Here is a 115343-nt window from a genome sequence, read left to right on the forward strand (position 1 = left end):
ACAAGTATTTTAAAGTGACTTTCTCTAGATTTTAAATAATCATCTACTAGAATATCACTTTTTTCAAGAGCTAATTTTGTTTTTCCTGATAATTTAAAACTTATAATAGTTCTTGCAATTTCTTGTAGCCAGTGAGCTACTTTATATTTGTTTTTTGACTCTTTTAAACTTGTTTCTAACCCTTTCTTTGCTGTGTATTTAAAAACAACATAAATTAATAGTAAAACTAATAATCCGAAAATGATAAAAAATGGATGGTAAAATGAAAGGAGTAATAAAGCAAAAATAATTTGTAATAGAGCAGAAGGAGCATCTATCAATATTTTTGAAATACCTTTTTGAATAGTTAAAGTATCAAAAAAGCGATTAGCAAGCTCAGGAGGATAATAACTTCTTAGTTCAATCATTTTAATTTTAGGAAAACGATAGCTAAGCTCTATGGATGCTCTAGTGAAAATTCTTTGTTGAATAGTTTCAATTATTCTAAACTGCATTAGTTTTAGAATTCCACTAAATGCAACACCAGCGGTAACCAAAATAACTAATACAATCCAAGAAGCAGAAACTTGTGCTGCCTGTAATAAGTTTATAATAGCTTGTACCCCTAAAGGTAAAGATAAAGCAACAATACCTTCAAAAATAGCGTAATATGCTATTTGCAAGGTGTCTTTTTTCTCTAAATTTATTAAGCCCAAAAACCGTTGCCATGGAGTTAGTTTATTTTTCTCTTTCATTTGAAAGTACGTTTAAAGTTAATTCAATAAAAAAAGATGTAGTATTCGAGCCTTTATCACAATTAGTAAGTGATTTAAAATGCATTTTTATAAATTGCTGATGCAGAATACCTTCAATAATGGTGCTTGCAAGTGTTAGTGGATGTTTGTAAGAATTGTTGTAATTACTAATCATTTCAGCAAAACGTTTTACTACTTCTTTATATAATTTAAAGAATCCTTCCTTATTTTCAGTGTCAACTTCTTTTGTTGAGTATGATTTAGAGTTTTCATTGATTACAATTAGGCTAAGTAAAGCTTCATTAATATGTGAAAAGTTATTGTCTTGTTCCGTTTCTTTAGCAAGAACTTCAATAGCTTTAATTAATTTTTCTTTTGGATTATTTATACTATAAGTTTCTATTACTAATAAATATTGAATCCAACCCCAATACCAAGAAGTTAAGTAAACTAATAGTTTATGTTTGCTTTCAAAGTAGCGATATATAGAGCTTTCGTTAGAGCCTATTACCTTACCAAGTTTCTTAAAATTGAAATTTTCAAAACCAATTTCTTCAATTAATATGATACTATTTTCTATTATTCTTTTACCTAATTCAGAGGTCTCAGGGTCTTTTATATATATTCCTGAGGGTATTTCTATTTTTAGGTTCGATAGTAAATTTTTCATAATTAAAAATCAATTATGCAAATATAATAGTAATACTATCATAAAAGTGTTTAGTAATATTAAATTGAAGTTAATTTTCGTTTCCAAAGAGGTTACAAAAACTTACAAAAGCTTATTTTTTACTACAATTAACTACATGTCTTCTGATTTTACATGGCGAAAGATACATTCGCTTAAATTTAAAATTTATGGAACATATGGATTCAAGAACTGATGTTTTAGGGCATCCAAGAGGACTTTTGTATTTATTTTTTGCTGAACTATGGGAGCGTTTTTCTTTTTATGGAATGCGAGCATTACTGGTATTATACATGACTAAACATTTATTGTTTTCTGATGAAATGTCTTTTGGAGTGTATGCTGCATATATGTCGTTAGTATATGTCACCCCAATGATTGGCGGAATGCTAGCTGATAAAATTTTAGGGTTTAGAAAAGCTATTATTTTAGGAGGTGTATTAATGGCGCTAGGACACTTCTTTTTAACTTTTGAACATCCTATGTTTTTTTATGGATCACTGTCTCTAATTATTGTTGGTAATGGTTTTTTTAAACCTAATATATCTTCATTTGTAGGAAAATTATATACGGAAGGTGATAGTAGGAGAGATGCTGGGTTTACTATTTTCTATATGGGGATAAATATTGGTGGTGCAGTAGCTCCATTATTATGTGCATGGTTGGCAGAGTTGTATGGTTGGCATTATGGATTTGTTTTAGCAGGAATAGGAATGTTGTTAGGGTTGTTGGTGTTTAAAGGTGGACTTAAAAAAAATGTTTTTAAAGATGAAGGTTTGGTGCCAAATCAAAGGCTATATGAAGAAAAACAATTTGGTGTAAAAAAAGGAAACTTAGTAACAATCGCAGCACTTTTATCAGTACCTGTATTTGCATTGATAGTTTATTATCATGAGTTTGAACATTACTTGGTTTGGATTGTTTCGTTATTTCTAATATTGTTTTTGGTAAAGATTTTACGAACTGTAACTTCAAAAGAGCGTAAAAAACTTTCTGTAGCTATATTCTTTACCATTCTTTATACGTTGTTTGCAGCAATTTTTGAACAAGCAGGTAGTTCATTAACCTTGTTTGCAGATAGGAATGTTAATTTAGTAGGGATGAATGCTGCTCAAACAAATAGTATTAATTCAACTTTTATAATTCTTATGGCTATTCCATTCTCAATGCTTTGGGGGTATTTACATAGAATACATAAAAACCCGAATTCTGTTGTGAAGTTTGGATTGGGATTGTTGTTTTTAGGATTAGGTTTTATAACTTTTAGTCTGTCAGGCTACCAAGTTGATGATTTTGCGAAAACACCAATGGTGTATTTAATTTTAGGATATTTTATATTAACAACAGGAGAGTTATTTTTATCACCAATAGGGTTGTCTAAAATGACAGAGCTTTCACCAGTAAAATATATTGCCTTTATTATGGGGGTATGGTTTTCAGCAAACTTTTATGGTCATTTTTTTGCCGGAAAAATAGCTAACTTAACTACTGTTGTTAATGGAAGCTTAGGAGTGTTTTCAAAAGGTTTATTTGGGGAGGTAACCCAAGTGCTTACAGGTTTGTCTTCAAAAAATGTTATTGAGCAATCTGAAGTTTTTCATCAGTTATACTCATATGTTTCTGTATATGCTAATCTAGGAGTAGTTTCAGTAATGATAGGTTTATTGGTTATTATTTTTTATAAACCAGTAAAAAAATGGATGTTTGAAGTACATTAAAAATAAAAGCCTCAGAATAATTCTGAGGCTTTCAAATATATGTTAATCGGTTTTTATTTAAAAACAGATGTAATGTTTAAAGCTACTTCATCCCAAGTTTTAGAAACTCCATCAGCACCTTTATGTAAGTCTTTACACGCAGTGTTTAAAGATTCTAATGCTTTGTCAGCTTGCCAATCGGTAATTTTCATGGTTGTATTTAAACTAAATTCTTTACCATTTAAAGTATATTTAAAAGGAAGTTTTTTAGTTACACCATTCATAGTTAAGTTAGCATGACCAATAGAATCATTTTCTAAAATTAACTTACCAGAAAGTAATTCAGTTTTATCCATTACTCCGAAGAAAAACTTTTTAATTTTAAAGTCTCTGCTTGTGTCTTTTGTGAAAATACTACTTACAGGAATAGAAAATTCAGCATTGTTGATAGCATCTTTAGCTGTATCAGCTTCACCACCAGCAGTAATGTTTACTTTTTGAAATTGACCATTTACAGGTACTTTTTCAGTAGTTTTATAAGCTGTCCAGTTTATTAAGTTGTCAGCATCTTGCAATACAAATGCAGCTTTTTTTTCTGTTTTAATTTCTTCTTTTGTAGTTTCTGTCTCTTTTTTTGCTTCTGATTTACAAGATGTCATTTGAAAAGCTGTAAAACAGATAACTAAAGAATAAACGATTTTTTTCATGAGGTTTATTTTATGATTGAATTTACTAATTTAATATATTCTTTTTTTGCTTCTCGTTCGTTCATGCCTCTAAGTTGCATCCAAGCATTAAATTTAAAAGCATTTCGTAAGTCGCTATTGTCATTAAAAGTAAACCTATCTCCTTTTACCGCTTGTTTATAGTAAGCATATAAACGTAACATAAGATCAGGAGGAAGCTTTTCCTCTAGTTCGGATGCCTTTTGATAAGCTTCTTTAAACTTCAAATCTAAATCATCTTCCATAAGTGAGGTTTGTATGTGTAGATAGTTTACATAATGTAATGAATGTACAAATATACGAAGGGAGCAAGGAAAAACAAGCTATCTAGTCTATCTAATAAGCCTCCGTGACCTGGCATAATTGTACCGCTATCTTTCACATTTGCTTGTCTTTTAAACTTAGATTCTACTAAATCTCCTAAAGAACCCAAAATAGCAACTATAATAGCAATGATTACCCAGTCTAAAATTGAAAAAATTCCTGAGTATTGACCGATTATAAAACCAGCAATTATTGAAAATAACAAACCACCTATAAAACCTTCAATTGTTTTTTTAGGAGATACTTTTTTAAATAATTTTCGTTTACCAAAATTTTTACCAACTAAAAAAGCAAAACTATCATTAGTCCAAATAATAAAAATTATATAAATAATTATGTTTGGATGATAAGTATTTTCAATAAAGGGAAGGTTCATTAAGAAATAAAACGGTAATATCAAGTATATAACTTGTAAAAATAACTTTTGAGTTAAAGTGCCCGTTTTAATTAGCTTAGAGCTTATAAGTAAATATAGTAAGATAAGTGACCCGACTATAGTAAAACCGAATAAATAGTCGTTATACTTAAAAGCTGTACCTTGAAAGGAAATATAAGTAATACAGACTAAAAGAATATAAGGGATAATACTTTTAATTTGTGTAATTTTAGAAAACTCCCAGATACAAACAGTAGCAAAAAGAGCAAGCAGTCCTATATATGTTTCTGCTGAAAAAAGAATGGCAGAAATAAATAGAAAAGCATAAACAAGAGCAGAAAGGCTTCTTACAAAAAGGTTAGACATATTTTAAAGGTCTTCAAAGAGCAGCAAATATAAATCTTTTGTGTTATTATTACCATAACTCAAGAAATTATCATCTTCAACTTCAAACGTATAATTCTTAATAGAACTAATGTTGGTTGGTATATTACCGCTAAAATGTGTTTTAATACCTGTTAATCCTTCTCCTGTGTTTTTTACTAGCTGACTCGTAGTTGCATAAACAATAAAATGTTTAGAGAGAGAAGCTATTTTATGACTGCCTAATTGATTAGATGAAAATAAAATTTCTCCTTTATCAGCAATTAAATGTTCACAAGATGTAAAAAAAGGTACAGATTCTGAGGAATGGTTTTGTACAGAGATATCAATTTTTTCAGTAATCTTTAATAAATCAAAATCAGTACAAGTAACTTTACGCCAATTATTTTCTTGTAAGATGTTTTTTAAGTTATTACTTACTTCATTTATTGATGTACAGTATAAAAATTTTCCTCCTTTATTAATAAAATGATGAACAAAAGAATCATCTAAAGACAAATGAACTTCTTGTTCGTTGACTTTTTTTTCTTTAGATGATTCTTGATATGTTCTAAATAATTTTTTGAAAAAATTCATTAAAATAAAAACTATTCTTCTGTTGTAATTTCAGGTTTTTCCTTTTTACCAAAAGGCCTGTCTCCAAATATTTTTACTAAATCATCTTTAAATATAACTTCTTTTTCAAGTAATAAATCAGCTAATTCAGTTAATTTATCTCTGTTTTGATCTAGTAAATCAACAGCTCTTTTATATTGATTTTCTATTATTTCAGAAATTTCTTCATCAATTTTTTGTGCAGTTGCTTCACTGTACGGCTTTACAAAGGAATCATTACCTGAAGAATCATAGTAAGTAACGTTTCCTACTTTGTCATTTAAACCATAAACAGTAACCATAGCTCGAGCTTGTTTAGTAACCTTCTCTAAATCACTTAACGCTCCAGTTGAGATTTTATTGAAAATTAATTTTTCAGCAGCTCTACCTCCCATGGTAGCACACATTTCATCAAGCATTTGTTCTGTTTGAACAATTTTTCTCTCTTCAGGAAGATACCAAGCAGCACCTAATGATTGACCACGAGGAACAATAGTTACCTTAACTAAAGGAGCAGCGTGTTCTAACATCCAACTAACGGTTGCATGACCAGCTTCATGAAAAGCAATTACTTTCTTTTCTTTAGGAGTGATAACTTTATTTTTCTTTTCTAACCCGCCTACAATTCTATCAACAGCATCTAAAAAGTCTTGATGCTCAATAGCCTCTTTACCTTTTCTGGCAGCAATTAAGGCAGCTTCGTTACATAAGTTGGCAATATCTGCACCTGAGAATCCAGGTGTTTGTTGTGCTAAAAATTCTAAATCGGCATTTGCAGCTAATTTTAAAGGTTTAATATGAACCTCAAAAATTTCTCTACGCTCATGTAAATCTGGTAAGTCAACATAAATTTGACGATCAAAACGACCAGCACGCATTAATGCTTTATCTAATACATCTGCACGGTTGGTAGCAGCTAACACAATTACATTAGTGTCAGTACCAAAGCCATCCATTTCAGTAAGTAATTGGTTTAAGGTATTCTCACGTTCATCATTACCACCGGTCATGCTATTTTTACCTCTAGCACGTCCAATAGCATCAATTTCATCAATAAATATAATAGAAGGTGACTTTTGTTGCGCTTGTTTAAATAAGTCACGCACACGAGAAGCTCCAACCCCTACAAACATTTCAACAAAATCTGAACCAGATAAAGAGAAAAAAGGTACACCAGCTTCACCAGCAACAGCTTTAGCTAATAAGGTTTTACCCGTTCCTGGAGGTCCTACTAATAAAGCTCCCTTAGGAATTTTACCACCTAATTTTGTGTATTTTTCAGGGCTCTTTAAGAAGTCTACAATTTCTTGAACTTCTTCTTTAGCACCTTCTAAACCAGCTACATTTTTAAAGGTAGTTTTAACCTTAGTGTTTTCGTCAAAAAGTTTAGCCTTAGACTTACCGATGTTAAAGATTTGCCCTCCAGCACCGCCACCCCCAGCAGCTCCAGACATTCTTCTCATAAAGAAAAGCCAAATAACAATAAGTAAAATGAAAGGAAGGAAGCTAATGATAGTATCCATCATGCTAGTTCTTTCCACATTTACTTTATCGAAATCAAGGTTTTTATTTTCTTTTTCTTTGTTGATTTCGTTTTCAAAATTTTGCAAATCACCAAAGTTATAAGTGTATAAAGGTGAGCCTTTTCTATAAAAAGGAGAGTCTGCTAGTTTTTTATGTTCTTCTTTTTTTTCTGCTTCAGGCTTTAAAAATATTTGAGCAACATTGTTGTTTTCTACAACGATTTCTTTAATGTCGTTTGCTTGAAGAATTTTAGTAAACTCGTTTTTTGTAATATTACGAGAACCTAAGTTACCAGAATTAAAAAAGCTTAATCCTAATAAAATAACTATTATTGGTATGTATAGCCAAAACGAGTTAAAACTAAATTTTGGCGCGTTTTTTTTATTATCACTCATAAAAAGGTGTATAAAATGTTAGCAATTATGCTGGGTTGATTTCTGTAATTTTTGCATCTCCCCAAAGGCTTTCAATGTCGTAAAATTCACGAACTTGTTTTTGAAAGATGTGTACAACAACGTTTACGTAATCCATAAGAACCCATTCAGAGTTTCCTTGCCCTTCAATATGCCAAGGTTTATCTTTTAGTTCCTTACTTACTATTTTTTGTACAGAGCCCGAAATGGCATTAACTTGTGTGTTCGAGTTAGCAGAACAAACTACAAAATAATCACAAACAGTGTTTTCTATCTCTCTTAAATCTAGTAATTGGATATCCTCTCCTTTTACATCATCAATCCCTTTAATAATCACAGCTAAAAGATCGTCTGTGTTTGTTTGTTTTATTGTCATTAAAAAAAATTAAGTTTTAGCAAAGTTATTATTTTTTTGCGAGTAATTTATGTAATATTGATACTTGTTTTACACGCAAAATCTACATGAAAATAATCAAACTTAATGCCATCGACTCTACCAACACCTTTTTAAAGAATATGGTGTCAAAAGTGGTAGTTGATGATTTTACGGTAGTGGTTGCAAAAACACAAACCAAAGGGAGGGGACAAATGAACTCTGAATGGGTTGTAGAAGAAGGAAAGAACCTTACTTTTAGTGTGTTTTCTAGGTTTATAGACTTAAAAGTGGAGAATCATAAATATTTGAATTTTTGCGTTTCACTGAGTGTTTTTCAAGCTTTAGAAGCGTTGGGATTACCAAATTTGTCGGTAAAATGGCCAAACGACATTCTGTCAGGGAATAAAAAGCTAGGAGGTATATTAATTGAAAATATCCTGAAAGGGAGTAATATAGTGTCTTCCGTAATAGGAATTGGGATTAATGTAAATCAAAATTCATTTCCTAATAACTTACCCAATGCGTCTTCTGCAAAAAAGATTTTAGAAAGAGAATTTGACTTGGATGTGTTATTAGAAAATCTTTTAAAGAATCTAAAAGGGTATTTTAATCTCTTAGAAAGAAAAGAATATAATTTACTAGAAGAAGCTTACTTAAAAGTGTTGTATAAAAAAAATGTTCCAACAATGTTTAAAAACAGCCAGAACATTTTATTTATGGGTAAAATTATTGGAGTTTCAAAAAGCGGAAATCTCCAAATAGAATTAGAAAACGAAACGATTCAAGAGTTTGGTTTGAAAGAAGTTTCGTTCGCTACTTTATAGCTTTTCTAAATTTTCAGTAAGAGTGCCAATAAATTTAGTTAAAGGTGCTTTAACCATCATAGCCATCATTGCATTAAACTCACCGTTGAATTTTAAAGTAACTTGACTTTCATTGTCACTAACTTCACTAATGTCAGAAGCTAAGGTAAAAGGTAATTTACTACTTGCAGCCCCTAAAGTAACATTAGAGTATTCAGTTTTTTCTTTCATTACTAAACGAATTTCTGGCATACCTTTTAAGCCAAAAATAAAACTATCACCGTCAACCTCAAATTTTTGAGTATTTTCAGGCATTAGTTGTTCAAAGTTTTCTAATTTGGTTAGAAATTCAAATAAATCTTTAGATGATTTTTTTACAGTAACTGTATTTCCTTCTATATTCATTATTGTGCTGTTATTTATCGTTTTGATTCCATTCACTAGGAGCAATTCTCCAATCTTCTAAAGTTCGAAGTTCTTCACTAGTAATATATTTACTATCTAAAGCTTGTTCTAATAAATGTTCGTAATTACTTAAAGTAGTAAGTTCTACTTTATCATTGTTAAAATTCTCTGTAGCAATATTAAATCCATAAGAAAAAATAGCAATCATTCCTTTTACATTGGCATGAACTTCTTTCAATGCTTTTACAGCATTTAAACTACTTTTACCAGTGCTAATTAAATCCTCAATTACTACTACGTTTTGACCGCTTTCTATATGTCCTTCAATTTGGTTTTGTCTACCATGTTTTTTAGGTTCAGGTCTAACATATACAAAAGGCACTCCTAATTCTTGAGCAACTAGTATACCAATAGCAATGGCACCAGTAGCAACTCCTGCAATAACATCAGGTTTACCATGTTTTTCTTCTACTAGTTTAGCAATTTCTTGTTTTAAAAAGTTTCTAACGGGAGGGTACGATAATGTGATTCTATTATCACAATAAATAGGTGATTTCCAGCCAGAAGCCCATGTAAAAGGTTCTTGGGGGCTTAATTTTATAGCCTTAATTTGCAAAAGAAGCTCGGCAGTTTTTTTTGCTGTATCTTTGTTAAAATCCATAGCGCAAATGTATAAAGTTTTTGTTAATGATAAACCAATAATCTATACAACTTCAATAAAAAATGAAGAAGATTTTCCAGTTTATATTTACAAAAATACAATTATTGAAGAACTTATTTACAAGTTAAAAGTAGGTAAATTAAGCGGTGTTTATATCTACTCTAATAATTTAATAGAAGATTGGTTAGACTTTAAACTTAAATTTAAAGTAATTACAGCAGGAGGAGGGTTAGTTTTAAATGAAAGCAAAAAAGTACTGTTTATTTATAGAGGAAATAAATGGGATTTACCTAAAGGACGTGTTGAAGAAGGAGAAGGATTAGAAGAAGCAGCTATTAGAGAAGTAGAAGAAGAATGTGGTATAGAAAAACTAGTTATTAAACAAAAACTACTTGTTACCTATCATTTATTTATGCAGCAAAACGAATATCGTTTAAAAGAAACACACTGGTATTTAATGTATTCTAATTATAAAGGGGTTTTGACCCCTCAATTAGACGAAGGGATTACTAAAGCTGTATTTAAAGACGAAAAAACCACAAATAAAGCGTTACAAAATACATTTGCTAACATAAAAATGGTATATGAATCCTATTTAGAAACGTTTAAAAATGACACACTGTCATAAAAAACGACTTGTTTTACATCTTTTCCTGTCAAAATTTAGGCAAAAAACCAATGGCATACAGTTTGACTAATACTACTCGTAAAATTGAATTTAAAACTTTTAAAAAGATAAATAAAAATTATGAGTAAAATTATAGGTATAGATTTAGGTACTACGAACTCATGTGTGTCTGTAATGGAAGGTAATGAGCCAGTAGTAATTCCAAATGCAGAAGGAAAAAGAACAACACCTTCTATTGTAGCATTTGTTGAAGGAGGCGAACGTAAAGTAGGAGATCCTGCAAAGCGTCAAGCAGTAACTAACCCAACTAAAACAGTTTACTCTATTAAACGTTTTATGGGAAATAAATATTCTGAGTCTGAAAGAGAAGCAGGAAGAGTTCCTTACAATGTTGTAAAAGGTGACAACGATACACCAAGAGTAAAGATTGATGATCGTATGTACACGCCTCAAGAAATTTCTGCAATGATATTACAGAAAATGAAGAAAACTGCTGAAGACTATTTAGGTCAAGGAGTTTCTGAAGCGGTAATTACTGTACCAGCATACTTTAACGATGCGCAACGTCAAGCAACTAAAGAAGCAGGTGAAATTGCTGGGTTAAAAGTTCGTCGTATTATTAACGAACCAACTGCAGCAGCTCTAGCTTATGGATTAGATAAAGCAAATGATGATAAGAAGATTGTAGTATTTGACTTTGGTGGAGGTACACATGATGTTTCTATTTTAGAATTAGGAGATGGAGTATTTGAAGTGTTAGCTACTGATGGTGATACACACTTAGGAGGTGATGATGTTGATGAGAAAATCATTAATTGGTTAGCAGATGAGTTTAATGCTGAAGAAAAAATGGATTTACGTAAAGATCCTATGGCATTACAACGTTTAAAAGAAGCTGCTGAAAAAGCTAAAATTGAATTATCAAGCACAACTTCTACAGAGATTAACTTACCATATATCACTGCAACTGCTAGTGGACCAAAACACTTGGTAAGAACTTTAAGTAGAGCTAAGTTTGAGCAGTTAATTGATGATTTAGTAAAAAGAACTATCAAGCCATGTCAAACAGCATTAAAGAATGCTGACTTATCAACATCTGATATTGATGAAGTAATTTTAGTAGGAGGTTCAACTCGTATTCCTGCAATTCAAGAAGCAGTTGAGAAGTTCTTTGGAAAAGCACCAAGTAAAGGTGTAAACCCAGACGAGGTTGTATCGTTAGGAGCAGCAATTCAAGGAGGAGTGTTAACAGGTGATGTAAAAGACGTATTATTATTAGACGTAACACCTTTATCATTAGGAATTGAAACAATGGGTAATGTATTTACAAAGTTAATCGATGCAAATACAACCATTCCAACTAAAAAGTCGCAAGTATTCTCTACAGCAGTAGATAATCAACCATCGGTAGATATTCACGTATTACAAGGTGAAAGAGCAATGGCGGCAGATAACAAAACAATTGGTCGTTTCCAGTTAACTGATATTCCACCAGCACAAAGAGGAGTTCCTCAAATTGAAGTAACTTTTGATATTGATGCAAACGGAATTATTAAAGTATCTGCAGTAGATAAAGCAACTGGTAAGTCACAAGATATCCGTATTGAAGCTTCTTCAGGATTATCTGATGAAGAAATTCAAAAGATGAAACAAGAAGCTGAAGCAAACGCTGATGCTGATAAGAAAGCAAAAGAAACTGCTGAGAAAGTTAACGGAGCAGACTCTATGATTTTCCAAACAGAAAAGCAATTAAAAGAATTTGGTGACAAATTATCAGCCGATAAAAAAGAACCAATTGAAGCTGCTTTAGAAGAGTTAAAGAAAGCACACGAATCTAAAGATCTTGATGCTATCGATGTTGCAATGGAAAAAATTAATGAAGCTTGGAAAGTTGCTTCTGAAGAAATGTATAAAGCACAACAAGATGCACAAGCTAACGGAGCTGGTGCTCAAGGTGGTGCAGATGCAGGAGCTTCATCAGAAGGAGGAGATAATGTAGAAGATGTAGACTTCGAAGAAGTAAAATAATTTGAAGTTTATTTCAAACTAAAATAAAGCAAAAAGCCATTGAATACGTTCAGTGGCTTTTTTATTTTTGTACTATGCAGTTTTACCAAAAAGAAATTCAATTACCAGTATTTGATAGAGGTTATCATTTGATTACAGATATTCTGTTGGAAGCACTTCCAGAACTTAAAAATATTAAGGTAGGGCAGTTCCAGGCATTTATTAAACACACATCTGCAAGTTTAACAATTAATGAAAATGCTGATCCAACTGTACGAATGGATTTCGAATCGCATATTAACAAAATGATTCCAGAAAATATGCCATACTACAAACACGATTATGAGGGAGCCGATGATATGCCAGCACATATTAAAAGCTCTATATTAGGATGTGAGGTACAAATCCCGATAACCAATGGACAACTTAATTTAGGAACTTGGCAAGGAGTATATTTAGGAGAACACAGAAATTATGGAGGAAGAAGAAAAGTAGTACTAACCGCTTTTGGAAATTAAATGAAGTACCATAAATTCAATTTTTATAGAACTACTTATTGTGAGTTTGAAATGCAAAGCATCAATTTTTTTGATGATATGAAAGCGCACTTTCAAAGCAAATCGGGGAGTTATTACTATTATACAGAAGATGGAGTTTTTCGCTATTCAAACCATTGGGGGAGAGTTGCCAATTGCAGATGGAAAATTCAAGGAATAGACAATTATAAAAATCAGAAGTATTATGTAGGGTATGCAAATTGGTCAAGTTTTTATCCATTAAACAGTATCGATAAAGTATTCTATTTAGAGGTAGACTATACAAAAGCAAAAGCAAGCATAAAAAGAGTTCAAGAAGGTTTAGAAAACAATCACTTTTTAATGAATTCAGAATTAGTACATCAACGCCTAAAGCAAATTCAAACCTTATTTAAAGAGTATAAATGGGCGCGTTATTACGAAGAAGATATTGATGTTTTGAGAAAAAAAACAATCAATAAACTGATAACAACAAACAAAACTCTACAGCAAATAAAGTTAGAATTATGAGTCTTTATAATCTCTATTAACGCCAAGACTAAATCCAAAACGAGTGTCGCTTTCCCTACCTAGTCTGTGAATTGCAACTTTTCCTAATGGAATTTTACCAAACTCATTATTAGTAATTTCTTCATTATTTAAAAAAAGCTTTCCTTTAAACTGTTTTTTGGTGTTGTACTCACTTCTATCTTTTTTATTCTGATAAATATTTATAGATAAAATATTATCTCTTTCAGTATAACCACAAAAAATACCATGTGTATCCCAAATAATATAATCATTACTTTTCTTTAATTCTCTACTTGGTTTGCCTAAAACTTCAACCAAAGCGTCGTAATTAGTGGGGAATGTAAGAGCTTTACTATTAATATGTATAACGTCTGTATCGCACACTATAGTTAAACTCTTTACTTTTTTCTTTTTTAAAAAATTAAACATGACAGTTCCTGATTTGATTAACGGGGGTTTAACGTAAAACTAAAAAATAAATTTCAACTAACTCCTTTCTCTTTTAGTTAAATTTGCTTTTTAGATATAAAACCCTAATAAACAATGAACATACCTCAAACAAGTTTTCCTCGAGTAATTATTATCGGAGGAGGATTTGCAGGATTGGCAGCTGCAAGAGCTCTAGAAAACCAAGAATTACAGGTTGTTTTAATAGATAAACACAATTACCATACTTTTCAGCCTTTATTGTATCAAGTTGCTACAGGAGGATTAGAGCCTGATAGTATAGCGTTTCCTTTGAGAAAAAGATTTAATGATGTAGAAAATTTTTTCTTTAGATTGGCAAAAGTTACTCAAATAAATGCAGAAAAAAACTATATAGAAACTACGATAGGAAACCTAGAGTACGATGAGTTGATTATAGCTACAGGGTCAACAACTAATTTCTTTGGAAATACTAATATTCAAAAGTATGCTATGGAAATGAAATCGGTTCCACAAGCATTAAATATTCGTAGTCTGGTGTTAGAAAATTTTGAAGAAGCATTATTGGTTACCGATTTAGAGAAACGAAGAGCGTTAATGAATTTTGTTATCGTTGGCGGTGGACCAACAGGAGTAGAGTTAGCCGGAGCTTTAGCTGAAATGAAAAAAGGAATTTTACCTAAAGATTATCCTGATTTGGATATTCGACAAATGAAAATTAACCTTATTCAAAGTTCAGGAGAGTTATTAAAAGGAATGAGTAATAAAGCTTCAGAAAAAGCAGAAGACTTCTTAATAAAACTTGGGGTAGATGTATGGAAAGATCTTCGTGTATTGGATTACGATGGAGAGACTGTAACTACTAATGGTGACGATCATTTTAAAGCACAAACAGTTATTTGGGCTGCGGGAGTAAAAGGAGCTGCTGTAAATGGTTTAAATAAAGAGTGTATAGTTGAAAGAGCCAATCGATTTAAGGTAGATGAATATAATAAAGTAATTGGATATGATAATATATATGCTATTGGAGATGTAGCATGCATGGAAACTAAGGATTATGAAAAAGGGCATCCAATGATGGCACAACCAGCTATTCAACAAGGTAGATTGTTAGGGAAAAATATTTTAGCAAAACTAAAAAGTAAAAAGCAAAAACCATTTGTGTACAATAACAAGGGGTCAATGGCAACTATTGGAAGAAATAAAGCAGTAGTAGATTTATCTAGTTGGAAATTTCAAGGAGTTTTTGCTTGGTTTATTTGGATGTTTGTGCATCTATTTTCACTTATCGGATTTAGAAATAAAGCAGTAGTGTTTATGAATTGGGTATACAACTATGTACGTTTTGATAGAGAAACAAGGCTTATCATCCGTCCTTACAAAAAGAAAAACAAGTATAGTTTTAAAGAACAAGAAAATGGCAATCACTAGAAATGTTAAGTGTCCAAACTGTGGAGTTTTTAATAAGAATAGAGATTACTGCAAAAACTGTAACACATTAATTTCTTTTGAAAAAAAACAAGAACAAAAAGTTACAGCCTATAAACAAGAAGAACTTAAAAAAGTAAAATATGAAATAGAGAATCCTAATTTAGCGAAACGATTAAAAAAGCATCCAATTTGGTTGTATCGTGTTTTAGGATGGGTTTTGTATTCAGCATATTTATTAGTAAGCGCTGTTGGTGCCTTAATAGCATGGTTTGTAGCTATGGTCGCAGCGGGGTAGGTTAGAAGGTATGCAAAAAAAGATGCTTACATATTACTTTATAGCTTCGGTAGTTATAGGAAGTCTTATTTATATAGCGCAAAAATTACTTATTGAATTGCCTACATTCGTCAATAATTATGTAAATGACTTTCTAATAATACCTATTGTATTAACTATATGTCTCTTTGTTTTACGGTGGAGTAGAAGTGATAAGAATTATCAAGTTTCTTTAGGCGTAATATTTTATATATGTGTGTTGTATTCAGTATTATTTGAAGTTATACTTCCTAAGTATTATACTAGGTATACAACAGACGTATTAGATGTTATTTTATATTTTGCAGGAGGCTTTGTATTTTTCGTCTTACAAAAAAATGATACTAGCACATGAAATATCGATTAATAATTTTATCAGACCTCTGGGGAGTAATTGACGCTAGTTGGGTTTCTATGTATGTTGATAAACTGTCAGAAGATTTTGAGGTTACATTTTATAGTAGCTGTGAATTAGCCGAAATACCAGAGAAGAATTTGTCAGAAGAAGAACGCCACCATTTTTTTGTAAACGGAGGAATAGAGAAGGCAGTTAAAAAGTTAGTAGAGTTAGAAAAAGAGCGACTTATAGTTTTAGCTTTTAGTATAGGAGGAACAATCGGATGGAAAGCCTGTTTAAAAGGCTTAAATGTTAAAAAACTTTATGCTATTTCATCCACAAGATTACGTTATGAAACAGAAAAACCGAAAGCTGAAGCAATACTTTATTTTGGAGAAGAAGATAACTATAAGCCAAATAATAGTTGGTTTGAAAGAATGGAGGTTGATTATAGTATAATTCCACAGAAAGCTCATGAGGTGTATAAGGAAGAAGAATTTGCTGCTAAGTTATGTTTACAAATAAAAAACAGTTATGAACCCAGCTGAAAAAATACCAAATAAAACAGCTACACGCATAAGTAAAGCTATTGATTTTATAGAAGGTAATTTAGATAAGAAATTAATTTTAGAAGAAATAGCAGAAAAGGCCTATTTCTCTCCATACCATTTTCACAGACTTTTTAAAGCGGTAACCAAAGAAACGGTTAATGATTTTATTACCAGAAAAAGAGTAGAGAAGGCAGCAGCATTTTTATTACATAAAAAACAAAAAACGGTTACAGAAGTATCCGAAGTAGTTGGTTTTAGAACCTTGTCATCATTTTCAAGAACCTTTAAAAAGTTTTACGGAATAAGTCCTGCTGAGTTTAAAAAAGAAAGTCCGTTAAAATATAGCAAGATTTGTAAAACAGAAAGCAAGAATGGAAAAATAGAAACACAGTTTGAGCAATACATTTGTAACATACATACAAACTTAGAATGGATGCAAATGAAAGCAAAAACTGAAGTAAAAAAGATGTCAGCCTTAAAGGTAGCCTATTTAACACATCAAGGAAAAATGGACGCTGTGGAAAATACTTATCATAAGCTAATAAAATGGGCTTATCCTAAAGGACTAATGCAGCAAGAAAATTTAAGAATGTTAACGGTATACCACGACAGTCCTAAAATTACAGATGAAGATAAAATAAGAATGAGTGTTTGCATGACACTACAGACAGATGTTAAAACTGAAGGAGAGGTAAGCGTAAAAGAAATATCCGAAGCAAAATGTGTAGTGTCTCGTTTAGAAATTGCTCCGTCAGAATTTCAACAAGCATGGGAGAGTAGTTTTGTGTGGATGAGTGAACACGGTTTTAAAAAAGCAGATCAAGATCCGTACGAGATTTTTTATAACAATCCTAATGAGCATCCAGAAGGTAAATGTATTGTAGATATTTGTATACCTGTGGAATAGAAAATGTTATAATTAGAGTTATATGTAATGCGTAGCATTCTTCAGGATGCTACGCATTATAAGTTTTACTACAGTTGGGATTTAACCTTTCTGCTTTCTAAGATAATTCTTTCAAAGTATCAGGTTTTGCAGCTAAAATGCTTCTAACAACAAAATAACTAGCCAAACCACAAGCTATACCTGTAATTGCTGCAGGAAAAATAGTATCATCACTTATTCCAGCTGTAGAGGCAAATATTACAATGCCTAAGATTTCTGCTACAAACCAAGAGCCAATCATTATACCTCTCCACTTTTTAGGACTTTCTCCTTTTTCTTCTGCTAATTCAGTTATTTTTTTACCTAAAAAAACTATTGCTAATATTTCTAACATACTTTTGTTTTTGATTAAATTTTTCTTTTCATTTTTTGTTCATTATATACAACTAACTTATGAACGTAATAAAAATTACTATTATATTCTTTAATAATAAATAGGGAAAAATTTATAGCAATTTTTATTGCGCCAAATATAAAAAAATAAACATAAAAAAAGTTCAATTATTATCGGGACAAAGCCTCAAGCCTAATTTGGAGGGGTACCCAAGAGGAGTACTTACAAACTAATTATTTGCTGTAGAAAAAGTTAGTTAACCAGAGTGATGGAGTGGAATCAATTTAATCTCCTATAATTACACCAAACAAAAATACCGAGTTAGCTAACTCGGTATTTTTGTTTTATTGGTTATTAATAGTTTACGTAATCAACAATTTCTAGTCCGTAACCAATCATACCCACGCGTTTGGTTTGTTTGGTGTTAGAAACTAATCGTAATTTATGAATGTGTAAATCGTGTAAAATTTGTGCACCAATACCAAAGTCTTTGTTATCCATCACCACATTAGGAGCTTTCATTTCTCCTTTAGCTTGGTTTTCTTTTAATATGCGAAGTCTATTTAATAAGTTTAATGCTTGCATTTGTTGGTTAATAAATAAAATAGCACCTCTACCTTCCTCATTAATAACCTTAAACATTTGATCTAACTTTTTGTCGGCATTATTAGTTAAGGTTCCTAAAATATCGTTGTTTACTAAAGTAGAGTTTACACGAGTTAAAATAGGTTCGTTTTTACTCCATGTTCCTTTAGTTAAAGCAATATGTACTTGATTGTTGGTAGTTTGTTGGTAAGCACGTAAGCGGAAATCACCAAATCGAGTTTGAATATTAAAATCTTCTTTCTTTTCAATTAAAGAATCGTGTTCCATTCGGTAGGCTACTAAATCTTCAATAGAAACGATTTTTAAGTCGAACTTTTTAGCAACCTTCATTAGTTGAGGTAAGCGTGCCATAGTACCGTCTTCATTCATAATTTCAACGATAACACCAGCAGGCTCTAAACCAGCTAAACGGGCAAAATCAATTGCTGCTTCAGTATGCCCAGTTCTACGTAACACACCACCATTTTTAGCTTTTAAAGGAAAAATATGTCCAGGTCTAGCTAAATCAAAAGGTTTGGTGTCAGGATTCATCAATGCTTGTACAGTTTTAGCTCTGTCAGAAGCAGAAATACCTGTAGTAACCCCGTTTCCACGTAAATCTACCGATACGGTAAAAGCAGTTTCCATAGGATCAGTATTGTTACTTACCATCATGTTTAGCTCTAATTCTTTACAACGAGTTTCGGTTAATGGAGTACAAATTAATCCACGACCATGGGTTGCCATAAAATTTATCATTTCTGGAGTTATTTTTTCAGCAGCTGCTAAAAAATCACCTTCATTTTCACGATCTTCATCATCAACTACGATAATAACTTTACCGTTTTTAATGTCTTCTATAGCTTCTTCAATTGTATTTAATTGAATATTAGTTGGAGTTTGTGTTGTCATTGTTAAGTAATAGTTTTTAGTTTTTCTTTTATTTCATTTAAAGAGAAATAATACACGGTAAAAAAAAGAAGAATTCCTAATGTGTAAAAAAGTAAAGGGTTTTGAGTTAATTTATTTCCCATAGATTGATTTAATCTTTGATAAATTCCGTGAACACTAATTAAGAGGGCTGTATGTATAATAAGTAATAAAAATAACAGAAAGAATCCTAAAAAACCTATGTTTACCAAAATAAGTGAATTAATAATAATTATCCCTAGCCAAAAAAACAAAACAGCTTTGGCAGCTATTTTGAACTCTTTAACTTTTTTAAGAACCTCTTTGTAGACTAAGTTTTCTAGCTGCCCTGTTTCTTTTAGAAGTTTAATATTTTGTCCCTCTCTCTCTGAAAGTATATTTATTGCAACTTGTCTAAACTCTTTAGTGTATCCATATTGATGGTAGTTTTTAATAAATTTAATGAGTTTATGATTTTCAACTTCATTAAGTTGTTCTCTATATAAATTTGCTTTTTTGCCTAATGGAACATTGTATTCATAGAGAACAAAAGTATTACGTTTTTTTGTGAAGTATAGAATAAAATTGGTAAAGGGGTGAATTATACTCTCAAGGTTAATAAGTCCTTTGTCTTTGGTTGCTCTAACAGTTAACGTTATAGCCAAAGGTAGCATTAAAAATACACTTAGCCAAGAGCCGGTAATGGCTGTGAGTGAGCTTTCTTCTGCTAAATTCCTTCCAAAAGTATTAGAGAAAAAGTATAAAACGTAAATGGCAATAGCTAAAATCATAGGTAATCCCATTCCCCCTTTTCTAATAATAGAACCCAAAGGAGCACCAATAAAGAAGAGTAATAAACAAGAAAGTGAAAAAGCTACCCGATTGTAAAACTCAATATCATATAAGTTTAAATATTTTCGTTTGTTTTTTAAGGTGTCTTTGTTAGTCTTGTTGTTGTTTATTGTACGTTCTAACTTAGAAGTAGCTGTTGAGAGAATATTTCGTTTTTCTTTTAATTCAAAATTTTCAAGAATATCTAAGGAAAGGTCTTTATTTTTTAACGAATCAGGATACTGATGCAAGTCCTCTACATCAATACTTAAAAATAAGTTTTTTGCTCTACTGTTAACAAAAGCATCATAGTTTTGTTTCAAAGTTGGCAAAGTATCCTTTAACTGAGCCAAGCTTAACATATTATAGTTTGTTTTATATTTTTCTTCTTCTAAATCATCATTACTAAAGGAAGAAATATCAATATTAATGGTATATTTCTCAAAATCTGCGTATGAGGCAGGCATCTTTTCTCGCTCTTTAAACGAAGCTCCGTTTTTTAAGTGATGCTCAAAATAGTACCCATTTTTTAAAACTAACGTCATATAACGACTACCTTCTTCTGAAAGAATTTCCCCTCTTTTTGCTGTGATAATTTTATTATTACCTTTTTTAGAAGATAAATCATAAATCATTACCTCTTTTAAAAGATTGTCTTCTTCGCCGTATTTCTCTTTAAATTTTATTTGAAAGTTAGGAATTTCAGTATTAAAGCTTCCCGCAACTAAAGCAATAGCAGGTTGTTTCTTTTTAATGTTTACCTTCATATTTAATTGCTTAAGCATTGCATAAGGGTAAACGTAATTAAGAAACAAAAAGTTAATACCACTTAAAAAAATGGCTAAGAAAACAATAGGACGAACCATGCGTTGTAAAGAAACACCAGCAGATTTTGCCGCAGCAAACTCGTAGTTTTCAGATAAACTACCAAGTGTCATAATAGAAGACAGTAGAACACCAATGGGTAAGGCTTGAGGTGCTACAATAAGTGTAGTGTACCATAAAAATTTTAAGACAATTTCTACACTGATACCTTTACCTGCGAGATTGTCAAAAACTAACCACAACGCTTGCATTACCAGTACAAATAAGATGATAAAGAAGGTTGCTAAAAAGGGAACTAAAAAGCTTTTTAATATATATCTGTCTAATGTTTTCACAGATGCAAAGGTAGTAGGTTAGTGGCATATAAACACAAAAGTTTTGTTAATGATTTTTAAGTAAACCACTAACAAAACTTCTATGTAATTTTTTAGTCAATATAATATCCTTGTTTAGCATACTTAGTTCTATCGAAAGAAAAAAGTTGAGCTGATATAGGTTGGTTGCTTTTAAACTTAGTAATAGTGAAAGTAGTTTCAGCACCATTAGAACCTATTTGGGTTAACTTGTATATGTGCTTTGTTTTAGCATCGATACCTAACTGAACCTTTACAATGTCAGAATTACTATCAATAGGAGTAAGGTCTATATATTGAACTTTACGCCCGTTACTGTTCTTTAATGCCCCCATTTGGTAATTATATCCTTCTTTATAAAAAGTTAAGAGTTTAGAAGGGTAAATGAAACCGTCTTCTTCGTCCAAGTTACCATTGTTAATACTAACTTCTTTTTCGTCTTGGTTGATAACAACTAACTTTTTTCCATCAAAAATAAAGGTGTTACCAAGATAATCTAAGTTGTATTTTTCACCAGATAAGGTAATTACTCCTCTAATAGGAGGGTCATTAGTAATACCTGCTTCTCTATTTATTAAAGAAGAGTTAAAACCGATAACCATATTTCTGTAGGTACCCATCTTGTCTGAAACTTCGTCAAGTAATTTTTTTGCTTCGGAAGAATTTGTTTGTCCCATAGCACTAATGCTAATACATAATCCAATAAATAATAATCCTATTTTTTTCATCGTCTTTCTTATTTCCACTTTCGGAATAGTTTATAATTATTAATTCTTTTCACTCTCTAATAATTGCTCTAAAGCAATTAAATCAGGTACAAGTACTTGCCTTGCTTTGCTACCTTCAAAAGGACCTACAATACCTGCGGCTTCTAATTGATCTATCAATCTACCAGCACGATTGTAACCTAACTTTAATTTACGTTGCAATAACGATGCCGAACCTTGTTGTGCAGTAACAATAACTTCAGCTGCATCTTTAAACAGTTTATCTCTGTCTGCGATATCAACATCAAGATTTGTGCCACCTTCTTCACCAACATATTCTGGTAGTAAATATGCTTCAGGATAAGCACGTTGAGAGCCAATAAAATCAGTAATTTTTTCTACTTCAGGAGTGTCTACAAAAGCACACTGAATACGTATAACATCATTTCCTCCAGAATACAATAAATCACCTCTACCAATTAACTGATCTGCTCCAGGAGCATCTAAAATAGTTCTAGAGTCAATTTTTGAAGTTACCCTAAATGCAATTCTAGAAGGGAAGTTAGCTTTAATAATACCTGTAATTACATTTACAGAAGGACGTTGTGTTGCCACAATTAAGTGGATACCAATAGCACGTGCTAATTGTGCTAAACGAGCAATAGGAGTTTCTACTTCTTTACCAGCGGTCATGATTAAATCAGCAAACTCATCAATAACCAATACAATGTATGGTAAAAAGCGGTGTCCGTTTTCAGGGTTTAGTTTACGAGCCTTAAACTTAACATTGTATTCTTTAATGTTACGAACCATAGCATTTTTAAGCAAGTCGTAACGGTTATCCATTTCAATACATAATGAATTTAAGGTGTAAACTACCTTGGTAGTGTCGGTAATAATAGCTTCAGAATCATCTGGTAATTTTGCTAAATAATGACGTTCTATTTTGTTGAATAATGTTAATTCTACTTTTTTGGGATCTACTAATACAAACTTTACTTCAGCAGGATGCTTCTTGTATAAAAGCGATGTTAAAATAGCATTTAACCCTACCGATTTACCTTGTCCTGTAGCACCAGCCATTAACAGGTGAGGCATTTTAGCTAAATCGATAACAAAAGTTTCGTTTGAAATCGTTTTTCCTAGAGCTATAGGAAGTTGCATTGGCGATTCTTGGAATTTTTTAGAAGCAATTACTGAATGCATAGAAACGATAGTTGCTTTCTTATTTGGTACTTCAATACCAATAGTTCCTTTTCCTGGAATAGGGGCAATAATACGAATTCCTAAAGCTGAAAGCGATAAAGCAATATCGTCTTCTAAATTTTTAATTTTTGAAATACGAACTCCAGCTTCAGGTACAATTTCATATAAAGTAATGGTTGGACCAACTGTAGCCTTAATTTGAGCAATACCAATTTTATAGTTTTTTAAGGTCTCTACAATTTGATTTTTCTTTGCTTCAAGTTCAGTAGGGTCAACAGAAATACTTTCGTTATATTCTTTTAGTAAATTGAAAGAAGGGAATTTAAAGTTTCCTAATTCTAACTTAGGATCAAATTCACCAAAATCTTTTACTAATTGATCAGATAAGTTTTCAGAAACACTTTTTTCTTCTGCAATTTTTTCAATAGCAACTTCTACTTCTTTTTTACTTTCTTCTGATATTTTTGATGATGGTTCACCAGTTTGAGTAATATCTAGAGAAATTTCTTCTTTTTTCTCATAGTCTGAAGTTTCATCAACACCAGAGTAGTTAGAAATAGTTGGTTGTAAATTTTCTAATGATAATTCAAAGTCTGATTTATCTTTTTTAGACTCTTCATTTTTTGGACTTTCGATATTGTTTACATCAGTGTCATTTAAAATAGTTGAATCATCTCGGTTTACTTTTGTAGAGTTTTCTGCAGCGGTTGCTTTATTTTCTTTATGAACTTTTACTTTTTCACTAATTGCTTCTGGAGTAATACTAAAACGGATAATTAGATAGGCAACCAAAAAGAAAATGAGAAGAATAGCTAATCCTGTTTTACCTAAGAAAGTTTGTAAATATTCATTTAACTCAAAACCTATAACTCCTGACAATAGGGCATGTTTTTTTTCAACAAAACCAAGAGCAGTAGCAAACCAAAGCATAATTAAGATACCCCAGTTCCATGAAGTTATAATTCTTTTTAGATTGGTTTGTAGCAAAACTCTAGCCCCTGTTAAAAATAATGTTAGAGGTATAATAAAGGCACCTAACCCGAAACCTTTGTATACAAGAAAGTTGCTTAGTTTAGCACCTATTTTTCCTAATAGATTTTTGGTAGGGATAGTTCTGTCAGTAAATTGATTGAGTGTACTTTGGTCTTCTTGCCAAGAGAAGAAAAAAGAAACAAAAGCAACAGTTAAAAATATAGAAAACAGTAACAGAAAAAAACCTAAGATAGTTTGGTTTTGTCTGTTTAAAAAAAAGGTTTTAATCCTTTTAATGATAGATTCTTTAGGCTGTTTCTTTCGAACAGTTGTCTTCTTTTTTGCCATGTATTTTTGTTAGAAATAAATTGAACGCTACAATATAGCTATTATTTTAGGAAGGTAAATTATCCCAGCAATAATTAATGATATTACAGCTGCAAATGCGGGAGCACCTGCAGCAATATCTTTAATGAAACCTATTCTTTTATGATAATCAGGATGTATGAAATCGGCTACTTTTTCAATAGCAGTATTTAAAGCTTCTGCTACTAAAATTAATCCGATAATCAAAGTTTGTATCATCCATTCAGTAGTAGAAATTTTAAAATAAAAACCCAATAAAGTAGCAATTAAACCAAAGAAAAGTTGTGCTTTAATACTGTCTTCAGTGGTTATTAATAACCACATTCCCTTTAAAGCAAATTTAATACTACGTATGCGTCCTTTTAAAAAGCCGTCATTCGGATTCTTCATATACTTTAAAGTACTTTTAATGCAGCTTCGTAATTAGGCTCATCTACAGTTTCATTTACCTGTTCTGTATATATTACTTCTCCATTTTTATCAATAATAACGATACAACGAGAATGTAAACCAGCTAAAGGGCCTGAAACAATTTCTAAACCATAATCTTTACCAAATCGCCCTGCAGCAAAGTCAGATAACATAACTACATTTTCAATACCTTCGGCACCACAAAAACGACCTTGGGCAAAAGGAAGATCTCTTGAAATACATAAAATTTTAGTGTTTTCTAAATCAGCAGCTTTTTTGTTAAACTCTCTAACAGAAGTAGCACAAGTACCTGTATCTACACTTGGGAAAATATTTAAAATTAATCGAGAACCGCTGAAATCGCCTAAATTTTTAACTGATAAGTCAGTAGTAACTAGCGAGAAATCAATTGCTTTGGTTCCTGTTTTAGGTAGGTCTCCTATTGTTTCTATTGTATTACCTTTTAGTGTTATTGAAGCCATTTTATATGTGTTTTTTAGAAAATCAAAAATAAGAATAATAAAATAACTAAGAGGAAAATTCTAGGGTTTCCTTATGATTTTAAATTCTTTTAAAACCAAGAAGTACTCTTTTTCGTAGGTATGATTAAGTAGAAATATTAATTTAAAAATCATAATTTATGAAAACTTCAAACCTTTTTAAAGTAACAGTTTTAGCAATCACTTTATTTGCTGGCAGTAGTATTACAGCACAAGAAAAAACAAAAATGGTTGGAGGAGCAGAAATGTATCCATCTAAAAATATTGTACAAAATGCCGTAAACTCTAAAGACCATACAACATTGGTAGCAGCTGTTAAAGCGGCAGACTTAGTAGATGTTTTATCAAGTGAAGGACCTTTTACAGTTTTTGCTCCTGTAAACAAAGCTTTTGAAAAATTGCCAGAAGGAGTAGTTGAAACGTTATTGAAACCAGAAAATAAAATGAAGTTACAAACTATTTTAAAGTATCATGTTGTTGCTGGTAAATGGAGTACAAATAACCTAGTAAAACTGATAAAAGAGAATGGTGGTAAAGTTTCTATAAAAACTGTTAGCGGAGGTGAAATTACAGCATGGATGAAAGGAGAAAATGTTTACATCTCTGACGCAAATGGGGGGAAAGCAAAGGTTACTATTGCAGATGTAAATCAATTTAATGGTGTAATTCATGTAATTAATAGTGTTTTATTACCTAAATCGTAAGCACGGAAACAAAGTGTGATTATTTTGATGTTATAAGAACCGCTTTTTAAGCGGTTTTTATTTTGGTATAACCCTACGATTATTTTAGATAACAGTTGTATTTTTGCAAGCTGAAAAGAATACTAAATTGAATATTAAGCAATATACATCAGAGTTTAAATATAATTTAAAACTTGCTGCTCCAGTAATGTTGGGTATGCTAGGGCATACATTTGTAAGTTTTATAGATAATATAATGGTAGGACAGCTAGGAACTGCTGAGTTGGCAGCGGTTTCATTAGGAAATAGTTTTATGTTTATAGCCATGTCGTTAGGTATTGGTTTTTCTACTGCAATTACACCTTTAGTTGCTGAGGCTGATTCTTCTAATAATTTTACACAAGCAAAATCTGCATTTAAACATGGACTTTTCTTATGTACTATGATGGGAATTATGTTGTTTTTAGTGGTGTTTTTTTCTAAACCGTTAATGTACTTAATGAAACAACCTATAGAAGTGGTTGAGTTGGCAATTCCGTATTTAGATTTGGTTGCTTTTTCATTAATTCCTATGATTATTTTTCAGGCATATAAACAGTTTAGTGACGGAATGTCCATGACGCGTTATCCTATGTATGCAACGTTGATAGCTAATGTTTTAAATGTATTATTAAATTATTTACTTATTTATGGTAAATTTGGTTTTCCTGAGCTAGGAATAGTAGGTGCAGCGTATGGAACTTTACTATCAAGGGTTGTAATGGTAGTGTACCTATGGTGGTTGTTGAGTAAGAAAGAGCGATCTAAACGTTTGGTAACTAATATTAAAATTTTTGTATTAGATACTTTAATGATTCGAAAAATCATCAATTTAGGTACACCAAGTGCTATGCAAATGTTTTTTGAAGTAGCTATTTTTACAGCGGCAATTTGGTTAAGTGGATTGTTGGGAAAAAATCCTCAAGCAGCAAATCAAATAGCGCTAAATTTATCTTCTATGACATTTATGGTAGCAACAGGATTAAGTGTTGCTTCTATGATTAGAGTTGGAAATCAAAAAGGTCTACAAAATTATAAAGAATTACGAAGAATAGCATTTTCAATATTTTTCTTAGGAACTATATTGGCTGTTATATTTGCTACTTTTTTCTTTGTTTTTCATAAATCATTACCAAATTTATATGTTGATTTAAGTGATGCTGAAAATTATGCTGATAATATGGAAGTGATGAACATTGCTGCAAACTTGTTAATTGCAGCTGCAATTTTTCAAATTAGTGATAGTATTCAAGTTGTGATGCTAGGTGCTTTACGTGGTTTACAAGACGTTAAAATGCCTACATTAATAACTTTTATCTCGTATTGGGTAGTTGGTTTCCCTATTAGTTTTTTCTTTGGAGCAAAAGACATGTACGGTAGCTTTGGTATTTGGTTAGGGTTACTTGCTGGGTTAACTACAGCTTCTATTTTACTATTTATACGATTTAACAAATTAACTATTAAACTTATTAAAACGAAACACTATGAACTTACCTAAATTTTTATTAGCAGATAATAGCGAACATCCAGAAGATATTTTTGTATTACATACTGAATATCCTCGTTTTTTAATCAATTTAAAAGATGATGAAATTGAGTGGTTTGAAGATTTATCAAACGAAAATGAACAAGATCTAGCTAATGAGTTAGAAGGTTTAATTGAAGCTGCAGGATTGTTTTATGACGCAGAAATGGAAGGATTATCGTAAAAACTTATTTTTCTAAATAGTTAAAAGGGTTTAGGTAAAACATCTTTTTCCATCCTTGCTTATCTGAATCTATTCTCCATATATAAGGTATTAATGTAAAGATAGAGTAGTGTAGGTGAGGAGCTTTTCCAGCGGCATTCCCACTAGTTCCTACAGTTCCAATTAATGAGCTTTTATTTACAAAAGTTAAAGAAGATGTTTTTACGTTTTCTAAATGTGCATAGTAGTGTAGTCTCCATTTTGGACCTAAAACTAGTACTATATTTCCTCCCATTCTTATTTTTCCAGAGAATAGAACGAGTCCGTAGGTTGAAGAGGTTATTTTAGTGTTTTTCTTAGCAAAAATATCTACTCCTTTATGAGTAACTGATTTTCCCCAAGGATAATACCAAAATGATTTTGAATTATAATCAGATTTGGTAGCCCCATTAACAGGCATTTTTAAATCTTGAGGAATTAAAAAGCCTGCTAATAGGGTTGCTAAAAGAATAAGTAAACTCTTTTTTATTTTAAACACTTTATAATTGTTTTTACCAACAAAGCTCTGTTTCTTCTTCTTTCCAAAGAATCAACCTGAAATCTTCGTAATGATTTCCGTTACCAATTGTATGTGTATCTCTATGTCCTTTACCTAAACTTAATTTATGGATAATTCCAGCATATGTACCCACCCATAAAGTCTGTTCATCATCAGACACAGTAATACCGCTTATGGTAGAGCCTAAAAAGTGTCTCCAAATACATTTTCCTTCTTTGTCATGCGCTTTAATATATCCATAAGCATCTCCTAAAATATAAAAATCTTTTATAACGGTACCTACATACACTCTCATTTCATCATTAATGATTTTATAATCGTTTTCTCCTTCTTGATAAGCTTCAATCTCTATCCCGTCTAAATTTTTAGTATCTACACCAATGGTAATTCCGTTGTAAAAATGACAAGAGTTAGTAATAAGTTGTTCATCATCTTTAGAAAAGAGGCAAAAATGAGGATAAGAAGATTGTGGGCCTACTTCACCAATTTGATTTCCTTCGTTGTCTAATACTCGATGATCAAAACATTGATCACCAACTACAATATATTTGTTGTCATTAGATAAAGCAGCATTTTCCATATCTAAGAAAGGTTCCCACTCTTCATCTTTTAAATCAGGTTCAGGATGTACCATATTTATCGAGTTTTTAGAAACGATATATATTCCTTCTGAAGTAGTTACTAACACTTTTTTACCATCGTTAAAAGGCGTCATATTTGTGATACCTATTTTATTTAAATCTCCAAGTTCAAATGTTTCGATAATATCTCCATCCCATTCTTTACGAGTAATCAATATACCAGATACTTTAATGGCAAAAATATTATTCTGATGAGATTTCCCGATAGCTTCAATAGCTACATCTAATTTAATTAAGGTTTTACTGTCTAGAATATACGCTTGTCTTTTTTGATAGGAAGAGCCAACAATGAAAACAATTTTTTCATTTTCGATAAAACATAGTTGTTCAATACTTTGTCCTTTTTCTTTAAAAAACTTTATTAACGGAGTATGAGCTGGTGGATATTGTTTTCTAAACTCTTCTATAAGTCCAGATTTATTTGCCTCTCTTAACTTTTGTACCACGACATTAGCTAAATGATCACGGTTGTCTTCTGGTTCTTTACCTTTCCAATTCTCCCAACCATATTCTTCACCAAAAGCAACCATTTTGTTAACCTCAGTAGCATATGTTTCGCCTATGGTAGACCATTCTTTTTGTATATTGATATTGTTTGTTTTGTCGGATTTCATTATATTTTTTTAGATATGATTTAGTGTGTAGAGAGCTTATTTAACTATAACCTTAATTTGATTCGTTTAATAATTTTTGGGTGCTGATAACCAAAAAATCTTCATAAAAATCTAGAGCGTTATTAGAAAGCATATCTGGCTTAGGGTAGCCTTTAAAAAGTACAAAAAGACAATTTGCTATATGAAAAGGAGTGGTTTGCCAGTTTTTCTTAGAAGAATTTATAGCACAAGATTTTGCTAAAAGTTTAGCAAGCGTATCATGTACTGTTTTTTCGTTATTTTTTGAGTTTTTAACTATTTTGAGTAACTGAAACCTAGAGGTGTCAAAATTTCTTTCTTCTTTTTCTAAAACTGTATCTATATAATTTAGAGTAATAAGAGTCGCTTTTTTACCAAAATTCGTAAGAAAATCTAATAGTAAATATTCATCAAATCCTTTATCTGTAATTACTGATTTTTCAGAGTTAGCTATTTTGTCGTATTCATTTAACCAGTAAACTATTTGATCATTAGTGGAAAGATTAGAGATGCTGTTTTTTATTGCTATTTTTCTTTCTTCTTTATGTTCTTCTTCATAAATCGTAATTTCATATCTATCTAAAAACTGTTCATGTACTTTTTTAGGATTTAGATATTTAGAAGACTCTTCTTCGATTTCTTTTGTTCTTTTTGAATCAACAATGCTAATAAACAGTGTTATGTTACTTCTTTCATCACCTTTTCCAAAGAAGAATTTTTTATCCAGTATTTTTAGAGCATTTTGCATAGCATATAATACAACATTACAATATTGATGAAAACCTAGTTGCTCTTCTATAGTGTTCATAATAGGATATACTTCTTTTAGATGTCTACTGTCTATGTGTATCCATTCAAAAGGGCTCCAACGTAAATACTCATCCATAGAAGTGTTGGGCTCAGATTTATAATCTTTTAATCGTTGAAGGTGGCTCTGTGTAGAGTTAGCACAAATACAAATAGATGAAGCATCATCTGTTGTATATAGTGCGAAAGAGAAAAAGTTTTCATCTGGAAAATTATTTTTAAAATAGGTATACGTCCTTTCAATAGCTTTAGCAAGTTCAAAAGACAATTCTTTTTCAGTTATATTCATGTCAGTGAGGAGAATAGTTAACTATTATTCGTAATAAAATTATATGCTAGAGCCAATCAGCTTCAATTCCTTTTTCTTGAAATTCTTCTAAAAGTGAATCATTCTCGCTATAAAGAAGAGAAATACTTTTTAGATTGGATAGTAATGTAGCGTCAACAGCAGAGTTTACGCTAAATACATCATCTTCACCATCCCAAAAAGGAATAACTTGACTATAAATTTCATCACCACCATCCATATGTAATTCTTCAATGTTTTCAACCATTTTAGGAGTAATTTCTAAGTTTTTAAAGTGTTCTAATACTTCAGGAATTACTTCATAGCCTTCTTCTTCAATAACACCGTAAGCTTCTGAAGAAGTTAAGTTTCGCTGTTTTTCTATAAATTCATATACGTCTAATTTAGGTTGTAAAACTTCTTGAACGTACATTAATTCATTAATTACCGCTAGTTTAAAGTTTAAATCTTTAAAAATTAATTGATTACTCATAGTCTGCTTTTTTATATTTAAAAGAGTATAGTTAAGTGTAGGTAACACTTATAGCTTTTTTTGGTGAAATTATTTATAAAAGCAAAAGCAATCGATACGAAATTTGTTAAAAAAAATATAAGGTTGGTTTGGGTGTTTTTATAATTGAAGTTAAAAAAGCGCAATAGTAATTGTTAAATTACTATTGTGCTTTTAAGTTTACTTAGTTACTTGATGTGTCCAAAAAGTACCACTAATATCAGTTATTTTCAATGTATATGTTCCGTTGGATAACTGTGAAAAAGCGTGGTTTTTGAAAATCATTTTAGCTTTAGCTCCTAAAGGAACAATTAAACTATGTTTGCCTGGTTTTATTTTAGCGACATAGTAGTTTGAAATGTTTTGATTAACTAAAGAAGCTAAGTCTTTTTGAGAATACAGAATAACAGTTTTGTTTTGTTGGTCTAATAATTCAATAGAGATAACCCAAGAACCATAAACATCAACACCTTCTGTTCTATAAAGATCAAAAGAAAGTACGTTGTTATCAATTTTACCTGCTATTATTTCTAATTTAGGTTTTACCGATTTGTTATGCAGTGTTCCCCAAACTCCGCCATGAAATACTTGGTTAGTGAATAAGGTCATTCCTAAAATAGCTAAGGACCCTATTAAAACAAACTTTGGAAAAATATGGTTCTTAATTGGTATAATTCCTGAGCCTAACCATGCAAACCATTTCTTCTTAGTAAAGGAAAAATTGTTTTTTATGAAGTAATTGTCTATCGAGTATTTGCCACTTCCTGTTAAAAAAAGCACATAGCCTGTTGCAATTCCAAGTACACCAATTTGCCATTCGTCAAGACATGTTGTGCCTATCCAACCAGAGCCAAGGAGGATTCCCATTGCTAACCCAAATACACCTATACTCATTATTCTGGTAAATAACCCAAATATGATGAATAGGCCTACAATTCCTTCAATAATGGTAAATATTACCATGTTTAACCATAGGATGTCAGGATTTTCTACTAAATATTGAATAAGAGGTTTAATGCCTAAAGCGTTTGGGAGGAAATGGTTGAATTTCTCTCCAATGTACCCAGCTACTTCAGGGTCAAGTTTATTAGCTAAAATTGTTCTTCTCCAAAAGGCAGAAAAATATGTCCAGCCAATAACCAATCGTATAGCAAGGACTAAAAGTCCAGAATCATTTTTTATATTGTTGTTAATCATTGTTTTTATTTAAGTTAAGTGAGGCTAGCTATTTTAAACTTGAAGCATAGCCATGAGCTACATAAAGTATTGTTTATGTAGATTGTTATTATTTTATTTATGCTTGTTAAGTTTTAACTATTGTTAAAGTAAAACTGTTAGGTGGAAAGTAGGATTAAAGGTAAACTTTAAAGTTTTTAAATAAAATATAAAGAGGAACTGAAGATGTAAGAAACCTCTTTTTTTTGTAATTGGATACTGTTTCGTTAGGTATGTTTTCAATAAACTGAACAGAAAAGTTAAAAGTTCTTACAAAAAAGAGTTGGAGCACTTTAACTGATGATGATACTTGTATTAGCGACTCATCTACAACTTTACTACTATAGCAGCTTAAGTTGCTAGTAGTTGTTTGACTTTTGTTTGAAACCTCTGTAAGTGGAACATTAAGTTCGGCTTGTATAAAGTTTCTAACCTTACAGGGAGAAAATAGTAATAAAAATATTAGCCCTACTATAGGAAATAGGGTAGAGGTGTTTGATATTTTGTTGCGTTTTCTCACATTGTAAACTTATAAAATAAACTGAGTGTTGTTTGTTATAGTTTTCTTAATAAAGTTACTGTATCTGTAAATGTTCCATTTCTTTACCAGCTAATGTCTTTTTGCCAACAATTTTAAAGCCTAGTTTTAAATATAACTTTTTAGCATTAGGATTATCTTTATCAACTAAAAGGCCTAATGTTTCATTTTTTTTATGAACATATTCATCTATTAAGAATTGAAGCATTTTAGAACCAATACCTTTACCTTGGTAATCAGGGTTTACGCCAATACAATCAATGTAGTACTCTCCAGGTTGTGTTTCTTCTTCGTATATTAATTCTTGGTTAAACATAGTTTTTATTAATAAAGCTACTGGTGTTCTAAGTTTTTCTAAATCTGCACCATCATATATGTTTGCTGTAGCAATTACTTTATTATTATCTTGAATAACCCAACAGTTTTCATAAGAATATTGATTGTTTTTTTGAACAATTAATAATTTTAAAAAGCGAAGAGCCTTTTCTGTAGAGTTTTCTCCAATAAATTTATAAACAATGTCTTTCATTGCTAACATCATACAGGTAGCGATTTCTTTAACATCTTTAGTAGTAGCTCTTCTAATAATCATTGTAAATACTTTAATTGATTTTACCTCTAACTAGTCTAACACTCATACCAAACGATTTTCCTTTATGATCTTTTATGTATGTTATAATTTTTTCTCTATTTCCAGACACAGCAAATCCTTCTTTGAAACTAATGTAGCTAGCGGTATTTTTATTAGGTGTTGTTGAGCTCCAGAAAGCATAAGCTCCTTTTCCCCAAAAAAAAGTAGAGTCAATTTCTGTAAATACTTGTTTATAATTAACTCTGTCTTTTTTATTTTTATTGATAGAACGATATTCTTTTATACTGGGAATTCTCCAGTCGCTGAATCCTGCATAGTTAATAGAGTTCATTTGTTCTTGCCACTCAAAAATTTCACCCCATTTATTTAAAAACCTTTTTTCAATAACGCTAAAATCTTTTCTCATCCAAATTAAGTTTGTGGTAGAATCCAACAAAATTAAAGTAGAATCAATAGTCTTTTGATTGTTGGTAGAAGTAGTTTTTTCTATTTTTACATCAGGTTTTTTCTTGAATTCATTGCTTTCTTTTTGTGTTTTCTTACATGAAGAAAAACTAAGCAGTAAAACAACTAGGGTAAGTGTTCTCATTTTCTTAAAATTTCAATTTTTGCAAATTTATGCAGTATAGAATTAACTTTACCTTTCTATAAACTTAAGTTTATGTGCTAAGGTCGGTATCTTCCCATTTAGTACCACTAGAAAGCATCCATGTTAGCGAATGTCTACGTTCATGAATAACTCCGCCATTCCCAATTGGGTCGAAGCCATTAGGAACAGTGTCTCCGCCTAATTGAGCACTTCTTACCGAGTTATGTAAACAGTAAAATAAATCTTCTTTTTTTAAAAGCTCTTCTTCTTGTATGGTTTGTTGTTGAGGTAGCCAATCACCAATTAAAGCATTAAGTGAGCATGTATGCTTTATTAAAATTTCCTGCATTTGCTCGCCTGTTATCATTTGACCAGAAATCTCAGGTTCATCATAACCAAAATACCAAGCAAGTGGCCATGCGTTTTCAAACTTCCAGCCAATAGAGTTTCTTAGTTCGATATCATTTCTAGACGCATCAAGTATTTCTTTTTCTTCTTCGGTCATAAAATCAAGAAGCATATTTTGATTAATAAAATTAAGAATTTTTTCGTCGGGTAAATTTTCTGAAGGTACCATAAGCCATAAAACAAGAGCTTTGATAGCGTGAAGTCTTCCAGCAATTTCGTTATCGGGTCTTAACTTTGTTTCATTAATTGTAGGAAGAGAACTTGCAGGTTGAAATCCAGCATCATGACAAACAGCAATTGAATGAAATCTAATAGAAGAAGAATCTTTTTGAGACAATTCTGGTTTTGATGTATTATTTTTTGAAGCCTTTTTTCTGTTAAACCATCCCATAGTTAGTTTTTTTAAGGTTTGTAAATTGATTGTTCATAGTCCATTTTTATATTTAGAAATATATGATAAAGTGTACATAACACTTATAGCTTATTTTTTTGTGAAAATATTTATAAAAGTACCATACATCGATATGAAATTTGTTAAAATATATTAAAGGTTAACAAGGGAGTTTGTGTTGTTACTGTTTTTAGAAGTAGAAAAAAATTGATTCTGTTATGGTTACGTGTTTTTTATTGGATGCTATTATTTAAAGTTACTTAGCTTACCCTAAGCTTAATATACTACTAGTGATTATTTTATGACTTTTAAGAGAGCGCTCTAGTCTAAGAAAAGTTTGATGTGCTTGTTTAAAGTATCTATATTTGAGCTCTTAATGAAAATGATTTTAGATGTTAGATTTTGTGATTATTGGTGGTGCACAAGCAGGCTTATCAATGGCGTACCACTTAAAAAAGATGGAAAAAAGCTTTATAGTAGTAGATGGAGAAGAAGAGATAGGAGCCTCTTGGTTAAATAGATGGGATTCTTTAAAGCTATTTACACCAACTGAGTATAATCACTTACCAGGTTTAAAATTTAAGGCTCCTAAAGGTCATTACCCAACTAAATATGAGGTTAGTGACTACTTTAAATTGTATGTAAAGAAGTTTGATATTCCTGTACAACTGAGTACGTTAGTAACCTCTGTAAAAAAATCAGCAAAAGGATTTCATGTATTATACAACGATGGAGAAATTGTAACAAAGAATGTAATTGTGGCAACAGGTCCGTTTCATATACCGTATACACCACCTTGTCATACCAAATTATCTGATGATATATTGCAAATGCATAGTAATTACTATAAAAACAGTGAACAGTTGCAAGAAGGTGATGTGTTAGTTGTTGGTGGAGGAGATTCAGGATACCAAATTTTAGATGAGATTTCTAAGTATAAAAACTCAGAGAAGGTCTATTTTTCAGGAGAAACTAAGGTGAAAACTTTACCACAGCAATTTTTAGGTAAAACCTTATGGTGGTGGTTTACGTTAATCGGATTTTTAAGGTTTAACAAATATAGTTGGATAGGGAAAAAAATAAGCACGTCGTTGCAACCTGTAATTGGTACTGATGTAAAAGAAATTTTATCCCGTGAAAATGTAATTACAGTAGGTAGAACAAAAGATGCGTTAGATAATGAAGTTGTTTTTGAAAACAAAAAAGTAACATCAATAAAAAATATTATTTGGGCAACAGGATATCGTCCTAACTTTAAATGGATAGAAGGTTTGGAGTTAGACTCAGATAACTATCCAAAAAATTATAGAGGAGTAAGTAATATTGAAGGGCTGTATTTTATAGGTTTACCTTGGATGTATACACGTGGTTCTGCCACTCTAGGAGGTGTATCAAAAGATGCAAGCTATTTGGCAGATATAATTAGTAAAAAATAAATTTTAAGTATAATAACAAAACCACTAAAAGTATTATTTAGTGGTTTTGTTTTAGATACGAAATAAAGTAAGCACATATCACTAATAAATAAAGTGTACTTTTTTTATCTTATTGTTTTCTATATGATAAATGGCTACAGCTTCAATAATTTGGTCGCCAAACTGAACCCTTTCTTTGTCAATAACAGTATTATCTTGAACAATCCTGTTTTTTAATTCACAATGTAAATTAGGGGTGTTTTTAAATAGTTTCGTATACGTTTTTCTCATTATTTCTTTCCCTTTATATTGTAATTTATTTGGGAAGCGATATACTTCTACATCATCTGCATAAGGTTCTAAAAAAGCTTCAATATTTCTAAAGTTGTAAGCATTTAGTTGTTTTTGTGCTAAATCAGCAGGTGAGTCTTTTAATAATTCACTAGGCTTAAAAATGTTTCCTTTATTTACAATGGTATTTATTTTAGTAAGGTTTTCTATCCTTTCTATAGGGTTAGCATCTAATAAAACAAGATTAGCCTTTTTCCCACTTTTAACAGACCCAAACTGGTCTTCTTTATCTAAAATTTTTGCACCATTTATTGTAGAAGCTTTTATAATTTGCCAGTTACTCATACCACTTTTTCGCATTGCTTTTAATTCATTTAAATATGATGAAGCATGTAATGTTCCTATATTACCAGCGTCAGTACCCGTTGCAATTAATACTTTAGCATCAGATAGTATTTTAAGATTAGCCATACTGATAGAGTCAGTTTTCCTTGATTTAGAAACTTCATTAGGAGAGTTAGCGTAGTTTTTATATGAGCGAACAAATTGGGTATTGGGCAAATGTTTCAGATCAAGTAAAGAGCCTAACTGATAAGGGTCTGCCTTTTGGAGTTCATTATCACTAACCTTTACTTTTTGTCCAAAAGTGTTGAGGTATCCACGGTGAACAGTTAATGTAGGGCTTAGAACAACCTTGTTTTTTTTCATTAATTTAACGAAGTCACTTTTTAAAATTTCATCACTGATATTGTGAACTAAATAATCGGCGCCATTTTCAATAGCCAATTGTGCAGTAACTCTTTGTGTTGCATGCACTGCAACTTTTAGGTTATTTTTATGAGCTTCTTTTATAATAGCTTTAACAATAGGAAGATTTTTTCGAGCACTTTCTTCAATACTCATACCATCTACCCCAGCAATGTACCAGATTTTTATAAAGTCTGGAGTATATGGTAACTGTTCTTGTACACCTTTGATACCATCTTCAATTGTTAGGGTTAAGTTAAAAGGTTCGTCTTTTCCTAAATCTTCATATACTTTAGGCTCGTATGTGGTTAATAAAGGTCCAGTCATAAAAATTGTAGGAGCAAATTTTTTGTCTTTAACAATTTTGCGTTGTTCAAGAAAATTATAATTAGCACCAACGTCAATAACAGTAGTAATTCCGTTTTGGAGATATCTTTTCAATTTATTCTCCATGTCTTTTTGAGCTAATAAAATTTCTTGATCATAACTTTTGTGTTTTCTAAGGTCAATAGCATCGGGACGAGTGTATAGTCCTCCATTTTGAAAGAAATGAATATGAGCATCAACTAAACCAGGAATAATGTACTTATTCGTTCCATCAATTACAGTAGCATTTTTAAGTTTTTTTTCTTTATTACTTTTTTGAATTTTAGTAATTAAATCATCTTTGATTATTACAGTCTGATTAGGTCTAAGTTTTTGGTCTTCTACATCTACAATTGTTACATTTGTAATATAGGTTTGAGTAAAAAGGGTAAGAGGAAAAAATAGGAATAACGATGCTAAATACTTATTAATCATTTGTGTTTTTATTAGTTATATATTTCTTTTTCAAAATAGTTAAGAAGTGATGCTAAATTACCAAAAAGAGGCTAATAATCAAACCAAAATCTTATTACCTTCGTACTATGGAACAAACAACAAATACGATAGTAATGGTTCGTCCAGTAAGTTTTAGGACGAATGAGCAAACAGCGGTAAATAATTATTACCAGCAAGAATTGTCAGGAATGTTACCTGCTTCAATCAATGCTAAAGCGCAAGAAGAATTTGATGCTTTTGTAGAAAAACTGCAAGCTGTTGGAATTACTGTAGTAGTTGTTGAAGATATCAAGGAGCTTAGTACTCCTGATGCACTGTTTCCAAATAACTGGATTTCATTTCATGAAAATGGAGATGTAGCTATCTACCCAATGTTTGCAGAGAATAGACGTTTAGAGCGTAGAGAAGATGTGTTAGAGGTATTAGAAGATATAGGTTTTACAATAGAAAACGTTGTAGACTATTCGCAAGCGGAAGAGGAAGAAATTTTCTTAGAAGGAACTGGAAGTATGATTTTAGATAGGCATAATAGAAAAGCTTATTGTGCTTTGTCTCCACGTGCTGATGAAGAGTTGTTTATCGAGTTTTGTGAAGATTTTGAGTATACACCAGTAATCTTTACATCGAACCAAACAGTTGAAGGAAGGAGAGAAGCTATTTATCACACAAATGTAATGATGTGTGTAGCAGAAACTTTTGCAGTGGTATGTTTAGATTCGATAGATGATAAAAAAGAAAGAAAAAACTTATTAAAGCATTTAAAGTCGGACGGAAAAGAAGTTATTTCTATATCAGAAAAACAAGTAACGCAGTTTGCTGGAAATATGTTACAAGTAAAAGGAAAGAACAACGAACGTTATTTAGTGATGAGTTCTTCGGCCTTTAATTCATTGGTTCCTAATCAAACCCAAGCTATAGAAAAACACTGTAAAATACTACACAGTTCTCTAGGAATCATAGAGACTTGTGGTGGAGGAAGTGCTCGTTGTATGATGGCTGAAGTTTTTTTACCAAAAGCTTAAGCAACCATAGTATTAGAAACTTTATAGTTTTTATAGTACTGCATTAAAATAAAAGAACAGATAACTGAAGAAGCAATCCCTTCAATAGCTAATGCAAATACAACTAATGGTAAACTTAAATTTTGGCCCCAAAAAGAAGACTGTTCAAGAACCTTCATAAAATCAGGGTCAATAAAATCTACATATATAATTAACCCTAAAATGGTTAAGGCTACAGCAATTATAGAAGTTCCTATTCCTAATAAAAAATTAGTAAAATATAATGATTCGTGGTTTTTAACGATATTGGTTTTTATAGCTCTATTAATACCATAAAGAACGAAAGCAAAGTTTAAGAAACGTAGTTCGGAAACATCTTCTAATCCAAAAATTTTCATAACTAAAAAGAAGCCAACAATACCCGCAAAAATAAGCAGCGCATTGATAAAGATGATTTTATTGCTCGCCATAGTAGTACGTTTTAAGAGTTAATCGTCTTAAAAGTACAAAATAAAGATATGAAAATCAATTATTTATAGTAAAGCTTCTCTTAAAATTGTTACAGGGTGTTTTGCTAAACGTTTGGTTCCGTCATAAATTTGATGACGACAACTCGTACCTGCAGCTACTATTTCTGTATTGGTTGAACAATTTCTAACCTTAGGAAACAACGTATCTTCACCCACTTGCATACTGACCTTATAATGCTCTTTCTCATACCCAAAAGAACCTGCCATACCACAACAACCAGTATTCATAATAGTTACTTTGTAATTCTTAGGGATATTTAAAATGGAAAAGGAAGCATGTGTACTTGACAATGCTTTTTGATGACAATGTCCGTGTATTTTAAGCTCTTTTACGGTATTACTAAATTTAGTTGTATCAATAGTTCCTTTTTTATGTTCAGAGGCTAAAAACTCTTCAATAGTAAAACAATTTTCAGAAAGTCTTTTGGCTGATACTTTATCATCCACTAAACGTAAGTATTCGTCTCTAAAGGTTAAAATAGCTGAAGGTTCAATTCCAATAAGAGGAGTTTCTTCAGAAATCAATTTTTTAAAAGTGTTTACATTTTTATTTGCAATCTCTTTAGCTTCTTTTAAAAAACCTTTGGAAATGTAACTACGTCCGCTTTCTTCGTGGTTCACAGTTTTTACTTCATATCCAAGTTTTTCTAATACAATCACAGCATCTTTACCAATTTCAGCATCGTAATAATTGGTGAATTCATCGTTGAATAGATATACCGTTTTATTGGCAGGTTTAGTATCGTGTTTTTTTAACCAAGCACTCAATGGTTGTTTTGCTAATTTGGGAACAGAACGTTCTGTAGCAACTCCCATTACTTTTTTAGCTAGGGTGGTGTTGGTAAAGAAATTTGTTAGTACAGGGAACTTACTACCTAGTTTATTGTATTTGGCATTGTTAGCAAATAATTTACTGCGGAAAGAATAGCCATTTGTTTCTTGATATTGGTACAAGAATTCTGCTTTCATCGAAGCAATATCCACATTACTAGGGCACTCAGTAGCACAAGCTTTACAGCTTAAACACAGGTCGAGAATATCTTTTAATTCTTTAGAATCAAACTTGTTTTTAGCAGTATTGTTAGTTAAAACTTCACGTAATGTATTGGCTCTAGCACGAGTAGTTTCTTTTTCGTTTCGAGTTGCTCGATAACTAGGACACAAAGTACCGCCAGCTTCAGGAGACTTACGACAATCACCTGAACCGTTACATTTTTCAGCTAGTTTTAAAATACCTTCACTATCTGAAAAATCTTGAATGGTTGCTATCTCAGGTTCATTTCTGTCAACTTCGTAACGTAAACTTTGATCCATAGGAAAAGCATCCGTAATTTTTCCTTTATTGAATACGTTACTTGGATCGAATGCCTTTTTTATTCTTCGTAATAGTTGATAGTTTTTATCACCTATCATCAAAGGAATAAACTCTGCACGCACAATACCATCACCATGTTCACCACTAAAGGATCCTTGATATTTCTTAACTAACTCAGCAGTTTCAGTAGTTATTTTCCTAAACAGTACTACATCTTCCTTTTTCTTTAAATTCAAAATAGGACGTAAGTGTAACTCACCAGCTCCTGCATGTGCATAATACACTGCTCTTTGCTGATATTTATCCATAATCTTGGTGAATTCCTCAATATAGTTAGGCAAATCTTCTAGGGCTACGGCAGTATCTTCAATACAAGCTACTGCTTTATCGTCTCCCACTATATTTCCTAATAATCCTAAACCAGCTTTTCGTAGTTGATGCACTTTAGCAATGTCTTCACCATATACTTTAGGGTAGTGGTATCCAAAATTGTTCGTTTTTAAATCTTCAATAAGTTTGTCGGCTAGTACCTCTGCTTCTTCAATAGTATTGGCAGAAACTTCCAACATTAATACAGCCTCAGGGTCACCTTGTAAAAAGAAACGATTCTTTGCTTGTTCGCGGTTGTTTTTAGTACAGTCTAAAATTACTTTATCCATCAACTCACAAGCATAAAGCTTGTGTTTCATAGTGGTAACGGTAGCTTTTAAACTTTCGTTTATACTAGTGAAATGCGGACAGACCATAATACTTTGTGTAGGAGGTAAGTCGTCTAGTTGAATAGTAATTGCCGTTGAAAAGACTAAGGTTCCTTCACTACCAGATAAGAACTTTGCGGGATTGATGGTTGGTTCTGTCCCGCCAAATAAATTGGAAGTTAAAAACTCATCAACAGCATATCCTGTATTTCTTCGGTGAATACTTTCCTTTGGAAATTCTTTTTTTATTTCTTGCTGAATAGCTTCTTGAGAAAGCTCTGTATAAATAGCACGATAGATATTTCCTTCTAATGAATTCTCTATTTTCTTTTGGTTGAATTCAGCTGAGGTAATTTCAGAAAAAGTAACTTCACTACCATCACTTAATAAACCTTGAATAGCAATGACTTTATCGCGGGTAACTCCGTAACGTATAGAAGTACTTCCTGAAGAGTTGTTACCTACCATTCCACCAATCATACAACGGTTAGAGGTTGAGGTATTCGGACCAAAAAACAATCCGAATGGTTTTAGGAAGCGGTTTAAATCGTCACGAATAATTCCTGGCTCTACTGTAATGGTTTTGTTAATTTCATCAAAAGCCAATATGTTGGTAAAGTGTTTAGAAACGTCTACAACAATTCCATCTCCTACACACTGTCCTGCTAACGAAGTTCCTGCAGTACGAGGAATTAAGGTAATATTGTTCTTAGTAGCAAAATCAATTAACAGTTGAATATCCTGTATATTCTTGGGGTAGGCAACTGCTAGTGGGATTTTACGATATACTGAAGCATCGGTTGCGTAAATGTTTTTATGTAGGTCGTCAAAAAATAATTCGCCAGTTAATGATTTTTTGAATGTTTCTAGTTGTGTTGTTTGTACCATTATCTTAAATACCTAAAATGTGGGTAGTGTTGTTAATTATTCTATTGGAATGTGACGCTTAAAACAGGTATCGAAACATATAAAAGTATCGGTTCCTGCCACTCCTTTTATCAAATGTACGTTATCGTATAGTATTTTTTGTAAATGTTCGTTGTCTCTTGCAAAGATTAAAATAAAAATAGCGTAGTAACCAGAAACAAAATTACATTCAGTAATTTCAGGTATTTTTTCTAACTCATGCATAACTTCTTTAGCAAAACGAGCTTCACGCAATCGAATACCTGTGTATGATTTGGTTTTATAGCCTAAATTCTTTTCTTCTAAAACAAACTCAGCGTTTTTAATCACACCTTCAGCGGTTAGCTTTTTAATGCGCTGATGAATTAAGGAGTTGGAAACTTTTAATTCTTCCGCAATTTGCGAATAGGCTTTACGAGCGTCTAAACGTAATTTTGAAAGTATTTGTTTGTCTATATAATCAAATTGATTTTCCAAAAGAATAATTTTGTTAGAATAAACTTAATATAAGCTACAAGATAAACAATCGTTTTTAACGAGAAAAAGTGTAGCCGAAAATGCAAATATACGGCTACACTTTTTCAATATTTGATTTTATGATTAAGCATTTATTACTGCTAAGCAGTTTTGTATGCTTTCATCTTGCATATCTTCATACCATTTTGTTAATTTATAAACAGGTTCACCTAAATCTTTTTCAAATAATGATTGATTAGAAGTACCTTGATATTCACGTTTAGCGTCATCTGTTCCTAAGTTTGAAGCAAAAATTCCTGCTGCACTTACAGGTAAGAAGTCTTCGTAGACCATAGGCTCTATGCTTAAATAATTATCCTCTAATAATTGGTTTATATCTACTTTTGTATACACTTTATCTTTAGATAAGGTTTTTACTTTATCGGTAGTAAAGTAATGGAAATAAGCCAACTCTTTTGATTGTAACTCTTCGTAGTTATCAGGAAAAACTTTAAAGTTTTCTGCTAATAATTCATTGTACTCTGTGGCATTTTCGGCAGTTGGTGATCCACCAATAGCTTTACGTGTTTTACCTAACAGCTCATGATACAAGTCAAGTCCTTTTTGAGTTAATGCTGCACCACGTTGTTCAATCTCACCAAAACGAGCTTTGTGTTCGCCCATTTCTTCTTTTTCAACGTTGTTTTTAAAAGTTACTTTTTCGGTCAATGCTTTAAAACTTGTTTGACGTAGTAAAATAGGGCATTTTCTTGCAGGAGGTCCTTCTATATTGTCTTTTGGTGGAATATTACGATCCTCCATGCTAACTTGCACCTTATCTATGTCTAAAGTTCTAGGGGTTAGGTGATTGATGTGAGGTCCTTTGAAAGCAACTACATCAGCAATTAATCTGTGTTGATTTAGTAAAGCTTCGTACATTTTATAATCTACGGTAGCAGTATCGTGCCAACGAAAAGTTTCTAATGCTTCTAGAACAAAGGTTTCGGCATCTTCTTTATTTAAACCTCCTTCTTTTTCAGATTTATCAATGAGTTGTAAAACTTTTTCTGTAAAAATTTGACGTTTTTCTAAAATAGTTTCAACATTGTTACGAAGCTGAGCATCATCAATTAAATCTATACGTAATAAAGAGGTAAAAACTCTGAATGGAGCTTGATTAAGAGCGGTGCTTTCAATAGCTCTAAACGCAGTAGAATGAACAGGAACACCAGCTGAGGCTAAATCATAGTAACCAACAGAATACATTCCCATAACCTTAAACAGACGTCTCATTGTAAATAGCTCATAGGGCTTACCTAAACGAATTGCTCCGTGGCGTTCCATATTTAGTCGAGTTAATTCTCCAGTATGTGCTAGCTGTTCTTCAATTTCTTTTGACTTTGAAAGAACATCTTCATTAATACCATGAACCAAATCAAGTAGCTCACCATAAAGAGGTACCTCTTTCTTGTACATATCAGACATAATTTTAGAGAAGCGGTTACGAATGTACTCTGGAGAGACAAATTCTTCAGCTGTATTAGTAAAACTTTCTAGTTTATTTTTTGATGACATAGTTTATTAGGATTTGCTACAAATTAAATGAATTTAATTTTTTTTAGCACCCATAAAAGTGAATTTTGTTTTATTGATGTTTATTTTGAGTTGATTTAATTTTATAAAAGTGTTTTTTAAAATCAAAAAGACAATTTTTACTATAAAAATGTTTTTTAAAAGTCAATTTGACTTTGTTTCAGTATATAAGCTTTAATGTAATATTTCAGAATTTTTTTGTTCTCAATTATGTGTTGGTAGTAATAATTTTTGTTCTATAATTATATTTTTTTGTTAAAATTTTATTTGTAAGTGTTTCATTATTAATAGGTAATATTTTTGTTTCGGGGAAAATAAATTTTTAGGGTAGGTAATTTAAAGATAGGATTGTCTTAAGGTTATAAATGAAAAAAATAAAATCATGAAAACATTACAAAAAACAGTATTATTATTAAGTGCAACCTCATTAATGTTATTAGGAACTTCTTGTACTAGTGAAGATGGAAACAATGAAAATTTAAGAATTAAGGCATCTTCAAATAATACATTTAATCAAAGCAAACTAGCTTCAAAAAATGTAAATAATGCAGAAGTAACCATTTCTGAATTTAAACTAAATATCACAGAAATAGAATTAGAGTTTGATGATGAGTTCTACGAAACTACGGATGATAATTTTATAGATTCTGATGATGAAATTGAGTTAAGAGGACCGTTTGAGTTAGATTTGTTAACAGGAATAACAAACATAACTTCTTTAGAATTACCAAAGGCTAATTACGAAGAAATAGAGTTTGAATTTGATAAAAATACAGACGAATCTAGCGACCTGTTTAACAAAACGGTTGTTGTTAAAGGTACAATAAATGCTATTCCGTTTATCTTCTGGCATGATTTTGAAGAAGAAATTGAAGTAGACTTTGAAAATAAAGTAACTGATATTGTAGTTTCTGAGAGTTTAACAGAGGTTACTATAAATTTTGATTTAAATGCTATATTAAGTCAAGTAGATTTATCTTCTGCTATTGATGGTAATGAAGATGGTACTATAGAAATCAGTCCACAAGATGCAGATGGTAACAACGATTTAGCAGAGTTATTAAAAGAAGAATTAAAAACTACAGCAGAGTTATTGGATGACTAATCATTACAATATAATTAGTTGTATAAAAAAAACCTGTGATAATTATTATCACAGGTTTTTACATTATTCAGAATAGGTCAAATCTCTAGTTTGAAATATTTTCTTTAGTTATAAAAACGGAAAAATTATGATTTGTTTTAGAATATGGTTTCCTTAAATATACTAGTATTCTTTCTTCAATGTGTAATCAGTTCGTTATTTTTAATATTGAGGTTTCATTAATTCTAAACAAAGTTGGTTTATATTTCTTGCATTTTTATTAAATGCTGAAATATTTGATAGAATTATAGTTCTATTTTTATTTAAAATATCTAATGCTATTATAGAATAATATCCTTCATTTCCAACATTATACATATACCAAGTATGTTTAGAGTCAGGTTTGATGATTTTCCAAGCTAAACCAACTCCTATATTGTACTTTGGTATTTCGAAAGTGGTTTGTCTAGTTAATTCAAGTTCTTTGTTTTTGGAGTCAAGTTGTGTGATAGCAAATTTTGATAGGTCTTCAATGTTTGATAAAGTTCCTTCAGTATCTGGAAGAGCATTTAAATTATAATTTGAAATTTTGTTATCATTAGTACCTAAACTTGTGATTAACTTCGAATTAATGTTCAAATTACAGTAGATGTTAGATGTGAAAAGTGTAAACAAATTCGAAATAGAAGCCTCAAAAATGAATTCATTTTTGAGGCTTTAAACTTATTAATATTATTTTATAAATTAATTGTTTCACTTTTTAGTATTCTTTTTTTTGCTTTGTTCAATCAATAACACATACTAATCTGATATATTTGTGATTAGATGTAGTTATTGTTATAAGCAGTTTTTATATTGTTTTCTTTTTTAATTAGTTATTTCTAATAAGTATTATTTGTCCGAAGTGATAGAATTATGTTCTAACATTACATCAATAAGTTCAGTACTTTTTTTATAGAGTAAAAATTCCCCTATTCATTTCAATGTTATGCTCTTTATTAAAATTTTCTGGGTTGAACTCTATTTTTTTGTATTTGTCCTGAACTAATGCTTTTGCATTGTCTAATTTTTTCTGATTTTCCCATATCGCAATAGTTGTCAAATTTATTATTGAGTTTGATTCACTATTTTGTATTAAGACTTTATCATTTATGAACCCATCGATATTTTTAATGAAGTTTCTGTTGTAATCTAATTTTTCTTTGAAATACTTATAGGATTTTTTAGGAATTATAAACTCATCGACAAAATATACTTTACTTTCGGATGTTCCTTTTTTAAGAAAATTCATAGGAATCAATCCTAATTGTTGAAAAAAAGAAAACTTGTCAGGTTTTGCTTGGTTATCGATAATTTTCCCGTTTCGGAGCTCATAGATACTAACACCGTCAACTGTAATTTTCTTTCCTGTTTTGGGAATGTTTTTATATGGATTTAGATGAGTTCCGCTCCATGTATATACGGTTATAACCTTGTTATTGTCTCCGAATATTTCTTTGATTGTAAATTCAATGTCTGGAAAAGCTTTAAATAAAGGTTGATTCGTATTATTGAAATGCTCAACATAATCTTTATCAACAAACATTTTCGATTGGTTCAATTCCTTTTTATTAAGGATGATCTCATACATGTTTTGGACTACTTTTTTGTTTTCGATTTCACTCATAATTTGTTTTTTTACAGGTATTCAGAAAAATATAGTCAGGTAAAGTGCAGACGCAAAGGATGTTTTATTCTTTACACTTTTATTCAAAGGTTCTTTGTTTTAAGCATCTAATTTAGCAAATACAAACTGAATATAAAATTAGCGATACTTTTTAGAAGTAGGCGAGAACAAGCAAATATTTATAGCTATTGTTGAGTAATTGTTTTTTCTCATTTTAGCTGTTATAAGTGGCTTAATAAATTTATAGTTACTCCATTCGGATCCTTTATAAAAAACCTTCTAACTCCCCAATTTTCATTAGTTATAGGATATATAATTTCTACATTATTTTTGTTAGCTCGCTCGTACCAATTATCAATATCAGTTACTTCTATTGATAAAAAAATAGCTGAATTGTTTAATGGTTTGTTTTCCTCATTGTGAAAAACTGAAATTTGTGCGGTCTCATTATCTCTTGATACAAAAGTTAAGATCCAACCCATATCCATCTGTAAATTCATGCCTAAAAAATCAGTATAGAATTCCTTAGTTTTTTCTATGTTATTGGAATAAATATTAGGTACTATCCTGCGCATTGTTTTGTTAAATATTTTATTTAAACATTCACTTTTGTTTCGATCATTTCATTACGTTGTAAAAATTATAGTCCGTGTTCGTAGCATCGGTAATTCCAACATTTCTACCAATGGTTACAATTTGTCCCCTGTGATAGGTACCGTGATTGATTACTTGTATCAAATATTCATATTTAGGAAGTTCACATTGAAACCAAGGGCTTTCGATTTTTACCGACTTCATTAAGTCTTTTTCGGAAAATGAATGAATTAGATCGGACAAGCGTTTGGAACTTTCCAGCCATCCGTTCATTATTTGGCTAGTACTTAAATTCTCATTTTTCTGTCCATCATTAGCTATTGGTTTTTCTGCCAATATAGAATACCAATACACTTCGGTGTCCCAGATATGTTTTATGGTTTTGAGAATAGTCGAAAAACTTGAAGGTATTTCCTTATCAAGTAGTTCATCCGGTTTTGTTGAAAGCCATTTGGTGAATTTTTGAGCAACCCAAAAATTATAATCGACATAGTTTGTCGCTAACTTTGTTAATGCCATTTTTCTTTTTTTTTAGTTGTTTATGGTTTGTCTCGTCCAATAAACCTTGTATTTCCATTAAGGAATTCTATAGCTCTTTTCACGTTTTTATCGATGCTTTCTTCTGTTTTAAGAAATGATAAATATTTCAAGATTTCCTTTTGTAAGGACGGGGTTAAATTATCAAATATTTTTCTTGCGTTCTCATTTTCATTCAATGCCTTTCTGAATTTAGGATGAAAAGGAGTTTTTCTCTCGTTTGAGTCAAAATCGATTTCAATTCTTGTCATTTGCCCAACCTCCTTTTCGGCAGACTTTCTCATAAGTGTGTTTAAATACAGTCGCCAATGTCCGCTGTATTTTATTAAAGTCTGTTCAAATTCATTTCCCTCAATTTTCATGCGGACAGGGATTTTTCCTTTGTTTTTTCCTGCCTTTTCAAAAAGGTAGTTTAAAATATCACTCGGGACAAAAACAAATGGGTTGATTCCTATAATTTCAATTTTTGCTTTAAATGTTTTCATTCAAGCGATAATTTTTAGCTTGTTGCAAAGACATAAATATCTTGTTTATGTGTATTGTTCGGATATTCAAGTTGTTAACAGTTTCTTCAAATATAAAAAATAAAAAACAAAAAATATTCCACTAGTAATGGATGGGACGGACACCTCAAGCCTAATTGGGGTGATGTTTCTTACCTAAGGGTAGTAGTTTTTTAGTCTATACTTGTTCGATACAAGTTATTTCTGTCTAGAATATAAATATGATTATTAAGTACTTGAATACCATATGAGTTTGCTTCAAAAAGCACTGAATCATCTTTTTTTGTTAGAAAAGGCTTAATACTTGTTTCTTTATTATCAATTTTAAAAACAAATGATTTAGCTTCACTATAAGCTTGAAAAGAGGTTGTTATGAAAGCAGAATTTTTATGAATAGCCATATCAGATATTTCTCCATAAGGCATGTGTATTTTTCTCCAAGTTTTACCAGAATCATTTGTATACATTAATATATCGTTTAAACCGCCAATAAAACCAGTTTCGGAGTTAAAAAATGCAATAGATGATAATACAGTATTTTCTTCAGAATAGAGAAGTTGCCAGTTAATTCCTCCGTCAATACTTTTATAACATTTTCCAGATAACGTAGTTATTATTAGTTCATCAGCAGAAAGTATTGCTATATCTGATATACCTTTCTCATTTTTTGGAAGGTTGTTGTTAATGATTTTCCAGTTTTTACCTCCATCTATTGTTTTTAATATAACGGAATGGTGCTCATGTTCTCCGACAATAAAGCCTATTTTCTCTGTTAAAAAACGAATTTTATAGTATTTGAATTTTTGAAATCTATTTTGATTTTCTTTAAAAAAGTATTTAGTATCAAATACACTCCAATTTTTCCCAAAATCTTCACTTTTATAAATATAGTTATTAGCCCCAACTATAAAAATATTATTTCCAGAAAAGTCTACAGATTGAAAAGAGTTAGCAAACCTGGAAAAATTAACTTCTCTCCAGTTTTTTCCGCCATTTAGGGTGATTCTAGCGCTTAATCGGGTTCCACCAACTATAACACCAAGGTTGTTATCTTTAAACTTAAGACCTTGATAAAAATGAAATCCAGTTTCATCTAAATGATGTACTATTGAAACTTCTTGATTAGAAGTTGTATTGGTGAACTTATGTTGATTTTGGGTAATATTATTAGACGTGTTGTATTCTATTCTTGGAGCCTTATTTATTGGTATAAAGTTTTTACTAACCTTGTATGGTTTTGGGGTAAGGTCGTTTTCGTTTGATTTATTATTGATGCAAGAATAGAAAAGAGTAATTGTAAATAGTAAGGTGATAAATTGATTTATTTTCATGATTCTAAGTAACTTTTTCACCTGTTTGTACTTGTATACAATACTTTGTTGTAGGGAAATGTTTGTTAAGGAGAAGAGGAGAGGTAACATTTAAACTGTTACTAAAATAAAACCTCACAAACGCGGGGTTTTATTTTAGAATTGTAAGTGAGGTTTATTATAAACATTAAAAATTTAAATTTTGTGGATTAATTTTTCGTAATCTATTACTGTAGCAAATTCTTCATTTAAATTAGCGAGAGAGGTTAAATGAATTATTTCAGCATCGTATTTTTCTCCGTTAATACCAACTCTGTCAAAAGAAGCTGTGGCGTCAGAAATTAGATAGGTTTCAAAACCAAAATTACCAGCCATTCTGGTAGTTGTTGATACACAATGATTGGTTGTAATTCCAACAATAACTATAGTTGTAATAGATTGTTGGTCTAATTGTTCTTTTAAATCGGTTCCAATAAAAGCACTATTTACTTCTTTGGTTATTATAGATTCATTTTCTAGCGGGATTACATTTTCGTTAAAATTAAAACCATCATCTTGTTTATTAAGTTTTGAATTTGGGTTTGTAGAACTATGTCTAATATGAAAAATAGGTAAGCTTAGTTCTCTCCATTTGTTTAATATTTTACCGCAAATAATTTCAGCATCTTTATTATTTCTGTTGCCTCCCCAATATTCTTCGTTTAAGAAAGCTTTTTGGACATCTACAAGAATTAAAGCTGGATTTTTTTCTCTTAATTTCATGCTCAAGTTTTATTTAATACTGTATAAAGGTTTTAAATATGAATAATACTTAGGATAACTAGTTCTTAACTTATTTTCCAAATAGTTTTTTCCAGAAACTCTTTTTCTCTAGAGGTTTCGTTTTTGAAGTTTCTTCATTTACACTATCACTTTTTTTAATAGCTGCAATTTGTTCCATAGCAGCTTGTTGATATAGTAGTGCACCTTCAGGATCACAGTTAAACAAGTTAGAATAGCATGACGAATTATTTAAGTCCATCGGATTAGGCTCTATAACTTCTGTAGCTTCTAGTAAACCTAATTTGTTGTCTTTTGAAAAGTTTAAAGCTTTAAGGAAAACATTAATTCTATCGTGTGAAAACAAGTCGTTTAATTCTTTTTTAATTTCAGAATCGTTTTCATAATCATTTAATAATTCAGTAACCTTATTTTGAGGAATGTAAACACCAGAGCAATAATTCTCAATAATTTGATTGTTTACACTTTTGGTTAATTTTTCGTTTGGTACTATTTCTAGCCATTTTTTATAGTACTTTTTTAGCAAAGGATTTTCTGAAAGAGAAAGAGCCGAACCTCTTGTATAGAAAAATTTTTGAAAGAAACCTTGTGTAACAGCTATGTTAAATCCATGGCTTTTATCAAAAATATCACCTTCTTTAATGTTTAAGCCATTTTCAATGACTTCTTTATAATGGTCTTTGTAAAAATTTTCAAAGGTATTTTCTGAGATTACTTTTTCAATTAAACTTTGATCATCTAATACATCAAAATACCAATCGTTTATTTGCTTTTCTGATATAGGGTGATAACTTATATCCCAACCCATAGTATTGTTTTTTAGTTATTGTTATTGTTAATGCTTTTGTAAGTAAAAAGTAGTGAGGCTTTCCTATATAACTTTTTCTATTAAATTGAAAAGCTAAATTTACAAAGATTAGGTTCTTTATAAGTGTTAAAAAACTGTTTTTATTGTAGATCAACTTCAATGATATACGATGTTATTAATTTTATTTTAGCACCTTTTGCTCCTTTGAAAAAATAAAAGTTTGAAAAAGCATGTTTTTTTCCGTTTTGCATTTTAATAGTTCCATTTACAGCGCCTTCTTTTCCGTGAGATAAGATTTGTTTAAGTGTTAATTCGGTTACCTCTTTCTCTTTTATTTTTTTAAGCTCCTCAATAAACTCCTTCTTTCCTTCAATTTTTCTATCGCCAACTATACTCCAAACTATGTCATCTGTAACATTTTCGGTAAGAAACTCCATGTTTCCGTTTGCAAAGGCGATATTAAACTCTTTTAAAAGTGTCATTTTTGGGGAGTTTCCACAGTTGGGACTTGAAATAATTTTTACCATTTTATTTAATTTTAATTTGTAGTAAAAAGAATGAGTAGTATATATTATTTTTCTACTTTAAATATTTTTTCAAAAGCATTGTAGACGGCTTCATGTAAAGCATCTCCATGAGTTTTATCTTCTAAAAAGTCGAAATAAAGCTTCGTGTTTTTAGTTTTTTTACTCAGTAGTTTATCGTGTAGTTCTTTGGCAGTTCTTTCCATAGTTGGCCCTTCTTTACCAACTGCAATGTAAATGTTCTTCTTAGTGCCATACTTTATTGGTGTAAACTTTAAAAGTTTTTCACCATCCCACCAAAGACTTGGGCTTACAATTATGTAATTGTTAAAAAGAGTAGGAGTTTTGAATAAAACTTCTGTAGCTAAAAGACCTCCGAGTGATTGCCCAATTAATGTTTTGTTATTTGTAGTTCTGTAGTTAGTATCGATAAAAGGAAGGAGTTCTTTTTTAAGAAATTGAATAAACTTTTCAGATTTCCCTGAAGTAGGAAATTCTTTTTGATCAATTTCTATGGAAGACGGATATGTAAAGTCTCTTTTTCTATCTACATTTCCAATCCCTACTACGATAGCTTCAGGAAGCATATTTATCCAAGAAAATGAACCAAATTGTACAATTCCGGAAATGTGAATAAAATCTTCATCTTTAGAGCCATCTAATAAATAAATAACGGGGTATTTTTTTGATTTATCGGTATCGTAGCTTGCAGGAAAATAAATATTTAACGTTCTGTCTTCTTTTAAAATGGCTGATTTAATTTGAATAGATTTACCGATAGAAAAATCATTCTCACTAATTTTTTTAGGAATGCTTTGAGCAAATGTTGAAAAAGCAATTAATAGAATAACGAACACAGGAATTTTCTGTTTCATAGTTTACATGTATTTACCAAATTTCAATTACTTCTTGAAATTCACTATCTCCACTAACATTTATAGTTAATTTTGAAGGGATAAAACTGTTTCCTTTATATTCAGGTTCAGTTGAGTAACTTAATTTTTTTCCGTTGATAAGTAATTCTTCAATAGTTTTATCAAACTTGTTTTTTAATGCTTGAGCAAATTTAGGTACATATAAGGAGTTCATTGGGCTTTCCATACCTCCAAACTCTAAAGGCATTAAATAAATCTTTGATAACTCTCCTTTGTTGAATAAATCAGCAGCTTTTTGGTTACTATCAATTTTACTATAGTCAAGTTTGTTTTGTTTTTTTAAGTCTTTTTCTTTTTTCTTAAACCAATTGAACATGTTTTTATTTTTTTAATTATTACTTACTTTTTAATTTAGCAAAAGCTCTTACTGGAAAGGTGCCTACACCTTTAAATTTTGGAGGAATAGCGCTAAAAACAAACCCCTCTTTTGGTAAAAGAGATAAATTGCAAAGGTGTTCTACGATTAAAATTTCTGCTCCCAGAAGTGTACTGTGTACAGGTCTGCTTTTCCCTTTTGTATTATCTATGTTAAGAGAATCTATTCCAACTAATTTTACAGCACAGTCTTTTAAATATCTAGCTGCAGATTCAGTTAAATAGGGGTTGTCTTCAAAGTATTGTTCTGTGTTCCAATGTTCGTCCCATCCGGTATGAATTAAAACAGCACGATTTCTAATCTCATAATTTTTTAAGTGTTCTTCAGTTATTTCTTTTGTTTCTGAATATGGTACTTTAATTACAATAGAGTCAAGATTGGAAAAAGATTCTAGTCCAATTTCTGAAAGGTCTTTACCGTTTTTAAACCTATGAAAAGGGGAATCAACATAGGTACCTGTATTTGAAACCATTTCAATTTTACCAATTTGAAACTCAGTTCCTTTTTCATAAAGTTGTTTTGACTCTTCTCTACTCAAATAGTCACATATAACTGGAGCAGGTAACCCTTTGTAAGTTACAAGACCGTCTTCAATAGTATGGCTTAAATCAATTAAAAAGTCTGCTTTATTAATTTTGTTAACAGGTTTTCTATTATAATTTCTTTATTAAGAATTTTGGTTTTTCCAACCATTAAAAGTTGTAAGTCTTCTACTATATAATCGGCAAGTTCTTTATCAGCAATATCGTTTCCTGATATATCGAGGCGAAAATCTTCTCCTTTAATACTACCTCCGTTAGTGAAATATATTTCAAAATCAAATTTTACTCTTTTTTGCATAGTTTTTAATTGGACACAAATATTAGTACATCCAAACCTACTATTTTTTTTACCAAGTTCAAAGCTCTATAATTAATATGGGAGAAATTCAAAACTAAAGAAAGAGAAAACCATAGGTAAATAAGTATTTTTAGTTTTTAATAGATAAAAACAGTTTCACCATCTTCAGGAATGGAAGTCTTATCAAGCAAATTATGTTGTTTTAGTATAGTTTTAAGCTTTTTTCGGGTTAATGGGCAATGGTTTATAGCTTCCATATGATTAGCAATGACTAAGCCTGAAGAATTTTTTACAAATTGAAGAATATCTTCTACGCTCATAATGAGTTGTTTGAAAACATCAAACTGAGCAGTCCCACAGGCTAAAACATTAACATTTGGTTTATAATTAGTCAATACATTATGCACAGCGTCAGTATAAATAGTATCGGAACTGAGGTAAATAGTTTTTTGATTAGGAAACTTTATATAGAAACCCAATACATTTCCCATAAGTTTGGCTACAAATCCGTAACCATGTTTTGCAGGAATACCTTCTATTTCTCCTCCTAAAAAGGGTTGTTTTTCCCAGTATTTTAAACTTTGAACAACATTTAGCCCTCTCTTTTTAAAAGCCTTCTCATCCTTTACACTACAGGTAACAGGAATGTTATTTTTGATTAAAAACTCTACACCAGCATTATCTATATGATCTGGATGTTGATGAGTTATTAAGCAATGAGTTACTTTTTTTAGTAGTGCGTGTGTTTTTTTGGGAAGTGGAACAGTTGGGTTTTTTCTAGCTTTATGTCTAAAGAGAGTAAATGGAGGCATAATTCCTTGGTTACCGAGCATTGGATCGACAAGAATAACCTCTTTTTCAGTTTCAATAATTATAGTAGCATTTCTTATTTGGTGTATATGTAACATGGTATAACTTTTTAGTTATACAAATGTCTTTTATAAACTATTTGTTTTCATTGATTCAAATCAAGAAATACGCTTTTTAATTCTACTTAGCGTTTCTGGGGTAACGTTTAAATAAGATGCTAAATGATATTGAGGTATTTTTTGTATCCATTCGGGTTTGTATATAAATAGCTCGTTATATAAAACATCTGGAGATTTGGTTATACGGTTAAACTCAAACAATTCTTTCTGTTTTAGAAGTTTTTGAAATGAGCATTCAACGAAAGCTTTTCCGCACTGGTATTTTTCTAATAAATCAAAAAAAGGTTGTCTTTCAATACTCAAAATTTCAACAGAGGTTAAACATTCTTGATTTTTTTTTGTTGTAGCGTTTTGATCAAAGACTAGTAGGTCTGAAATAAATTGAGGTTTTGTATAAAAATTAATATTTATCTCTTTTTCTGTATTGGCATAATATTCTCGTACGATTCCTTTATTTAAAAAACGTAGTTTTTTTTCCTTACTATCAGCTTTAAGTAAAATACTTCCCTTAGCATGCTTCTCTACTTTAAATAAAGAAAACAATTCGTCTAATCCGTGTTGATTTAAAGGGAATTCTGTTTTGAAAAATTTAGAAATTTCTGAAAATTGTTTCATTAATCTTGTTTTTCAATTCCAAACACCAATGGCTTAGAATCTTTATCTAACAAAAATAAAGAAAGGTTTATAAATGAAAATGCGATACTAATAACTGAGAAAAAAGTTAAAGACATATTTATATAGTTTAAATTATCAACTTTAGAAGTTATTATAATTAGGGCGGCAAAGCTTATAATATAAACTATTAAACATAAAATATAGTTGAAGAAAGAAAAAGTAGTGTTATTTAACCTCATGTAAACCAGTTTTAAATACCATATAATGATTAAAAGACTAGGAATACCAAAAATAATTGATTGCCAAAACATATTTCGATTAAGAAAATTGTTATTATCAGCTATAACTAAAATAATACCAAATAGTATAGAGAAAATAAAAGCAGTAATAAATAGAAGCCCTAATTGTTTAATAAATTGATTAATAGTTAAACTTCCTTTTTTATAACCATCCTTTATATAAGGTTTAGCTCCAGAGAGAACTGAAAGGAAGAGTATTGAACTTATTCCTAAAAGAACATAAAAAAGGATGTTAAATACATGAAAAACCTTTACTTGATTATCAACTTCTATTCCTATTAAGTCAGAAAATACCCCTAGGCTAGTGGTTGGTTTTAAAAAGACAACATCAAAAAAAAGAAAAATAAGTATTCCAACTAAAGCACCTATCCATAACTTAGACTTTAAGTCTTTTACTCTTTTAATAGCTAAAGTTAAAACACTGTAGAATAAAATAAAGCCTATAGGTAAATTAGGGATAGTAAATGGTTTTATAACTTTATGTGTAGCTAATAGCTGAGCGCCTTTTGAACTTATAATCGACGTAACACTATTAATTATAGTAAAATCAAGAATAAAAATAAAAGCTAAAAAGAATAGAACTATTATCCCAAATAAAAATTCTTCTTTATTAATAGTTTCTCTTGGGTCAAAGAGTAGTTTTATTATTTTGTAATTCATAGCTATTGCATTGGAGTGTCACTTTATTAATTTTTGTTTAAATTAATAAGGTAATCTATTGTTTCTTGTTTTGAAGTGAAGATTTTATCAAAAGAACCTTCTATCATAGCATTTAATTTAGAATCGATAAAGGAAGCTCTCATATCAGTATGAAGGCCGATTATATGTTTTTTATTACTGTATGCAATACCAAGCTCAAAGCAAGCACCTTCATCAGGAACTCGACCATCTAGAACAAATAAAAAAATATCACAATTTAATATTTGTTTTATATCTAGATTAAATATAGCATTATTTCTCTCGGTTTGAGTCATACCATCGAAAGGAGGCTTGTCTAATTCAGCACCGTCTCGTTGAGGTAAAAAAACTGTAAAACCAATATTTTCTATTTTAGATGTAAGGTTTTGATTAAAAGCTCTTTCAGCTTCATTAAAAAGAGGTCCAGCAAAATATACTTTATTTTTTAGCATAAATTAATAGTTAGTTTTTGTAAGGATAGGTTAAATATGTATTGAGGCATTTCGTTTTGTTATACCTAATTTATTCTCTCAGTTAATTCTAAGTAATTATCTTTTCCGAATGATATATAATACAAAGGGTATAGAATGATAATTCCTGCAAGAATCAAAAAAATAAGACTTTTAGAAAACATAAATAAAGCAACAAATACCATCATAATAGCTTTTATAATTCCCTCATATTTAAAACTGTTAAGAGTTAAAGTTACGGTTTTATCATCAGTAACATTTATGTTGATTTTTTGACTACCACACCAAGATGCTTTGGCGTAAATTTCGTACTCGCCATTATCTAACTCATATTCTTTATCTTCTCTTTTTATTAAACCTAATTCTTTTTCGTTAACATAGATTTTAGCACCAACTGTGCTTTCAATTTTAATTTTTCCCATTTTAATTTTTAAGTGTTTTAATATATTATGTGTTTCTTTTTTATAAAACTATAGTCAATATTATTTAGCTAGTTCTTTTGTTTTGTTCCAGAGACTTTTCCCTTTGTTTTTTAAGTCCTCTGTACTAGCATACTTTTTTAAGTTATCAATAAAATTTTTCAGATTGTCAATGGTTTTAAATATTTCATCTGTATGGGGCACGTTTTGTTTTTTCATGACTTTTTCCCAATCTACTTTAGATAAAATTGCATACATGTATTTTGTGGCGATTTTACTTAAAAAGAATTTATCATAAAAACCATTTAATACTTTACCTGACTCCCTGTTTTTAACATATTCAATAGATTCATCTATTCTTTTTTTATCTTCTGAAGAAAGAAGGTCACTTGTTTTAAGTTTGGTTAAAGAAGCAATAGCCTTTTCGTTTTCTTCGTTTTTTAAATATAAATAGGTTTCTATTGACCAAGTAATTTCATTATTTAATCCAATTTTATTAGCATCTTTTAAAAATGCTTCAAAATCTTCAAGTGCACGTTTTTCATCAATTTCTCTTTCCATCATTAGTCGATCAAAACCTCTAAATAAATGATTTAAAGAATGAAGTCCTAAATGAGTACTCTCATTATCAAGATTTCCCCATTGAAAGAAAGCCCTGGTATAAGGTAAATCCACATTTTTATTGTTATTTAACCAATTAATGTTTCTCGAAATTTCATCTTCTGATAAGTAATAGAGTCCCTTTTCAAAAAAAAGGAAACCTCTGAAGTATTGTAGTAAAGTCTTAATTTCAGAGTCAGGAAGTAATTCTGGGTTTGTTTTTGTGCATTCGTAAAGTGATACTTCCTTACCCAAGTCTTTACTTAATATTACAACTGCACTTAAAATAGCATGCTCTATATTTTGAACATATTCTTTTTCCTTTCCATTATAGTATTCTCTTTTTTTACTTATAGAATCTCCATAAATTACATTAAAAGCATCTACTAATGTTGGAAAAATATCTTCATCAGTTTTCATAATGAAGTCTTCCATTCTTTTATAGTCTCGGTATATTAAAATGTAGTCTAATAATGATAAGTTTTCTGGGTTTTCAATATCATATTTTACAACTTTATTAAAAATTCTATCAAGATCTTTTTTAAAAGACTGAAATTCTGTTGAGATAGTGTCTTTTTCAGCAGAAGATCTGATTAAAATTTTACCAAATTTATACGTTGCTATTTTATAAGAGTCTAAATTTTCTTTTAATTCTATTTTGTCTTTTTCAAGTAGCTCTTCGTCTGTTTTTTCTTTGTCGAAACAACTAATTGTTAAAAGGAATAGTAATAATAGAGGTATATATTTTAAGTTCATTTTATAAGGTGTTTAATAAGAAATAAAGAAGAATATTAAAGCTAGAGTATGCTTTTAACCATTCTTTTCTTTTTGTAATTTTACTTTAAGTTATGGGGGTAAATAGTTTAATTCCTTTGTTAAGTAGGGAGAAGAATGTTTTTTGGGGTTATCGTTAATTGTTGCAATATGTTTGTAGCCAACCTTTTCATAAAAGGTTTAGTTTGCCAATTAGTAAAAGTAAAAACCTTGATTTCTTCTTCTATTGGTTCAAGGTCAGGGATTTTTGAATGATTAAAATCAATAATTCCTTGACTTATAATTTTTGGGGCTTGTTCATTTGGAGTTGTAGTAACTTCTATAGTCATTTTTTATTCTTTTTCAATTTTCAAATATAATAAAAACAGAAAAGGATAATAAAGTTTAACCCGCTGTAAAAAAGAAGGCTTTTAGTCCACTTAAAATACTTTGTACAGCATAAGAAGCCAAGATAAGTCCCATTACTTTACTAATAACTGTAATACCATATTCCCCAACTCGTTTTTGTATACGACTAGCTACTAAAAGAATTACCATGGTGAGCGCTACTACAAAAAGAACAAGTAGGGTAGTAATGGTTTGTTGTTGGATGGTATATAGATGGTTATCTGTTAATAGTACTACTGCCATAATGGCTCCTGGGGAAGCTATTGAAGGGATTGCTACAGGAAAAATAGTAACATGTTTATAATCTGAAATTAAATGTTTTTCAGATTCTGGCTTTCCTTCACCAAAAATCATAGTTAAGGCAAAAAGAAAAAGGATAACACCTCCAGAAATTTGAAATGCATCTAGGGTAACCTTCATCCCTTCTAAGATTATTTGCCCTACAACAATAAAGAATAACAGAATTAAAAAAGCAATGAAAGATGCGCGAATTGCTACTTTTTTCTTGTGGTATGTATCTAATTGTTTGGTAGCCTCTAAATATACAGGAACTGTTCCTAAAGGATCAATCACTGCGATTAAAAAAAGGATGGTTGTAATTATTTCTGCTACCATGTAGTGTGTTTTTGAGTAACGAAGTTACTTTTTTTGAATGTAGTATCAAATATAAAAATAAAAAAAGCCAAAGCTGTACAGCTTTGGCTTAACTAATAAAACCAAGTATTAGTGTCATCGGAGTTAGCTAAACCAATGAACTAATGTTTTTTATATTGTTACGATAATTAAAATAAGATGTATCTCTTATTTTTTGGTCTCAACAAATTAATGTAGGCTAATTACTTTTGTCATTAACCACTGAGCGTTTTCTTTTTTCCAAATAGCTATAAACTTACTAGGAATAGACTTAGCATTAGGTTCTCTATTATTAAAAAATTTATGATATCCAATTTCTACAGCACCATAATTATTTATAGGGTATACTTCAATACTTCCCTCTATTAAAGTACGAGTAACCTTGCCACAAATATTTTTTTTCGTGGCAGCTATAATTTCAATTTTAGACGTAGATAAGCCTCCTTTATCATGAAAAAACTCAATATTATCACTTAAAATATCAGACTGTGTTCTCATGTTACAAGTATTGTAAGCGTTAAAGAATATACTGTCCATTTTTACAATTTCGTTGTATAGCTTAACATCAACAGGCTTGTAATTAGGGATTTCTTGTACTTGTCCGTTCATTACCCAAGAAAGTAATAGAGTATATAGCAGGGTAACTATTTTCATAAAAAAGTTACCCTTAAAGAAGAAGTCAAATAAATCGTTCATAGTTTTTCAGTTTATGCGTTTACCAAATTTTAAAAGCTAAGCTTTTATCTTCTTCGTTATACTTTCTAGTAAATCCGTGTTTACCGTTATCGATTATTATTCCTTTATAGGTGCTGTTACCATTAAATCCGTCGTTACAGTCTACAGTTAAAGAATAGGTTTTAATTTTTCCGTCAGGATAAAAATCAGAATCAGAAAAGTCGATGTCAATATTTTTACGTTTTTTAAACCAGTCAGCAAGTTTTTCTAATTCTTTTTTAGTAGTTTCTTTCGTAATAATTAATTCAGCTTTTACATCATTTATAGTACTATCAAATAAAAAGCTTACTTCGTCATCATTGTCAGAATCCCAATCATCAGAATCATTATTATTGATGTCTTCATCATCACAATCCATACATTCAAAACCTTTAGAAGTCATTTTAAAATGATGGTTTGCCATATCACGATCGTATACATCTTGAATGTTGTTTACATCATATAAAAAGTTACGAGATGAACCTTCAAAATATACAGTTGTTCCTTCAGGAATGTATAAAACAGCGTCAATTTCTTCATCTTTCCACATGTTTTTGTATTCGCTAATAAAGAAAGCATCAAAAACAATAGTATTGTTAGCTGTTTTAAAGTTGTACTGAATCGCTTCAGCATTATTATTAGCATCATTACGCTTTCTTCCTTCTGAAGTTTTCTTAATTTCTATGTATGCATTACCTGTTTCACTCTTACGAACATCTATATTTATATCGTTAGAGTATTTCATCTCTTTATCATTTACATGAACAGATATTGAATTATCACGATTTCGTAAGCTATGTTGGTAATAAATATTATCATCGTTTACTACTCTTAGTTTTAACGGTTCTTCTTTATCGTATGTAATGCTGTGCTTTAAAACATGTGCACCATCATAAGCATGTGTGGTAAAATATTCTATACCAGAAAACCCGATAGCTAATAAAGAAACTAACCAAAGACCAAATAAGGTTAAAACTGCTGTAATGCTTAGTCTTTTTATATTAGGAGAAAGAATTCTTAACCCTAAAATAAATAACACTACAAAAGGAATTCCTATTAAAAAGAAAACAAATGTCATTAATAACCATTTAGGCATTGCCGAATCGTAGAAGAAAGGAGGGTAGTGAATCATATCTCCATCAAAATTCAAGATTTCTAAACTTCCTACTGAAAATAAGCCTAATAATAATGAGATGATTGTAATACCAGCAATAAATATTAATAAAACGCCCATGAATTTACCAAAGACTTTAAATATGGCTAGTAAAATTTTACCCATAGTGTCTATGAAATCTTGAAAACCAGATTTAGTTTGATTACGTAGTTTCTGATAATCAGCATTGGAAATTTTATCTGATAAATCATGGGCGCCTTCCTTTACTTTTGATGAAAGGTTTTCAAACTCATTACGAATTTTTTTTTCAATGTTATCAATATTTACAGCTTCACCTTCCATCTGTAATTTTTCTGAGGTAGTTTTAGCTTCAGGTAGTATAATCCATAAAATGATATATCCTATAATTCCAAAACCAAACCCAGCTAATGTTAAAATAAGGAAAGCTAAACGAATCCAAACAACATCAATATTAAAATAGTGCCCAAGTCCAGAACAAACTCCTCCTAAAAACTTATCGTCACCATCTCTAAACATTTTTTTGCTTGAGGTGTTTCTATTGTAGTTGTAAGAAGCATTCTCGTTATAAGCTTCTTCAGCTTCTGCGTAATCCTCTGGTTGTCCCATGATAGCAATAATCTCCTCTATATCGCTTTCATTTACTACTTGACGAGCATCGGTAATTCTTTCAGATAATAATTCGCTAATACGAGCTTCGATATCTGCTATGATTTCATTTTTTCCTTGCGGGTCATCACTTAACGAACGAGCGATGGCGTCTAAGTATCGTTTTAATTTCTGATAGGCAGTTTCATCTATGTGGAAGAAAAATCCGCCTAGGTTTATATTTATTGTCTTATTCATCTTTAGTTGATTTTGTACTTGTTACTTGGTTTACTGCGTTTACTAAATTATGCCACGTTTTATCTAATTCTTTTAAAAACATTCCGCCATTTTCAGTGAGTACGTAATATTTTCTTGGAGGTCCAGAGGTTGATTCTTCCCATCTGTAACTTAATAATCCTGCATTTTTTAAGCGGGTAAGTAACGGATATATGGTTCCTTCAACCACAATCATTTCTGCACTTTTAAGGCTTGAGAGTATTTCAGAGGTATAAGCATCTCCTTTTTGTAAAATAGATAAGATGCAGTATTCTAAAACGCCCTTACGCATTTGTGCTTTTGTGTTTTCTATCTTCATGTAATGCGGTTTATGGGTTATTTTATAAATTTTATTGTAAGTGGATAATGATACATTTCACCTTTGTTAGCTTTCATAGCTGCTATAATTATCAGCGCTACTTTAATAAGAGCAACTATACTTACTATTGAAGCAAATCCAAAAAAGCTAAATACCCCTCCATGTCCATGATGTCCACCAAAATCGATATCTATACCATCAAATCCATTAAAAATACTTCCGAAGAAAAAAGGAATAAAAGAAAGACCTAGTATAAAAATGTATAGACCATAACTAATGTTAAAGTTAACGGCTTCTTTACCATGCTCATCTAAAAAGTTACTTCTTTCTTTTAAAGTTTGCCATAATATAAGCGGGGTAATAATACTACCTAAAGGAAATAAATACCCTGCAAAAGCAGAAATATGTATTAAAAAAGCATTGGTGTTTTGGTTATTATGTTGCATAGTGAAGTTATTTATATAATACTGTACATTGCAAATATATGTCTTTTAAAAGGTATTATGCAATACATAGTACTAAAATTTAACAAAATTTAACATTTAGTTCAAGTGAAATTATTGAATAAAAAGCTGTACATTGCCTGTAAATACTGAAAAAATGAAGTTTACACCTCGAAAAGTTAATGCCTTTTTATTTTTTAAATTACCCTCAGCTTTCTTTACTGGAGTGCGATTAAAGTCACTTACTAATGATGCAGCGGTGGTTAAAGTTACCTATAGATGGATAAATCAAAATCCATTTAAGTCGATGTTTTGGGCGGTACAAGGAATGGCATCAGAATTATCGACAGGGATTTTAGTGATGAAAGAAATAGATGCATCTAATAGAAAAATTTCGATGTTAGTAACCAAAATGAATGGAACTTTTACTAAAAAGGCAACAGGTAAAATTCGTTTCGAATGTAATGAAGGAGAGTTAATAAGAGCAACTATTCAAAAAGCAATTGAAACAGGAGAAGGGCAAAGAGTAACTGTTACTTCTGAAGGTTTTAATGAGGAAGGAATATCAGTTTCGAAATTTGAATACGAATGGAGTTTAAAAGCTAAAAATTAGTTTTAAGATGAGGTTTAGTTGGAGTTTTATAATTATTGCATTGCTGCTTTCTTGTAAAAATGAAGAAAAGAGTAAAAAAGAGAAGACTGAAGCAAAGCTTGTAGTTAATAATCAGTTTCAAGAAATTCTTGACAAAACAAAGTTAGAAGGAGCAATATTGATTTACGATCTGAATAAAGATGTGTATTATTCAAATGATTTTGAATGGTGTGAAAAAGGAAACTTACCTGCGTCAACATTTAAAATACCAAACTCTATTATTGCTTTAGAAACTGAAGTAGTTAAAAATGATAATACAATTTTTAAATGGGATGGAGAGTCAAGGTTTTTAAAAGTTTGGGAGCAAGATTTAACATTAAAAGAAGCTTTTCATTATTCTTGCGTTCCCTGTTACCAAGAGGTTGCTAGAAAAATTGGAGTAGAAAGAATGGAATCTAATTTAGTAAAGTTAGATTTTGGTTCAATGGATGTAAGCGAAAGGACTTTAGATAATTTTTGGTTACAAGGGAAGTCAAAGATCAATCAATTTAAACAAATAGACTTTTTAAAACGACTATATAATTCAGAGTTACTTATTAGTGAGCGTACAGATAGTATCATGAAAAATATGATGATAATGTCTAAAAATAACCAGTATGTACTGAGGGGTAAAACAGGTTGGTCAGTAAGAGGTGAAGAAAATAATGGTTGGTTTGTTGGTTATGTTTTGGTTAAAAACAAAGCTTATTTCTTTGCAACAAATGTAGTTCCAAAAAAGAGCTTCGATATGAGCTTTTTTAATAAAGAAAGGAAAGAAGTAACTTTTAAAGCTTTAGATATGCTTAAAATATTAAGAGAAAAAGAATCATTTGTAACAAAACAATAAAAAACTCATCTTATAGATATAAAAACAAAAAATTATGAATTCACACGAAATAGATTATCGCATTTTTGGAGAAGAAATGCAGTACGTAGAAATAGAATTAGATTCGCAAGAAGGTGTAGTTGCTGAAAGTGGTAGCTTTATGATGATGGATGCCGATGTAAAAATGAATACGATTTTAGGGGATGGTTCGAATCAAGAAAAAGGATTGTTAGGAAAGATTTTTTCTGCAGGAAAGAGAATCTTAACAGGTGAAAGCTTGTTTATGACTGTATTTACAAACGATGGTCAAGGAAAAAAACAAGTATCTTTTGCATCACCATATCCAGGGAAAATAATTCCAATTGATTTAACTGAATTTGGTGGGAAGTTTATTTGTCAAAAAGATGCTTTTTTATGTGCTGCTAAAGGAGTGTCTATTGGAATAGAGTTCTCTAAACGCTTAGGTAGAGGATTGTTTGGAGGTGAAGGATTCATTATGCAAAAAATGGAAGGAGATGGTATTGGTTTTGTACATGCAGGTGGTACCATGGCAAAAAAGGTTTTACAACCAGGAGAAATTTTAAAGGTAGATACAGGTTGTATTGTAGGTTTTACACAAGATGTTGATTATGATATAGAGTTTGTAGGTGGTATAAAAAATACCATTTTTGGAGGTGAGGGATTATTCTTTGCTAAGCTTAGAGGTCCAGGAACTGTATATATCCAATCATTACCATTTAGTCGATTAGCCGGGAGAGTTTTAGCTATGGCTCCACAAACAGGAAAAGGTGATAGGGGAGAAGGAAGCGTTCTAGGTGGTTTAGGAGATATTTTAGATGGAGATAATCGTTTTTAATTACTAACTATAAAGTTTTGAATATAAAAAAGCCGCTAAATTTAGCGGCTTTTTTATTTCTATTTATAAGATATTAGATACCTAATTCATCAAACATATTAATTAAGCGTTCTCCTTCTGATGGAGCAGGAGCGTTAGGGCTTACAATATTACCATCAGGATCAATGATGATAAATCTTGGTAAACCTTTAATTAAGAAGTTTTGAGCCCATTCTAGTTCATTTTGTTTTTTACCACTGAACAACTGTATTCCAGTCATCTCTCTGTCTTGGATGGTTTCTTTCCATTTTTCTTTGCTTTCAGCATCATCAACACTAATACTTACAAACTCAATGTTTTTACCATGGTATTCTTGTTCTAATCGCTTTAATAAAGGAATCTCTCTTTTACAGAATGCACACCAAGTAGCCCAAACATCAATGTATAAGTACTTATCATTACCTAATAAATCATCCATTGAAGTTGTTCCTCCGTTATAATTAACGAAATCTTTAAATTTAGGTGCAGGTTGTCCTTTTGCTGTAGTTTTTAAAAGGTCATAGTCTTTCGTAATTTCTTTTTTATGTGTTTCATTTGTAGAGTACGCCATGAATTTTCTATAAAACTCTTTCAAATCACTAGTATATGTAATACTATTTTGAGCACTACTGTATAATAAATCGTTTTTAGCAATTGAATCAGTAACTTCAGTTTGTACAGTTTCTAGATAAGTCAAGTATAAATCTTCACCTTCTTTATTTTTTTCTTTAGCTATTTCATTTAGCTTATTTTCTAACATAACTCTATATGCGTAAGAGTTAAGATAATCTTCACCACTACTAAAGTTGAAATTTTCAAAAGGGTCAGGGAAATCTTCCGAAACTTTAAAATCTTTGTCACCTGTAAGAGTTGTGTGAAAATCTTGATAATTAGATAAATATCTTAAATTTTCATAATCAATATCTTTGATTTCATGTTTTAAGAAATCAGCGGGTAATTTTTCAGATATAACTAATTCTGTTAAAGACTCTTTAAGCTCTTCAGCTTTGTTTAAAAAATCTTCTTCTTCTAAAGCAAAAAACTTATTAGCACTAACAAAGATCTCAGACCAAATCTTGTGTTTTTTAACGAAATAATTATTGATATTAGCATTTTTCCCTTCAAAATTAATTAAATCAGGGTTGTTAAAATCAAAAACGATACCTGTATCATCAGTTTTTGTTAAATACAAGTTGATTAACTTTTTATTACATAAAAGTTTATAATAACCTTCTTTTTCAATTTTTAGAGTGTCTACAAAAGATCCAGTTTTTTTGTCAAATTTTATTTTTTTGTCAAATTCAAAACCAGATGATCTAAAACCAATTAAAGTAATATTTCTTTTTTTGAAGTTGTCAATCTTTCCCGTTAAAACTAAGTAGTCTTTAACAGGTTTCTCTTCCTTTTTACATGAAATTATGGTAACTCCTAAGAGGACTAAAAGTACTAGTTTTTTCATTGTTTAATGTTTAGTGAAAATATGGTGTTTAAGGCGCCGAAGTTACTTTTTTTAACTTTTTTATCAAAGAAATTAACATTTTATTTAAACTAAGCTTTATTTTTTACAAAAAATCACCTTGGAGTTTTATCTTTTTTTTGGTTCTTTGTACACCTTAAAAATATTAAAATGGATACTACACATATAATAAATTCACAACCAGTAGGTTTAGAAGATATTCATGGTATTTTATTACTAGATAAAAAACTTTCTTTATCAGAAGAATCAACTGAAAAGATATTAAAATGCCGCGCCTATCTTGACGAAAAAATGAAAACTCATAGTGATCCAATTTATGGAATCAATACAGGGTTTGGTTCATTGTGTAATGTTAAGATTAGTGGAGATAATTTGCAACAACTTCAAGAAAACTTGGTAATGAGCCATGCTTGTGGAACAGGTGATGAAGTGCCACAAGAAATTGTAAAGTTAATGTTGTTGCTAAAAATACAATCGTTAAGCTATGGTCATTCTGGAGTACAGTTGGCTACAGTTGAGCGTTTAATAGAGTTTTATAATAACGATATTTTTCCAGTAGTATATACACAAGGATCGTTGGGAGCATCTGGTGATTTAGCACCATTAGCGCATCTTTCATTACCATTGATTGGTTTAGGAGAAGTGTATGTTTCTGGAGAACGAGTTTCTGGAGAAAGTTTATTAGAAAAATTTGGATGGGAGAAAATAAACTTACAATCCAAAGAAGGTTTAGCACTGTTAAATGGAACTCAATTTATGAGTGCTTATGGTGTTCATAACTTATTAAAAGCGTATAAACTTTCGTACTTAGCAGATGTTATTGGTTCTGTTTCTTTAGAAGCTTTTGACGGAAGAATTGAGCCTTTTAACGAGTTGATTCATTTGGTACGTCCACATAACGGACAGTTAGCTACAGCAAAACGTATTAAGGAGGTATTAGAAGGGAGTGAGTTAATTCAACAACCAAAAGAACATGTACAAGACCCTTACTCTTTTAGATGTATGCCTCAAGTTCACGGAGCGACAAAAGACACATTGGAGTTTGTAAAGAAAACATTCATTACAGAAATCAATTCGGTAACGGATAACCCAAATGTGTTTGTTGATGAAGATATTATTGTTTCAGGAGGAAACTTCCACGGACAACCATTAGCTTTAGCATTAGATTATTTGGCTATTGCAATTGCCGAATTAGGAAATATTTCTGAAAGAAGAACATATCAGTTAGTTTCTGGTTTAAGAGGACTACCTGACTTTTTGGTGTCCAATCCAGGATTAAATAGCGGATTTATGATTCCACAGTATACAGCAGCAAGTATTGTAAGTGCAAATAAGCAACTTTGTACACCATCTAGTGTAGATTCTATTGTGTCAAGTAACGGACAAGAAGACCACGTAAGTATGGGAGCTAACGGGGCTGTTAAAGCTAAAAAGGTAATAGATAATGTATGTTCTGTATTAGCTATTGAATTGATGAATGCTTCTCAAGGACTTTCTTTTAGAAAAAATAAGACTTCTGAATTTTTAACATCTTTTGTAAGTATGTTTAGACAAGATGTACCTATAGTAAATGATGACAGAGTATTACATAACGACATTAAAAAAGCAGAAAGCTTTATTAATAGCTTAACTATTGAAGTTGAGGAATTGTTTTAAGCAATTATAAAAAATAGTATAATAAAAGCTCAAACTGTAAATTTTTACAATTTGAGCTTTTTGTTTGTTATTGATGGTTAACTTCCAAAACTAGAATATAAGAAGAACACAATTGAAGCATTTCTATACGAGTCATTTTTAACAGGTGATATTTTCATTCCTGTACTTTCATTTCCTCTCATTAACTCACCATTTTCAGACCATTCGATAAAAGTTCCTGAACCATTGTCCATTTTCCCGTTTTCGTCAATTTTAATTAGAGTTTTACCTTCTGAATCTTGAAGTATATTATCTTCTCCTATTGTTGCGATTACAGTTCCGTTTTTATCTGTCACAGTTCCATCTTTTGAAATATTACCATTCACTTCATTATTAATAATAATACTTCCGTTTGTTTGTACGATAATTCCAGTTTCTCCATCTGCATTTTTAATTTCAAAGTCAGTTTTAGCTCCACAAGAAATTAAGAATACTAAGCTTAAGCATAAAAATAATTTTTTCATAATATTGAATTTTTAGTTTGCCAACTCTTTATTTTTGGAGTTCGGCTGTTCTCGTTGTTTTTAATACTTTAAGAAATGTTAGAATTTCATTTTTTTGAACTTCTCCACACTCTTTTGCAATAGATAAAGTTTTATTAATAAAGTTTGTAGTAAAAAACTTTTTAATTAAAGAGGTTGATTCTTTAGACAAGAAAATCCCTTTAAGTTCTTTCTTGGTGAAATTTTGGTTTGTATCATAATCTCTCCCAGAAGTTACAAAACTAAAAGTAATCTTTCTAAGTGCTTTATAAGCAACATCAAGTTGTTCATGTATTACCATTTCTGTTAGTATTTGTAGCTTAATCTCTGCAAGATTTATATTATTTAGATGAATATGTCCCGAAATAAGAGATTTCATATTATCTGATTTATTTTTGTAATTGTTTTTTAAATAAATCAATCTTTTTCATCGAGATTCTTAATAATATCTTTATCGATAGCTTGATGGGCATACTCAACCCAATCCATAGAATCTGTTCCCTCTTTTTCATATTTTTCTAACTCAGAGAAAAGTTTTTTAATGTTTGGTGTCATATTTTTACCCTTCTTTTATGTTAGGATTTATGTTAATGTGTTTGTTTATAATTTTTTATGTGTAAAAACACACAAGATTCTTAAGATTAAAGCAAAGCGATACGTTATTTTTAACCTATCATTATTAAATGCCAAATTAAAAATTTGATGTATTTCATAAATCAATTTAAACCGTACAGTTAAACTAGCTTTTTATATACTAGATACCTGTTGGTTTTTATTCATCTAATTTTTGTAATTCATGAATTGTCCCTGTAAGTGGGATTATTTCTTTGTCTATTTTTAAAAAAGTATTAACAGTATTATTTTTTAAGTTAACAACTTGACTTACCCCTAATCCATCTTCTTCAACCCATGAAATAAATAAGGTATAGTTGTTCAGTTTTTGTTTAGAGTAAGTTTCATCAGCTTCTCTTCCTTTTTCATTTCCTTTTACACATTTCCAATGTAATGTATTTTCTGATTTGAAATTAACTTCATAAACATAATCACCGTAATTATATTCAAATGATTTTCCTGAAAAGGAAACAGTTCTTTCAGGTGTATTTTTTTCTATATCTGTTAATTCGCCTTTAGATTCATTTTGATTTTTACAAGATATGATTGTAGTTAAAATCATAATAGCGAAGATTACTTTTTTCATGCTTTATCTTTTATTACTTATATGTTTTTTGATTGTAGCGAACGGTTTGTACAAGATTAATAATGTCTTTAAGCAACTAATTTAGCATTATTTTTATACATTATTACCTGTAGTTTTTATTTTGACCGATTTCTTAAGAGTTAAATAGACCATAGCTCCACCTCTCGACCAATCAAACATTCTGATACAATTCGAGCAGGCTTTTTCAATTTTTTTTACGGTTTTGGTTAGGTTTAGAACATCATTAATTTCCGTTCTTTCAAATTCATCTTTTTCTCATGCTTAAAAAATGATTTTGTTTTACTGTTTTTAAGGTAATAGAGATAATTGTGTTTTGAAATATATCGGAACGAACCATCTATTCACGTAGTATTTTGAAAGTTAAACAAGTAAGTTGATTATTTGTTTATAATATTTTTTGTATTAAAAATTTAATTTTTTTTGATAAAATATGTTAAAAATCCATTTATATTGTTATTTTTAAGTTATTGAACTTAACCTAGTTATGAAAATTCAGCAAATTTCCTTAGCAGAGGATAACTGGAAAGAAATGCTTTCTATAATAAATATAGATGTAGATATTTTCCTTCTTTTTGTTTCTCCTCAATACCGTAATAAAAAAGAAGTAGTAGACTTTCTAAATAAGAACTATCCTAAAGCAGGTGTAATGGGATGCTCTACAGCTGGTGAAATATCAGATATCACAGTAAAAGATAGTACGATATCAATTACAGCAATTCAATTAGAAAAAACAACCTACAAAAAGGAGTCTGTCAAAATTAAAGTTATGGAAGACAGTTATAAAGCAGGTCAAGAGCTGGCTGATAAGCTCTATAATAAGGATTTAAAACATGTTTTTATTTTGAGCGATGGTTTAAATGTCAACGGAGCAGATCTGGTTTCGGGTTTAAAATTGAAATTACCAAATGTAAGTATTACTGGAGGCTTAGCTGCAGATGGAGCAGAATTTACAAAAACGTTTGTGATTAATGATGATAAGATTGTAGACAAGACCATTGTGGCTATAGGGTTCTATGGTGAAGGTTTAAAAATCGGTTTCAGTTCTAAAGGTGGTTGGGATAGCTTTGGTTTAGAAAGACAGGTTACAAAATCTTCTAAAAATCAACTTTTTGAATTAGATGGCTTACCAGCTTTAAAGCTATATAAATCCTTCTTGGGAGAACAAGCAGATAACTTACCAAGCTCGGGGTTATTGTTTCCTTTGAGTATGAGAATAAATGAGAATTCAGATCCCATAGTAAGAACAATTTTGGCTGTAGATGAAGAAACGCAAAGTTTAACCTTTGCAGGTAATATTCCTGAAGGAGCTTATGTTCGTTTGATGAAAGCCAATGTAGACCGATTAATTAATGGAGCTGGAGATTCAGCAAAATTAGCCAATAAAGAGTTTAAGAATAGTTCAGAATTAGCAATACTAATAAGTTGTGTTGGTAGAAGGTTAGTATTAAAGCAATTGGTTGAAGAGGAAGTAGAAGTAGTACGGGACGTTTTAGGAGAAAAACCTTGTGTTACAGGTTTTTATTCATATGGCGAAATAGCTCCATTTGGAGAGTTCTCTCCTTGTGAGCTTCATAATCAAACCATGACAATAACAACGCTTTCAGAATGGTAAAAAATGAGTATCATAGGTTATTAAACAGGCAGCTAAAAAAAGCTGGACTGGATTTTTTAGAAAATCCAAGGTATTTTGAGTTTATAAATATGGTCAATGAAGCTTATAAAAGCTTTGATAAAGATATAAAGCATATTGAGAACATTCTTGAACAAAACTCAAAGGAACTGTTTGCTGCAAATAAAAAATTAACTATTGAAAGAGATCATACTAAAACCCAATTAGAGAATATAGTAGATAATATTTCAGGTGTTATTTTTAAAACTGACCTAAAAGGAAACTTTACATTCTTAAATAATGCTTGGGTAGAGTATTCAGGGGTACCCCTTGAAGAATCTATAGGAAAAAATTTTAAAGAGTTTCTCAAAAAAGATGGTATTGAAGGAAAGAGAATAATTAATAACATGTTCTCTTTAAAGAAAAAGCATATAAAATTAATTTTTAAGCATGAGAAAAACGGCACATTGATGTGGTTTGAATTGAAATCCAAACTAATTGTTAACAGAGAAGGAGAGCCATCAGGTTTTATAGGAACCATAACCGATATAACTAATTTAAAAGTAACAGAAATAGAGCTACAAAAAGCCAGTAAGGCCAAAGATGAATTTCTATCAACAATGTCCCATGAAATAAGAACGCCATTAAACGCGGTTACTGGTTTAACAAATATCTTATTGATGGAAGATCATTTGCCAGAACAGATAGAAAATCTTAAAGCATTGAAGTATTCAGGAGAACATTTGTTAGGGTTGATTAATGATTTATTAGATTTTGATAAAGTCAAATCAGGAAAAGTAAAAATTATAGATGACGATTTTAGTTTAAATTATTTTTTAAAAAACATTAAATCCCATTTTACTTTAAGATCTGAAGAGAAGGGGTTGGAGTTTAAATTAATTCAAAAAAACGATATTCCAAATAATATTATTGGAGACAAACTAAAGTTGGCACAAATAATAAAGAATTTATTAAGCAATTCGTTGAAGTTTACAGATACAGGAAGTATAATCTTAAGCGTTAAAAATTTAGGGATAAAGGAAAATAAAGTTAAACTTAAATTTAAAGTAATAGATACAGGGATTGGTATATCTAAAAAAGAACAAGAATCAATTTTTGAAAGTTTTATGCAAGCCAATTCTAAAACATCTGTAAAATATGGTGGTACTGGTCTTGGATTATCTATTAGCAAAAAATTGCTGAATTTGCAGGGAAGCGATTTAAAAGTTAAAAGTCAATTAAAAAAAGGATCTACTTTTTCATTTGTTATAGAATATAAAATTAGCAATAGGCTTAATGCTTTTGAACCAGAAATGATTAAACAGCAACCAGACTATGAACCTATAACTATCAATGTATTGGTTGCAGAAGACAATAAACTGAATATGCTTATTTTAAAACGATTCTTTTTAAAATGGAATGTGAAATACAAAACTGCTGAAAACGGAAAAGAAGTGTTGGCTATTTATAAAGATTTTGATTTTGATTTGATTTTAATGGATTTGCAGATGCCACAACTTAACGGGTATGAAACCACTAAAATTATTAGAGCTTTACCTGATAAGAAGAAAGCGAATATTCCAATTATAGCACTTACAGCATTTGCGCAAACCGATATAAAAGAGAAAACAAGACTCCATAAAATGAATGGTTTTATGAGTAAACCATTCAACCCCGAAAAACTATATATCTTATTGAAATCTTATAGCAAAGAATATTGTAAAAAATAAAATTGGGTAGAATTATAGCCGATGTTACCTGTAGTTTTTTATTTTCGTAATTCTTTTTCAGTCATTTCAGAATTATATCTTTTTCCATCTTTGTCAAAACTCCAAACATTCGAAACTTCACGCAATTCAGGTAATTCAGTTTTTCCAGAGTTAACTTTTTGTTTTACAATCCTGCGTAATTTTCGGTTTGCGTCTTGCTTATTTTCCTTTTCAGATTTCGCTGTTGTATTTCCGTGTATTTTTGTTTTCTTTTTTGAGCGACTCATAATATTTTACTTTTTCAAATGCTCTTTTTGTTTTATAAACTTGAATTCGTGCTTACCTACAATTTTTAGAAATCCTTCTAAATTTCCAAGATAATTCTCAATATCGTTTTCTTTTTCGTTATCCCATTTCACGAGTAAGTCTCCAGATAAATATTTTCCGTTGTCGTCTATTTCTGGAATTTCAATTACTATTCCAAATTCATTATCATATTCAACAATATCTCCAATTTTCATCTTAATCAAATATTTCTAACGAGTTTTCTTAAATGCACGCCAACGCTCTAAGTGTATGGCGTGTGAGGCACAGCCTCATGAGTAGCCATTGTTGTAAAACGTATTATTCTAGTTTAGCTATTAAACCCCAACCATTCGCTTTATCTATAACTACACAATGAATCTTATTTTCACCTTTTTTAAGTGGGAGATATAGTTTATTGGTATTTATATCCATGTGCCCCATATACTGGACACCTTTTTGTCTAAAAGCATTATTTCCACTAAAAAGAAGTTCACCGTTAAGAAATACCAAAACTTTATCGCTATAGTCAAAGGAAAAAAGTTGGGCTTTCTGTTTATCTGAATGGATGGTTGTAGCAGCAATTATATAATTTTCCTTATTTTGTTCAAAGTTACCAGAAGATGTCTTTTTCACATATTTAGATATAGGTAATAACCCTGATTCTTCGGTTGATACTGTCGTGTATTTTTCCTTTGAAAAATTCTGGAATTGTATTTTGTTTTCTTTATAAGGGTAGGCTTTGGTAATTCTCCAACACTTAATGATGTTTGTGTTGCCAAGAAGAGTTTGGGTTGGTATGCTGTGTTTTTCTGTAATAGCTTTGTTTGTAACCCTAAATTTTGAGAATCGATTTCCAAATAATGCCCATAGTCCTATAATACCTCCTTCTTGGTCTGTTCTTAATTTATCTACTGCCAGAACTTTAATGTTATTTACAAATACTTCGGCTTTTAGGTTATTGACATCGATGCGTAAGCTATTCCACCCTTTGTTTTTAAAGGCCGCATTTGCTTGGTATTCTCTATATAGTTGCCAATTGGACTCGTTATTAAACATTGGAGTGTATTGAACAGCATCAGCCTGATTTGATTTGTGAAATCGCATGTATACCTCCTCCAAATTATCGTCTTGCTCTCTGAAGCTGATACCTGCAAAACTTCTTATAGATTTAGCATAGACATCTACTTCAATAGATCCGTTTATAAAATTCTTATTCTTAACCGTTGCTCTTCCGTTTTTTAGTACAAGAGTTTTTCTATTGTCAAATTTTTCAAACAAAGCATCATTTGGGATGTTCCAATTAGAGGGAGTCATCTCAATTATTGTTGGACTATTTTGTGCTAAAGTAATTTGAAGGCTATAAAGGCCGATGATAAGGTAAACTAGTAGTTTCATGATTTTTTTTGCAAATATCTATTTGAAATACTTCAAACCACCTATCAATACATGGTTATTTCCTATCAATTTGGTGTTTTTTTCGATAAGCTGAAGGACTGACTCCTTCCTTTTTTTTGAAAAACCTAGTCAAATTGTTAGGGTCGCTGAAATTTAATGCATGGGCAATTTCTGCTATTGTTTTGTCGGAATAATATAGTTCCATTTTAATCTCTTGATGCAATCTGTTGTCGATAAATTCTTTTGAAGTACAACCAGTGTGTTCTTTGGTAACTACATTTAATTTATTTCGTTTTACACGTAATAGATTACAATATTCGTCTACAGCATGCAGGTTACGAATATGTTTCTCTAGTAATTCTTTAAACCTGTAAATGATAGAATTTGATAATGTGTTATCTGAGACATTATAATGCTTTGAGTACAATCGATTGAGCTTGGATAACAAAAAGTATAAAAGCGAACGCAATATATGAGGGCTATCATTTTGAAAATTTTCAATATCATTAACGACTTCATTTAAAACTGTTTGTATTGTAACGTAATCTGAGTTTTGCAATTTTAAATACTGTGGATGTTGCGCATTATAAAAGTATTGCAATCGATAAGCAAACAACTTATCATCAAAAAAATCGGCCAAAAAATCATTTTTAAAAACTAGATGAAACCCTTTTATATCAGAAAGTGAGATTTTACAACTTTTCTTTTGAAAAGGGCAAACAAAAAAGAAGCTGTTATTCTCAATATCTAAAATATGTCCATTCAACTCAATGATTCCATTAGATTTTTCAAAAATTATAATCTCAAAAAAATCTGTTATGTGAGGTTTGGAATCGAAATATAGATTGGGATTACCTTCAAGTCGATGTAGATCCATGAGCAATGGGAATCCATATTTTTCTTTATTGAAAACAAATTTTCGCAAAGTCTATTTTATATGTTTTACAACGTGTTTGTGTATGATTTCGTTGCGTGTTTCAGCAACTAAATTAGCAAATATAAACCGAATAGAAAATCCGCGAGGATTTTCGTAAGTAGGCGAGTACTAGCAATGAATTATACACGGTGTTCTACGCAGTTTTTATTTCAGTTAATATTTTTCCATCAGCATTCAGTTCGTATTTATAACCTTCCCAATCTATTAATTCAATTCGGTTTTCGATAATTTTAAATTCAGTTTTTCCATCTGGATTTACAAAAATATCTCTCGCACTAAAATTCCATTTAGTTTCTCCATTTTTATCAATTCGGCTCACTTGAATTTCTCCGTGAACGATAAAATCTTCGTCAAATTCATAAATTCCGAAACAAGTTGCAACGTCATATTGATTTCTCCAATTAGCAGACAAATCCGTTAAATTCAGAGAATATATTTGGTCAGAACAGCAAATGTAAATTCGGTCGTTTTTAATTAGAAATGAATTTTCAGAAATTCCAGTTGCTCCTCCAGATTCCAATAATAATGCGCTACACTTTTCAATTCCGTTTTCTGTAATTCTAATTCCGTGTTTTGAGGAAGGTTCATATTCCAATTCAATTCCTAAATTGGCTGGAAATTGTTTCTTAAATTTCTGACCAAATTCCGCTGAATCCAAATCAGATTCATTTGTTATTTCAATTACGGAATTTTTATATTTTACTATCATTTTCTTGGTTTGGTCAAATTGCGTAGAACGTTCTCGTATAAGAATAGTTGCGGGTTTACGTGCGAGGATTTTCCGCAGGAAAATCAGACGTAGTAAACTTGCAACGACCTTTGGTTAAGCCCAAAATTGAGCAATTATTTTTATACATCTTAAGTTAGCAATTCATTAAATTTAGAAATATAAATCAGAAAGAAAAAAGCGTAGAGTAAGGTTATGATATACGTTGAAACCTAGATTTCGTCAACATTGATAATCCCTACGCTTTTACTACTTCGAATTCGTTCAGTTCTATGAGACCAAGATCTCGTTTTCAAGTTGTTGAATTGTTGGTAGTGTTTTCTTTCCAATCCTTTTTTCTTATGAGTAAAAATAAACAATTTTTAGGAATCGATGTTAGTAAAGAAGTCTTAGATGTATATGATTATCAAGGTAATTGGTATCAGTTTGAAAATGATGCATCAGGCTTTAAAGAGCTGTTGTTAATCACAAATGATTTAACTCATTGTATAATGGAAGCTACAGGATATTATCATGTACGATTAGCCTATTTTTTATTAGAAAAAGGAATTTTGGTATCGGTAGAAAATCCGTTGAAGGTAAAACGATTTATTCAAATGAATTTATCAAAAGTAAAGACGGATAAGAGTGATGCAAAACAGTTATATAATTATGGCGTAAGTCAAGCCCCATCTTTATGGAAAGGAGAGAGTAAGGAACAACAAGAATGTTTACAAATAGTACATTTATTGGGAGTTTACACGAAACAATCTACTCAATTAAAGAATAAGCTTCATGGCGAATCTGTCTTAGGAAATCCATCAAAAGCTGTAGTTAATTCATTAAAAAGACAGCTAAAAAACATACAAAAATAGATGTTTAAATTAGAGGAGTTGTTGTCAGAGAACGTAAAAAAGAGCTACCAAAATGAAGTGACATTACTAAAGTCTATACCCGGAATAGGAAGCAAGACAGCACTGATGTTATTAGTTTTTACCGATGGGTTTAATCGTTTTACTTCAGCAAAAGAGCTGTGCAGTTACGCAGGTATTACTCCCACTATTAGAGAATCAGGAAGTAGTATAAAGGGAAGACCACGAATAAGTAAAATGGGCAACCCTAAGCTTAGAAATTTATTGTTTATGTGTAGTTTTAATGCTTGTAAATACAACAAAGCATGTCGAGAACTTTATGAACGAGTAGTTGCTAAAGGTAAGAGTAAAAAACTTGCTTTAATAGCGGTGTGTAATAAGTTACTAAAACAAGCTTTTGCTATTGTAAAAAGTGGTTTACCGTATGATGCTGATTATAAAAGTACTTTGGTATAAAATTTTGTGAAATTTACTTGTTTTTTACCTCAGTTCTTTGTTATATGGCGTTTTTTATCCTATGTTCAAAGCAATTTTGGATTTCTGATTTAAAGAAATTGTCGTATTTCGGATTTCCTAAATTGAAAACAATTAAATTTCTTTTTGCTCTTGTCAAAGCTGTATATACTAATTCAGCATTCGTAAATTTTTTATCGTCTTCTTCCTTTTCTATGAACAAGAACAGTGTATTTATTTCCCAACCTTTAAAGCTGTGAGTGGTCGAAAGTTTTAAGGTTCCTGTTTTCATCCAAAAGTGGTTTTTCTTCGTTCGCCTTAACTTTTCGATTGCTTTAACATTACCTTTTACTTTCTCAAATTCTTCTTGGCTCTCAAAAGTGGTCGCAGTCTTCTCTTTCTTTTTTGTTCTTATTAAAAAATCCAACTCCCTTAAAAGCTCAACTTTTGAACATAAAATTCCTGCATCTGAAGAATGAATTTCATTTCGTTTTAAAACGTCAAAAACTACATTATACAAATTTTGGGTTGTGTAACTGTCGAATGTGTGGTATTCGATAATTCTTTTCTCAAAGTCGAGTTGGGACAAGACATTTATTTCGTCAAGGTTGTACTTCTGATTGAAAATAGTTTTTTGGAATTTGATTGCAATATTCCCAATGTTACTTGAAAATCTATGAGAAGTATTTAGAGTTTTATTCCACACTCCAGGAATTGTCCTTACAATTGGTTCGTTATTTTCATCCAATTGTCGATTATAAATATTCTGTTTCTCGTCTCCGAACACAACAAATTCTGTTTCATTATGTGTAAAGTATTTTGTAACAATATCTATCCAAGATTGCAGATAATCTTGTATTTCATCAATTAAAACAATATCAAATTTTTGAATACCGTCTTTTACCTTTTCAAAGAAGTTCACATCTTGCCAATTCCCAATGCTATTTATTTCAAGATTGTAATTGTTGGCTTGTGTTTTAAAGAATTGGTGGTAATTTGTTATGTAAAAGTTTGACCAATAAAATTCTTCTCTTACGTCAGATATTCTGTCGTGTATGTAGTTTTTTAAGGAAAGATTGTAAGTTAAGACTAAAACCTTTTGACCTGTCCTTATGTGAGCATTGACAGCTCGTTTTGCTAAAACTAAAGTTTTACCACTTCCAGCAACTCCTTTGATTTTTCTGCGAGGTCTGACTTCACTTCTTATAAGTTCCTGTTGTTCTTTTGTATAATTTATTTTAATTCCATCTTCTATTTGGTGAAGTGGTGATTTTAAATATCTGCGAATACTTTTATACAAAGTTTCATCGAAGTAGTAAGATTGTCTGTTCAGCCAAAATTTAGATAATAACTGATTTAATGAATCTACATTTAGTGAATTACTTCCTAAAAGCCCAAAGTAGCTAACAAACTTTCTGTAGCCACCATAGTTTTCTCCCTGAAAGTCTTTTAGCAAAAAGTCATTTAATCTTTGTTGGGTAGCGTTGTGGAAATAGACTGCACAGTTTACAGTTGCCCAATTGTTCTTGTTTTTGACACTTCTTAAAAATAGTTCTTCACTATGTAATTGGAAAAGGTTGTCTTTGTAGGTTTCCACTTGATTTAATGGCGATTTGATTGGTGTACCATCTTTTTCTAAATGCCATTTTGTTCGTTCATCTATGTAATAATGGTCTAAATTCCAATCTTTGACTTCAATTAAAAGTACTCCACTGCCTTTTCGCATAAGAGCAAAATCAGGATTATCTCCGTTCAGAAATGGTTGGTAGTAAATTTCGTATGTGTCATCAAGCTTTTCGAGTAGAAAATACAATAGTTTCCATTCGCCTTCAGTTGGCTGGACTTTCTGCCTTTTGATAATTTCTAATTTCGGTTCTAAAATTGCCATTGCTTGATTTTAAATGCCATATAACGCTCTAGGTGTATGGCGTGTGAGGCACAGCCTCATGAGTAGCCATAATTGTGCCTCATTCGTTATACATTTTGTTGTTTATAGTTTCGTGTGTAGTTCACGAAGAAGGCTAAAGATACACAATATAGTTGTTAGAGGAGCAATTAACCTAGAGCGTTGGTAATAATTAGTAGAAAAGGAGTGTTTGTTAAAACACGGTTTCTACGTGCCGCAGGCAATTATTACCAACGTTCAGTATAAGAAACGTAGGGCAGTTGATAAGCAATACGTTTGGGTTTGGTACTAAGCCAAATATAATATTTTGCTTTTATCTTTTTTGTTGAAAATGCCAAATTTTATATTTGGCGGACTTTATAAACAAACAAGGACGTTTGAGTTTAACTCCAAACGCCCTATGTTTTTTATACCTTGTTGTAGGGCGTTATCTATTACCCTTTTCAAATGGTGGTTTCCAGCTTTTAGTTTTCATTATAGCTTTAACCTCTTCATATGAAAGTGGATAAAAATTATGACAATCAACTCCAATGTCAAATGAACGTGAAGTTGGGTCGTCAGATAATGTTCCGTGAGAATGACCATATAAATGATATGCTCCCCAATGTGAAGCGTTCCATTCTCTCATTGCATAATGAAAAAGGACAATCAATTGTTCTCCTCTTTCAAATTCATCATCTTTAACGACTAATTCATAATAGTCTTTTATCCATTCAAATCTTGAGTGACAATCTTGGGCTGATTTTTCGTGATTTCCATTAATCAGATAAATTTTTCCGTTTAGTCTGTCAAGAATTTTTCTCAATTTCCCTGAAGAAGAAAGTCCAACATCACCTAAGTGATAAACTTCATCTTCTGGGTTTACTTTTTCATTCCATTTTTGGATTAAAATCTCATTCATTTCATTCACATCCTTAAAAGGGCGTTCAGAAAATTTGATTATATTTTTATGTCCAAAGTGGTGGTCTGAGGTAAAATATATTTTACTCATTTTATTGTATTTTAAATTATAATTATTTTTTCACTCTTTTCGATTATTGAATTCTAAATTCAACTTTGGACTCCGAAGGTTACATCTTTCTGTTTTTAAAGGTTTGCATATTATATTGATATTATTTTTTACAAAGTTAGGGTTTCTGTTTTAATCGTTTTCAACGTTCATATCAATTCGGATAATATTTTATTTTTCAAAGGATTTTTCTACTACATTTTCATTGCCTCCCAATACTTGCTTTATGTTATTACATTAGTATTGAATAACACAATTTAAAAATTACAAGAACAAAAACAGCGACAATACATCTTATCTTTCCTCTTTTTATTTTGCTCTCATTACTACTATTATCCATTTTTATTAAAAATAACAGGTCAAATTTCTAAGAATAATCTAAGCTGACTTATGTTAATTATACTCTCCCGTTGCGTGTGAAAAATCTATAGTAAAATCATCTTTTATCTTAAACTGAAAATCAATAATCTCTTGTGTTAACCAACTATCGTACTCATTTTCCTCAAGACGATTATCTTCAATAATAATATGCAATGCCTTTTCTTTATGATTAAAATGAATTGAAATATTATCTACCACATCACTGTTAATACTTTCAATATCTTCACCCAATACATTTTTATCAATATCTGTTGCTATTGAAAAAGTAAGTTTATTTGATTTTGAAACACTCTTAGCATCTATAGATTTAATGAATTTTCTTAGTATGGGATAGTACTTCTCATAATTACTAGGAAAATCTATATTATCTTGATGTTTATTTTTTAAACTTTGTATTGCTCCAGTTGCGATATCAATACGTTTTTGTTCATACATTTTTATGAGTCTCACGTTTTCTTCTTCAATATCATTTAAGACAATCTCAACACCTTCTTCTGGTTGATACCATCCCATGTCTGAAAAAAAATCTGTTAACTCCTGATTACCAAAAGCAAAACCTTTTCTGGCAAAAATCTCATTACGTAAGAGTGAGAGCCACCACCTATTTAGAGGTTTTAGGTATTCTTCAGGAATCAAACTAGTATTTAATCTATCATGAATAAGAAGTCTGTTTTTGTAGGGATTATATCCATTATTAGAAATCCACAAGTGTTTATTGGTTATAGACTTTATAAAAGAAACTTGTAATGCACTATAATCTATCAATTTACTATTATTAGTAAAATCTAACTGCTTCCCTATAAACATTAGATTCTCTAGTCCATTTAATGATTTTAATTCTGATAGATTATGAAGATCTAGCTCTTCGTTTACTTTCTCTAAGCTACTAAACCCTGTTAAATCTTCTATTGCATAGTTTCGCCTTAAGTATATTTTATTTGCGCTTTTTAAATTATTAAAACCACTAAGATTGGATAATTTACGATTTTCATCTATCCATAAATAATCTATAAAGTTTATATTTTTGAATCCCTTAATACCTTTAAGCACTGGGTTATCTTCAATATCGAACCTACCGTTTATTGTTTTTAAACGATTAAACCCTTCAACTATCTTTAATAGTTTATTATCTTTGATTTGTACCCCTTCTGTTACGGTCTTAAGGCCATTAAAGCCAGACAATGACTCTAACTTTTCATTATCTGTTATCGTTATTTTTCCGATTTTAACGATTGAGTTAGGTCCACTAAAATGCACCAACGTTTCCTCACTTCGTAGAAAAAATCCTTTTTTTATTTGCGTAAGTTTTATAAATGAATTTGTCAAATCAATAACATCTAGATCTGTACCAATACCAAAATCTTCTACAGTAGTTAGACTTTCAAATCCATTTAAGAATTTTAAGTGGTTAAGTGTGAGGCTTAAGCTCTCTCCTATGTTCTTTAAACCATTAAAACCTGTTACGTTTTCTAGGGAATTTTTAGAAAGCGATACATTTTCTTTAACTACGGCTATATTATTTAAACCTGTAATCTCTTTTAAAGATTCGTTTTTATAAATAGCGATTGTATTTATGGTATCCTTTAATGTATTTACACCATTAATATCATTTAGTAGTGGGTTTTCTATTATGCGTAAATCTCCTTTTACAGTAATTAGTTTTTTTAATCCATTTAAACTGGTCAATTTATTATTCTTATTGATATCAAAGTCTTTTCCTATACTTTTTAAGGACTTTAACCCTTCTAAGTTCTTAAGGTTATTGTTTTGCTTAATATATAGAAATTTTCCAATTGCTGTAAGTTTCTCAAGACCTTCTAAACTCTCTATTAAGGGATTACTATTTATTTGTACTTCTTCATCTACAGTACTAAGTTTTCTTAATCCTTTTAAATCTTTAAGGTTTGCATTACTTCTTATTCCTAAATAACCATCTTTAACAGCTTTTATATTATGTAAACCTTCTAAACTTCTAATTGATAAGTTTGAACTTACTATAAGATGTTGTCCTACTAATGTGATACCAGATAGTTGAGAGATATCTTGCAACCTTTTATTTTTATAAACTTGTAAACCTCCTAATAATTCTCCTGAGAGATTACTAAGACCTTCTATACTTTTGAGCATAGGGTTATAGGAGATATTGAGCTGATGTACCTTTTTTAATTTTTTTAAGGCGTCAATATTATCTAATGATTCATTATCTCTAATCACTAGTTCTCCAGAAACCTCTGTTAAATTATCAAGCCCCTCTAAAGATGTTAATGACTCGTTTCCTTCTTCTAGATCTCGTTTGTAGTCATAAATACCTATATACACATTACCCTTAACCACTTTTAAGGATTTAAGCTGTGCTAAATTTGTAAGACTTGTTTTATAAATCTCAAGATTACCTTCAATTGTAGTGTATTCCCCTTGTAAAAAAGTATCTAGATCTTTAGGATATACAACACCTTGCCAAACCTTAGAACTTTGCCCATTTACATTTACGATAAACACTAGTAACATCAATATTTTTATAATTCTATCTATCATTTTTTATACTTTTAACAAGAAAAACAAAAATCTGAAATCTTATGAGAGTAACAATCTTTGTTTTGTAAATTCATAAAAGAGGGATTATATCCATTACGCTCTATATCTACTTTTTCTATAATGCCTTTACTTATCTCTTCACCTTTAATCCCTTCCTCCAATAACTGTTTTTTAAGTGAGCAAAATCTATACAACTCTGGATTTTTCTTAATCACAATTTTCCCTCCTACTTCTAGTAAATTTCCTAAACCTTTTAAAGATTCTAATTTCTGATTCTTACTAATAGTGATATTCCCAGAACATTTTTGTAGTTCTTCCAGTACGGTTAAATCTACTCCTTTAAAACCTTCAATTGTAATAGTTCCTTGAACTTCTGTATAGTTGCCAGAAGCAAAATCTTTCAAGTTTTTGGTTAATAAATTGCCAGTCCAAGTTTTTTGAGCTTGAGTCTTAACGGTATTCATCATAACTGTTATTAGCAGTAACCATAATAGTTTATTTATTTTCATTTTGGTTTGATATAAATGTTTATTAATTCAAATTTAAAGTGTGTTTACTTGTTCGAAATTCATAATGTGCTTTGTTGAGTAAACAATACTGTGTAGTTAGTCATTAAGTTTCTTGATTTGGCTAATTAATGGCAACGTTTTGGGGTTTTACGTTCGGGCGGGAAATCGAAGCACAAAAGCCGATATTATTACTAAAGTTTAATTGAAAAACTACTGTTGAATTTTGCACTTCAGCCCGCCTGACGCAAAACCCTTGTTGGCGGTAGTGCTATTTTACACCAAATAAATTATATTTTTTTTATTATTTCAATAAGCCAACTACAAAAACAATCTTCACAATAATCACCCATTTGACAATTTATATATAAAATTGGAATTAAGAATATTATCAAAAATGGAATATTTGTTAGAGCTATTTTATATTCCTTTTTCTTTATTCTAATTACTAAATCTACAATAAGTCCAATTGACAAAAGTAAAAGTAATGCGAATAATAGCAAGGCTATTCCCAAACCAGCATCTGTTGGATGCTCTCTTCTTCTATTGGCTTCAAATACTATTTGTGAATAGTAATACAAACCAATAAGAGGAATTCCTACAACCAATATTCTAATAATAAAATTTTTTAAAACATTCATTACACTTTGTTATTTTACTATTGATATTTTGAAGTTATTTCATTCTCATTTATTTTTTTAAATATTTTTTTCGTTTCATTCCATAAAAATGCGTCATAAAATATTTTTTCATCTTCTGGATTTTCTTTACAAATGCCGGAAATAAATAGTCTGCTGTTCTGTTCGCAAATTGCTCTATCTTCTGCGAAAAGACAAGAGTGTTCTTCACCTAATGGCAAATTGTAAATTTTACCATCTCTCACATCAATTATAAATCCATTTATGCAACTTGAACCACATCCGAAAATAACACCAATATAATAACTTGCGAAATCTGGATTATCAGATTTATAAGCGTCAATAATTCTTGTTTTGAAATATTTTGCATTTTCATTACTCGAAAAATCTAATTTTGCCTTTTTGGTAACTGAAAATTTTTCAGTAGCAAATTTGTCAAAGTCCAACGACTTTTTATAATTCTGTTCTTCATTAATTTCAGATAAAGTGTCTTGAGTAATTTCAGGATTAATTATTGTGTCAACATTCTTTTTTTGAATACTATCTTTCTTCGAAACTTCTTCAATTTGAGTGTCATTTTGAAATTCAGTTGATTTTTTAGTTTTTTCTTTACAAGAAATAAAGAATAAGTAAAGAATTAAAAATAAGTTTGAAATTTTCATTAAATGTCTAATTTGTTGTTTATAGTTTCGTGTGTAGTTCACGAAGAAGGCTAAAGATACACAATATAGTTGTTAGAGGAGCAATTAACGGTTTTGTGTATGGTTAGTTGCGTGTTTAAGCAACTAATTTAGTAAACAAAAACGAACGCAAGAAAATTCCGAAGGAATTTTCCAAATAGGCACTTGCCAAAGCAATTAATTATACACGTTGTTACCACACGTTTTTTATCCGATTAAGTCTATAATTTGATACCTTAACAAGTATATAATTATCAAAATAAAAATCGTAACTAAATTGGCTTTTACTTTATTTAATTCCTTGTTCTTATAACGTTTGAATGTTCCAAATGATAGAACACTTAAAATGATAACTAATGGTAAATATTCCAAAATCAAATTGACATACCATAGGTCTGCTATTCTACCAGATTCCGTTCCTTCTCCAAACATAAACCAAAAGATGAGAACTTGTAAGATTATAATTAAGAAAGCTAGAGCTGAATAAATTACTGTGTTTATTAAAATGTTTTTTGCCGTATTTTTCATTTTATTTTTTCGGTCAGAATTGCCGTCAGATTGGTGTATTCAAGTTCAGTCATTGATTTTTTTGGAATAAGATAGTTTTCTTTGTTAGATAATAAGTAAACAAACATCTCATTAATTTCCGCTGGTTTAAAGTCAGTCCATTTTTCAACTACTTTTTCATTTTCTTGAATTATCTCAAAGTAATCTTTAGTCAGAATTAATTTATGACTTTTAATTTTTTCAACACCATCTAAATATTCCTTTACTTTTTTTCTTTTTACCCATATTCCGTATGCTTTAATCAGATAACTTATAAGATTATACAAGAAAATAAGTCCGATAATTATAGTCAATATATGAGCTGAACTTTCGCTTATTGTATTATGTAAAACAAAAGGAAATATCAAGGAAGAAATTAATAAGTTCTGAAAAGGTCTTTTCGTAGTTTCACTTTTGAAATAATTCACTTGATTTCCATTGAAATAGACTTCTTCAAAGTCTTTTCGGTTAAATTTAAGTTCTATTTCTGTTGATTTGTTCAAATGTGTGGTAACGGTTTTGGCTATGGTTTCGTTGCGTGAAAATCCGGGAGGATTTTCCGCCGTAAACCGAAGATAGCAAATTGCGAGGATTTTCGATAGAAAATCAGAAGCAATGAACTATAGCCGGTGTTGTGTAACGTTATTTATATCCATATATTTTCAGAGTTCGATTGTCTTTTTCCAAATTAAAAACTCCAGTTTTATTAATCAGATATTCAATTTCAGAGATGTTTTGGTGATTTTCAGAAATTGTCTGTCGTGAAACTCGCTTATTATTGATCGTTATCATTTCTTGAGGGAATTCAATCCATTCAATTTCTTTATATAAAATAGGCTCAATGAAAAAAGGACTGAAATCAACAATATTAAATTCAGTTTCCGAAATTTTGTCTCGCCCAATTAGTTTATAACGGATTAGTAAAGAATCAAATTTCTCAATTAGAATCTCTAATAGTTTTTCCCATTTAGAATTATTCATAAATGACGAAAAATTACTTTCACGAATTATCTTTTCAATATTTTTTTCAGTTAAAGTCATTTCCTCCATTTAGTTATTCTAATGTTACACAACGCTCTAGGTGTATGGCGTGTGAGGCAAAGCCTCATGAGGAGCCATAATTGTGCCTCATTCGTTATACATTTTGTTGTTTATAGTTTCGTGTGTAGTTCACGAAGAAGTCTAAAGGTACACAATATAATTGTTAGAGGTGCAATTAACCTAGAGCGTTGGTAATAATTAGTAGAAAAGGAGTGTTTGTTAAAACACGGTTTCTACGTGCCGCAGGCAATTATTACCAACGGTCTTGTATATGGCTCGTAGCGTGCAAATTATGAAAATATTTTCGGATTTAGCACGAGCCGAATTTTTTAATTTTTCTTATTATCTTTTTTCTCAATAAGCCAAATTAAAAAATTTGGCGGACTAGCAAATATACCTTAACTTCGATTAAGCAACTGACTAGCTATGAGTTATATACGTTGTTACAAGCAGTTTTTATATCCGCTCATTTCTTTTCTAATAATTGCTAAATCATTAAAATTCAGATTGAACCATTCTCCTCTGGTTCTCTTTTCTGAAAATAATTTATGTAAACGTCTTTCTTCCGAAACAGGTGCAATCCAAGTTGTTATTAAATCCCAACTTGGGTTTATTCCTTGTAACGTTTTCTCTCTCTTTTTTGGATAAAAACTTTCTCCAATTTTAATAAGGTTGTTTGTCGAATCGAGTAATAAATATACTTTTTTAATTTTCGATTCATCTACTTTCACAGATTTAGCATCTTCATTAAAAAACCATCTGTATACTTCAAGTTTGTCAAGTGTTGGAAATGTCAAAAGTCCTTTTGAACCAGCAGTTTTTATAAACATAGTTCCTTTTGGTAAATTATTTGTCTCACTTCCGAAAGTTATGAAACCCATTTTTTCGAAAGTTCCTCTACATTGGGTTTGGAAAGTATTGAAACTTTCCACTACGTCAAGTTCAGGGAATCTATTCGAAATCAGCTTACAAAATTCGATTGACAAAATTGTCCTTTCATAAAGCTCAAGATTTAGTGAAAGAAGCAAACCTAAACCAGTTAATTTTTTTGTGCTATCAATATATAAAAGCATAAATTCAATATGCTCTCTTTCATCATAAATTAAAACTCCGTAGCATCTTTCATTCAGACGAGTAATTACATTATTTATTGGTCCATTATCCTGTTCATTAAACCTGTAGATTGATTCATCGTCAAAGTCATAAAAGTGTTCATCAAAATATGAATTAATGTCTATCATTCAAATGTAGTCGAGAGTTTCTTTAAATTGCTTGTAACGGTCTAGTGTATGATTTCGTTGCGTGTTTAAGCACTAAAGTTAGCAAATAAATCACAGATAGAAAGTCCGCGAGGACTTTCGTAAGTAGGCTATAACTAGCAATGAATTATACACATTGTTGTGGGCAGGTTTTTTACGTTGCAGTTCTTATTTCCACTTTAAACCTTGCATATTCTCCATATCAATCTTCATGATATATTCGTTTTCTCCAATGTAATCATTCAAGATTCTCTCAGAGAATCCAGAACCTCCAGAATTTTTTGCTTTTATTAAAACTCTAAAAAGTGGATAGAATGACTTAGTATAATTATCAGAGTTAGAAAATTCTTCAAATTTCAGAGTCTCATTTGTATCACATATTATTAAAGTTCCTTTTCCACAACTAAACCTTTTAGCACATTCCAATCTTGCTGTAAAACTTGCTATTTTATTTTTTTTGCTAAGTCGTTGACACGACCTAAATAGTATTGGTCTTTCTGAAGGTAAATAATTTTTCAAGACTATCTCCCAAACGTCGAAGAAGGCTTTTCGTTTTTCGTCTGATGTAGTTAAAATCCAATTGGAAATAAATGTGCTTGTTTGGGGCTTTATTTCAGCATCTTTTTGTAAAATTTCAATTAGATTTTCAGCTATTTCTATCTTTTCACTTTTGGTTAATCTATATTGAAATGTGTCATTCATATTCTGTAGATAAGCGTTTGTTTTTCAATTTTTGGACTTAATTTTTAGATATGCGGTTTTTTCAACTTGCCCACAACGCTCTAGGTGTATGGCGTGTGAGGCACAGCCTCATGAGTAGCCATAATTGTGCCTCATTCGTTATACATTTTGTTGTTTATAGTTTCGTGTGTAGTTCACGAAGAAAGCTAAAGATACACAATATAGTTGTTAGAGGAGCAATTAACCTAGAGCGTTGGTAATAATTAGTAGAAAAGGAGTGTTTGTTAAAACACGGTTTCTACGTGCCGCAGGCAATTATTACCAACACACAAATATATAGACATTTTCTTATCCCTCCAAATTGTTTTGTTTTAAATGATGTGTTCTGTTTAATGTGGTTTAAATCAGTTGTTTATGTTTTGTTTTTACTGTCTGTAATTTGTATATAAAAATCAAATTACTTAAATTCGACAAACGAATTAATATACAAATTATAGACATGAATTTTTCTCAATATACATTTACACCCAACCAACATAATGGAGAAAACAGAATCTTTATATCTTTTCAGTATACGATTGAAAAGAAAAATGCGTTGAGAAAAAGATTTCCATCTGCTAAATGGAGTAAAACGAAACGCGTTTGGCACCTCCCAGATTTGCCTGTTGTGCGAAAGGCTCTAAACATACCTTTAAAATCTGTTTTTACTCAACAAAATTCTAAAATTCATACAATTAACGAACAAGCGCTTTCTAACTTTATAGCTCAATTAGAGCTCAAAGCATATAGCCAAAATACGATCAAAATCTATGTTTCTGAATTTATACATCTCCTAAAGATTTTAAAAAATTATTCAGTTAATAACCTTACACCTAAACGCCTCAAAGACTACTTTTTGTATTGCGTAAAAGTAGAAAAAATGAAAGAACGGAAAATTAATGGAAAAATCAATGCTATAAAGTTTTACTTTGAACAAGTATTACATCAAGAACGTATGTTTTTTGATATTCCTCGTCCTAAAAAACCACAGACTTTGCCTAAAATGCTGAGTAAAACAGATATTAGAAAAACGTTCAAAGCGGTAGAAAACCCAAAACACTTACTAATGCTACAATTGTGTTACGGAATGGGTTTGCGAGTAAGTGAAGTAGTAGGATTGAAAATAACACATATAGATAGCAAACGTATGCAGGTACTTATACTAGAAGGAAAAGGTAAAAAAGATCGTTATGTAAACCTACCAGAATCTGTTCTCACACTTTTGCGAACATACTACAAATCGTATAAACCAAAAAGTTGGTTATTTGAAGGTCAGTATGGTGGGCAGTATAGTGCTACAAGCGTACAAAAAGTATTTAAAAGAGCGATGAAAAAAGCTGGTATTAACAAACAAATAGGTATTCATGGGCTACGTCATAGTTATGCAACACATTTGTTAGAAAGTGGTGCAGATTTACGTTTTATTCAGAAGCTTTTAGGTCATCATAGTATCAAAACAACGCAAACCTACACACATGTATCTAAAGCATCTATTAAAAACATAAGTAGCCCTTTAGATAGCTTATAGCTATTTTTTAGCGCGTTCCACCAATTCTAACTGTTCAATTTTTGCTTCAGTGGTAAATATCCCGTAATTAATAAACGCTTTTTTCTTTTCTACTTTATCAATAGTACCCACGGCATTTCCATCAACTAAACGAACACGATCTCCTACTTTAAAAATATAAGCAGCTTTTTCTTTGGCAATTTTTTCGGCCTCTTTTTCTTTTTCTTCTCGAACCTTTACAACTTTTTGTAGTACTTCTTTTTCTACTTTTTTAATCGCTTCTTGTTGTTGTTGGGCAACAACTTTGTCTTGTTTTTTTTCTATTTTGGTTTTCTTCTCAGGCGGATTCTTTTTTAAATGCTTTGTTTTTTCAGCGGTTGCCCATTTAAAAAAGTTAGTAGATAATTCTTTTTTATTGTTGGTTTGAAAGTACTTGTTCAATAACTCATTAATCTTTCTACCCAACGAAAGCATACGTTGATTGTTATCGTACAATTCTTGAAAACCTTCTAGCTTTTCACGTATTTTAAGTTCTTTTTCTTGTAAGTTTTCAATATGTTCTTGTCCTTTAGATTTTTGTTTGTCTAAGCTTTCAGATGTTTTTTGTAAACGATTTCGCTCTTTTTGAAGTTTAGAAATCGTTTTGTCTAAACGAACTTTTTCAGTTTCAACACGTTTTTTTGCACGGTTGATTAAACTATATGGAATTCCGTTTTTTTGTGCTACTTCAAAGGTGAATGAGCTTCCTGCTTGTCCAACATACAGTTTATACAAAGGTTCCAAAGTACGTTCGTTAAACTGCATATTGGCATTGGTAACATTATCTAACTCATCTGCCAATACTTTTAGGTTTGCATAATGCGTAGTAATAATTCCGAAGGCTTTTTTCTCGTAAAACTCTTCTAAGAAAATCTCAGCCAAAGCACCTCCTAACTCAGGATCAGAACCCGTACCAAATTCATCAATTAAAAACAAGGTATTATCGTTACATTTTCTAAGAAAATAACGCATGTTCTTTAATCGATAACTATAAGTACTTAATTGATTTTCGATGGATTGATTATCGCCAATATCGGTTAAAATAGTGTCAAAAAGTGAAGTTTCACTACGTTCATGAACAGGAATTAACAATCCGCTTTGTAACATGATTTGTAATAAACCAATGGTTTTTAAGGTGATACTTTTTCCACCAGCATTCGGTCCTGAAATAACAATAATTTGTTGTTGTTCACTTAATTGAATGGTTTGCGGTATTATCTCTATATTTTTAGCCTTGTTTTTTTGCCATAAAATAGGGTGGAAAGCATTTTTGAAAAACACTTTTTTTTCTTTGGTAATCTTAGGTAATAATGCATGAATGCTACGAGCATATTTTGCTTTGGCACCTATAACATCTAAATGTGTTAAAAATAAAATATACTCGGTAAGTAAAGGGGTGTAAGGTCTTATTTCAGAAGCTAAAGCCCTAAGTATACGTACTACTTCTTGTTTTTCTTCATACAATAAGTTTTGCATTTCTCTGCTGTAAGAAAGAGTTGCTTGAGGTGCGATATACACAATGTTTCCAGATTTAGATGAACCTAGTAAGCTTCCTTTAACTTTACGCCTATGCATTGCTAAAACAGCTAAAACACGTTGGTTATCAACAACAGTTTCTTTAATGTCATCTAAGTATCCACTAGCTATGTTTTTACTTAAGGCACGAGAAAAACTTTCTGAAATTTTACCTCTAATTGAGCCAATTTCCTTTCGTATTTGTTTTAAAGAAGGAGAAGCATTGTCGGCAACTTCACCATACGGAGTAATAATTTTTTTAATACTATCTACAATAACAGAGGTGAATTCAATTGTATCACTTAAAGCGGATAGTGTAGGGTAGTAGGTTTCGAATTTCTTTAAAAATTTCTTTTGCTCGTTTACCGTTTCTGAAACGGCAGAAATTTTTAAAAAACCATCTGTTTCTAAAAAGCTATTTTCAATAGCGAGTCGCTTAATTTCTTCAGAAACATCTTCAAAGTGATGATTCGGAATTCTGTTTTCGTTTTCAAACGAAGCTAAGTACTCATTCACCATATTCAACTCAAAAAACAATTTTTTCTTGTTTGAAATAGGCTGAATTTGCATTGTTTTCTCTTTTCCTAAACCTGAAATACAATGCGTTGAAACTTGTTCTAAAACCGTTGTAAATTCTAAATCTTGAAGTGTTTTTTCTGTAATACTCACTATCAAATTTTTATTTTTGTTTTTAATTGTCACATCGAGTTAATTTGTGAGGAACAAACAAATTTGTATCCAGATATAAAGAGTTCTCGATACATTTTTCTTCCTTTGTCAGAAAATCACTCGAACTGACAGATTTTTTGAGAACCACAAAAATAACAAACAATGCAAGTAAAAATTAACGATAGCTGGAAAAATATTTTACAAACTGAATTTAAGAAACCGTATTTTGAAAATCTTGCAGACTTTGTTAAAAACGAATACACAAAGTATACGTGTTACCCGAAAGACTCAGATATTTTTGCTGCGTTTGATTTTTGTGCGTTAGATGATTTAAAAGTGGTAATAATTGGTCAAGATCCATACCATGGAGTAGGGCAGGCAAACGGATTGTGCTTTTCGGTTCATGACGGAATTTCGCATCCACCGTCACTGATCAATATTTTTAAAGAAATTGAAAAAGATGTAGATATTCCGTACCCAAAAAGTGGCGATTTATCGCGTTGGGCAAAACAAGGAGTATTGTTGTTAAATGCTACCTTAACGGTAAGAGCGAGTGAGGCAGGAAGTCACCAAAAACAAGGTTGGGAACAGTTTACCGATGCTGTGATTCAAAAAATATCCGAAGAAAAAGAAGATGTGGTGTTTTTGCTTTGGGGCGGTTTTGCCAAGAAAAAAGTAAAACTAATTAATCAAAAAAAGCATCATGTACTAATGTCAGGGCATCCATCACCATTAAGTGCTAATAGAGGTTATTGGTTTGATAACAAACATTTTTCTAAAACCAACGATTTTTTACAAAGTATTGGAGCAGCAACTATTCAATGGTAATTTCTGGTAAAATAGTTTTGTTGTAATACGGTAAAATAATTGCATCTAGCATATCTTCAGTAACATCAGGGTAGTGGACTTCAACAATGTTGTTAGAGTTAATCCACTTTTCAATTTTAGGAAGCTGTTTTTTACTCAATTTTTTTACAACAGTAACTCCCATTTCTTTTAAAGTAACAGCGTTGCACTGTTGTTCGTATTGATTTTTCATAGGAATAACCAATAGCTTTTTACGTAAATATAAAGCCTCTGTAGGTGTTGCAAAGCCTGCACCACAAACTATCCCTTTAGCAGAAGCCATACTTTTGATAAATACATCGTCGTTAATTGGTAGGATTGTAATATTATGGAAAAACTGATGCTCTTTCGTTTTTTTTGAAAACACTTGCCATTTTATATTTTTTATTTTTGAAAGTACTTTTATAATTTTTTCATCACTATAAGAAGGAAGATACACAGTGTAGTGGCCTTTGTTAGTACTATTTCTATAGCGGATTTCTTTACGAATAATAGGCAAGAAGGTAGAAGAGGAGTGTGTTTTAAAATGAAATCCGAATTTGTTTTTTGCAGGAGCGTAGTACTTTATAATTAAACGTTCTAACCTAAACTTTTTAAAAGCCGAATTTTTCTCATTTAATAACGCATTTTGGTTACTTAAAGAAATAATAGGTACATTTCTAAAAAGGCATGCCCAGGCAGAAATAGGCTCGAAGTCATTAATAATTAGATCGTAATTTTGAACAGGTAATGATTTAATTTCTTCGTAAATCTTCTTTAGGTTTAAGTCTTTTAAAGTGCTAATTAGGTCAATTCCTCCCTTTTTACCAAAAACGAACCCTAGGCCGTGTAATTTGTATTTTATATCGAAAGGAAGGCCTATTTCGTATTGTGATCCACTAACCAATACATCTACATCACCACGCCTTTGTAAATGTGGAATAATTTCTAATGCTCTGCTTGCATGACCGTTTCCTGTTCCTTGAAAAGCATATAATATTTTCATCTTTTTAAATTTTCGTAATTGTTTGTTTTTAGAAATTTAACCATGTCAATAGGTATTGACTATTTCCTGGCTAAATGCCCATTATGGGCTTTCATGATTATTGGGTTTTAATGTTAAACTCTTTAAGTAATTCTGAAAAAAGTTCACTGTTATTGTGTTCAGAACTGATGAGTTCTAAGTCTTTTACAGTATAGTTTAAGTGAATGTCTTTAGCTACTTCATCTTTTTCATATTCGTATAAAGACCATTTTTTGTTTTTATATTCTAATGCAGTTAAATTCTCAATCCAATCGCCAGAATTTAAGTAAGTAGTACTTCCCTTTTCAGTTTTGATAGTTCTTATTTCTGGTTGATGAATATGTCCACATACCACATAATCGTACCTTTCATCAATAGCAATATCGGCAGCAGTAGTTTCAAAATTATTAATGAATTTAATAGCGCTTTTTACGCTATTTTTAATTTTTTTAGAGAAAGATAATCTGCCATAACCCATTTTATGACTTATCCAGTTTACAATGGTGTTAATCAGAATTAAAAAATCATAACCCATACCGCCTAGTTTAGCAAGCCATTTAGAGTGTTGCATGGTAACATCAAAAACATCTCCGTGGAAAAACCATCCTTTTTTACCATCGATATCTAAAACCACTTTGTTTACGATTTCAAAGCTTCCTAAACGAAACCCTTTAAATCTTCGTAGCATTTCATCATGGTTTCCTGTGATGTAGTAGACTTTTGTTCCAGAAGTAATAAAATTCATTAATTGTTTAATAACTTTCATGTGTGGTTTAGGAAAGTAACGTTTGTTAAATTGCCAAATGTCAATAATATCACCATTTAAAATTAAAATTTTTGGGTTGATGGTTTTTAGGTAATTGTTAAGTTCGGTAGCTCTACAACCAAAAGTACCCAAATGCACATCGGATATTACTACAATATCTAGTTTACGTTTTTTGTGTTTTTTCATTCTAAAGTATTCTTCGATACTTATCAAAGTTACTTTTCGAATGTTTTTAAATGATGAATTAATTATGAAGTGTTAGTAACGAAAACTTTATTAAAAAGTATTTTGAAAGTTATTAAAGGGTAAACTCTCTTCTGATAATATTTGTTAAAAGATTTTTAATAAGTGCTTGTAAATGATGTTTTAACGTATTGCTAACAGCCTTTTTTTTAAATTGTTTTTAACTTGAAAGACAAAATAATTAAACTAAACCAAAATTAAAATGAAATCAAACAATTTTACTAGAGTTATTATGTGCTTTTTAATAACGTTAAGTTTTAATTTAGAAGCACAGTTAAATTTACCACGTGGAAGCCAGCAAGCTACAGTTTCGCAACGTGTAGGGGTTACAGATATTTATATAAAATATTCTCGACCAAGTGTAGGAGGGAGAGAAATATGGGGAAAGTTAGTACCATACGGAATGAATGATTTAAGGTTTGGTACCGCTAAGGAATCTCCATGGCGTGCAGGCGCTAATGAAAATACGGTTGTTAAATTTACAAATGATGTAGCTGTTGAAGGGAAACCATTAAAAGCAGGGAAATATGGATTACATATGGTTATAAATGAAGATAATACAGCAACAGTTATTTTTTCTAAGAACCACACTGCCTGGGGAAGCTTTTTTTATGATGCAAGTGAAGATGCTTTGAGAGTTGATGTTAAGACTAAAGCAATACCTCATGTAGAGCAACTTACTTTTGATTTTACAGATGTTAATGCTACTTCAGCAATAGCTTCTTTAAGATGGGGAAAGAAGCAAGTGCCGTTTAAAATAGAAGTAGATGTAACTAATATTGTTTTAACAGATATTCGTAAAAAATTACAAGATCAACCTGGGTTTAGTAGGCAAACATGGGAGCAAGCGGCTAATTTCTCATTGAATAATGGTGGTGACTTAAACGAAGCTCTTGGTTGGATAGATAATGCTATTGCAGGACAGTTTTATAGTCAGAAAACGTTTAGAAATTTATCTATAAAAGCTCAGATACTAAATAAACTAGGTAAAACAGCTGAATATGGTAAATTGATGGATGAAGCAGCTTCAATGGCCAATACAAACCAGTTGAATCAATTAGGGTATGCTATGATTAACGCAAAAGATTATGCACGAGCAATAAAATATTTGCAAATAAATGTTGATAATAATCCAACAAGTGCAAATGCTTACGATAGTTTAGGAGAAGCATATAAATCTGCAGGAGATAAAAAGAAAGCTATAAAAGCCTTAAAAAAATCATTATCATTAAATCCGCCAGCAAATGTAAAAGCTAATTCAGAAAAATTATTAAAAGAACTAGGAGCAATGTAATAAACATACTCTGTAGTCTAAAAGTAAAAAGCTCGGTTTTACCGAGCTTTTTATATATAAATTGTTTTGAAATTACTTGTTATAAAGTACCCATTCTCCTTTTTCTAATAACGGAATGGCTTGTTTGTATTTTACTTCTTTCTCTTCACCCGACATTACATTTTTGATAGTAACTTTTTCATTACGACCAATTTTTGGCTGCTCACGCACAACAGTTTCTACTGCTTGTTGTTCTTGAGTTTGTTGGTTACGAGCATTGCTAATAGCTTGCTGAGTTGAGTTTTGAACTTCATCTTTACGTAAATCTAATTGCTCACGTTGTTCTTCACGAGCTTCTGATACTTGTGAAGCTTCTTGACTTGGTAATTTTCCCTTGAATAAGAAAGATAAAACTTCTTTGTTTACTTTATCAATCGTTTCTTGGAATAATTCGAAAGCTTCAAACTTATAAACTAATAAAGGGTCCTTTTGCTCGTACGTAGCATTTTGAACAGTTTGCTTTAATTCGTCCATTTTACGTAAGTGATCCTTCCAGTTTTCATCAATAATTGCTAAGGTGATGTTTTTTTCAAAGTCATTTATTAATGATTTTCCTTCACTTTCGTAAGCTTCTTTTAAATTGGTAACTACTTGTAAGTTTTTAGTACCATCAGTAAAAGGAACTACAATACGTTCGTAACGATCACCTTCGTTTTCAAAAACATTTTTAATTACTGGGAATGCATTTTCTGCATTTCTTTCAGCGTCGTTTTTATAGTGTTCTGTTACTATTTTGTATAACTTGTCGATTAACTCTTGGTCTGATTCTTTATTGAATTCTTCTTCAGAAAAAGGAGAAGTCATAGCAGAGAAACGAATTAACTCGAACTCAAAGTTTTGGAAATCTTTAGCTTCTTTATTTTGTCTTACAATTGAATCACAAGTATCATAAATCATATTTGCAATGTCAATTTGTAAACGTTTTCCGTCTAAGGCATGACGACGACGTTTGTATACAAACTCACGTTGTGCGTTCATAATATCATCATACTCTAGTAAACGCTTACGAATACCAAAGTTGTTTTCTTCAACTTTCTTTTGTGCTCTTTCAATAGATTTTGAAATCATAGAATGCTGAATTACTTCACCTTCTTTTAATCCCATTCTATCCATCATTTTTGCAATTCTATCTGAACCAAATAAACGCATTAAGTTATCGTCTAAAGCAATATAGAATTGAGAAGAACCTACATCTCCTTGACGTCCTGCACGACCACGTAACTGACGGTCTACACGACGTGAATCATGACGCTCTGTACCAATAATAGCTAAACCACCTGCTGCTTTTACTTCATTAGATAATTTAATATCGGTACCACGACCTGCCATGTTGGTTGCAATTGTTACTATTCCTGGTTTACCAGCTTCTGCAACTACATCAGCTTCTCTTTTGTGTAATTTTGCATTTAAGATATTGTGAGGAATCTTACGAATTTGTAACATTCTTCCTAATAATTCAGAAATTTCAACAGAAGTAGTACCAACTAATACAGGTCTTCCTTCCCCAACTAATTTTACAATATCTTCAATTACTGCGTTATACTTTTCACGAGTTGTTTTATAAACTAAATCTTGCTTATCATCTCTTTGAATTGGTTTGTTCGTAGGGATTTCAACAACATCTAACTTGTAGATTTCCCAGAATTCACCTGCTTCAGTAATCGCTGTACCTGTCATACCAGATAGCTTACGGTACATTCTAAAGTAATTCTGTAAAGTAACGGTAGCAAAAGTTTGCGTAGCGTCTTCAATCTTTACATTTTCTTTTGCTTCAATTGCTTGGTGCAATCCGTCAGAGTAACGGCGACCGTCCATAATACGACCTGTTTGCTCATCTACAATCATTACTTTATTGTCCATCACAACATATTCTACATCTTTTTCAAAAACTGAATACGCTTTTAAAAGTTGATTCATTGTGTGGATACGTTCACTCTTTATACTAAACTCTCGGTATAGCTCTTCTTTTTGATCTGCTTTTTCCTCAGGAGTAGCATCACTGTTATCTATTTGACCAACTTTTACACTAATATCTGGTAAAACAAAGAAAGTTTCATTTTTTGTGATATCAGAAAGGTGTGCAATACCTTTATCGGTTAAGTCAATTTGATTATTTTTTTCTTCAATGGTAAACCATAATTCTGCATCAACTTCAGGCATTAGCTTGTTGTTGTCTTGCATGTAAAAGTTTTCAGTTTTTTGAAGAATTTGTTTTACTCCTTCTTGCGATAAAAACTTAATTAAGGCTTTATTTTTTGGAAGACCTCTGTAAACTCTTAATAATAAGAAACCACCTTCTTTAGTATCACCTTCTTTGATTAAACGTTTTGCTTCAGCTAAAACACCTACTAAATATTTATTTTGAAGTGAAACTAAGTCAGCCACCAAAGGTTTTAACTCATTAAACTCATGAGTATCTCCTTGTGGTACTGGTCCAGAAATAATTAATGGTGTACGAGCATCATCAATTAAAACAGAATCCACCTCATCAATAATAGCGTAGTTTGGCGCACGTTGTACTAAGTCTTTCTTAGAATTTGCCATGTTATCACGCAAGTAATCGAATCCAAATTCGTTATTGGTTCCGTAAGTGATGTCTGCATTGTATGCTTCTCTACGTGCTTCAGAGTTTGGTTGGTGAAAATCAATACAGTCTGTACTTAATCCGTGGAACTCAAAAATTGGAGCCATCCACGCACGGTCACGTTTTGCTAAGTAATCATTTACAGTAACAACATGTACTCCGTTACCCGTTAAAGCATTTAAGTATACTGGTAGGGTAGAAACTAACGTTTTACCTTCCCCTGTCATCATTTCGGCAATTTTACCTTGATGCAATACAGATCCACCGATTAACTGAACATCGTAATGAATCATGTCCCAAATTACTTCTTTTCCTGCTGCATCCCATGAATTAGCCCAAAAAGCCTTGTCGCCTTCTAAGGTAATGTGTTCTCTAGTAGCTGATAATTCTCTATCAAAAGGAGTTGCAGTTACTTCTAATTCTTCATTATTGGTAAAGCGCTTTGCTGTTTCTTTTACTGCGGCAAAAGCTTCTGGCATAATGTCTAGTAAAACAGCTTCAGAAGCTTCGTAAGCTTCGTCTTTCAATTTGTCTATTTCTGCATAAATTTCTTCTTGACGATCGATGTCTGCACTTTTAGCTTCTTCCTCAAGTTCAGTTATTTTGTCAAGAAAAAATTTCGTAGCATCATTAATTTTCGATTTAAATTCGATTGTTTTTGCCCGTAACTCATCATTCGATAAACTACTTAATGAATTTTCAAAAGATCGTACCTTTTCAACGATCGGTTGTAGTGATTTTAGGTCTTTTTGTTGTTTGTCTCCAACAAATAGTTTTATAATCGAATTTAAAACGCTCATTTGTAAAATATTGTTTTATAGCTAATTAAGTTGTTTTTAATTAGCGTTTTATGTTTGTTTTATTGGGTGCTTAAAAGTAAGCAAAAAAAAAGCCTCTGTAACAGAGACTTTTTATGATTGTATTTTATTAGTATTCATCTTCATTCCAAAGATAATCTTCTTCTGTTGGGTAATCTGGCCAGATTTCAATAATAGAATCGTACGCCTCACCTTCATCTTCGATATCTTGTAAGTTTTCTACCACTTCTAACGGTGCTCCAGTACGAATAGCGTAATCAATTAATTCGTCTTTAGTTGCAGGCCAGGGTGCATCTGCTAAATAAGATGCTAATTCAAGTGTCCAATACATTTCTTTATCTGTTTAATAAGATTTCCGCAAAAATAATTTTTTTTTGTAGAAAGTCAAGTTTTTTTTAAAAAATGTGAAATCAATAATTAAAGAACTTAGTTAAAGCTTTTCAGGAATCCATTTAATTTCCTCAGCTTGTAAGTCTTGGGTCAACTTTCGTGCCAACACAAAAAGGTAGTCAGAAAGTCGGTTTAAATACTTTAAAATAGTTTCACTTATTGTTTCTTCTTCATTTAAAGCCACAGCTAATCGTTCCGATCTACGGCATACGCAGCGTGCTATGTGACAAAATGACACGGTTTGATGACCGCCTGGTAATACAAAGTGTGTCATTTGGGGTAGGTCCTTATTCATAAGGTCAATATCGTCTTCTAAAAACTGAATTGACTCTTCATTAATTTTAGGAATGTTTAAGCGTTCTTTGCCGCTTTTTAAAGTTTCCTTTTCTGGTGGTGTAGCTAACATTGCACCTAAAGTGAATAAATCGCTTTGGATTTTTGTTAATTTCTTTTTTAAAGAATCATCAATGTTTTGATCTCTAATTAACCCAATGTAAGAGTTGAGTTCATCAACGGTTCCATAACTTTCTATTCTTAAATGGTGTTTAGGAACTCGAGTGCCTCCAAATAGGGCAGTGGTACCTTTATCACCTGTTTTAGTATATATTTTCATATGTTTTTTACTTGTTTGATTAACTATTTAAGATAGCTAATTTATCTAAAATATAATCAGGACAACGCATAGGTTTTTTTGTTTTATTGTTAATAAATGCTAACACGGTGTTTCCAGTTGAAATAAGTTCGTTATTTTGATTGGTAATTTCATAGTCGAATTCAATTTTTACTGAGGGTGTTTTTTTTAAAATGGTTGTAATGGTTAATTCATCATCATATAATGCTGATTTTTTAAAGTTACAAGATAAAGAAATAACAGGCAACATGATTCCTGTTTTTTCCATATATTTGTAAGTAACGCCCAGAGAACGTAGCCATTCGGTACGACCAACCTCAAAAAATTGTGCGTAGTTTCCGTGATAAACTACTCCCATTTGATCAGTTTCAGCATACCGAACACGTATAGATGTGTAATGTTTTTGCAAAAGATTAAATTATTTTAATTTCACTAACGATACGCAAAAAAAAAATAAAAGTCAATAGTGATTTGATTTTTTTATACTAAAATTTATTCACACTTTTGTTCACCCAGACTTTCGTGTTTGGTGTCCCCTAAATCTGAATAAAAATTAACAACTAAAATTGTTTTTTACCAATATGACTAAAACAGCCGATTCAGTTTGGATGGAATGTTTGTCTTTTATTAAAGATAACATCAAACCACAGGCATACAAGACTTGGTTCGAACCGATAAAGCCAATTAAATTGGCAGGGGAAGCTTTGACAGTTCAAGTACCAAGTAAATTTTTTTACGAGTGGTTAGAAGAGCATTACATAAAACTGTTAAGAGTAGCTTTGGTTCGTCAGTTAGGAAGTGATGCAAAATTAATTTACGATGTACGTATGGAAAATACGTATAGTAGTAATAGCCCGCAAACAGTAAAAATACCTAGTTCAAACCGTAACCCTTTAAAACCGCAAAAGGTAACAATTCCGTTAGAGTCAAAACGAGAATTAAAAAACCCATTTGTTATTCCTGGACTACAAAAGGTGAAGATAGAATCTCAACTAAATCCAAATTATAATTTTGTGAATTTTGTTGAAGGTGACTCTAACCGATTGGCACGTTCTGCAGGTATGGCTGTGGCAAACAAACCAGGAGGAACTTCTTTTAATCCTTTATTAATATATGGTGGAGTTGGATTAGGAAAAACACACTTAGCTCATGCTATTGGTGTTGAGATAAAGGATAAATATCCAGATAAAACTGTGTTATATATTTCTTCTGAAAAATTTACACAACAGTTTATAGATTCGGTAAAATCAAATACAAGAAATGACTTTATTCATTTCTATCAAATGATTGATGTGTTGATTATTGATGATGTGCAATTTTTATCAGGAAAAGCAGGGACTCAAGATGTTTTCTTTCATATCTTTAATCATTTACATCAAAATGGAAAACAGGTTATTTTAACTTCGGATAAAGCTCCTGTAGATATGCAAGATATTGAACAACGTTTACTTTCTCGTTTTAAATGGGGATTATCAGCTGAGTTACAAGCTCCTGATTATGAAACAAGAATTTCTATTTTACAAAATAAATTGTATAGAGATGGTGTTGAAATGCCAGAAGAAATTGTTGAGTATATAGCAAAAAATATAAAATCGAATGTTCGTGAATTAGAAGGGGTGATTATCTCAATGATTGCTCAAGCTTCTTTCAACAGAAAAGAATTTACAATTGAGTTAGCGAAACAGATTGTAGATAAATTTGTTAAGAACACTAAAAAAGAGTTGTCCATTGATTACATTCAAAAAGTAGTATCAAAATACTTTGATATGGATGTAGCAACCTTACAATCTAAAACACGTAAACGTCATATTGTACAAGCGCGTCAGTTAGCTATGTATTTTGCAAAACGTATGACAAAGTCATCATTAGCAAGTATTGGAAGTCAAATAGGAAAAAGAGATCATGCTACTGTGTTACATGCGTGTAAAACTGTTGATAATTTGACTGAAACTGATAAGCAGTTTAAAAAGTACGTAGAAGACTTAACAAAAAAGTTAACTTTATAAACAACGAACCTCACCTAGTGAGGTTTTTTTATGAGTATGAAAAAAATATTAATGGTTTGTTTAGGAAACATTTGCCGATCTCCGCTTGCTGAAGGTATTTTACAATCGAAGTTGTCATCAAAAAACTTCTTAGTTGATTCTGCTGGAACTGCAGGTTATCATGTAGGTAATTTACCTGATAGACGTTCTATTGAGGTGGCTAAAAAGTATGGGATAGATATTACCAGTCAACGTTCAAGAAAATTTACAAAAACTGATTTTGATAAGTTTGACATGATTTTTGCAATGGATCAAAGTAATTATGGTGATATTGTAGCCATGTCTGAAAGTGAAACGGAGCATGAAAAGGTGAAAATGATTTTGAATGAGATATATCCTAATGAGGATAGGAGTGTTCCAGATCCGTACTATGGAGGAGATCAAGGTTTTGAAAATGTATATAAAATGTTAGACGAAGCGTGTGAAATTATAGCTTCAAAATTAGAGCAGAAATAATGAAAGGTAAATTATATTTGATTCCTACAACGTTAGGTGATACTGAACCATTAGAGGTAATGCCATTATCGGTAAAAAAAGTAGTAGAACAATTAAACTGTTTTATTGTTGAAAACGAAAAGTCTGCTCGAAGATTCATTAAAAGAATTACACCAACAAAATCACAACCTTCATTAGAGTTGATGTTATTAGATAAATACTCTGATGATTTAGAAACTAAGAATTATTTAGATACTTGTGAGAAAGGAGTATCTGTAGGATTGCTTTCTGAGGCAGGAGTTCCAGCAGTAGCTGACCCAGGGGCAAGTATTGTGAAGCTAGCGCATCAAAAAGGTATTCAAGTAGTTCCGTTAGTAGGTCCTTCTTCTATTTTATTGGCTATTATGGCTTCTGGTATGAACGGACAAAGTTTTGCGTTCAATGGTTATTTACCTATAGACAAATCAGATAGAAAAAGAGCGATTAAAGATTTAGAAAAACTTTCAAAAGAGAAAAACCAATCGCAGCTTTTTATTGAGACACCATATAGAAATGAAAAAATGTTGGATGATTTAAGAGCTACCTTGTCTCCAGATACAAGAATTTGTGTAGCGTGTGATATAACACTTCCAACAGAGTATATTAAAACATTAACGGTAAAAGAATGGAAACATGTAAAAACAGATTTACATAAACGACCAGCAATCTTTATTATCCATAAATAAAAAAAAAGCATCGATTTAATCGATGCTTTTGCTTTTTTAATACTTTCTTATTAATTAAACCGTTGGTTTTTTGTCACCTTTGATGTTGGAAACATCATAACCTGCAAACCTTTTAAGGTATGACTGTATTGAGGTTCCATAAGCATCGTTAAAACGGATAGATCCATTTGAACGTAAGAATTTTTTTACATTACCAGCACCACTTAAGTGTGCTGCTGCTAAAATACCAGATTCGGTTATTTTAACACCATTAATGGTTTTGCCAACACTTCTCTTAATGTCTTTTCTTAAAATCCATTTGTTTAACTTACAATAAGCAACAAATGTACGTTCTTGTAATTCAGGGTTTTTAAGAAAATGAGTGGTGTTGTAAATTCTAAATCTCTTTAGGGTTTCTTTACCAAATTGGTATTTCCCTAAATATCCAAGTGTGTTAACTACTCTATACTTACCTTGTGATTCTTTAAAAGCCAAAGCTTCTTTAAATCCTACAAAATCATTTAATAAAAAAGGAATGTTAACCTTCTCTACCTTATGAATTGGTATTGGTGTTGTAGTAGTTTTTTCTTTTTTAGCTGTAGTCTCTGTAAAACTGGTTAATAATACAAATCCTAAAAATACTAATACTAAATATCTGATAATTAATTACTTTCTGTTTAGCGGGGCAAAGATACGGTAATTTTTTATAACAGACTATGAATCAATAAATTACAGTTTTTTGACTATTGATGATTAAGTTGTTTTCCTGTGTTTTTTTTAGGTAAAAACCAAAAAAAACTGTTTTATATTAACTTTTTGATAATGTTTTATTGAAATTGATAAGAATAAAATTTTGTTAATTTATCTCTTTATACCTTGTTGATTTATCCATTGTTGATATTTTACAGCATTTCGATTATGTTGTGCTAAAGAGTTAGCAAATTCATGAAAACCAATTTTATCAACACTAGCACACATATAATAATAGTTATGTTTTTGATGGTTTAAAACAGCATCAATAGATGAAATATCAGGCATTGCAATCAAAGTAGGAGGGAGTCCTGTGTTTTTATAAGTATTATAAGGAGAGTTTATTACTAAATCTTTGTTTAAAACTCTTTTTACAACAAAATCTTGTCCTTTAACTTCTTTAATAGCGTATATAACTGTAGGGTCAGCTTGTAAAGGCCAATTATCTTTTAATCTATTTAAATACAAACCAGCAACAATAGGGCGCTCTATTTTTTTAGCTGTTTCTTTTTGAACAATAGAAGCTAGAGTAATTACCTCTTCTTTTGAAAGATTTAGTTTTTTAGCCTTTTCTAATCTTGCAGAAGTCCAAAAACGATTGTATTCATGTAACATTTTGTCACGGAATTTTTCTGCGGAAGTATTCCAATAAAGTTCATAACTATTCGGGATGTATATTCCTAAAGCTGATTTTTCAGTAAGATTATTAGTTGCTAAAAAAGAAGGATCTTTCATAGCTTGTAAAAGAGTAATAGAATCTGCTTCGATTTGTTCAGCAATCCTTCCTGCTAATTTATCTAAAGTATCTTGATTATTGAATGATAAGGTAATTGGTGTTTGATTTCCACTACGTAAAAGGTTTACAACATCATTCATGTTCATCCCTTTTTTTAATAGGTATTTTCCACCCTTAGGTTGTGTGAATTTTTTCTTTTCTGCAACCCATACAAAATTTTCAGGATGTTTAACAAATTCAGAAAGTTGTTTTTTTACATCTACAAAAGAAGCATTAGAGCCTATATATACAGCACCGTTTTTAGTAACAGCTTTACCAAATATTTTTTGGTAGTAGTTAAAACCAATAATTCCACCAATTAAAAAAATGGCAGCAATACTTCCTAAAATAATTTTCTTATTCATTTATTAATTGAAATAATAGTTCGTTTTTATATGTTCCTTTATGAAATATCCAATCTTTCTTAACCCCAATTTGTTTAAAATTTTGTTTTTCAAAAAGGTGTAAACTGTTGATGTTGTCATCAGTAATGTTTGCATATAATTGATGTAAATGCAAATGTGTAAAACAATACTTAATTAATAATTGAAGCGCTTCTGAAGCAAATCCTTTCTGTTGAAAATCAGGATGGATTAAAATTCCGATGCCAGCTCTTTTATGTTGCGGGTTAAAATTGAACAAATCTATCATACCAATAGATTCATTTGTAGCTTTTTCTTCAATAATTAAACGTAATTGTTTTGCTTCAAAAATATCTAAATGCGCATTTTCTAAATATTGTTTTAATAAAAATTTAGAAAATGGAGCTTGTGTATGACTCACTTCCCAAAAAGATTCATTGTTTTCAATTTGAAATAAAAATTCTAAATCTTCAGGTTCTAAAGCTCTTAACTTAATATATGTTCCAGTTAACGTATGCACTAAATATTTATTTTACCTTCAAATACAAATGTAGCAGGTCCTTTTAGAAATACATTAGAATAGGTTCCATTTTGTTCTTCAAAAGAAACTTCTAATTCTCCACCTTCAACAGGTAAAGTTATAGATGAACTGTCTGTTTTTTTAGTTGCATACATAGCTATGGCAACAGCAGTAACTCCTGTACCGCAAGCTAAAGTCTCATCTTCAACACCACGTTCGTAAGTACGTACTTTAAAGGTGTTGTTTGTGATTTGTTCTACAAAATTAACATTGCTACCTTCGGTACCATAAATCTTGTTTCGGATTTTCTTTCCGTTTGAAAACACATCATAATCAGTAAGGTTATTCACTAATTGTACATGATGTGGTGATCCTGTATCAGTAAAAACGTACTCATCATAAATTTTCACCTTATTAACATCAATCATTTGTAAAGAAACATGATTGTTAGAAATAGAAGCATGATGTAATCCGTCAATAGCAATAAAGGTGGTTTCGATTTCGAAAAGCTTAAGTTTATGTGCAAAGGCTACTATGCAACGTCCTCCATTACCACACATAGTGCTTTCGTTTCCGTCTGAGTTGTAATACACCATTTTAAAATCGGTGGTAGCGTCTTCTTCAAGTAAAATAAGACCATCAGCCCCAATACCAAAGTGTCTATCACATAATTTTGCAATTATGTCAGTTTTATTTTTTGGAAAGGTTTTTGAGCGATTATCAATCATGATAAAATCGTTGCCTGTTCCTTGATATTTGTGAAATTCTAAATCCATATTAATGGACAAAGATACATATTTTATCAAGGAAAGAAGACTGTTAAATAGCGGTTAAAATCAGTTAAATAGAAGTTAAACATATTTGCTTGAAATGTTAAAATAGTATATTTGAAGTATAAAATTTTGTAAGCATATGAAGAAAATTATTGGAACTTTAGGAATTGCAATCTTAGGAGGAGCAATAGCACTTGCAGGATACAAAACATTGATAGAAGAACCGCAAGTTATTGTAGAGAAAGCAGTAGAACCAACACTGCAAACAGTAAAGGCAAGTTATACGCCAACAGTAATAAACTCAACATCAACACCAACTGACTTCACAGAAGCAGCTGATAAAACAGTACATGCAGTTGTTCACGTTAAAAATACATCGATAAGAACACAACAAAATCCGTTAGCTGAATTATTTTATGGTAGAGGAAGCGGAACTAGGAAGTATCAACAAGTAGGTACAGGAAGTGGTGTTATTATTTCTCCTGACGGATATATTGTAACAAATAATCATGTAATAGATGGGGCAAACGATATTGAAATTACATTAAATAATCAAAAGAAATTAAAAGCGACTTTAATTGGAGCAGATAAAAGTAATGATATCGCTTTGTTAAAAGTAGAGGCTGATTTTGATTTGCCAAATTTACCTTTTGGAAATTCTGATAATATTAAAGTAGGAGAATGGGTGCTGGCAGTAGGAAACCCATACAATTTAACATCTACCGTTACTGCAGGTATTGTAAGTGCAAAAGGGCGTGATTTAGATGGAAATACAAATATAGATTCATTTATTCAAACAGATGCTGCGGTAAACCCTGGGAATAGTGGAGGAGCATTGGTAAACACAAGAGGGGAATTAATAGGAATTAACACGGCTATTTCTTCAAGAACTGGCTCTTTTATTGGTTATTCTTTTGCGGTGCCATCTAATATCGCAAAAAAAGTAGTAGATGATTTGTTAGAATTTGGAACGGTACAACAAGCCGTTTTAGGAGTTAGTATTGATACAGAAATAAAAGACATTGAAGGAGTTAAAATTAAAGAAATATTCGAAGAAGGAGGCGCTAAAAAAGCTGGATTAAAAGAAGGAGATGTTATTACGAAAGTAAACAATGTGAAGATTTCTAAGTTCTCTGACTTGAAAGGACAGTTAACAGCAAAAAGACCTGGAGAATACGTGAATGTAATAATTGACAGGGATGGAGAAGAGCTTACCAAAGTAGTTAAGTTAACTAAACTTATAAAGTTGCCTGTAAGTAGAGTTTTACAAACCGAGTTTGAAGATCTTACAAAAGAAGATAGGAAAAAGTTTAAATTGGACGGAGGAGCAAAGATAAAGAGTACTCAAAATATGGCATTCAAACAGTTTGAAGTTGGAAAAGGGTACATTTTAACTAAAGTTAACGGAAAGAAAGTTATGTCAGCAAAAGAAGCTGTTAGTATGTTAGATCGTTCGTATGGTAGTGGTAAAAGGCTTTTATTAGAAATGATTAGTCCATCTGGTCAAATTGAAAGGTTTAGGTATTAATACCTAGTATAAAAAAGTTTATAGAAGAATAAATAATATACTTTAAAGTAAAAGCCTTGTTAAAATCATTTTAGCGAGGCTTTTTCTTTTATAAAACCCATAAAAAATAAAGAAGAAATACCTATTTTTGCACAAATTTTTTAATTTTTAGTTAACACACAACTATGTCAACAATAACAAATTACGAAAAAGAAGTAGTAAATCAAGCGCAAGTTCGAAGAGCTACGGTTGAGTTTATTAACATCGTTAACGATTTATGGTACGATAAATCTATAGAGTTAGTATTATTTAGAAATCCATTAGTAGATAAAAGAGCTAGTGAGGTTTTAAACTTAATCGATTACGCTAAAGAGTTTGTAGCCAAACCAATAACAATAGAAGATGCTTTAGAGATAGCTAAAGCAATTCAATCAATCGATTTACCACCATCAAAATTAGATATTGGTAAATTAGCTTACGAATTTCACTTACAAGATGATGCATCAGCAGATAAGGTAGCTTTTGTGAAAGAGCAACTAAAAGATGCAACTGAAGCAGAAAACATTCAGCCAAAAGATGTAGTATTATACGGTTTTGGACGTATTGGTCGTTTACTAGCTCGTGAGTTGAGTAGTAAGATGGGTAAAGGTTCTCAATTACGATTAAGAGCAGTAGTTACTCGTGGTAAAATAGATCAAACAGTATTAGAGAAAAGAGCTTCTTTATTAAGTGTAGATTCAGTTCATGGAGATTTCTTAGGAACAGTTCAAGTAGATGCTGATAACAATGCATTAATCATTAATGGTACAACTGTATATATGATTTCTGCTGCACAACCTGAAGATATTGACTACACACAATACGGAATTAACGATGCGTTAATTATAGATAACACTGGTGCTTTTAGAGATGAAGAAGCATTAAACCGTCATTTAAAAGCAAAAGGAGCAAGTAAAGTGTTGTTAACAGCTCCAGGAGCAGGTGTACCTAACATTGTGCACGGAGTAAACCATGGAGAAAACAATCCTGATAATATCAATATTTTCTCAGCAGCTTCATGTACTACGAATGCTATTACACCAGTATTAAGTGTGTTAGAAGATAATTTCGGAATTAAAAAAGGACACTTAGAAACAATTCATGCATATACAAACGACCAAAATTTGGTTGATAACATGCATAAAAAATACCGTAGAGGTAGAGCTGCAGCTTTAAACATGGTAATTACTGAAACTGGAGCAGGAAAGGCAGTAGCAAAGGCATTACCAGCGTTAGCAGGTAAATTAACATCAAGCGCTATTCGTGTACCAGTACCAAACGGATCGTTAGCTATCTTAAACTTACAGCTAAAAACTCCAGCGACAGTTGAATCTGTAAATGCTATCATGAAGCAATATGCTTTAGAAGGAGATTTAGTCGAGCAAATTCAATATTCATTAAGTAATGAATTAGTGTCTTCTGATATTGTAGGAACAACAGCACCGTCTATTTTTGATAGTAAGGCTACGATTGCAGATGGAGATACCATTGTAATTTACGTATGGTATGATAATGAGTACGGTTACTCACACCAGGTGATGCGTTTAGCAAAACATATTGCTAAAGTACGTCGTTATACTTATTATTAAAATAAGTTTAAAACAGATAAAAATGGCCGAAGCATTGATTTGCTTCGGCTTTTTTAGTATATTTGACTAAGAGTAATCCCTTAAAAAATGTCCCCTCAATGAAAAAAGTAATTATATTACTATTTCTAATGCTTGGTGCTACTTCGCTAAGTTATTCTCAAGAATTAAAAACACTAGTTTCTGGTAAATGGTTTGTAGATTCAATGAAAATTGGAAATGAAAAATTTGAGTTTTCAGAAGGGAAGAGTTGGTTAGAATTGAGTCCTGATGGAAGGTATCAGGTAATGATGAGTAATAAAGGAGGTAGCGGTACTTGGAAGTTAATTACAGATACAAATGAGCTAGAGTTTGATAATAAAAGCTTTGAAGAAAATTTAAAAATTGAAAAAATTAGCGAAACAATGTTACTAGTTTCAGCAAGAAATAAAGAAACCATCTATACTATGTGGTTAAAAAAATAAACTATCATACATAGTTTGTTTTTTAACGACCGAGGTAAGGGATTGCCTCGGTTTTTTTATTTTTAATAGACATTATTTTATATATACTACTCATAAATCTTTTCCTTAAATTAGCGTCAAAAATAAGATTTAATGAAGGCAGTACTTACACCCATGCTATTGTTATTCGCAGCAATAACAACAAACGCACAATCTAAATTACCATATTACGAAATACCGAAAGAAGCTAAAGAATTCACTTCAGGTTCTGTGATTAGTAGAATGATAGATGGATTAGGTTTTCGATATTATTGGGCAACAGAAGGTTTAACAGAGAAAGATTTAGAGTACAAACCAAGTGCAGAAGCAAAAACTACGGGAGAAACAATAGACCATGTTTTAAGCTTGTCGCAAGTAGTATTAAATGCTACTTTGAATAAACCTAATGAAAAACAACAGGTTGAAATGACCTTTGCTGAAAAAAGAAAAACAACCTTAGAAAACTTAAAACAAGCCAGTGATATTTTGAGAGGAAGTGATGATGTGTCACAATTTAAAATAATCTTTGGAGAAAAAGAGTTTCCATTATGGAATGCTATTAACGGACCTATTGCCGATGCTATTTGGCATGCAGGTCAATTAGCATCATTTAGACGAGCGTCAGGAAATCCAATCAATTCAAAAATTAATCATTTTACAGGTACCGTTAGAAAATAGTTAGATGACAGTTCAGGAGAAGATACAACAGTTAAGAGAAGAGTTACATACACACAATCATAGTTATTATGTGTTGGATGCACCAACCATATCCGATTATGATTTCGATATTAAATTAAAAGAGCTTCAGCAATTAGAAGACGAGAACCCAGAATATTTCGATCCAAATTCACCAACACAACGAGTAGGAGGAGAGGTTACCAAAAACTTTGACACCGTTACTCATAAAAATAGAATGTATTCGTTGGATAACTCCTATTCTAAAGAAGATTTATTGGATTGGGAAAAGCGTATTCAGAAAATTTTAGGAACAGAAGATATCGAATATACGTGCGAATTAAAATACGATGGAGCTTCTATTAATCTTACTTATGAAAATGGTCAATTTGTACAAGCGGTAACTCGTGGTGATGGGTTTCAAGGAGATAATGTAACTACGAATATTCGTACCATAAAATCTATCCCTTTATTACCTAATAGTGATTTCGTTACCGATTTTGAAATGAGAGGAGAAATCATTTTACCATTAGAGGGTTTTCATAGAATGAATGAAGAGCGAGTGGCGAATGAAGAAGAACCGTATAGAAATCCACGTAATACAGCTAGTGGAAGTTTAAAACTACAAGATAGCGCTGAGGTTGCGAAACGTCCATTAGATTGTTTACTGTATCAAGTGGTAACTAATGAACGCAAATATGCATCACATTTTGAAAGTTTGGAAGCTGCTAGGAAAGTAGGATTTAAAATTCCAGATACGATTGCTTTAGCAAAATCTATTGGAGAGGTACTAAACTTTGTAAACGAGTGGGATGTAAAACGCCATACATTACCTTATGAAACAGATGGGGTAGTAGTAAAAGTAAATTCATACCAACAACAAGATGAATTAGGGTATACCTCAAAAGCACCACGTTGGGCTATCGCTTATAAATTTAAAGCAGAGCAAGTTTCAACAATATTAAATGAAATTACCTATCAAGTAGGGCGTACGGGAGCAATTACGCCAGTGGCTAATTTAGAACCTGTACAATTGGCAGGAACGATTGTAAAAAGAGCTTCATTACATAACGCAGATCAAATAGCAAAATTAGATGTACGAATAGGAGATACGGTTTTCGTAGAAAAAGGAGGAGAAATTATTCCGAAAATTATTGCTGTTGATTTAACAAAGCGACCAGTAGATTCTGTTCCTACACAGTATGCTAAATATTGCCCTGAATGTCATACCGAGTTGGTGAGAACTGAAGGAGATGCAAAACATTATTGTCCGAACGAATTTGGATGTGCACCACAAATAACAGGAAGAATCAAGCACTTTATCAGTAGAAAAGCCATGGATATTGATGGTTTAGGAGGTGAAACTGTGGATTTATTACGTAAAGAAGGATTGATAAAGAACTATGCTGACTTGTACGATTTAACAGTAGAACAAGTAATTCCTTTAGAACGAATGGCAGAAAAGTCAGCACAAAACATGATTGAAGGAATTCAGAAATCAAAAGAAATTCCCTTTGAAAAAGTATTATTTGCTTTAGGAATAAGATTTGTAGGAGAAACCGTGGCAAAAAAATTAGCAAAACATTTTAAATCGATAGATAATTTAATGAATGCTGATTTAGAAACGCTGATTGCTGTTGATGAAATTGGAGATAGAATTGCACAAAGTATTATTGATTTTTCAAATGATTTAGGAAATATCGATTTAGTAAACCGATTAAAATCACACGGAGTTCAGTTAGAAGTTTCTGCAGAAAGCTTAGAAGGACAAACCGATAAGTTAGCGGGGAAAGTATTTGTGGTTTCAGGAGTTTTTCATCAAATGAGTAGAAACGAACTTAAAAAAGCGATTGAAGATAATGGAGGAAAAGTATCGAGTTCTATTTCCAAAAAAACCACCTATATCATTGCAGGAGATAATATGGGGCCAAGTAAACTTACAAAAGCTGAAAGTTTAGGA

121 protein-coding genes and 1 pseudogene (2 of these 122 cut by a window edge) are annotated in these 115343 nt (G+C 30.9%); 34 read left to right on the forward strand and 88 right to left on the reverse strand.

Annotated features, from left to right (window positions below):
• Together ACQYZ7_RS06330 and ACQYZ7_RS06335 are read right to left on the reverse strand one after the other, a co-directional pair.
• Positions 1–734 carry the beginning of a peptidase domain-containing ABC transporter gene (locus ACQYZ7_RS06330; protein ID WP_430728933.1) on the reverse strand. Its footprint begins 937 nt before the window's first position, so 734 of the gene's 1671 nt are visible here — the first part of the coding sequence; its start codon is at positions 732–734; the stop codon falls past the left edge of the window.
• On the reverse strand, positions 718–1404 hold the full coding sequence (locus ACQYZ7_RS06335) for a TetR/AcrR family transcriptional regulator (RefSeq protein ID WP_430728934.1): 687 nt from the start codon (positions 1402–1404) through the stop codon (positions 718–720). The genes ACQYZ7_RS06330 and ACQYZ7_RS06335 overlap by 17 nt, the downstream gene beginning before the upstream one ends.
• A gap of 197 nt (positions 1405–1601) precedes the next feature.
• On the opposite strand from ACQYZ7_RS06335, the gene ACQYZ7_RS06340 reads away from it, so the two are divergent.
• Positions 1602–3140 (forward strand): peptide MFS transporter, encoded by a 1539-nt coding sequence (locus ACQYZ7_RS06340; protein WP_430728935.1) that lies wholly within the window; start codon positions 1602–1604, stop codon positions 3138–3140.
• 53 nt (positions 3141–3193) lie between these two features.
• On the opposite strand, the gene ACQYZ7_RS06345 is transcribed toward ACQYZ7_RS06340, so the two are convergent.
• Genes ACQYZ7_RS06345 through rsfS form a run of 6 tightly spaced genes read right to left on the reverse strand, consistent with a single transcriptional unit; the run spans position 3194 to position 7835 of the window.
• A complete protein-coding gene (locus tag ACQYZ7_RS06345; RefSeq protein WP_430728936.1) occupies positions 3194–3826 on the reverse strand; it encodes a YceI family protein in 633 nt (210 codons plus the stop codon).
• A gap of 5 nt (positions 3827–3831) precedes the next feature.
• Positions 3832–4089: an acyl-CoA-binding protein gene (locus tag ACQYZ7_RS06350; RefSeq protein WP_115900899.1), complete on the reverse strand. Its 258-nt coding sequence runs from the start codon at positions 4087–4089 to the stop codon at positions 3832–3834.
• 26 nt (positions 4090–4115) lie between these two features.
• Complete coding sequence (locus ACQYZ7_RS06355; protein WP_430728937.1) at positions 4116–4910, reverse strand: phosphatidate cytidylyltransferase; 795 nt, start codon at positions 4908–4910, stop codon at positions 4116–4118.
• Positions 4911–4913: 3 nt separating this feature from the next.
• Positions 4914–5504, reverse strand: coding sequence for a hypothetical protein (locus tag ACQYZ7_RS06360; RefSeq protein WP_430728938.1), 591 nt, complete (start codon positions 5502–5504; stop codon positions 4914–4916).
• Between the two features lie 11 nt (positions 5505–5515).
• Positions 5516–7441, reverse strand: a complete 1926-nt coding sequence (ftsH, locus tag ACQYZ7_RS06365; RefSeq protein WP_303506954.1) for an ATP-dependent zinc metalloprotease FtsH — start codon at positions 7439–7441, stop codon at positions 5516–5518.
• Between the two features lie 25 nt (positions 7442–7466).
• Positions 7467–7835 (reverse strand): ribosome silencing factor, encoded by a 369-nt coding sequence (rsfS, locus tag ACQYZ7_RS06370; protein WP_047789323.1) that lies wholly within the window; start codon positions 7833–7835, stop codon positions 7467–7469.
• Between the two features lie 86 nt (positions 7836–7921).
• Here rsfS and ACQYZ7_RS06375 point away from each other — a divergent pair, with 86 nt between their 5' ends.
• Positions 7922–8659, forward strand: a complete 738-nt coding sequence (locus ACQYZ7_RS06375) for a biotin--[acetyl-CoA-carboxylase] ligase (protein WP_430728939.1) — start codon at positions 7922–7924, stop codon at positions 8657–8659.
• On the opposite strand, the gene ACQYZ7_RS06380 is transcribed toward ACQYZ7_RS06375, so the two are convergent.
• Together ACQYZ7_RS06380 and pyrE are read right to left on the reverse strand one after the other, a co-directional pair.
• Complete coding sequence (locus tag ACQYZ7_RS06380; protein WP_430728940.1) at positions 8654–9043, reverse strand: SRPBCC family protein; 390 nt, start codon at positions 9041–9043, stop codon at positions 8654–8656. The two genes, ACQYZ7_RS06375 and ACQYZ7_RS06380, sit on opposite strands and share 6 nt — an antisense overlap.
• A 10-nt stretch (positions 9044–9053) precedes the next feature.
• Entirely contained in the window at positions 9054–9704 is a 651-nt protein-coding gene (pyrE, locus tag ACQYZ7_RS06385) for an orotate phosphoribosyltransferase (protein ID WP_430728941.1), read from the reverse strand.
• A gap of 7 nt (positions 9705–9711) precedes the next feature.
• Between pyrE and ACQYZ7_RS06390 the strand changes: the two genes are divergently transcribed.
• The 4 genes from ACQYZ7_RS06390 to ACQYZ7_RS06405 all read left to right on the forward strand — a co-directional run bounded on the left by ACQYZ7_RS06390 (position 9712) and on the right by ACQYZ7_RS06405 (position 13385).
• Positions 9712–10332 carry an NUDIX domain-containing protein gene (locus ACQYZ7_RS06390; protein ID WP_430728942.1) on the forward strand — a complete coding sequence of 207 codons (621 nt, stop codon included), beginning with the start codon at positions 9712–9714 and terminating at the stop codon, positions 10330–10332.
• Positions 10333–10452: 120 nt separating this feature from the next.
• Positions 10453–12360: a molecular chaperone DnaK gene (dnaK, locus tag ACQYZ7_RS06395; protein ID WP_430728943.1), complete on the forward strand. Its 1908-nt coding sequence runs from the start codon at positions 10453–10455 to the stop codon at positions 12358–12360.
• 74 nt (positions 12361–12434) lie between these two features.
• Positions 12435–12857, forward strand: coding sequence for a secondary thiamine-phosphate synthase enzyme YjbQ (locus tag ACQYZ7_RS06400; protein WP_430728944.1), 423 nt, complete (start codon positions 12435–12437; stop codon positions 12855–12857).
• On the forward strand, positions 12858–13385 hold the full coding sequence (locus ACQYZ7_RS06405; RefSeq protein ID WP_430728945.1) for a hypothetical protein: 528 nt from the start codon (positions 12858–12860) through the stop codon (positions 13383–13385).
• Here the strand turns inward: ACQYZ7_RS06405 and ACQYZ7_RS06410 are convergent.
• Positions 13380–13814 carry a hypothetical protein gene (locus tag ACQYZ7_RS06410; RefSeq protein ID WP_415269671.1) on the reverse strand — a complete coding sequence of 145 codons (435 nt, stop codon included), beginning with the start codon at positions 13812–13814 and terminating at the stop codon, positions 13380–13382. The genes ACQYZ7_RS06405 and ACQYZ7_RS06410 overlap by 6 nt on opposite strands.
• A 114-nt stretch (positions 13815–13928) precedes the next feature.
• Between ACQYZ7_RS06410 and ACQYZ7_RS06415 the strand changes: the two genes are divergently transcribed.
• The 4 genes from ACQYZ7_RS06415 to ACQYZ7_RS06430 all read left to right on the forward strand — a co-directional run bounded on the left by ACQYZ7_RS06415 (position 13929) and on the right by ACQYZ7_RS06430 (position 17350).
• Positions 13929–15242, forward strand: a complete 1314-nt coding sequence (locus tag ACQYZ7_RS06415; RefSeq protein ID WP_430728946.1) for an NAD(P)/FAD-dependent oxidoreductase — start codon at positions 13929–13931, stop codon at positions 15240–15242.
• Positions 15229–15537 (forward strand): hypothetical protein, encoded by a 309-nt coding sequence (locus tag ACQYZ7_RS06420; RefSeq protein WP_430728947.1) that lies wholly within the window; start codon positions 15229–15231, stop codon positions 15535–15537. Before ACQYZ7_RS06415 ends, ACQYZ7_RS06420 begins: the two co-directional genes overlap by 14 nt.
• Positions 15538–15906: 369 nt before the next feature.
• A complete protein-coding gene (locus tag ACQYZ7_RS06425) occupies positions 15907–16440 on the forward strand; it encodes an alpha/beta hydrolase (protein ID WP_430728948.1) in 534 nt (177 codons plus the stop codon).
• Positions 16427–17350, forward strand: a complete 924-nt coding sequence (locus tag ACQYZ7_RS06430; RefSeq protein ID WP_430728949.1) for an AraC family transcriptional regulator — start codon at positions 16427–16429, stop codon at positions 17348–17350. The genes ACQYZ7_RS06425 and ACQYZ7_RS06430 overlap by 14 nt, the downstream gene beginning before the upstream one ends.
• 97 nt (positions 17351–17447) lie before the next feature.
• On the opposite strand, the gene ACQYZ7_RS06435 is transcribed toward ACQYZ7_RS06430, so the two are convergent.
• The 7 genes from ACQYZ7_RS06435 to tpx form a co-directional block, all read right to left on the reverse strand.
• Entirely contained in the window at positions 17448–17723 is a 276-nt protein-coding gene (locus ACQYZ7_RS06435) for a hypothetical protein (protein ID WP_430728950.1), read from the reverse strand.
• A gap of 354 nt (positions 17724–18077) precedes the next feature.
• Entirely contained in the window at positions 18078–19220 is a 1143-nt protein-coding gene (gene ribB / locus ACQYZ7_RS06440; protein ID WP_430728951.1) for a 3,4-dihydroxy-2-butanone-4-phosphate synthase, read from the reverse strand.
• Positions 19221–19222: 2 nt separating this feature from the next.
• Complete coding sequence (locus ACQYZ7_RS06445; RefSeq protein ID WP_430728952.1) at positions 19223–21208, reverse strand: LptF/LptG family permease; 1986 nt, start codon at positions 21206–21208, stop codon at positions 19223–19225.
• Positions 21209–21300: 92 nt separating this feature from the next.
• Positions 21301–21954, reverse strand: coding sequence for a LolA family protein (locus tag ACQYZ7_RS06450; RefSeq protein WP_430728953.1), 654 nt, complete (start codon positions 21952–21954; stop codon positions 21301–21303).
• A 39-nt stretch (positions 21955–21993) separates the two neighbouring features.
• Positions 21994–24459: a DNA translocase FtsK gene (locus ACQYZ7_RS06455; protein ID WP_430728954.1), complete on the reverse strand. Its 2466-nt coding sequence runs from the start codon at positions 24457–24459 to the stop codon at positions 21994–21996.
• 27 nt (positions 24460–24486) lie between these two features.
• Positions 24487–24867, reverse strand: coding sequence for a diacylglycerol kinase family protein (locus ACQYZ7_RS06460; protein ID WP_430728955.1), 381 nt, complete (start codon positions 24865–24867; stop codon positions 24487–24489).
• 5 nt (positions 24868–24872) lie between these two features.
• Positions 24873–25370 (reverse strand): thiol peroxidase, encoded by a 498-nt coding sequence (gene tpx / locus ACQYZ7_RS06465; RefSeq protein WP_430728956.1) that lies wholly within the window; start codon positions 25368–25370, stop codon positions 24873–24875.
• 158 nt (positions 25371–25528) lie between these two features.
• On the opposite strand from tpx, the gene ACQYZ7_RS06470 reads away from it, so the two are divergent.
• The 3 genes from ACQYZ7_RS06470 (at position 25529) to ACQYZ7_RS06480 (ending at position 27819) form a co-directional block, all read left to right on the forward strand.
• Entirely contained in the window at positions 25529–26092 is a 564-nt protein-coding gene (locus ACQYZ7_RS06470; RefSeq protein WP_430728957.1) for a fasciclin domain-containing protein, read from the forward strand.
• A 127-nt stretch (positions 26093–26219) separates the two neighbouring features.
• Positions 26220–27608 carry an MATE family efflux transporter gene (locus ACQYZ7_RS06475; protein WP_430728958.1) on the forward strand — a complete coding sequence of 463 codons (1389 nt, stop codon included), beginning with the start codon at positions 26220–26222 and terminating at the stop codon, positions 27606–27608.
• Positions 27595–27819: a hypothetical protein gene (locus tag ACQYZ7_RS06480; RefSeq protein WP_430728959.1), complete on the forward strand. Its 225-nt coding sequence runs from the start codon at positions 27595–27597 to the stop codon at positions 27817–27819. The genes ACQYZ7_RS06475 and ACQYZ7_RS06480 overlap by 14 nt, the downstream gene beginning before the upstream one ends.
• A gap of 4 nt (positions 27820–27823) precedes the next feature.
• Here ACQYZ7_RS06480 and ACQYZ7_RS06485 read toward each other — a convergent pair whose 3' ends face one another.
• From ACQYZ7_RS06485 to ACQYZ7_RS06520, 8 genes are all read right to left on the reverse strand, one after another.
• Entirely contained in the window at positions 27824–28336 is a 513-nt protein-coding gene (locus ACQYZ7_RS06485) for a M23 family metallopeptidase (protein WP_430728960.1), read from the reverse strand.
• A 13-nt stretch (positions 28337–28349) separates the two neighbouring features.
• Positions 28350–29612 (reverse strand): hypothetical protein, encoded by a 1263-nt coding sequence (locus ACQYZ7_RS06490; RefSeq protein WP_430728961.1) that lies wholly within the window; start codon positions 29610–29612, stop codon positions 28350–28352.
• A gap of 52 nt (positions 29613–29664) precedes the next feature.
• Positions 29665–30726, reverse strand: a complete 1062-nt coding sequence (locus tag ACQYZ7_RS06495; protein ID WP_430728962.1) for a DUF4303 domain-containing protein — start codon at positions 30724–30726, stop codon at positions 29665–29667.
• A 46-nt stretch (positions 30727–30772) separates the two neighbouring features.
• Positions 30773–31216 carry a DUF6892 domain-containing protein gene (locus tag ACQYZ7_RS06500; RefSeq protein ID WP_430728963.1) on the reverse strand — a complete coding sequence of 148 codons (444 nt, stop codon included), beginning with the start codon at positions 31214–31216 and terminating at the stop codon, positions 30773–30775.
• A gap of 198 nt (positions 31217–31414) precedes the next feature.
• Complete coding sequence (locus ACQYZ7_RS06505; protein WP_430728964.1) at positions 31415–32431, reverse strand: TQO small subunit DoxD; 1017 nt, start codon at positions 32429–32431, stop codon at positions 31415–31417.
• A gap of 593 nt (positions 32432–33024) precedes the next feature.
• The gene (locus ACQYZ7_RS06510) at positions 33025–33579 is read right to left on the reverse strand and encodes a GNAT family N-acetyltransferase (protein ID WP_430728965.1); all 555 of its coding nucleotides are present in this window, start codon (positions 33577–33579) and stop codon (positions 33025–33027) included.
• Positions 33580–33589: 10 nt separating this feature from the next.
• A complete protein-coding gene (locus ACQYZ7_RS06515; RefSeq protein WP_430728966.1) occupies positions 33590–34168 on the reverse strand; it encodes a DUF1566 domain-containing protein in 579 nt (192 codons plus the stop codon).
• A 70-nt stretch (positions 34169–34238) separates the two neighbouring features.
• Entirely contained in the window at positions 34239–34967 is a 729-nt protein-coding gene (locus tag ACQYZ7_RS06520) for a DUF4272 domain-containing protein (RefSeq protein WP_430728967.1), read from the reverse strand.
• A 392-nt stretch (positions 34968–35359) separates the two neighbouring features.
• On the opposite strand from ACQYZ7_RS06520, the gene ACQYZ7_RS06525 reads away from it, so the two are divergent.
• On the forward strand, positions 35360–36403 hold the full coding sequence (locus tag ACQYZ7_RS06525; RefSeq protein ID WP_430728968.1) for a flavin-containing monooxygenase: 1044 nt from the start codon (positions 35360–35362) through the stop codon (positions 36401–36403).
• An 81-nt stretch (positions 36404–36484) separates the two neighbouring features.
• Here ACQYZ7_RS06525 and ACQYZ7_RS06530 read toward each other — a convergent pair whose 3' ends face one another.
• Positions 36485–38221 (reverse strand): amidohydrolase family protein, encoded by a 1737-nt coding sequence (locus tag ACQYZ7_RS06530; protein WP_430728969.1) that lies wholly within the window; start codon positions 38219–38221, stop codon positions 36485–36487.
• A gap of 107 nt (positions 38222–38328) precedes the next feature.
• Here ACQYZ7_RS06530 and ctlX point away from each other — a divergent pair, with 107 nt between their 5' ends.
• Positions 38329–39264 carry a citrulline utilization hydrolase CtlX gene (ctlX, locus tag ACQYZ7_RS06535; protein ID WP_430728970.1) on the forward strand — a complete coding sequence of 312 codons (936 nt, stop codon included), beginning with the start codon at positions 38329–38331 and terminating at the stop codon, positions 39262–39264.
• Here the strand turns inward: ctlX and ACQYZ7_RS06540 are convergent.
• From ACQYZ7_RS06540 to hglS, 4 genes are all read right to left on the reverse strand, one after another.
• Positions 39261–39713 carry a hypothetical protein gene (locus ACQYZ7_RS06540; protein ID WP_430728971.1) on the reverse strand — a complete coding sequence of 151 codons (453 nt, stop codon included), beginning with the start codon at positions 39711–39713 and terminating at the stop codon, positions 39261–39263. The two genes, ctlX and ACQYZ7_RS06540, sit on opposite strands and share 4 nt — an antisense overlap.
• 63 nt (positions 39714–39776) lie before the next feature.
• Positions 39777–42674 carry an FAD-binding and (Fe-S)-binding domain-containing protein gene (locus ACQYZ7_RS06545; RefSeq protein WP_430728972.1) on the reverse strand — a complete coding sequence of 966 codons (2898 nt, stop codon included), beginning with the start codon at positions 42672–42674 and terminating at the stop codon, positions 39777–39779.
• 36 nt (positions 42675–42710) lie between these two features.
• Entirely contained in the window at positions 42711–43169 is a 459-nt protein-coding gene (locus tag ACQYZ7_RS06550; protein ID WP_241210203.1) for an Lrp/AsnC family transcriptional regulator, read from the reverse strand.
• A 123-nt stretch (positions 43170–43292) separates the two neighbouring features.
• Entirely contained in the window at positions 43293–44723 is a 1431-nt protein-coding gene (hglS, locus tag ACQYZ7_RS06555) for a 2-oxoadipate dioxygenase/decarboxylase HglS (RefSeq protein ID WP_430728973.1), read from the reverse strand.
• Positions 44724–45123: 400 nt separating this feature from the next.
• Between hglS and ACQYZ7_RS06560 the strand changes: the two genes are divergently transcribed.
• Positions 45124–45846, forward strand: coding sequence for a hypothetical protein (locus ACQYZ7_RS06560; protein ID WP_430728974.1), 723 nt, complete (start codon positions 45124–45126; stop codon positions 45844–45846).
• 201 nt (positions 45847–46047) lie between these two features.
• On the opposite strand, the gene ACQYZ7_RS06565 is transcribed toward ACQYZ7_RS06560, so the two are convergent.
• From ACQYZ7_RS06565 to ACQYZ7_RS06685, 25 genes are all read right to left on the reverse strand, one after another.
• Positions 46048–46464 (reverse strand): hypothetical protein, encoded by a 417-nt coding sequence (locus ACQYZ7_RS06565; protein ID WP_430728975.1) that lies wholly within the window; start codon positions 46462–46464, stop codon positions 46048–46050.
• 313 nt (positions 46465–46777) lie between these two features.
• Entirely contained in the window at positions 46778–47491 is a 714-nt protein-coding gene (locus ACQYZ7_RS06570) for an ester cyclase (RefSeq protein ID WP_430728976.1), read from the reverse strand.
• Between the two features lie 221 nt (positions 47492–47712).
• Positions 47713–48066, reverse strand: coding sequence for a VOC family protein (locus tag ACQYZ7_RS06575; RefSeq protein WP_430728977.1), 354 nt, complete (start codon positions 48064–48066; stop codon positions 47713–47715).
• Positions 48067–48109: 43 nt separating this feature from the next.
• On the reverse strand, positions 48110–48604 hold the full coding sequence (locus ACQYZ7_RS06580; RefSeq protein ID WP_430728978.1) for a DinB family protein: 495 nt from the start codon (positions 48602–48604) through the stop codon (positions 48110–48112).
• Between the two features lie 20 nt (positions 48605–48624).
• A complete protein-coding gene (locus ACQYZ7_RS06585) occupies positions 48625–49107 on the reverse strand; it encodes a YdeI/OmpD-associated family protein (RefSeq protein WP_430728979.1) in 483 nt (160 codons plus the stop codon).
• A 191-nt stretch (positions 49108–49298) separates the two neighbouring features.
• Positions 49299–50456 carry a WD40/YVTN/BNR-like repeat-containing protein gene (locus ACQYZ7_RS06590; RefSeq protein ID WP_430728980.1) on the reverse strand — a complete coding sequence of 386 codons (1158 nt, stop codon included), beginning with the start codon at positions 50454–50456 and terminating at the stop codon, positions 49299–49301.
• 174 nt (positions 50457–50630) lie between these two features.
• Positions 50631–51197, reverse strand: coding sequence for a cysteine hydrolase family protein (locus ACQYZ7_RS06595; RefSeq protein ID WP_430728981.1), 567 nt, complete (start codon positions 51195–51197; stop codon positions 50631–50633).
• Between the two features lie 70 nt (positions 51198–51267).
• Positions 51268–52023 (reverse strand): hypothetical protein, encoded by a 756-nt coding sequence (locus ACQYZ7_RS06600; RefSeq protein WP_430728982.1) that lies wholly within the window; start codon positions 52021–52023, stop codon positions 51268–51270.
• 140 nt (positions 52024–52163) lie between these two features.
• Positions 52164–52550, reverse strand: a complete 387-nt coding sequence (locus ACQYZ7_RS06605) for a nuclear transport factor 2 family protein (RefSeq protein WP_430728983.1) — start codon at positions 52548–52550, stop codon at positions 52164–52166.
• 44 nt (positions 52551–52594) lie between these two features.
• Positions 52595–53422 (reverse strand): alpha/beta hydrolase, encoded by an 828-nt coding sequence (locus tag ACQYZ7_RS06610; protein WP_430728984.1) that lies wholly within the window; start codon positions 53420–53422, stop codon positions 52595–52597.
• A 13-nt stretch (positions 53423–53435) separates the two neighbouring features.
• The gene (locus ACQYZ7_RS06615; protein ID WP_430728985.1) at positions 53436–53798 is read right to left on the reverse strand and encodes a hypothetical protein; all 363 of its coding nucleotides are present in this window, start codon (positions 53796–53798) and stop codon (positions 53436–53438) included.
• 19 nt (positions 53799–53817) lie between these two features.
• Positions 53818–54492, reverse strand: a complete 675-nt coding sequence (locus ACQYZ7_RS06620) for a cyclase family protein (RefSeq protein ID WP_430729267.1) — start codon at positions 54490–54492, stop codon at positions 53818–53820.
• Positions 54471–54698: a hypothetical protein gene (locus ACQYZ7_RS06625; RefSeq protein ID WP_430728986.1), complete on the reverse strand. Its 228-nt coding sequence runs from the start codon at positions 54696–54698 to the stop codon at positions 54471–54473. Before ACQYZ7_RS06625 ends, ACQYZ7_RS06620 begins: the two co-directional genes overlap by 22 nt.
• Before the next feature lie 137 nt (positions 54699–54835).
• Positions 54836–55606: an MBL fold metallo-hydrolase gene (locus tag ACQYZ7_RS06630; protein ID WP_430728987.1), complete on the reverse strand. Its 771-nt coding sequence runs from the start codon at positions 55604–55606 to the stop codon at positions 54836–54838.
• A 60-nt stretch (positions 55607–55666) separates the two neighbouring features.
• On the reverse strand, positions 55667–56242 hold the full coding sequence (locus ACQYZ7_RS06635; protein ID WP_430728988.1) for a Crp/Fnr family transcriptional regulator: 576 nt from the start codon (positions 56240–56242) through the stop codon (positions 55667–55669).
• On the reverse strand, positions 56242–57201 hold the full coding sequence (locus ACQYZ7_RS06640) for a hypothetical protein (RefSeq protein ID WP_430728989.1): 960 nt from the start codon (positions 57199–57201) through the stop codon (positions 56242–56244). Before ACQYZ7_RS06640 ends, ACQYZ7_RS06635 begins: the two co-directional genes overlap by 1 nt.
• A 26-nt stretch (positions 57202–57227) precedes the next feature.
• On the reverse strand, positions 57228–57671 hold the full coding sequence (locus ACQYZ7_RS06645) for a nucleoside 2-deoxyribosyltransferase (RefSeq protein ID WP_430728990.1): 444 nt from the start codon (positions 57669–57671) through the stop codon (positions 57228–57230).
• A 65-nt stretch (positions 57672–57736) separates the two neighbouring features.
• Positions 57737–58111, reverse strand: coding sequence for a hypothetical protein (locus tag ACQYZ7_RS06650; protein WP_430728991.1), 375 nt, complete (start codon positions 58109–58111; stop codon positions 57737–57739).
• Positions 58112–58171: 60 nt separating this feature from the next.
• On the reverse strand, positions 58172–59464 hold the full coding sequence (locus tag ACQYZ7_RS06655; protein ID WP_430728992.1) for a short-chain dehydrogenase: 1293 nt from the start codon (positions 59462–59464) through the stop codon (positions 58172–58174).
• Between the two features lie 119 nt (positions 59465–59583).
• On the reverse strand, positions 59584–59811 hold the full coding sequence (locus tag ACQYZ7_RS06660; protein ID WP_430728993.1) for a hypothetical protein: 228 nt from the start codon (positions 59809–59811) through the stop codon (positions 59584–59586).
• A 55-nt stretch (positions 59812–59866) separates the two neighbouring features.
• Positions 59867–60484: a MarC family protein gene (locus tag ACQYZ7_RS06665; protein ID WP_430728994.1), complete on the reverse strand. Its 618-nt coding sequence runs from the start codon at positions 60482–60484 to the stop codon at positions 59867–59869.
• A gap of 207 nt (positions 60485–60691) precedes the next feature.
• Positions 60692–61198 (reverse strand): nuclear transport factor 2 family protein, encoded by a 507-nt coding sequence (locus ACQYZ7_RS06670; protein WP_430728995.1) that lies wholly within the window; start codon positions 61196–61198, stop codon positions 60692–60694.
• A gap of 19 nt (positions 61199–61217) precedes the next feature.
• Complete coding sequence (locus ACQYZ7_RS06675) at positions 61218–63194, reverse strand: PspC domain-containing protein (RefSeq protein WP_430728996.1); 1977 nt, start codon at positions 63192–63194, stop codon at positions 61218–61220.
• Positions 63187–63531 (reverse strand): PadR family transcriptional regulator, encoded by a 345-nt coding sequence (locus tag ACQYZ7_RS06680; protein WP_028890785.1) that lies wholly within the window; start codon positions 63529–63531, stop codon positions 63187–63189. The genes ACQYZ7_RS06675 and ACQYZ7_RS06680 overlap by 8 nt, the downstream gene beginning before the upstream one ends.
• 17 nt (positions 63532–63548) lie before the next feature.
• Positions 63549–63977: a DUF4870 domain-containing protein gene (locus tag ACQYZ7_RS06685; RefSeq protein ID WP_430728997.1), complete on the reverse strand. Its 429-nt coding sequence runs from the start codon at positions 63975–63977 to the stop codon at positions 63549–63551.
• A gap of 154 nt (positions 63978–64131) precedes the next feature.
• Between ACQYZ7_RS06685 and ACQYZ7_RS06690 the strand changes: the two genes are divergently transcribed.
• The 3 genes from ACQYZ7_RS06690 to ACQYZ7_RS06700 are packed head-to-tail and all read left to right on the forward strand — an operon-like array spanning position 64132 to position 66287.
• Entirely contained in the window at positions 64132–64587 is a 456-nt protein-coding gene (locus tag ACQYZ7_RS06690) for a DUF4442 domain-containing protein (RefSeq protein ID WP_430728998.1), read from the forward strand.
• A 7-nt stretch (positions 64588–64594) separates the two neighbouring features.
• Positions 64595–65452 (forward strand): class D beta-lactamase, encoded by an 858-nt coding sequence (gene blaOXA, locus ACQYZ7_RS06695; RefSeq protein ID WP_430728999.1) that lies wholly within the window; start codon positions 64595–64597, stop codon positions 65450–65452.
• Between the two features lie 34 nt (positions 65453–65486).
• Positions 65487–66287, forward strand: coding sequence for a TIGR00266 family protein (locus ACQYZ7_RS06700; RefSeq protein WP_430729000.1), 801 nt, complete (start codon positions 65487–65489; stop codon positions 66285–66287).
• 73 nt (positions 66288–66360) lie between these two features.
• On the opposite strand, the gene ACQYZ7_RS06705 is transcribed toward ACQYZ7_RS06700, so the two are convergent.
• On the reverse strand, positions 66361–67764 hold the full coding sequence (locus ACQYZ7_RS06705) for a TlpA family protein disulfide reductase (protein WP_430729001.1): 1404 nt from the start codon (positions 67762–67764) through the stop codon (positions 66361–66363).
• 168 nt (positions 67765–67932) lie between these two features.
• Here ACQYZ7_RS06705 and hutH point away from each other — a divergent pair, with 168 nt between their 5' ends.
• Positions 67933–69438 (forward strand): histidine ammonia-lyase, encoded by a 1506-nt coding sequence (gene hutH / locus ACQYZ7_RS06710; RefSeq protein WP_430729002.1) that lies wholly within the window; start codon positions 67933–67935, stop codon positions 69436–69438.
• A gap of 77 nt (positions 69439–69515) precedes the next feature.
• Here hutH and ACQYZ7_RS06715 read toward each other — a convergent pair whose 3' ends face one another.
• The 4 genes from ACQYZ7_RS06715 to ACQYZ7_RS06730 all read right to left on the reverse strand — a co-directional run bounded on the left by ACQYZ7_RS06715 (position 69516) and on the right by ACQYZ7_RS06730 (position 71157).
• The gene (locus ACQYZ7_RS06715; RefSeq protein ID WP_430729003.1) at positions 69516–69941 is read right to left on the reverse strand and encodes a hypothetical protein; all 426 of its coding nucleotides are present in this window, start codon (positions 69939–69941) and stop codon (positions 69516–69518) included.
• Positions 69942–69969: 28 nt separating this feature from the next.
• Positions 69970–70338 carry a hypothetical protein gene (locus ACQYZ7_RS06720; RefSeq protein ID WP_430729004.1) on the reverse strand — a complete coding sequence of 123 codons (369 nt, stop codon included), beginning with the start codon at positions 70336–70338 and terminating at the stop codon, positions 69970–69972.
• A gap of 38 nt (positions 70339–70376) precedes the next feature.
• Positions 70377–70514, reverse strand: a complete 138-nt coding sequence (locus ACQYZ7_RS06725; RefSeq protein ID WP_430729005.1) for a hypothetical protein — start codon at positions 70512–70514, stop codon at positions 70377–70379.
• 217 nt (positions 70515–70731) lie between these two features.
• Positions 70732–71157 carry a phenolic acid decarboxylase gene (locus tag ACQYZ7_RS06730; RefSeq protein ID WP_430729006.1) on the reverse strand — a complete coding sequence of 142 codons (426 nt, stop codon included), beginning with the start codon at positions 71155–71157 and terminating at the stop codon, positions 70732–70734.
• A gap of 505 nt (positions 71158–71662) precedes the next feature.
• Here ACQYZ7_RS06730 and ACQYZ7_RS06735 point away from each other — a divergent pair.
• Both ACQYZ7_RS06735 and ACQYZ7_RS06740 read left to right on the forward strand, forming a co-directional pair.
• Positions 71663–72790, forward strand: a complete 1128-nt coding sequence (locus ACQYZ7_RS06735; protein WP_430729007.1) for an FIST signal transduction protein — start codon at positions 71663–71665, stop codon at positions 72788–72790.
• Positions 72784–74517 (forward strand): ATP-binding protein, encoded by a 1734-nt coding sequence (locus ACQYZ7_RS06740; protein ID WP_430729008.1) that lies wholly within the window; start codon positions 72784–72786, stop codon positions 74515–74517. The genes ACQYZ7_RS06735 and ACQYZ7_RS06740 overlap by 7 nt, the downstream gene beginning before the upstream one ends.
• Before the next feature lie 38 nt (positions 74518–74555).
• Here ACQYZ7_RS06740 and ACQYZ7_RS06745 read toward each other — a convergent pair whose 3' ends face one another.
• From ACQYZ7_RS06745 to ACQYZ7_RS06765, 5 genes are all read right to left on the reverse strand, one after another.
• Positions 74556–74783 carry a hypothetical protein gene (locus ACQYZ7_RS06745; protein WP_430729009.1) on the reverse strand — a complete coding sequence of 76 codons (228 nt, stop codon included), beginning with the start codon at positions 74781–74783 and terminating at the stop codon, positions 74556–74558.
• A 6-nt stretch (positions 74784–74789) separates the two neighbouring features.
• Entirely contained in the window at positions 74790–75017 is a 228-nt protein-coding gene (locus tag ACQYZ7_RS06750) for a hypothetical protein (protein WP_430729010.1), read from the reverse strand.
• Between the two features lie 103 nt (positions 75018–75120).
• Positions 75121–76197, reverse strand: a complete 1077-nt coding sequence (locus ACQYZ7_RS06755) for a family 16 glycoside hydrolase (RefSeq protein ID WP_430729011.1) — start codon at positions 76195–76197, stop codon at positions 75121–75123.
• Positions 76198–76252: 55 nt separating this feature from the next.
• Positions 76253–77122, reverse strand: a complete 870-nt coding sequence (locus ACQYZ7_RS06760) for an AraC family transcriptional regulator (RefSeq protein ID WP_430729012.1) — start codon at positions 77120–77122, stop codon at positions 76253–76255.
• Positions 77123–77267: 145 nt separating this feature from the next.
• Positions 77268–77843 (reverse strand): hypothetical protein, encoded by a 576-nt coding sequence (locus ACQYZ7_RS06765; protein WP_430729013.1) that lies wholly within the window; start codon positions 77841–77843, stop codon positions 77268–77270.
• 359 nt (positions 77844–78202) lie between these two features.
• Between ACQYZ7_RS06765 and ACQYZ7_RS06770 the strand changes: the two are divergent.
• Positions 78203–79168 (forward strand): annotated as a pseudogene (locus ACQYZ7_RS06770) (IS110 family transposase).
• Positions 79169–79208: 40 nt separating this feature from the next.
• Here the strand turns inward: ACQYZ7_RS06770 and ACQYZ7_RS06775 are convergent.
• From ACQYZ7_RS06775 to ACQYZ7_RS06825, 11 genes are all read right to left on the reverse strand, one after another.
• A complete protein-coding gene (locus ACQYZ7_RS06775; protein WP_430729014.1) occupies positions 79209–81053 on the reverse strand; it encodes a UvrD-helicase domain-containing protein in 1845 nt (614 codons plus the stop codon).
• A gap of 445 nt (positions 81054–81498) precedes the next feature.
• Positions 81499–82062 carry a metallophosphoesterase family protein gene (locus ACQYZ7_RS06780; protein WP_430729015.1) on the reverse strand — a complete coding sequence of 188 codons (564 nt, stop codon included), beginning with the start codon at positions 82060–82062 and terminating at the stop codon, positions 81499–81501.
• Between the two features lie 411 nt (positions 82063–82473).
• A complete protein-coding gene (locus ACQYZ7_RS06785) occupies positions 82474–84996 on the reverse strand; it encodes a YARHG domain-containing protein (protein WP_430729016.1) in 2523 nt (840 codons plus the stop codon).
• Positions 84997–85007: 11 nt separating this feature from the next.
• The gene (locus ACQYZ7_RS06790) at positions 85008–85505 is read right to left on the reverse strand and encodes a hypothetical protein (RefSeq protein WP_430729017.1); all 498 of its coding nucleotides are present in this window, start codon (positions 85503–85505) and stop codon (positions 85008–85010) included.
• Positions 85506–85792: 287 nt separating this feature from the next.
• Complete coding sequence (locus ACQYZ7_RS06795; protein WP_430729018.1) at positions 85793–86143, reverse strand: hypothetical protein; 351 nt, start codon at positions 86141–86143, stop codon at positions 85793–85795.
• A gap of 17 nt (positions 86144–86160) precedes the next feature.
• On the reverse strand, positions 86161–86802 hold the full coding sequence (locus ACQYZ7_RS06800) for a hypothetical protein (protein ID WP_430729019.1): 642 nt from the start codon (positions 86800–86802) through the stop codon (positions 86161–86163).
• Positions 86803–87027: 225 nt separating this feature from the next.
• Positions 87028–87348 carry a hypothetical protein gene (locus tag ACQYZ7_RS06805; RefSeq protein ID WP_430729020.1) on the reverse strand — a complete coding sequence of 107 codons (321 nt, stop codon included), beginning with the start codon at positions 87346–87348 and terminating at the stop codon, positions 87028–87030.
• Positions 87345–87869, reverse strand: a complete 525-nt coding sequence (locus ACQYZ7_RS06810; protein ID WP_430729021.1) for a hypothetical protein — start codon at positions 87867–87869, stop codon at positions 87345–87347. Before ACQYZ7_RS06810 ends, ACQYZ7_RS06805 begins: the two co-directional genes overlap by 4 nt.
• Before the next feature lie 139 nt (positions 87870–88008).
• Positions 88009–88407, reverse strand: a complete 399-nt coding sequence (locus ACQYZ7_RS06815; protein ID WP_430729022.1) for a DUF6678 family protein — start codon at positions 88405–88407, stop codon at positions 88009–88011.
• Positions 88408–88850: 443 nt separating this feature from the next.
• Complete coding sequence (locus ACQYZ7_RS06820) at positions 88851–89648, reverse strand: GIY-YIG nuclease family protein (protein WP_430729023.1); 798 nt, start codon at positions 89646–89648, stop codon at positions 88851–88853.
• Between the two features lie 186 nt (positions 89649–89834).
• Positions 89835–90368 (reverse strand): hypothetical protein, encoded by a 534-nt coding sequence (locus ACQYZ7_RS06825; RefSeq protein ID WP_430729024.1) that lies wholly within the window; start codon positions 90366–90368, stop codon positions 89835–89837.
• Between the two features lie 478 nt (positions 90369–90846).
• On the opposite strand from ACQYZ7_RS06825, the gene ACQYZ7_RS06830 reads away from it, so the two are divergent.
• Positions 90847–91914, forward strand: coding sequence for a tyrosine-type recombinase/integrase (locus ACQYZ7_RS06830; RefSeq protein ID WP_430729025.1), 1068 nt, complete (start codon positions 90847–90849; stop codon positions 91912–91914).
• Here ACQYZ7_RS06830 and ACQYZ7_RS06835 read toward each other — a convergent pair whose 3' ends face one another.
• Complete coding sequence (locus ACQYZ7_RS06835) at positions 91915–94119, reverse strand: endonuclease MutS2 (protein ID WP_430729268.1); 2205 nt, start codon at positions 94117–94119, stop codon at positions 91915–91917.
• A gap of 159 nt (positions 94120–94278) precedes the next feature.
• Here ACQYZ7_RS06835 and ACQYZ7_RS06840 point away from each other — a divergent pair, with 159 nt between their 5' ends.
• Positions 94279–94944 carry a uracil-DNA glycosylase gene (locus ACQYZ7_RS06840; protein ID WP_430729026.1) on the forward strand — a complete coding sequence of 222 codons (666 nt, stop codon included), beginning with the start codon at positions 94279–94281 and terminating at the stop codon, positions 94942–94944.
• On the opposite strand, the gene ACQYZ7_RS06845 is transcribed toward ACQYZ7_RS06840, so the two are convergent.
• Together ACQYZ7_RS06845 and ACQYZ7_RS06850 are read right to left on the reverse strand one after the other, a co-directional pair.
• Entirely contained in the window at positions 94931–95947 is a 1017-nt protein-coding gene (locus tag ACQYZ7_RS06845; RefSeq protein WP_430729027.1) for a glycosyltransferase family protein, read from the reverse strand. The two genes, ACQYZ7_RS06840 and ACQYZ7_RS06845, sit on opposite strands and share 14 nt — an antisense overlap.
• A gap of 97 nt (positions 95948–96044) precedes the next feature.
• Positions 96045–96917 (reverse strand): UDP-2,3-diacylglucosamine diphosphatase, encoded by an 873-nt coding sequence (locus ACQYZ7_RS06850; RefSeq protein WP_430729028.1) that lies wholly within the window; start codon positions 96915–96917, stop codon positions 96045–96047.
• Between the two features lie 259 nt (positions 96918–97176).
• On the opposite strand from ACQYZ7_RS06850, the gene ACQYZ7_RS06855 reads away from it, so the two are divergent.
• Complete coding sequence (locus ACQYZ7_RS06855; protein ID WP_430729029.1) at positions 97177–98268, forward strand: DUF2911 domain-containing protein; 1092 nt, start codon at positions 97177–97179, stop codon at positions 98266–98268.
• Between the two features lie 72 nt (positions 98269–98340).
• Here the strand turns inward: ACQYZ7_RS06855 and secA are convergent, their stop codons facing one another.
• The 4 genes from secA to ACQYZ7_RS06875 all read right to left on the reverse strand — a co-directional run bounded on the left by secA (position 98341) and on the right by ACQYZ7_RS06875 (position 103139).
• Positions 98341–101691: a preprotein translocase subunit SecA gene (secA, locus tag ACQYZ7_RS06860; RefSeq protein WP_430729030.1), complete on the reverse strand. Its 3351-nt coding sequence runs from the start codon at positions 101689–101691 to the stop codon at positions 98341–98343.
• Between the two features lie 127 nt (positions 101692–101818).
• On the reverse strand, positions 101819–102040 hold the full coding sequence (locus tag ACQYZ7_RS06865; protein ID WP_047789198.1) for a DUF2795 domain-containing protein: 222 nt from the start codon (positions 102038–102040) through the stop codon (positions 101819–101821).
• 99 nt (positions 102041–102139) lie between these two features.
• Complete coding sequence (locus ACQYZ7_RS06870; RefSeq protein ID WP_430729031.1) at positions 102140–102712, reverse strand: cob(I)yrinic acid a,c-diamide adenosyltransferase; 573 nt, start codon at positions 102710–102712, stop codon at positions 102140–102142.
• A gap of 19 nt (positions 102713–102731) precedes the next feature.
• On the reverse strand, positions 102732–103139 hold the full coding sequence (locus tag ACQYZ7_RS06875; protein ID WP_430729032.1) for an acyl-CoA thioesterase: 408 nt from the start codon (positions 103137–103139) through the stop codon (positions 102732–102734).
• Between the two features lie 172 nt (positions 103140–103311).
• Here ACQYZ7_RS06875 and dnaA point away from each other — a divergent pair, with 172 nt between their 5' ends.
• The 3 genes from dnaA to ACQYZ7_RS06890 are packed head-to-tail and all read left to right on the forward strand — an operon-like array spanning position 103312 to position 105935.
• Entirely contained in the window at positions 103312–104736 is a 1425-nt protein-coding gene (dnaA, locus tag ACQYZ7_RS06880; RefSeq protein WP_430729033.1) for a chromosomal replication initiator protein DnaA, read from the forward strand.
• Positions 104737–104772: 36 nt separating this feature from the next.
• Positions 104773–105231, forward strand: coding sequence for a low molecular weight protein-tyrosine-phosphatase (locus tag ACQYZ7_RS06885; RefSeq protein WP_430729034.1), 459 nt, complete (start codon positions 104773–104775; stop codon positions 105229–105231).
• The gene (locus ACQYZ7_RS06890; RefSeq protein WP_430729035.1) at positions 105231–105935 is read left to right on the forward strand and encodes an SAM-dependent methyltransferase; all 705 of its coding nucleotides are present in this window, start codon (positions 105231–105233) and stop codon (positions 105933–105935) included. The genes ACQYZ7_RS06885 and ACQYZ7_RS06890 overlap by 1 nt, the downstream gene beginning before the upstream one ends.
• Positions 105936–105989: 54 nt before the next feature.
• On the opposite strand, the gene ACQYZ7_RS06895 is transcribed toward ACQYZ7_RS06890, so the two are convergent.
• The 4 genes from ACQYZ7_RS06895 to dapF form a co-directional block, all read right to left on the reverse strand.
• Positions 105990–106577, reverse strand: coding sequence for a peptidoglycan-binding protein LysM (locus ACQYZ7_RS06895; RefSeq protein ID WP_430729269.1), 588 nt, complete (start codon positions 106575–106577; stop codon positions 105990–105992).
• Between the two features lie 198 nt (positions 106578–106775).
• On the reverse strand, positions 106776–107804 hold the full coding sequence (gene mltG, locus ACQYZ7_RS06900; protein ID WP_430729036.1) for an endolytic transglycosylase MltG: 1029 nt from the start codon (positions 107802–107804) through the stop codon (positions 106776–106778).
• The gene (locus tag ACQYZ7_RS06905; protein WP_430729037.1) at positions 107797–108321 is read right to left on the reverse strand and encodes a GNAT family N-acetyltransferase; all 525 of its coding nucleotides are present in this window, start codon (positions 108319–108321) and stop codon (positions 107797–107799) included. The genes mltG and ACQYZ7_RS06905 overlap by 8 nt, the downstream gene beginning before the upstream one ends.
• A complete protein-coding gene (gene dapF, locus ACQYZ7_RS06910; RefSeq protein WP_430729038.1) occupies positions 108321–109097 on the reverse strand; it encodes a diaminopimelate epimerase in 777 nt (258 codons plus the stop codon). Before dapF ends, ACQYZ7_RS06905 begins: the two co-directional genes overlap by 1 nt.
• A gap of 136 nt (positions 109098–109233) precedes the next feature.
• Between dapF and ACQYZ7_RS06915 the strand changes: the two genes are divergently transcribed.
• From ACQYZ7_RS06915 to ligA, 5 genes are all read left to right on the forward strand, one after another.
• A complete protein-coding gene (locus tag ACQYZ7_RS06915; protein ID WP_430729039.1) occupies positions 109234–110622 on the forward strand; it encodes a trypsin-like peptidase domain-containing protein in 1389 nt (462 codons plus the stop codon).
• 164 nt (positions 110623–110786) lie between these two features.
• Positions 110787–112229: a glyceraldehyde-3-phosphate dehydrogenase gene (locus ACQYZ7_RS06920; RefSeq protein ID WP_430729040.1), complete on the forward strand. Its 1443-nt coding sequence runs from the start codon at positions 110787–110789 to the stop codon at positions 112227–112229.
• A gap of 98 nt (positions 112230–112327) precedes the next feature.
• Positions 112328–112690, forward strand: a complete 363-nt coding sequence (locus tag ACQYZ7_RS06925; protein ID WP_430729041.1) for a hypothetical protein — start codon at positions 112328–112330, stop codon at positions 112688–112690.
• A gap of 132 nt (positions 112691–112822) precedes the next feature.
• Positions 112823–113386, forward strand: a complete 564-nt coding sequence (locus tag ACQYZ7_RS06930) for a hypothetical protein (RefSeq protein WP_430729042.1) — start codon at positions 112823–112825, stop codon at positions 113384–113386.
• Positions 113387–113390: 4 nt separating this feature from the next.
• Positions 113391–115343, forward strand: the 5' portion of a protein-coding gene (gene ligA / locus ACQYZ7_RS06935) for an NAD-dependent DNA ligase LigA (RefSeq protein WP_430729043.1). 45 nt of this gene lie beyond the right edge of the window; the window shows 1953 of its 1998 coding nt (coding positions 1–1953); its start codon is at positions 113391–113393; the stop codon falls past the right edge of the window.

Origin of the sequence: Tenacibaculum sp. SDUM215027, assembly GCF_050566205.1 — a bacterium.
In the GTDB taxonomy this organism is placed as follows: Bacteria; Bacteroidota; Bacteroidia; order Flavobacteriales; family Flavobacteriaceae; genus Polaribacter.

Bases quoted from the DNA above. Each gene is read 5' to 3' on its own strand.
- ACQYZ7_RS06335 (WP_430728934.1), bottom strand. From the start codon at position 1,404: ATGAAAAATTTACTATCGAACCTAAAAATAGAAATACCCTCAGGAATA.
- ACQYZ7_RS06340 (WP_430728935.1), top strand. From the start codon at position 1,602: ATGGATTCAAGAACTGATGTTTTAGGGCATCCAAGAGGACTTTTGTAT.
- ACQYZ7_RS06345 (WP_430728936.1), bottom strand. From the start codon at position 3,826: ATGAAAAAAATCGTTTATTCTTTAGTTATCTGTTTTACAGCTTTTCAA.
- ACQYZ7_RS06350 (WP_115900899.1), bottom strand. From the start codon at position 4,089: ATGGAAGATGATTTAGATTTGAAGTTTAAAGAAGCTTATCAAAAGGCA.
- ACQYZ7_RS06355 (WP_430728937.1), bottom strand. From the start codon at position 4,910: ATGTCTAACCTTTTTGTAAGAAGCCTTTCTGCTCTTGTTTATGCTTTT.
- ACQYZ7_RS06360 (WP_430728938.1), bottom strand. From the start codon at position 5,504: ATGAATTTTTTCAAAAAATTATTTAGAACATATCAAGAATCATCTAAA.
- ftsH (WP_303506954.1), bottom strand. From the start codon at position 7,441: ATGAGTGATAATAAAAAAAACGCGCCAAAATTTAGTTTTAACTCGTTT.
- rsfS (WP_047789323.1), bottom strand. From the start codon at position 7,835: ATGACAATAAAACAAACAAACACAGACGATCTTTTAGCTGTGATTATT.
- ACQYZ7_RS06375 (WP_430728939.1), top strand. From the start codon at position 7,922: ATGAAAATAATCAAACTTAATGCCATCGACTCTACCAACACCTTTTTA.
- ACQYZ7_RS06380 (WP_430728940.1), bottom strand. From the start codon at position 9,043: ATGAATATAGAAGGAAATACAGTTACTGTAAAAAAATCATCTAAAGAT.
- pyrE (WP_430728941.1), bottom strand. From the start codon at position 9,704: ATGGATTTTAACAAAGATACAGCAAAAAAAACTGCCGAGCTTCTTTTG.
- ACQYZ7_RS06390 (WP_430728942.1), top strand. From the start codon at position 9,712: ATGTATAAAGTTTTTGTTAATGATAAACCAATAATCTATACAACTTCA.
- dnaK (WP_430728943.1), top strand. From the start codon at position 10,453: ATGAGTAAAATTATAGGTATAGATTTAGGTACTACGAACTCATGTGTG.
- ACQYZ7_RS06400 (WP_430728944.1), top strand. From the start codon at position 12,435: ATGCAGTTTTACCAAAAAGAAATTCAATTACCAGTATTTGATAGAGGT.
- ACQYZ7_RS06405 (WP_430728945.1), top strand. From the start codon at position 12,858: ATGAAGTACCATAAATTCAATTTTTATAGAACTACTTATTGTGAGTTT.
- ACQYZ7_RS06410 (WP_415269671.1), bottom strand. From the start codon at position 13,814: ATGTTTAATTTTTTAAAAAAGAAAAAAGTAAAGAGTTTAACTATAGTG.
- ACQYZ7_RS06415 (WP_430728946.1), top strand. From the start codon at position 13,929: ATGAACATACCTCAAACAAGTTTTCCTCGAGTAATTATTATCGGAGGA.
- ACQYZ7_RS06420 (WP_430728947.1), top strand. From the start codon at position 15,229: ATGGCAATCACTAGAAATGTTAAGTGTCCAAACTGTGGAGTTTTTAAT.
- ACQYZ7_RS06425 (WP_430728948.1), top strand. From the start codon at position 15,907: ATGAAATATCGATTAATAATTTTATCAGACCTCTGGGGAGTAATTGAC.
- ACQYZ7_RS06430 (WP_430728949.1), top strand. From the start codon at position 16,427: ATGAACCCAGCTGAAAAAATACCAAATAAAACAGCTACACGCATAAGT.
- ACQYZ7_RS06435 (WP_430728950.1), bottom strand. From the start codon at position 17,723: ATGTTAGAAATATTAGCAATAGTTTTTTTAGGTAAAAAAATAACTGAA.
- ribB (WP_430728951.1), bottom strand. From the start codon at position 19,220: ATGACAACACAAACTCCAACTAATATTCAATTAAATACAATTGAAGAA.
- ACQYZ7_RS06450 (WP_430728953.1), bottom strand. From the start codon at position 21,954: ATGAAAAAAATAGGATTATTATTTATTGGATTATGTATTAGCATTAGT.
- ACQYZ7_RS06455 (WP_430728954.1), bottom strand. From the start codon at position 24,459: ATGGCAAAAAAGAAGACAACTGTTCGAAAGAAACAGCCTAAAGAATCT.
- ACQYZ7_RS06460 (WP_430728955.1), bottom strand. From the start codon at position 24,867: ATGAAGAATCCGAATGACGGCTTTTTAAAAGGACGCATACGTAGTATT.
- tpx (WP_430728956.1), bottom strand. From the start codon at position 25,370: ATGGCTTCAATAACACTAAAAGGTAATACAATAGAAACAATAGGAGAC.
- ACQYZ7_RS06470 (WP_430728957.1), top strand. From the start codon at position 25,529: ATGAAAACTTCAAACCTTTTTAAAGTAACAGTTTTAGCAATCACTTTA.
- ACQYZ7_RS06480 (WP_430728959.1), top strand. From the start codon at position 27,595: ATGAACTTACCTAAATTTTTATTAGCAGATAATAGCGAACATCCAGAA.
- ACQYZ7_RS06490 (WP_430728961.1), bottom strand. From the start codon at position 29,612: ATGAAATCCGACAAAACAAACAATATCAATATACAAAAAGAATGGTCT.
- ACQYZ7_RS06495 (WP_430728962.1), bottom strand. From the start codon at position 30,726: ATGAATATAACTGAAAAAGAATTGTCTTTTGAACTTGCTAAAGCTATT.
- ACQYZ7_RS06500 (WP_430728963.1), bottom strand. From the start codon at position 31,216: ATGAGTAATCAATTAATTTTTAAAGATTTAAACTTTAAACTAGCGGTA.
- ACQYZ7_RS06505 (WP_430728964.1), bottom strand. From the start codon at position 32,431: ATGATTAACAACAATATAAAAAATGATTCTGGACTTTTAGTCCTTGCT.
- ACQYZ7_RS06510 (WP_430728965.1), bottom strand. From the start codon at position 33,579: ATGATTATTAGAAGAGCTACTACTAAAGATGTTAAAGAAATCGCTACC.
- ACQYZ7_RS06515 (WP_430728966.1), bottom strand. From the start codon at position 34,168: ATGAGAACACTTACCCTAGTTGTTTTACTGCTTAGTTTTTCTTCATGT.
- ACQYZ7_RS06520 (WP_430728967.1), bottom strand. From the start codon at position 34,967: ATGGGATGGTTTAACAGAAAAAAGGCTTCAAAAAATAATACATCAAAA.
- ACQYZ7_RS06525 (WP_430728968.1), top strand. From the start codon at position 35,360: ATGTTAGATTTTGTGATTATTGGTGGTGCACAAGCAGGCTTATCAATG.
- ACQYZ7_RS06530 (WP_430728969.1), bottom strand. From the start codon at position 38,221: ATGATTAATAAGTATTTAGCATCGTTATTCCTATTTTTTCCTCTTACC.
- ctlX (WP_430728970.1), top strand. From the start codon at position 38,329: ATGGAACAAACAACAAATACGATAGTAATGGTTCGTCCAGTAAGTTTT.
- ACQYZ7_RS06540 (WP_430728971.1), bottom strand. From the start codon at position 39,713: ATGGCGAGCAATAAAATCATCTTTATCAATGCGCTGCTTATTTTTGCG.
- ACQYZ7_RS06545 (WP_430728972.1), bottom strand. From the start codon at position 42,674: ATGGTACAAACAACACAACTAGAAACATTCAAAAAATCATTAACTGGC.
- hglS (WP_430728973.1), bottom strand. From the start codon at position 44,723: ATGTCATCAAAAAATAAACTAGAAAGTTTTACTAATACAGCTGAAGAA.
- ACQYZ7_RS06560 (WP_430728974.1), top strand. From the start codon at position 45,124: ATGAAAACATTACAAAAAACAGTATTATTATTAAGTGCAACCTCATTA.
- ACQYZ7_RS06570 (WP_430728976.1), bottom strand. From the start codon at position 47,491: ATGAGTGAAATCGAAAACAAAAAAGTAGTCCAAAACATGTATGAGATC.
- ACQYZ7_RS06575 (WP_430728977.1), bottom strand. From the start codon at position 48,066: ATGCGCAGGATAGTACCTAATATTTATTCCAATAACATAGAAAAAACT.
- ACQYZ7_RS06580 (WP_430728978.1), bottom strand. From the start codon at position 48,604: ATGGCATTAACAAAGTTAGCGACAAACTATGTCGATTATAATTTTTGG.
- ACQYZ7_RS06585 (WP_430728979.1), bottom strand. From the start codon at position 49,107: ATGAAAACATTTAAAGCAAAAATTGAAATTATAGGAATCAACCCATTT.
- ACQYZ7_RS06590 (WP_430728980.1), bottom strand. From the start codon at position 50,456: ATGAAAATAAATCAATTTATCACCTTACTATTTACAATTACTCTTTTC.
- ACQYZ7_RS06595 (WP_430728981.1), bottom strand. From the start codon at position 51,197: ATGAAATTAAGAGAAAAAAATCCAGCTTTAATTCTTGTAGATGTCCAA.
- ACQYZ7_RS06600 (WP_430728982.1), bottom strand. From the start codon at position 52,023: ATGGGTTGGGATATAAGTTATCACCCTATATCAGAAAAGCAAATAAAC.
- ACQYZ7_RS06605 (WP_430728983.1), bottom strand. From the start codon at position 52,550: ATGGTAAAAATTATTTCAAGTCCCAACTGTGGAAACTCCCCAAAAATG.
- ACQYZ7_RS06610 (WP_430728984.1), bottom strand. From the start codon at position 53,422: ATGAAACAGAAAATTCCTGTGTTCGTTATTCTATTAATTGCTTTTTCA.
- ACQYZ7_RS06615 (WP_430728985.1), bottom strand. From the start codon at position 53,798: ATGTTCAATTGGTTTAAGAAAAAAGAAAAAGACTTAAAAAAACAAAAC.
- ACQYZ7_RS06625 (WP_430728986.1), bottom strand. From the start codon at position 54,698: ATGCAAAAAAGAGTAAAATTTGATTTTGAAATATATTTCACTAACGGA.
- ACQYZ7_RS06630 (WP_430728987.1), bottom strand. From the start codon at position 55,606: ATGTTACATATACACCAAATAAGAAATGCTACTATAATTATTGAAACT.
- ACQYZ7_RS06635 (WP_430728988.1), bottom strand. From the start codon at position 56,242: ATGAAACAATTTTCAGAAATTTCTAAATTTTTCAAAACAGAATTCCCT.
- ACQYZ7_RS06640 (WP_430728989.1), bottom strand. From the start codon at position 57,201: ATGAATTACAAAATAATAAAACTACTCTTTGACCCAAGAGAAACTATT.
- ACQYZ7_RS06645 (WP_430728990.1), bottom strand. From the start codon at position 57,671: ATGCTAAAAAATAAAGTATATTTTGCTGGACCTCTTTTTAATGAAGCT.
- ACQYZ7_RS06650 (WP_430728991.1), bottom strand. From the start codon at position 58,111: ATGGGAAAAATTAAAATTGAAAGCACAGTTGGTGCTAAAATCTATGTT.
- ACQYZ7_RS06655 (WP_430728992.1), bottom strand. From the start codon at position 59,464: ATGAACTTAAAATATATACCTCTATTATTACTATTCCTTTTAACAATT.
- ACQYZ7_RS06660 (WP_430728993.1), bottom strand. From the start codon at position 59,811: ATGACTATAGAAGTTACTACAACTCCAAATGAACAAGCCCCAAAAATT.
- ACQYZ7_RS06665 (WP_430728994.1), bottom strand. From the start codon at position 60,484: ATGGTAGCAGAAATAATTACAACCATCCTTTTTTTAATCGCAGTGATT.
- ACQYZ7_RS06670 (WP_430728995.1), bottom strand. From the start codon at position 61,198: ATGAACGATTTATTTGACTTCTTCTTTAAGGGTAACTTTTTTATGAAA.
- ACQYZ7_RS06675 (WP_430728996.1), bottom strand. From the start codon at position 63,194: ATGAATAAGACAATAAATATAAACCTAGGCGGATTTTTCTTCCACATA.
- ACQYZ7_RS06680 (WP_028890785.1), bottom strand. From the start codon at position 63,531: ATGAAGATAGAAAACACAAAAGCACAAATGCGTAAGGGCGTTTTAGAA.
- ACQYZ7_RS06685 (WP_430728997.1), bottom strand. From the start codon at position 63,977: ATGCAACATAATAACCAAAACACCAATGCTTTTTTAATACATATTTCT.
- ACQYZ7_RS06690 (WP_430728998.1), top strand. From the start codon at position 64,132: ATGAAGTTTACACCTCGAAAAGTTAATGCCTTTTTATTTTTTAAATTA.
- blaOXA (WP_430728999.1), top strand. From the start codon at position 64,595: ATGAGGTTTAGTTGGAGTTTTATAATTATTGCATTGCTGCTTTCTTGT.
- ACQYZ7_RS06700 (WP_430729000.1), top strand. From the start codon at position 65,487: ATGAATTCACACGAAATAGATTATCGCATTTTTGGAGAAGAAATGCAG.
- ACQYZ7_RS06705 (WP_430729001.1), bottom strand. From the start codon at position 67,764: ATGAAAAAACTAGTACTTTTAGTCCTCTTAGGAGTTACCATAATTTCA.
- hutH (WP_430729002.1), top strand. From the start codon at position 67,933: ATGGATACTACACATATAATAAATTCACAACCAGTAGGTTTAGAAGAT.
- ACQYZ7_RS06715 (WP_430729003.1), bottom strand. From the start codon at position 69,941: ATGAAAAAATTATTTTTATGCTTAAGCTTAGTATTCTTAATTTCTTGT.
- ACQYZ7_RS06720 (WP_430729004.1), bottom strand. From the start codon at position 70,338: ATGAAATCTCTTATTTCGGGACATATTCATCTAAATAATATAAATCTT.
- ACQYZ7_RS06725 (WP_430729005.1), bottom strand. From the start codon at position 70,514: ATGACACCAAACATTAAAAAACTTTTCTCTGAGTTAGAAAAATATGAA.
- ACQYZ7_RS06730 (WP_430729006.1), bottom strand. From the start codon at position 71,157: ATGAAAAAAGTAATCTTCGCTATTATGATTTTAACTACAATCATATCT.
- ACQYZ7_RS06735 (WP_430729007.1), top strand. From the start codon at position 71,663: ATGAAAATTCAGCAAATTTCCTTAGCAGAGGATAACTGGAAAGAAATG.
- ACQYZ7_RS06740 (WP_430729008.1), top strand. From the start codon at position 72,784: ATGGTAAAAAATGAGTATCATAGGTTATTAAACAGGCAGCTAAAAAAA.
- ACQYZ7_RS06745 (WP_430729009.1), bottom strand. From the start codon at position 74,783: ATGAGTCGCTCAAAAAAGAAAACAAAAATACACGGAAATACAACAGCG.
- ACQYZ7_RS06750 (WP_430729010.1), bottom strand. From the start codon at position 75,017: ATGAAAATTGGAGATATTGTTGAATATGATAATGAATTTGGAATAGTA.
- ACQYZ7_RS06755 (WP_430729011.1), bottom strand. From the start codon at position 76,197: ATGAAACTACTAGTTTACCTTATCATCGGCCTTTATAGCCTTCAAATT.
- ACQYZ7_RS06765 (WP_430729013.1), bottom strand. From the start codon at position 77,843: ATGATAGTAAAATATAAAAATTCCGTAATTGAAATAACAAATGAATCT.
- ACQYZ7_RS06775 (WP_430729014.1), bottom strand. From the start codon at position 81,053: ATGGCAATTTTAGAACCGAAATTAGAAATTATCAAAAGGCAGAAAGTC.
- ACQYZ7_RS06780 (WP_430729015.1), bottom strand. From the start codon at position 82,062: ATGAGTAAAATATATTTTACCTCAGACCACCACTTTGGACATAAAAAT.
- ACQYZ7_RS06785 (WP_430729016.1), bottom strand. From the start codon at position 84,996: ATGATAGATAGAATTATAAAAATATTGATGTTACTAGTGTTTATCGTA.
- ACQYZ7_RS06790 (WP_430729017.1), bottom strand. From the start codon at position 85,505: ATGAAAATAAATAAACTATTATGGTTACTGCTAATAACAGTTATGATG.
- ACQYZ7_RS06795 (WP_430729018.1), bottom strand. From the start codon at position 86,143: ATGAATGTTTTAAAAAATTTTATTATTAGAATATTGGTTGTAGGAATT.
- ACQYZ7_RS06800 (WP_430729019.1), bottom strand. From the start codon at position 86,802: ATGAAAATTTCAAACTTATTTTTAATTCTTTACTTATTCTTTATTTCT.
- ACQYZ7_RS06805 (WP_430729020.1), bottom strand. From the start codon at position 87,348: ATGAAAAATACGGCAAAAAACATTTTAATAAACACAGTAATTTATTCA.
- ACQYZ7_RS06815 (WP_430729022.1), bottom strand. From the start codon at position 88,407: ATGACTTTAACTGAAAAAAATATTGAAAAGATAATTCGTGAAAGTAAT.
- ACQYZ7_RS06820 (WP_430729023.1), bottom strand. From the start codon at position 89,648: ATGATAGACATTAATTCATATTTTGATGAACACTTTTATGACTTTGAC.
- ACQYZ7_RS06825 (WP_430729024.1), bottom strand. From the start codon at position 90,368: ATGAATGACACATTTCAATATAGATTAACCAAAAGTGAAAAGATAGAA.
- ACQYZ7_RS06830 (WP_430729025.1), top strand. From the start codon at position 90,847: ATGAATTTTTCTCAATATACATTTACACCCAACCAACATAATGGAGAA.
- ACQYZ7_RS06840 (WP_430729026.1), top strand. From the start codon at position 94,279: ATGCAAGTAAAAATTAACGATAGCTGGAAAAATATTTTACAAACTGAA.
- ACQYZ7_RS06845 (WP_430729027.1), bottom strand. From the start codon at position 95,947: ATGAAAATATTATATGCTTTTCAAGGAACAGGAAACGGTCATGCAAGC.
- ACQYZ7_RS06850 (WP_430729028.1), bottom strand. From the start codon at position 96,917: ATGAAAAAACACAAAAAACGTAAACTAGATATTGTAGTAATATCCGAT.
- ACQYZ7_RS06855 (WP_430729029.1), top strand. From the start codon at position 97,177: ATGAAATCAAACAATTTTACTAGAGTTATTATGTGCTTTTTAATAACG.
- secA (WP_430729030.1), bottom strand. From the start codon at position 101,691: ATGAGCGTTTTAAATTCGATTATAAAACTATTTGTTGGAGACAAACAA.
- ACQYZ7_RS06865 (WP_047789198.1), bottom strand. From the start codon at position 102,040: ATGTATTGGACACTTGAATTAGCATCTTATTTAGCAGATGCACCCTGG.
- ACQYZ7_RS06870 (WP_430729031.1), bottom strand. From the start codon at position 102,712: ATGAAAATATATACTAAAACAGGTGATAAAGGTACCACTGCCCTATTT.
- dnaA (WP_430729033.1), top strand. From the start codon at position 103,312: ATGACTAAAACAGCCGATTCAGTTTGGATGGAATGTTTGTCTTTTATT.
- ACQYZ7_RS06885 (WP_430729034.1), top strand. From the start codon at position 104,773: ATGAAAAAAATATTAATGGTTTGTTTAGGAAACATTTGCCGATCTCCG.
- ACQYZ7_RS06890 (WP_430729035.1), top strand. From the start codon at position 105,231: ATGAAAGGTAAATTATATTTGATTCCTACAACGTTAGGTGATACTGAA.
- mltG (WP_430729036.1), bottom strand. From the start codon at position 107,804: ATGAATAAGAAAATTATTTTAGGAAGTATTGCTGCCATTTTTTTAATT.
- dapF (WP_430729038.1), bottom strand. From the start codon at position 109,097: ATGGATTTAGAATTTCACAAATATCAAGGAACAGGCAACGATTTTATC.
- ACQYZ7_RS06915 (WP_430729039.1), top strand. From the start codon at position 109,234: ATGAAGAAAATTATTGGAACTTTAGGAATTGCAATCTTAGGAGGAGCA.
- ACQYZ7_RS06920 (WP_430729040.1), top strand. From the start codon at position 110,787: ATGTCAACAATAACAAATTACGAAAAAGAAGTAGTAAATCAAGCGCAA.
- ACQYZ7_RS06925 (WP_430729041.1), top strand. From the start codon at position 112,328: ATGAAAAAAGTAATTATATTACTATTTCTAATGCTTGGTGCTACTTCG.
- ACQYZ7_RS06930 (WP_430729042.1), top strand. From the start codon at position 112,823: ATGAAGGCAGTACTTACACCCATGCTATTGTTATTCGCAGCAATAACA.